This is a genomic window from Thalassorhabdomicrobium marinisediminis (assembly GCF_003072065.1).
GTDB classification, from domain to species: domain Bacteria; phylum Pseudomonadota; class Alphaproteobacteria; order Rhodobacterales; family Rhodobacteraceae; genus Octadecabacter; species Octadecabacter marinisediminis.
Genome location: NZ_QCYG01000001.1, coordinates 1 through 113,673 on the forward strand (window position 1 = coordinate 1; position 113,673 = coordinate 113,673).

At 64.5% G+C, this 113,673-nt stretch carries 108 protein-coding genes (1 of these 108 only partly in view); 70 read left to right on the forward strand and 38 right to left on the reverse strand.

Annotated elements, in window-relative coordinates; all coding sequences use genetic code 11:
• The first annotated feature begins 133 nt into the window (after positions 1-133).
• A complete protein-coding gene (locus DC363_RS00005; protein ID WP_108639079.1) occupies positions 134-331 on the forward strand; it encodes a hypothetical protein in 198 nt (65 codons plus the stop codon).
• 68 nt (positions 332-399) lie between these two features.
• Here DC363_RS00005 and comE read toward each other — a convergent pair whose 3' ends face one another.
• Genes comE through hisD form a run of 3 tightly spaced genes read right to left on the reverse strand, consistent with a single transcriptional unit; the run spans position 400 to position 2,813 of the window.
• Positions 400-954, reverse strand: a complete 555-nt coding sequence (comE, locus tag DC363_RS00010) for a sulfopyruvate decarboxylase subunit beta (RefSeq protein ID WP_108639080.1) — start codon at positions 952-954, stop codon at positions 400-402.
• A complete protein-coding gene (gene comD / locus DC363_RS00015) occupies positions 951-1,457 on the reverse strand; it encodes a sulfopyruvate decarboxylase subunit alpha (RefSeq protein WP_108639081.1) in 507 nt (168 codons plus the stop codon). Before comD ends, comE begins: the two co-directional genes overlap by 4 nt.
• Positions 1,458-1,505: 48 nt before the next feature.
• On the reverse strand, positions 1,506-2,813 hold the full coding sequence (gene hisD / locus DC363_RS00020) for a histidinol dehydrogenase (RefSeq protein WP_108639082.1): 1,308 nt from the start codon (positions 2,811-2,813) through the stop codon (positions 1,506-1,508).
• A 134-nt stretch (positions 2,814-2,947) separates the two neighbouring features.
• Here hisD and DC363_RS00025 point away from each other — a divergent pair, with 134 nt between their 5' ends.
• Entirely contained in the window at positions 2,948-3,979 is a 1,032-nt protein-coding gene (locus tag DC363_RS00025) for a LacI family DNA-binding transcriptional regulator (protein ID WP_108639083.1), read from the forward strand.
• 46 nt (positions 3,980-4,025) lie between these two features.
• On the opposite strand, the gene DC363_RS00030 is transcribed toward DC363_RS00025, so the two are convergent.
• The 3 genes from DC363_RS00030 to DC363_RS00040 all read right to left on the reverse strand — a co-directional run bounded on the left by DC363_RS00030 (position 4,026) and on the right by DC363_RS00040 (position 6,505).
• Positions 4,026-4,736 carry a L,D-transpeptidase gene (locus tag DC363_RS00030; RefSeq protein ID WP_108639084.1) on the reverse strand — a complete coding sequence of 237 codons (711 nt, stop codon included), beginning with the start codon at positions 4,734-4,736 and terminating at the stop codon, positions 4,026-4,028.
• A 55-nt stretch (positions 4,737-4,791) separates the two neighbouring features.
• The gene (locus DC363_RS00035; protein WP_146180719.1) at positions 4,792-5,097 is read right to left on the reverse strand and encodes a hypothetical protein; all 306 of its coding nucleotides are present in this window, start codon (positions 5,095-5,097) and stop codon (positions 4,792-4,794) included.
• Between the two features lie 124 nt (positions 5,098-5,221).
• A complete protein-coding gene (locus DC363_RS00040; protein WP_108639086.1) occupies positions 5,222-6,505 on the reverse strand; it encodes a DUF3422 family protein in 1,284 nt (427 codons plus the stop codon).
• A gap of 361 nt (positions 6,506-6,866) precedes the next feature.
• Here DC363_RS00040 and DC363_RS00045 point away from each other — a divergent pair, with 361 nt between their 5' ends.
• The 9 genes from DC363_RS00045 to DC363_RS00085 all read left to right on the forward strand — a co-directional run bounded on the left by DC363_RS00045 (position 6,867) and on the right by DC363_RS00085 (position 19,530).
• Positions 6,867-8,069 carry an aminopeptidase P family protein gene (locus tag DC363_RS00045; RefSeq protein WP_108639087.1) on the forward strand — a complete coding sequence of 401 codons (1,203 nt, stop codon included), beginning with the start codon at positions 6,867-6,869 and terminating at the stop codon, positions 8,067-8,069.
• A gap of 168 nt (positions 8,070-8,237) precedes the next feature.
• Positions 8,238-9,089, forward strand: a complete 852-nt coding sequence (locus DC363_RS00050; RefSeq protein WP_108639088.1) for an urea carboxylase-associated family protein — start codon at positions 8,238-8,240, stop codon at positions 9,087-9,089.
• 257 nt (positions 9,090-9,346) lie between these two features.
• On the forward strand, positions 9,347-10,447 hold the full coding sequence (locus tag DC363_RS00055; RefSeq protein WP_108639089.1) for an ABC transporter ATP-binding protein: 1,101 nt from the start codon (positions 9,347-9,349) through the stop codon (positions 10,445-10,447).
• Between the two features lie 94 nt (positions 10,448-10,541).
• A complete protein-coding gene (locus tag DC363_RS00060) occupies positions 10,542-11,657 on the forward strand; it encodes an extracellular solute-binding protein (RefSeq protein WP_108639090.1) in 1,116 nt (371 codons plus the stop codon).
• Between the two features lie 107 nt (positions 11,658-11,764).
• Entirely contained in the window at positions 11,765-13,489 is a 1,725-nt protein-coding gene (locus tag DC363_RS00065; RefSeq protein WP_108639091.1) for an ABC transporter permease, read from the forward strand.
• A 4-nt stretch (positions 13,490-13,493) separates the two neighbouring features.
• The gene (locus DC363_RS00070) at positions 13,494-14,711 is read left to right on the forward strand and encodes an ABC transporter permease (RefSeq protein WP_108639092.1); all 1,218 of its coding nucleotides are present in this window, start codon (positions 13,494-13,496) and stop codon (positions 14,709-14,711) included.
• 13 nt (positions 14,712-14,724) lie between these two features.
• The gene (locus DC363_RS00075; protein WP_108639093.1) at positions 14,725-15,642 is read left to right on the forward strand and encodes a LysR family transcriptional regulator; all 918 of its coding nucleotides are present in this window, start codon (positions 14,725-14,727) and stop codon (positions 15,640-15,642) included.
• A gap of 84 nt (positions 15,643-15,726) precedes the next feature.
• Positions 15,727-17,820, forward strand: coding sequence for a hydantoinase/oxoprolinase family protein (locus DC363_RS00080; RefSeq protein WP_108639094.1), 2,094 nt, complete (start codon positions 15,727-15,729; stop codon positions 17,818-17,820).
• Between the two features lie 3 nt (positions 17,821-17,823).
• On the forward strand, positions 17,824-19,530 hold the full coding sequence (locus tag DC363_RS00085) for a hydantoinase B/oxoprolinase family protein (protein WP_108639095.1): 1,707 nt from the start codon (positions 17,824-17,826) through the stop codon (positions 19,528-19,530).
• A gap of 11 nt (positions 19,531-19,541) precedes the next feature.
• Here the strand turns inward: DC363_RS00085 and DC363_RS00090 are convergent, their stop codons facing one another.
• Together DC363_RS00090 and DC363_RS00095 are read right to left on the reverse strand one after the other, a co-directional pair.
• The gene (locus tag DC363_RS00090) at positions 19,542-21,161 is read right to left on the reverse strand and encodes an alpha-glucosidase (RefSeq protein ID WP_108639096.1); all 1,620 of its coding nucleotides are present in this window, start codon (positions 21,159-21,161) and stop codon (positions 19,542-19,544) included.
• Between the two features lie 97 nt (positions 21,162-21,258).
• On the reverse strand, positions 21,259-24,543 hold the full coding sequence (locus DC363_RS00095) for a chemotaxis protein CheB (RefSeq protein WP_108639097.1): 3,285 nt from the start codon (positions 24,541-24,543) through the stop codon (positions 21,259-21,261).
• Positions 24,544-24,818: 275 nt separating this feature from the next.
• Between DC363_RS00095 and DC363_RS00100 the strand changes: the two genes are divergently transcribed.
• Complete coding sequence (locus tag DC363_RS00100) at positions 24,819-25,496, forward strand: hypothetical protein (protein WP_108639098.1); 678 nt, start codon at positions 24,819-24,821, stop codon at positions 25,494-25,496.
• Between the two features lie 60 nt (positions 25,497-25,556).
• Complete coding sequence (gene ade / locus DC363_RS00105) at positions 25,557-27,263, forward strand: adenine deaminase (protein ID WP_108639099.1); 1,707 nt, start codon at positions 25,557-25,559, stop codon at positions 27,261-27,263.
• A gap of 2 nt (positions 27,264-27,265) precedes the next feature.
• Here ade and DC363_RS00110 read toward each other — a convergent pair whose 3' ends face one another.
• Genes DC363_RS00110 through glmU form a run of 4 tightly spaced genes read right to left on the reverse strand, consistent with a single transcriptional unit; the run spans position 27,266 to position 31,843 of the window.
• Complete coding sequence (locus DC363_RS00110; protein WP_108639100.1) at positions 27,266-27,931, reverse strand: nucleoside/nucleotide kinase family protein; 666 nt, start codon at positions 27,929-27,931, stop codon at positions 27,266-27,268.
• Between the two features lie 56 nt (positions 27,932-27,987).
• Positions 27,988-28,674 carry a DNA alkylation repair protein gene (locus tag DC363_RS00115; RefSeq protein ID WP_108639101.1) on the reverse strand — a complete coding sequence of 229 codons (687 nt, stop codon included), beginning with the start codon at positions 28,672-28,674 and terminating at the stop codon, positions 27,988-27,990.
• On the reverse strand, positions 28,671-30,488 hold the full coding sequence (gene glmS, locus DC363_RS00120) for a glutamine--fructose-6-phosphate transaminase (isomerizing) (protein ID WP_108639102.1): 1,818 nt from the start codon (positions 30,486-30,488) through the stop codon (positions 28,671-28,673). The genes DC363_RS00115 and glmS overlap by 4 nt, the downstream gene beginning before the upstream one ends.
• 2 nt (positions 30,489-30,490) lie before the next feature.
• On the reverse strand, positions 30,491-31,843 hold the full coding sequence (glmU, locus tag DC363_RS00125; protein ID WP_108639103.1) for a bifunctional UDP-N-acetylglucosamine diphosphorylase/glucosamine-1-phosphate N-acetyltransferase GlmU: 1,353 nt from the start codon (positions 31,841-31,843) through the stop codon (positions 30,491-30,493).
• Between the two features lie 128 nt (positions 31,844-31,971).
• On the opposite strand from glmU, the gene DC363_RS00130 reads away from it, so the two are divergent.
• The 34 genes from DC363_RS00130 (at position 31,972) to DC363_RS00295 (ending at position 63,651) form a co-directional block, all read left to right on the forward strand.
• Positions 31,972-32,634 carry an HAD-IA family hydrolase gene (locus tag DC363_RS00130; protein WP_108639104.1) on the forward strand — a complete coding sequence of 221 codons (663 nt, stop codon included), beginning with the start codon at positions 31,972-31,974 and terminating at the stop codon, positions 32,632-32,634.
• Positions 32,635-32,691: 57 nt separating this feature from the next.
• Entirely contained in the window at positions 32,692-33,894 is a 1,203-nt protein-coding gene (locus tag DC363_RS00135; protein ID WP_108639105.1) for a DegT/DnrJ/EryC1/StrS family aminotransferase, read from the forward strand.
• An 87-nt stretch (positions 33,895-33,981) separates the two neighbouring features.
• On the forward strand, positions 33,982-35,142 hold the full coding sequence (locus DC363_RS00140; RefSeq protein ID WP_108639106.1) for an isovaleryl-CoA dehydrogenase: 1,161 nt from the start codon (positions 33,982-33,984) through the stop codon (positions 35,140-35,142).
• Between the two features lie 65 nt (positions 35,143-35,207).
• Positions 35,208-35,918 (forward strand): flavodoxin family protein, encoded by a 711-nt coding sequence (locus DC363_RS00145; RefSeq protein WP_108639107.1) that lies wholly within the window; start codon positions 35,208-35,210, stop codon positions 35,916-35,918.
• A 3-nt stretch (positions 35,919-35,921) separates the two neighbouring features.
• Complete coding sequence (locus tag DC363_RS16630; RefSeq protein ID WP_146180720.1) at positions 35,922-36,476, forward strand: lysozyme inhibitor LprI family protein; 555 nt, start codon at positions 35,922-35,924, stop codon at positions 36,474-36,476.
• A gap of 94 nt (positions 36,477-36,570) precedes the next feature.
• Positions 36,571-38,130, forward strand: coding sequence for a carboxyl transferase domain-containing protein (locus DC363_RS00155; RefSeq protein WP_241962883.1), 1,560 nt, complete (start codon positions 36,571-36,573; stop codon positions 38,128-38,130).
• Between the two features lie 8 nt (positions 38,131-38,138).
• On the forward strand, positions 38,139-38,603 hold the full coding sequence (locus DC363_RS00160; RefSeq protein ID WP_108639109.1) for a hypothetical protein: 465 nt from the start codon (positions 38,139-38,141) through the stop codon (positions 38,601-38,603).
• A 23-nt stretch (positions 38,604-38,626) separates the two neighbouring features.
• Complete coding sequence (locus tag DC363_RS00165) at positions 38,627-40,558, forward strand: acetyl/propionyl/methylcrotonyl-CoA carboxylase subunit alpha (RefSeq protein ID WP_108639110.1); 1,932 nt, start codon at positions 38,627-38,629, stop codon at positions 40,556-40,558.
• Positions 40,558-41,418 (forward strand): hydroxymethylglutaryl-CoA lyase, encoded by an 861-nt coding sequence (locus DC363_RS00170; protein WP_108639111.1) that lies wholly within the window; start codon positions 40,558-40,560, stop codon positions 41,416-41,418. The genes DC363_RS00165 and DC363_RS00170 overlap by 1 nt, the downstream gene beginning before the upstream one ends.
• Positions 41,411-42,196 (forward strand): crotonase/enoyl-CoA hydratase family protein, encoded by a 786-nt coding sequence (locus tag DC363_RS00175; RefSeq protein ID WP_108639112.1) that lies wholly within the window; start codon positions 41,411-41,413, stop codon positions 42,194-42,196. Before DC363_RS00170 ends, DC363_RS00175 begins: the two co-directional genes overlap by 8 nt.
• A 138-nt stretch (positions 42,197-42,334) precedes the next feature.
• Complete coding sequence (locus DC363_RS00180; protein WP_108639113.1) at positions 42,335-42,700, forward strand: NADH-quinone oxidoreductase subunit A; 366 nt, start codon at positions 42,335-42,337, stop codon at positions 42,698-42,700.
• Positions 42,691-43,224 carry a NuoB/complex I 20 kDa subunit family protein gene (locus DC363_RS00185; RefSeq protein WP_108639114.1) on the forward strand — a complete coding sequence of 178 codons (534 nt, stop codon included), beginning with the start codon at positions 42,691-42,693 and terminating at the stop codon, positions 43,222-43,224. The genes DC363_RS00180 and DC363_RS00185 overlap by 10 nt, the downstream gene beginning before the upstream one ends.
• A 21-nt stretch (positions 43,225-43,245) precedes the next feature.
• Entirely contained in the window at positions 43,246-43,881 is a 636-nt protein-coding gene (locus tag DC363_RS00190) for an NADH-quinone oxidoreductase subunit C (RefSeq protein ID WP_108639115.1), read from the forward strand.
• Entirely contained in the window at positions 43,878-45,104 is a 1,227-nt protein-coding gene (locus tag DC363_RS00195) for an NADH-quinone oxidoreductase subunit D (RefSeq protein WP_108639116.1), read from the forward strand. The genes DC363_RS00190 and DC363_RS00195 overlap by 4 nt, the downstream gene beginning before the upstream one ends.
• A complete protein-coding gene (locus tag DC363_RS00200; protein ID WP_108639117.1) occupies positions 45,101-45,361 on the forward strand; it encodes a hypothetical protein in 261 nt (86 codons plus the stop codon). Before DC363_RS00195 ends, DC363_RS00200 begins: the two co-directional genes overlap by 4 nt.
• Positions 45,358-45,660, forward strand: a complete 303-nt coding sequence (locus tag DC363_RS00205) for a hypothetical protein (RefSeq protein WP_108639118.1) — start codon at positions 45,358-45,360, stop codon at positions 45,658-45,660. Before DC363_RS00200 ends, DC363_RS00205 begins: the two co-directional genes overlap by 4 nt.
• On the forward strand, positions 45,653-46,948 hold the full coding sequence (locus DC363_RS00210) for an NADH-quinone oxidoreductase subunit E (protein ID WP_108639119.1): 1,296 nt from the start codon (positions 45,653-45,655) through the stop codon (positions 46,946-46,948). Before DC363_RS00205 ends, DC363_RS00210 begins: the two co-directional genes overlap by 8 nt.
• 161 nt (positions 46,949-47,109) lie before the next feature.
• The gene (locus DC363_RS00215) at positions 47,110-47,445 is read left to right on the forward strand and encodes a hypothetical protein (protein ID WP_108639120.1); all 336 of its coding nucleotides are present in this window, start codon (positions 47,110-47,112) and stop codon (positions 47,443-47,445) included.
• A 102-nt stretch (positions 47,446-47,547) separates the two neighbouring features.
• Positions 47,548-47,766 (forward strand): DUF5337 family protein, encoded by a 219-nt coding sequence (locus DC363_RS00220; protein ID WP_108639121.1) that lies wholly within the window; start codon positions 47,548-47,550, stop codon positions 47,764-47,766.
• Positions 47,767-47,808: 42 nt separating this feature from the next.
• Positions 47,809-49,092: an NADH-quinone oxidoreductase subunit NuoF gene (nuoF, locus tag DC363_RS00225; protein ID WP_108639122.1), complete on the forward strand. Its 1,284-nt coding sequence runs from the start codon at positions 47,809-47,811 to the stop codon at positions 49,090-49,092.
• Between the two features lie 217 nt (positions 49,093-49,309).
• Positions 49,310-49,708 (forward strand): DUF5333 domain-containing protein, encoded by a 399-nt coding sequence (locus tag DC363_RS00230; protein ID WP_108639123.1) that lies wholly within the window; start codon positions 49,310-49,312, stop codon positions 49,706-49,708.
• A 201-nt stretch (positions 49,709-49,909) separates the two neighbouring features.
• Entirely contained in the window at positions 49,910-51,937 is a 2,028-nt protein-coding gene (nuoG, locus tag DC363_RS00235) for an NADH-quinone oxidoreductase subunit NuoG (RefSeq protein WP_108639124.1), read from the forward strand.
• A gap of 5 nt (positions 51,938-51,942) precedes the next feature.
• Positions 51,943-52,320, forward strand: coding sequence for a hypothetical protein (locus DC363_RS00240; RefSeq protein ID WP_108639125.1), 378 nt, complete (start codon positions 51,943-51,945; stop codon positions 52,318-52,320).
• Positions 52,321-52,330: 10 nt separating this feature from the next.
• Complete coding sequence (gene nuoH, locus DC363_RS00245; RefSeq protein ID WP_108639126.1) at positions 52,331-53,446, forward strand: NADH-quinone oxidoreductase subunit NuoH; 1,116 nt, start codon at positions 52,331-52,333, stop codon at positions 53,444-53,446.
• Between the two features lies 1 nt (position 53,447).
• A complete protein-coding gene (nuoI, locus tag DC363_RS00250) occupies positions 53,448-53,942 on the forward strand; it encodes an NADH-quinone oxidoreductase subunit NuoI (RefSeq protein WP_108639127.1) in 495 nt (164 codons plus the stop codon).
• The gene (locus DC363_RS00255; RefSeq protein ID WP_108639128.1) at positions 53,939-54,349 is read left to right on the forward strand and encodes a carboxymuconolactone decarboxylase family protein; all 411 of its coding nucleotides are present in this window, start codon (positions 53,939-53,941) and stop codon (positions 54,347-54,349) included. Before nuoI ends, DC363_RS00255 begins: the two co-directional genes overlap by 4 nt.
• Positions 54,346-54,951: an NADH-quinone oxidoreductase subunit J gene (locus DC363_RS00260; RefSeq protein ID WP_108639129.1), complete on the forward strand. Its 606-nt coding sequence runs from the start codon at positions 54,346-54,348 to the stop codon at positions 54,949-54,951. The genes DC363_RS00255 and DC363_RS00260 overlap by 4 nt, the downstream gene beginning before the upstream one ends.
• A gap of 2 nt (positions 54,952-54,953) precedes the next feature.
• Positions 54,954-55,259 carry an NADH-quinone oxidoreductase subunit NuoK gene (nuoK, locus tag DC363_RS00265; protein WP_108639130.1) on the forward strand — a complete coding sequence of 102 codons (306 nt, stop codon included), beginning with the start codon at positions 54,954-54,956 and terminating at the stop codon, positions 55,257-55,259.
• 4 nt (positions 55,260-55,263) lie between these two features.
• On the forward strand, positions 55,264-57,450 hold the full coding sequence (nuoL, locus tag DC363_RS00270) for an NADH-quinone oxidoreductase subunit L (protein WP_108639131.1): 2,187 nt from the start codon (positions 55,264-55,266) through the stop codon (positions 57,448-57,450).
• A complete protein-coding gene (locus tag DC363_RS00275; RefSeq protein WP_108639132.1) occupies positions 57,450-58,991 on the forward strand; it encodes an NADH-quinone oxidoreductase subunit M in 1,542 nt (513 codons plus the stop codon). Before nuoL ends, DC363_RS00275 begins: the two co-directional genes overlap by 1 nt.
• A 12-nt stretch (positions 58,992-59,003) precedes the next feature.
• Positions 59,004-60,443, forward strand: coding sequence for an NADH-quinone oxidoreductase subunit NuoN (nuoN, locus tag DC363_RS00280; protein ID WP_108639133.1), 1,440 nt, complete (start codon positions 59,004-59,006; stop codon positions 60,441-60,443).
• Positions 60,433-61,191: a biotin--[acetyl-CoA-carboxylase] ligase gene (locus tag DC363_RS00285; RefSeq protein WP_108639134.1), complete on the forward strand. Its 759-nt coding sequence runs from the start codon at positions 60,433-60,435 to the stop codon at positions 61,189-61,191. The genes nuoN and DC363_RS00285 overlap by 11 nt, the downstream gene beginning before the upstream one ends.
• Positions 61,192-61,202: 11 nt before the next feature.
• Positions 61,203-61,976, forward strand: a complete 774-nt coding sequence (locus tag DC363_RS00290) for a type III pantothenate kinase (RefSeq protein WP_108639135.1) — start codon at positions 61,203-61,205, stop codon at positions 61,974-61,976.
• Positions 61,977-61,980: 4 nt separating this feature from the next.
• Complete coding sequence (locus tag DC363_RS00295) at positions 61,981-63,651, forward strand: ribonuclease J (protein WP_108639136.1); 1,671 nt, start codon at positions 61,981-61,983, stop codon at positions 63,649-63,651.
• A 70-nt stretch (positions 63,652-63,721) separates the two neighbouring features.
• On the opposite strand, the gene DC363_RS00300 is transcribed toward DC363_RS00295, so the two are convergent.
• On the reverse strand, positions 63,722-65,275 hold the full coding sequence (locus DC363_RS00300) for a DEAD/DEAH box helicase (protein ID WP_108639137.1): 1,554 nt from the start codon (positions 65,273-65,275) through the stop codon (positions 63,722-63,724).
• Between the two features lie 280 nt (positions 65,276-65,555).
• On the opposite strand from DC363_RS00300, the gene DC363_RS00305 reads away from it, so the two are divergent.
• On the forward strand, positions 65,556-65,981 hold the full coding sequence (locus tag DC363_RS00305) for an OsmC family protein (protein WP_108639138.1): 426 nt from the start codon (positions 65,556-65,558) through the stop codon (positions 65,979-65,981).
• Positions 65,982-66,050: 69 nt separating this feature from the next.
• Here the strand turns inward: DC363_RS00305 and DC363_RS00310 are convergent, their stop codons facing one another.
• The 3 genes from DC363_RS00310 to DC363_RS00320 form a co-directional block, all read right to left on the reverse strand.
• Positions 66,051-66,494: a hypothetical protein gene (locus tag DC363_RS00310; protein ID WP_108639513.1), complete on the reverse strand. Its 444-nt coding sequence runs from the start codon at positions 66,492-66,494 to the stop codon at positions 66,051-66,053.
• Between the two features lie 97 nt (positions 66,495-66,591).
• The gene (locus tag DC363_RS00315) at positions 66,592-68,202 is read right to left on the reverse strand and encodes a peptide chain release factor 3 (RefSeq protein WP_108639514.1); all 1,611 of its coding nucleotides are present in this window, start codon (positions 68,200-68,202) and stop codon (positions 66,592-66,594) included.
• A gap of 48 nt (positions 68,203-68,250) precedes the next feature.
• Positions 68,251-69,243: a Hint domain-containing protein gene (locus DC363_RS00320; protein ID WP_108639515.1), complete on the reverse strand. Its 993-nt coding sequence runs from the start codon at positions 69,241-69,243 to the stop codon at positions 68,251-68,253.
• Positions 69,244-69,394: 151 nt separating this feature from the next.
• Here DC363_RS00320 and DC363_RS00325 point away from each other — a divergent pair, with 151 nt between their 5' ends.
• Entirely contained in the window at positions 69,395-70,174 is a 780-nt protein-coding gene (locus DC363_RS00325) for an SDR family oxidoreductase (RefSeq protein ID WP_108639139.1), read from the forward strand.
• A 99-nt stretch (positions 70,175-70,273) separates the two neighbouring features.
• On the forward strand, positions 70,274-71,350 hold the full coding sequence (locus DC363_RS00330; protein ID WP_108639140.1) for an ABC transporter ATP-binding protein: 1,077 nt from the start codon (positions 70,274-70,276) through the stop codon (positions 71,348-71,350).
• Here DC363_RS00330 and DC363_RS00335 read toward each other — a convergent pair.
• Positions 71,300-71,986: a helix-turn-helix transcriptional regulator gene (locus DC363_RS00335; protein WP_108639516.1), complete on the reverse strand. Its 687-nt coding sequence runs from the start codon at positions 71,984-71,986 to the stop codon at positions 71,300-71,302. The two genes, DC363_RS00330 and DC363_RS00335, sit on opposite strands and share 51 nt — an antisense overlap.
• A gap of 205 nt (positions 71,987-72,191) precedes the next feature.
• Here DC363_RS00335 and DC363_RS00340 point away from each other — a divergent pair, with 205 nt between their 5' ends.
• The 4 genes from DC363_RS00340 to DC363_RS00355 are packed head-to-tail and all read left to right on the forward strand — an operon-like array spanning position 72,192 to position 75,000.
• Positions 72,192-72,449: a twin-arginine translocase TatA/TatE family subunit gene (locus DC363_RS00340; RefSeq protein ID WP_108639141.1), complete on the forward strand. Its 258-nt coding sequence runs from the start codon at positions 72,192-72,194 to the stop codon at positions 72,447-72,449.
• 21 nt (positions 72,450-72,470) lie between these two features.
• Positions 72,471-73,187, forward strand: coding sequence for a Sec-independent protein translocase protein TatB (gene tatB / locus DC363_RS00345; protein ID WP_108639142.1), 717 nt, complete (start codon positions 72,471-72,473; stop codon positions 73,185-73,187).
• On the forward strand, positions 73,184-74,164 hold the full coding sequence (gene tatC, locus DC363_RS00350) for a twin-arginine translocase subunit TatC (RefSeq protein ID WP_108639143.1): 981 nt from the start codon (positions 73,184-73,186) through the stop codon (positions 74,162-74,164). The genes tatB and tatC overlap by 4 nt, the downstream gene beginning before the upstream one ends.
• The gene (locus DC363_RS00355; RefSeq protein ID WP_108639144.1) at positions 74,161-75,000 is read left to right on the forward strand and encodes an ATP-binding protein; all 840 of its coding nucleotides are present in this window, start codon (positions 74,161-74,163) and stop codon (positions 74,998-75,000) included. The genes tatC and DC363_RS00355 overlap by 4 nt, the downstream gene beginning before the upstream one ends.
• An 8-nt stretch (positions 75,001-75,008) precedes the next feature.
• Here the strand turns inward: DC363_RS00355 and DC363_RS00360 are convergent, their stop codons facing one another.
• The 16 genes from DC363_RS00360 to pyrC all read right to left on the reverse strand — a co-directional run bounded on the left by DC363_RS00360 (position 75,009) and on the right by pyrC (position 90,846).
• The gene (locus DC363_RS00360; RefSeq protein WP_108639145.1) at positions 75,009-76,232 is read right to left on the reverse strand and encodes a peptidoglycan DD-metalloendopeptidase family protein; all 1,224 of its coding nucleotides are present in this window, start codon (positions 76,230-76,232) and stop codon (positions 75,009-75,011) included.
• 59 nt (positions 76,233-76,291) lie between these two features.
• Positions 76,292-76,945 (reverse strand): protein-L-isoaspartate(D-aspartate) O-methyltransferase, encoded by a 654-nt coding sequence (locus DC363_RS00365; protein ID WP_196778349.1) that lies wholly within the window; start codon positions 76,943-76,945, stop codon positions 76,292-76,294.
• A 5-nt stretch (positions 76,946-76,950) separates the two neighbouring features.
• Positions 76,951-77,748 carry a 5'/3'-nucleotidase SurE gene (gene surE / locus DC363_RS00370; protein ID WP_108639147.1) on the reverse strand — a complete coding sequence of 266 codons (798 nt, stop codon included), beginning with the start codon at positions 77,746-77,748 and terminating at the stop codon, positions 76,951-76,953.
• Between the two features lie 123 nt (positions 77,749-77,871).
• Positions 77,872-78,510, reverse strand: coding sequence for an SDR family NAD(P)-dependent oxidoreductase (locus tag DC363_RS00375; protein ID WP_108639148.1), 639 nt, complete (start codon positions 78,508-78,510; stop codon positions 77,872-77,874).
• A gap of 42 nt (positions 78,511-78,552) precedes the next feature.
• Entirely contained in the window at positions 78,553-78,801 is a 249-nt protein-coding gene (locus DC363_RS00380; RefSeq protein ID WP_108639149.1) for a hypothetical protein, read from the reverse strand.
• Between the two features lie 106 nt (positions 78,802-78,907).
• The gene (purF, locus tag DC363_RS00385; protein WP_108639517.1) at positions 78,908-80,365 is read right to left on the reverse strand and encodes an amidophosphoribosyltransferase; all 1,458 of its coding nucleotides are present in this window, start codon (positions 80,363-80,365) and stop codon (positions 78,908-78,910) included.
• A 150-nt stretch (positions 80,366-80,515) separates the two neighbouring features.
• Positions 80,516-81,109: a CvpA family protein gene (locus DC363_RS00390; RefSeq protein ID WP_108639150.1), complete on the reverse strand. Its 594-nt coding sequence runs from the start codon at positions 81,107-81,109 to the stop codon at positions 80,516-80,518.
• 17 nt (positions 81,110-81,126) lie between these two features.
• A complete protein-coding gene (gene radA, locus DC363_RS00395; protein ID WP_108639151.1) occupies positions 81,127-82,494 on the reverse strand; it encodes a DNA repair protein RadA in 1,368 nt (455 codons plus the stop codon).
• A 40-nt stretch (positions 82,495-82,534) separates the two neighbouring features.
• Positions 82,535-83,473 carry an alpha/beta hydrolase gene (locus DC363_RS00400; RefSeq protein ID WP_108639152.1) on the reverse strand — a complete coding sequence of 313 codons (939 nt, stop codon included), beginning with the start codon at positions 83,471-83,473 and terminating at the stop codon, positions 82,535-82,537.
• Positions 83,474-83,657: 184 nt separating this feature from the next.
• Complete coding sequence (locus DC363_RS00405; protein WP_108639153.1) at positions 83,658-84,416, reverse strand: DNA repair protein; 759 nt, start codon at positions 84,414-84,416, stop codon at positions 83,658-83,660.
• Positions 84,417-84,724: 308 nt separating this feature from the next.
• Positions 84,725-85,471, reverse strand: coding sequence for an ABC transporter ATP-binding protein (locus DC363_RS00410; protein ID WP_108639154.1), 747 nt, complete (start codon positions 85,469-85,471; stop codon positions 84,725-84,727).
• A complete protein-coding gene (locus DC363_RS00415) occupies positions 85,468-86,247 on the reverse strand; it encodes an MlaE family ABC transporter permease (protein ID WP_108639155.1) in 780 nt (259 codons plus the stop codon). The genes DC363_RS00410 and DC363_RS00415 overlap by 4 nt, the downstream gene beginning before the upstream one ends.
• Positions 86,244-87,281, reverse strand: a complete 1,038-nt coding sequence (gene alr / locus DC363_RS00420; protein ID WP_108639156.1) for an alanine racemase — start codon at positions 87,279-87,281, stop codon at positions 86,244-86,246. Before alr ends, DC363_RS00415 begins: the two co-directional genes overlap by 4 nt.
• Positions 87,282-87,388: 107 nt before the next feature.
• Entirely contained in the window at positions 87,389-88,876 is a 1,488-nt protein-coding gene (locus DC363_RS00425) for a replicative DNA helicase (protein ID WP_108639157.1), read from the reverse strand.
• A 197-nt stretch (positions 88,877-89,073) separates the two neighbouring features.
• On the reverse strand, positions 89,074-89,751 hold the full coding sequence (locus DC363_RS00430; RefSeq protein ID WP_108639158.1) for an orotate phosphoribosyltransferase: 678 nt from the start codon (positions 89,749-89,751) through the stop codon (positions 89,074-89,076).
• Between the two features lie 45 nt (positions 89,752-89,796).
• Positions 89,797-90,846 (reverse strand): dihydroorotase, encoded by a 1,050-nt coding sequence (pyrC, locus tag DC363_RS00435; protein ID WP_108639518.1) that lies wholly within the window; start codon positions 90,844-90,846, stop codon positions 89,797-89,799.
• Positions 90,847-90,987: 141 nt separating this feature from the next.
• Here pyrC and DC363_RS00440 point away from each other — a divergent pair, with 141 nt between their 5' ends.
• Entirely contained in the window at positions 90,988-91,269 is a 282-nt protein-coding gene (locus tag DC363_RS00440; protein ID WP_108639159.1) for a hypothetical protein, read from the forward strand.
• On the opposite strand, the gene DC363_RS00445 is transcribed toward DC363_RS00440, so the two are convergent.
• A complete protein-coding gene (locus DC363_RS00445) occupies positions 91,266-92,204 on the reverse strand; it encodes a hypothetical protein (RefSeq protein ID WP_108639160.1) in 939 nt (312 codons plus the stop codon). The two genes, DC363_RS00440 and DC363_RS00445, sit on opposite strands and share 4 nt — an antisense overlap.
• A gap of 21 nt (positions 92,205-92,225) precedes the next feature.
• The gene (locus DC363_RS00450) at positions 92,226-93,458 is read right to left on the reverse strand and encodes an acyl-CoA dehydrogenase (RefSeq protein ID WP_108639161.1); all 1,233 of its coding nucleotides are present in this window, start codon (positions 93,456-93,458) and stop codon (positions 92,226-92,228) included.
• 217 nt (positions 93,459-93,675) lie between these two features.
• On the opposite strand from DC363_RS00450, the gene DC363_RS00455 reads away from it, so the two are divergent.
• The 5 genes from DC363_RS00455 to der all read left to right on the forward strand — a co-directional run bounded on the left by DC363_RS00455 (position 93,676) and on the right by der (position 99,515).
• Entirely contained in the window at positions 93,676-95,493 is a 1,818-nt protein-coding gene (locus DC363_RS00455; RefSeq protein WP_108639162.1) for an ABCB family ABC transporter ATP-binding protein/permease, read from the forward strand.
• Positions 95,490-95,831, forward strand: a complete 342-nt coding sequence (locus tag DC363_RS00460) for a hypothetical protein (protein WP_108639163.1) — start codon at positions 95,490-95,492, stop codon at positions 95,829-95,831. The genes DC363_RS00455 and DC363_RS00460 overlap by 4 nt, the downstream gene beginning before the upstream one ends.
• Positions 95,832-95,948: 117 nt before the next feature.
• The gene (locus tag DC363_RS00465; RefSeq protein ID WP_108639164.1) at positions 95,949-96,641 is read left to right on the forward strand and encodes a hypothetical protein; all 693 of its coding nucleotides are present in this window, start codon (positions 95,949-95,951) and stop codon (positions 96,639-96,641) included.
• Positions 96,642-96,675: 34 nt separating this feature from the next.
• Positions 96,676-98,010, forward strand: coding sequence for a PQQ-like beta-propeller repeat protein (locus DC363_RS00470; protein ID WP_108639165.1), 1,335 nt, complete (start codon positions 96,676-96,678; stop codon positions 98,008-98,010).
• Between the two features lie 47 nt (positions 98,011-98,057).
• On the forward strand, positions 98,058-99,515 hold the full coding sequence (gene der, locus DC363_RS00475) for a ribosome biogenesis GTPase Der (RefSeq protein ID WP_108639166.1): 1,458 nt from the start codon (positions 98,058-98,060) through the stop codon (positions 99,513-99,515).
• Positions 99,516-99,520: 5 nt separating this feature from the next.
• Here der and DC363_RS00480 read toward each other — a convergent pair whose 3' ends face one another.
• A complete protein-coding gene (locus tag DC363_RS00480; RefSeq protein WP_108639167.1) occupies positions 99,521-100,222 on the reverse strand; it encodes a hypothetical protein in 702 nt (233 codons plus the stop codon).
• Between the two features lie 117 nt (positions 100,223-100,339).
• Here DC363_RS00480 and DC363_RS00485 point away from each other — a divergent pair, with 117 nt between their 5' ends.
• The gene (locus DC363_RS00485) at positions 100,340-101,584 is read left to right on the forward strand and encodes a phospholipase effector Tle1 domain-containing protein (RefSeq protein ID WP_108639168.1); all 1,245 of its coding nucleotides are present in this window, start codon (positions 100,340-100,342) and stop codon (positions 101,582-101,584) included.
• Here DC363_RS00485 and serS read toward each other — a convergent pair.
• Positions 101,581-102,870, reverse strand: a complete 1,290-nt coding sequence (gene serS / locus DC363_RS00490) for a serine--tRNA ligase (protein ID WP_108639169.1) — start codon at positions 102,868-102,870, stop codon at positions 101,581-101,583. The genes DC363_RS00485 and serS overlap by 4 nt on opposite strands.
• A gap of 257 nt (positions 102,871-103,127) precedes the next feature.
• Between serS and yajC the strand changes: the two genes are divergently transcribed.
• The 9 genes from yajC (at position 103,128) to DC363_RS00535 (ending at position 110,695) form a co-directional block, all read left to right on the forward strand.
• Positions 103,128-103,412 (forward strand): preprotein translocase subunit YajC, encoded by a 285-nt coding sequence (gene yajC, locus DC363_RS00495; protein ID WP_108639170.1) that lies wholly within the window; start codon positions 103,128-103,130, stop codon positions 103,410-103,412.
• 144 nt (positions 103,413-103,556) lie between these two features.
• On the forward strand, positions 103,557-106,220 hold the full coding sequence (gene secD / locus DC363_RS00500; protein WP_108639171.1) for a protein translocase subunit SecD: 2,664 nt from the start codon (positions 103,557-103,559) through the stop codon (positions 106,218-106,220).
• Between the two features lie 11 nt (positions 106,221-106,231).
• Entirely contained in the window at positions 106,232-106,585 is a 354-nt protein-coding gene (locus tag DC363_RS00505) for an Mth938-like domain-containing protein (RefSeq protein ID WP_108639172.1), read from the forward strand.
• An 18-nt stretch (positions 106,586-106,603) separates the two neighbouring features.
• Positions 106,604-107,221 (forward strand): heme ABC exporter ATP-binding protein CcmA, encoded by a 618-nt coding sequence (gene ccmA, locus DC363_RS00510; protein WP_108639173.1) that lies wholly within the window; start codon positions 106,604-106,606, stop codon positions 107,219-107,221.
• Positions 107,222-107,231: 10 nt separating this feature from the next.
• A complete protein-coding gene (gene ccmB / locus DC363_RS00515) occupies positions 107,232-107,888 on the forward strand; it encodes a heme exporter protein CcmB (RefSeq protein ID WP_108639174.1) in 657 nt (218 codons plus the stop codon).
• 41 nt (positions 107,889-107,929) lie between these two features.
• A complete protein-coding gene (locus DC363_RS00520) occupies positions 107,930-108,658 on the forward strand; it encodes a heme ABC transporter permease (RefSeq protein WP_108639175.1) in 729 nt (242 codons plus the stop codon).
• The gene (gene ccmD, locus DC363_RS00525; RefSeq protein ID WP_422396395.1) at positions 108,655-108,813 is read left to right on the forward strand and encodes a heme exporter protein CcmD; all 159 of its coding nucleotides are present in this window, start codon (positions 108,655-108,657) and stop codon (positions 108,811-108,813) included. Before DC363_RS00520 ends, ccmD begins: the two co-directional genes overlap by 4 nt.
• Positions 108,810-109,343, forward strand: a complete 534-nt coding sequence (locus tag DC363_RS00530; protein WP_108639176.1) for a DsbE family thiol:disulfide interchange protein — start codon at positions 108,810-108,812, stop codon at positions 109,341-109,343. Before ccmD ends, DC363_RS00530 begins: the two co-directional genes overlap by 4 nt.
• Positions 109,340-110,695, forward strand: a complete 1,356-nt coding sequence (locus DC363_RS00535; protein ID WP_108639177.1) for a phosphohexomutase domain-containing protein — start codon at positions 109,340-109,342, stop codon at positions 110,693-110,695. Before DC363_RS00530 ends, DC363_RS00535 begins: the two co-directional genes overlap by 4 nt.
• 208 nt (positions 110,696-110,903) lie before the next feature.
• Here DC363_RS00535 and acnA read toward each other — a convergent pair whose 3' ends face one another.
• Positions 110,904-113,673 carry the 3' portion of an aconitate hydratase AcnA gene (gene acnA / locus DC363_RS00540; protein ID WP_108639178.1) on the reverse strand. The gene runs 5 nt beyond the window's last position, so the window shows 2,770 of its 2,775 coding nt (coding positions 6-2,775); the start codon falls outside the window, past its right edge — the gene reads right to left on this strand; its stop codon occupies positions 110,904-110,906.

The following is a 113,673-nucleotide window of genomic DNA, read 5'->3' on the forward strand; positions in this document are numbered from 1 at the left end:
GCGGGGGCTGAGATCAGCGCCTTCGCGGCCGCGAGGAAACGGTCAAGGATCGCGGGTTTGTTCCAGCGGTCCAGCGCACGGCTGCGCGCCTGTTGGCTGCGGCAAGGATGTCTCGATCCGCGAGCTGGCTGAAATGGTCGCGACGGTGGTGGGCTTTGAGGGCGCGCTGGCCTTCGACACCAGCAAACCCGACGGCGCCCCGCGCAAGCTGATGGACGTGTCCCGCATGACCGATCTGGGCTGGCAAGCCCGCATCGACCTCATCGACGGCATCACCCAAACCTACGACTGGTTCCTCTCACGCGAAGCCGACACCCTGCGCGAGAGGTAGGGCAAGGCGGGGCCGGAGGGTGAGCGCGCTTTCGGGCCCGCACCGTCAAGCGCCGCCCCGTGGCCGGATCAGTCTGCGACGGCCTTCATGAACCGGTCGCGGATCACCACCGGGTCCATCGTGATCACCGGCAGCTTGATGTTGCCGCTGTCGCATTTCACCACGATGATCGTCATTTTGCCACTGTCAATCGCCGCTTGCAGGGTTTCGCCCGTGTCCTCGCCCCGGCAGGTGATGACGTTTTCGCAGCCGCAGGCCTCGGCCACCTTTTCCAGCCGGGTCTTGCGGCCTGCATAGGTCGGCTGGTCCCCGGTCGAGCCATAGGACCCGTTGTCGATGATCATCAGGATGTAATTGTCGGCCACGTTGTTGGCGATGGTCGACAGCGTTCCCAGATTGGTCAGGACCGAGCCGTCCCCGTCAATCGAGATCACCGTCTTGTCCTGCGCCAGCGCCAGCCCCAGCCCGATGGAGGACGCGAGCCCCATGGTGCCGAGCATGTAGAAGTTTTTCGCGTTGTCGTCGATCATGTGCAGTTCCTGACTGGGCAGGCCGATGTTGCACACAACAAGGTGGTCACGCAGGACGGGCGCGATGGCGCGCAGGATTTCGGAACGGATCATTGGTCGCCGTAGCCTCCCCAGAAGGACGCATCCGTCAGGATCGCCACAGGTTTGTTGCACATGAAGGTGTATTTCAGGATCGCGTCGAGCTCATCCGCGTCGGACTGGGTGTGGAAATGATAGGTCGGGATGTTGAGCTGAGCCAACAGCGCCTTGGTGTGGACCGCCATCTCGACCTGACAGGCCACGGGCTCACGCAGCTCACCGCGATAGGAAATCAGCATCGGCAGGGGCATCCGGTAATACTGGATCAGGGTGGCCAGCGTGTTGATCGTCACGCCGATTGCGGTGTTCTGCATGATGATCGCAGGCCGCTTGCCGCCCATCCAGGCCCCGGCGCACAGCCCCATGCCTTCGTCTTCCTTGTTTGAGGGGACGTGCAGGATGCCGTCGCGGGCCTCCACTTCCTCGATCACACCTGCGAGTTGCTTGCAGGGGACCGTGGTGACGAACGAGATGTCGTTGGCCACCAGATCGTCGACGATTTTGCGGTCTATGCTCAAGGGGTGCGCTCCTTTGTGGGGCAGGGCTTCGGGGGGACCATCGGCGGCTTACCCCCGGGTCGTCAAATCGAAAGTCTCTTCGGGGAAGTATTTGGCCAGCCGCACATCCGCGGCGCGGGCGTGGCCTTCCATCCCTTCGAGGCGGGACAGGCGGGCGGTCGCTTCGGCCACCGGGCGCGCGCCGTCGCGCGTGGCTTGTTGCCAGGTGACCAGCTTGGTGAATTTGTGCACCGACAGCCCGCCGGTGTAGCAGGCCGCGCCCGAGGTGGGCAGCACGTGGTTCGTCCCGGCGGCCTTGTCGCCAAACGCCACTGTCGTCTCCTCGCCCAGAAACAGCGCCCCATAGCAGCGCAGCCGGTCAAGCCACCACGGCAAGTCGGCGGCATGAACAGAGAGGTGTTCGGGCGCATAGGCGTCGGAACAGGCGGCCATGTCGGCGCGGTCGGGGCACAATATCACCTCGGCATAGTCGCGCCAGGCCGCGCGGGCGTTGTCGCGGTTCATCTCGGGCAGGGCGTCGATCAGCACGGGCACCCGGCGCAGCACCGCCTCGGCCAGCGCGCGGCTGTCGGTCACCAGCCAGACCGGAGAATTATAGCCATGTTCGGCCTGACTGACGAGGTCGGTCGCCACGATCTGCGGGTCGGCCGTCGCATCGGCGAGGATCAAACTGTCGGTGGGGCCGGCGATCATGTCGATCCCGGTCTGCCCGAACAGGATGCGCTTGGCTTCGGCCACATATTGATTGCCCGGCCCCACAAGGATGTTGGCAGGCGGCTGGTCGAACAGCCCGTAGGCCAGCGCCGCGATGCCTTGCACCCCGCCCATCGCCAAGATCGTATCCGCGCCCGCCAGATGCGCCGCATAGAGGATCGCCGGGGCGATGCCGACGCCGGGCCGGGGCGGCGAGGCGACCGAGATATGCCGGCACCCGGCAACCTTGGCTGTGGTCACGGTCATCAGCGCCGAGGCGACGTGACTGTAGCGCCCGCCGGGCACGTAGCAGCCCGCCGTGTCGATCGGGATCGCCTTTTGTCCGGCGATGAAGCCCGGCAGCACCTCATGCTCGAAATCCACAAGCGTCGCCTTCTGCGCCTGTGCGAAGCCCTCGATGTTGCGATGGGCGAAGGCGATGTCGTCTTTCAATTGCTGCGGCACCTGCGCGCTTGCCGCTTCGATGGCGTCCGCCGTCAGCACCACCGGCCCGTCGTAGCCGTCAAGGCGCGCGGCATATCGCAGGGCCGCGTCCTCGCGCCCCTTTTCGATCTCGTCCAGCATCGCGCGCACATCAGCTTGCACCTCGGACGCGCCCGAGTGCGAGGTTTTGGGTGCCGACTTGATATATTCCCGGGCCATCTGCTGCGCCTGATCTGACTTGTTGTGGTAACTGTAAGCGCTTACATTTGATTTATGCAAGCGCTTTCATCTTGCTCTGCGTCGGCAGCGCGGGGATGCTGGCAGCGGGCAGGGCACAGCGCGAAGGGCACAGAATGGTGGAAGAGACGGCGATTCCCACATTGGCCGATGTTGCGGCGCGGGCCGGTGTTTCGACCGCCACGGTGTCGCGCGTGCTCAACAGCCCCGACAAGGTCGCCCCCAAGACCCGTGAGAGGGTTGCGCGAGCCGTGGCTGATCTGGGCTATTCGCCGAATTTCGGCGCCCGCGTCATGGCGGCGCGACAGACCAAGACCGTCGGCGCGGTGATCCCGACCATGGAAAACGCCATCTTCGCCAAGGGGTTGCAGGCTTTTCAAGAGGCTTTGCACGAATATGGTTATACCCTGTTGGTGGCCAGCACCGGCTACGATGCCGAGGTCGAGGACGCGCAAATCCGCGCGCTCGTCGCGCGCGGGGCAGATGCGCTTTTACTGATCGGGCACAGCCGGGGTCGCGGCCTCTACGACTTTCTGGCCCGACAAGAGGTGCCCGCCGTCGTCACCTGGGCGGTGCGGCCTGACGACGCCGGTGCCGTGCCCTCCATCGGGTTCGACAACCGGCAGGCGATGCGCGAACTGGCCGGGCATGTGATCGGGTTGGGCCACCGGCACCTTGCTTTGATCTCGGCCGAGATCGCGCAGAACGACCGGGCCGCCGAGCGGCGCGCCGGGGTGCGCGCCGCGTTGGCAGACAAGGGCCTGTCGCCAGATGCCCTGATCTACGTCGAGACGCCCTACGGCTTTGACGAGGGCTCGGTCGCTTTCGCCCAAGTGATGGCAAAACGCCCACGCCCGACGGCCGTGCTTTGCGGGAACGATGTGCTGGCCGCCGGCGCGTTGCGGCAGGCGCGGGCGATGGGGCTGGACGTGCCGGGGGAGGTGTCGATCACCGGCTTCGACGACATCGACCTTGCGCAGATCCTGCATCCGCCGCTGACAACCGTGCGCGTGCCGCACCGTGACATGGGGCGGCAGGCGGCGCTGGCCCTGATCGGGCACCTCACAGGGGCCGCGCCGCTGAGTTCGGCGACGCTCGACACGTCAATCGTGCTGCGCGACACGCTGGCCCCGCCCGGCCACACCTAGGGCGGTCCGGTGACGGGGCCGCTCAGCGGCGTAGCGTTCCCCGCCCTCAATACAACGCCGACAGCCCCTTGGGTTTGATCGCGGGGAGCACGATCACATCCGAGCCATGCACCGCCCGGTCGTGCAGATGGATCACGTCCTGATTGAGCATGCGGATACAGCCCGACGACACCGCCTTGCCCAACTCGCGGTAGGACGCATCGCCGTGGATGCGGTAGAGCGTATCGACCCCGTTCTGGAACAGATAGAGCGCCCGCGCGCCCATGGGGTTGCCGGGGCCCGGATCCATGCCGCCGTTGGCGACCGAGTAGGGGGCGAGCTCGGGCTGGCGCTCGATCATCGAGGCGGGCACCTTCCAGCGGGGCCACTTGCGGCAGAACTGCAGCCGCGCGGTGCCTTCCCAGTCGAAGCCAGCGGCGCCTACGCTCACCCCGTAGCGCGTGGCCGTGTCGTCGCTCTCGATGAAATACAACAGCGCCTCATCGGGATCGACCACGATCGTGCCGTAGGCGTGGCCCTTGTAGGGGTTGTCGACCTCCTGCCGCCAGTATTCCGGCGGTAACACGCCTTCGGGGATGGCGGGCACGGGAAAGGGTTCGTCCGTGATCGCGCCATAGAACGCGGGCAGGGGCGGGATCGGCGGCGGGGCCGGCGGCGCGGCTGGCACGGGTGCGGGGGCGGCGGTGCGGGTCACCGAGGCACAGGCGGACAGCCCGGCCATGGCGCCGGTGGCGACAAAGCTTCGTCGTGTAAGCATTTTGGATTCCTTGGAAAATCTGAACGGTGGGGCGCAGGGTGCGCCGGTGGGCCGGTCAGAGTGCGCGCGGTGGGTCGCGCGGCGGCGTGGGCGTGGTTTCCGTGGCGTGCCAGTCGTCAAACCCCGCCGCATGGGTCGCCGCGTGGCGCGGCCCGGTGGCGCCCTCAGCAGCCGGAAGCACCCGGTCTGCGCTGCAGGACGCGCCGGGCAAGGTCATCGTGCGGCAGGATTTGCGCAAGGTCACAGCGGCGGGGCGGGGCTCTGCCGCTGTCCGGTCCGAATGCTCTGCCGGGGTCGCCATCGCGGCGACGGGCGTGCCGGCGTGGGCATAGGCCCCCCAGGGCAGGATCAAAAGGGTCATCAAGACCGCAAGAACGGACCGCAACGTACACATGGCATGGTATTTGCCCCCTGTGCCGCGGAAGTCCAGACCCGCGCGGGCCACACCCGGTGACATTGGCGTGAAGCTGCCGCGTCGGGCGCCCCTAGCGCGTCAGCCGTTTGCGCACCTGTCTGAGCGTCAGCCAGACCAGCGCCACCACAACGGGCACCACCGCCGCCGTGAACGCGGCTTTCGGGATACCGGACACCTCACGCAGCGGGGCCAGAACATAGAGCACGAGATTAGCCGCGTAGTAGCTGATCGCCACCACCGACAACCCCTCGACCGTATGTTGCAAACGCAACTGCAGGTCGGCCCGCCGATCCATGCTTTCCAGCAGGGACTGGTTCTGCGCCGAGCGTTCCACGTCCACCCGCGTGCGCAACAGGTTGCTGGCCCGCATCGCGCGATTCGACATGCTTTCCAAACGGTTGCGGCTTGACGTTACAGTGCGCATCGCCGGATCGAACCGCCGGGTCATGAAGTCGCGGAAGGTCTGCATGCCTTCGAAACTGCCCTCGCGCAGGATGGTGATCCGCTGGGACACGATCGCCTCATAGGCCTCGGTCGCCCCAAACCGGAAGGCCGATTGCGCGACCTCGTTTTCCAGCTCCGCCGAGATCACCAGCAGTTGCTGCAGCAGATCGTCCGGGCGCGCCCCGTCGCGCAGCATGTCCGCCGAGAGAGAGGCCAGCTTGTCCTCGACCTGTGCCACCCGGGGGGCGAGCGCGCGCACCCGCGCCAGACCGAGCATCGCCATAGACTTGTAGGTCTCGATCTCGCACAGGCGCTGCACCACCCGACCGATGCGCCGGTCATCGCAGGTGTCACCCGCGAAAACCGCAAAACGCGTGTGGCCGGAGTGATCGATGCGGAAATCGCCGGCGATCACCAGCTCATCCTCAAGCACGCGGCTGATGGCAAGGCTTTCGGGAACGAACCAATCTTCGGCCCGCGCCAGTATCTCGCCCGTGTCCTGCGTGCGCTCGATACGGATCACCGCCGAGGTGATGCGCGTGGCCTCACACCCGGCGAGCCAGTCCTTGGGGAAAATGTCAAAGGCGTCATCGGCGAAGGGGCGGTCCGTGCGGGCGATGTCGAAGATGGTGTAAGTCACGAATTCCGTGTGACTTTCCCACTTCAACATATGTTTGCCGATGGGGCCGGAATAATGCGTAGCCCCGGCCCGGGGATGCGGCGCGCCGAACCGGTCAAGGAGCCGCAAAAGATCCACCATATCCGCGCCGCGATCGCGTCCGGCGGCGTTGGCGGCGGGCTTCAGCGCCAAAAACAGGGCCTGTCCGGGGGCGCTGATGGTCGGAAAGGGCCGGGCGTGCAGCTCGTTCGACAGCTCATACCTGAGCGGGTGATCGGCGATTGAAGACATGGAATCGGCAAGCCTGTGCTGCAGCGGGGTCGCGGAGACGATAGCGACTCGAACCCGTGTGTCAAAGAAAAGATGTGCAAATGCAATGATTTAGCGGAATACAACGGCATACCGTCCGACCGGTCGCACCGGCGGGCAATTTTTGCAAATGTCGCGTTTGCGACACCGTGATGCCGCGTTCAGGCTTGCCGGCGCGCGCGCCGTGGGGCATCAGACATGCAGGGATGGCGATGGCGTCGCCTGCACATGTGCATAATCCTGTATCCACCTTCCTGAACGCCGGGACTTTTCTTTGCTGCCGTTGCAGCCGGGGAAGTTCGCTTCTCCGTTGCATCGGCCCGATGACGAGGGAGCCATTGTCATGGATCGTCCAGAGTTTTACCGTTTTCATCAGGGTGAAAAGACCCTTCCGTTCGCCGCGTCCGAGTATGACGCCCGCCTTGCCAAGTTGCGCAAGGACATGGAGGCCAACGGCGTCGAGGCCTGTGTTTTCACCTCGATGCACAACATCGCCTATTATTCCGGCTTTCTGTATTGCAGTTTCGGCCGCCCCTACGGGCTGGTCGTCACGCCGTCCGAAAGCGTCACCATCAGCGCGGGCATCGACGCGGCGCAGCCGTGGCGGCGGTCGCATCAGGACAACATCACCTACACCGATTGGCAGCGGAACAACTACTGGCGGGCGGTGAAGTCCGTCACCGGCGAGGGAAAAGTGATCGGCTATGAGGGCGATCATCTGACCTTGGCGCAATCGGGCCTGCTGGACGAGTTCCTGTCCCCGTCCAAGCGCGTGGACGTGGCCCCGATGACCATGCGTCAGCGGATGCACAAGTCCGAGGCCGAGATCGCCCTGATCCGCCAGTGTGCACAGGTCGCCGATGTGGGCGGCTATGCGATCAAGGACGCGGTCAAGGAAGGCGCGCGCGAGATCGACGTGGCCATGGCCGGCCGTGACGCGATGGAGCTGGAAATCGCCAAGCGATTCCCCGACGCCGAATACCGCGACACATGGGTCTGGTTCCAATCCGGCATCAACACCGACGGCGCGCACAACCCTGTCACCTCACGCAAGCTGGAGCGGGGCGATATCCTGTCGCTCAACACTTTCCCCATGATCTCGGGGTATTACACCGCGCTGGAGCGGACCATGTTCGTGGGCGAGGTGGACGACGCCAGCCGCAAGGTCTGGGAAGCCAACGTCGGCGCCCATGAATACGGCATGTCGCTGCTTAAACCCGGCGTGTCTTGCGCCGAGGTCACGCACAAGATCAACGACTTCTTCGCCGAGCGCGACCTGCTGCAATACCGCACCTTCGGCTACGGCCACTCGTTCGGCATCCTGTCGCACTACTACGGGCGCGAAGCCGGGTTGGAACTGCGCGAGGATATAGACACGGTGCTTGAGCCGGGCATGGTGATCTCGATGGAGCCCATGCTGACCATCCCCGAAGACCAGCCGGGCGCGGGCGGCTACCGTGAGCATGACATCCTGATCATCACCGAAGACGGGAACGAGAACATCACCGGCTATCCATATGGACCGGACTTCAACGTCGTAGGGTAAGTCACCGACATAGAACAAAAATCAGAACTCGGGCCGTAGCACTTGCTGCGGCCCGTTTTCGTGCCGCCGCTCGGGCATTCCGCTCGTCAAGCACCGGCGGGGGCTTTGCATTCGCGGCGAAATCGGGTTGCCTGCGCGGGATATTTGCCCCCTGAACCGGAGCCCCCGATGAAACCCCAGTCCCCCGCTTTCCCGGCCCCGCTCGATGCCGACGCCCGCCGCGCGGCGCCCGCGGTGATTTGCTACCCCACGGAAACCCTGCCGCAGCCGGACCTTGCGGCCCTTGCCCGCAGACGCGAAGGCGCGGTGAACGGGGGCCATGTGATCGTGCCGCCCCGCGACGCGCGCTGCATCGACGTGCCGGCGGGCAGCTTCTTTCGCATCACCTGTCCCGACGGGCCGCAGGTGGGCGATCTGAACCTCTGGTCGGCGCAGGACCTGACCGAGCATTTCTATTCCGGCAAGACCCGCGCTCTGCACGGCACCCATCTGTCCACCGGCGACAGGCTGTGGTCGCGGTTTCCCGCTATGCGCCCCATGGCGACGATCACCCGCGACACGCTGGACTGGTATGGCTGGGATGCGGACGGCGGGTCGGTCCACGACGTGATCGGCACCCGCTGCGATCCCTATACCGGGCGGCTCTTGGGCGGGGTCGATTATCACTATTGCTGCCACTCGAACCTGACGCGGGCGCTGGCGGATCACTCGGGCCTGTCGCTGGCCCGCGCCGAACCGCTGGTGCATGACGTGCTCAACGTCTTCATGTGCACCGGTTTCACCGCCGATACGCACCAGTATTTCATGAAGGCCAGCCCGGTGCGCGCGGGCGATTATCTTGAGTTCTTCGCCGAGATCGACCTGATCGTGGGTCTGTCCGCCTGTCCGGGCGGCGACTGCGGGGATGAGCACACGTCGGACAAGGCGACCTGTTCACCGCTGCGGATCGACGTCTTCGAGAGCACAGAATCGCACCAGCCGGTGCCGCAAAATGCCTACGATCGCAGCCACGGACGTTAGGTAAATTGCGCCGCGCGCGGGCATTTTCTTGCGCCATCCGCCCTGCGCGGGGCGGCGAATTCTGCATACAAATTCGCCTTTTTAGGGACTATTTACGACATCCTGTTCCGGAAAACGACGATCTGGCCGCCAGATGCGGGGAATGAGATCGATTGTCCTGAATCCGGTTTAATTGCTTGCAGTGCGGGGGGGCTATGCGTTTAGATCGCGGCAAATGCGTGGTTAACCCACCGGAAGCTGACAATAGGGAGCCTCATTTGGCTGATACACTTCGCGACGATGCCTTCGTCGAATTTGAGCGGGTCCAGAAGAGCTACGACGGTGAAGTGCTCGTCGTGAAGGACCTTAACCTGACGATGCCGAAGGGCGAATTTCTGACCATGTTGGGGCCGTCGGGGTCGGGCAAGACGACCTGTCTGATGATGCTGGCAGGCTTCGAGACGGCGACCCACGGGGACATCCGGCTCGACGGGGTCTCGATCAACAATATCCCGCCGCACAAGCGCGGCATCGGCATGGTGTTCCAGAACTATGCGCTGTTTCCCCATATGACGATTGCCGAAAACCTCGCCTTTCCGCTGGAAGTGCGCAAGATCGGCAAGTCCGAGCGGGAAGAAAAAGTGCGCCGCGCCCTCGACATGGTCGAGATGGGCGATTTCGGCGGGCGGCGTCCGGCGCAGCTTTCCGGCGGTCAACAACAGCGTGTAGCCTTGGCCCGCGCGCTGGTGTTCGAGCCCGAGTTGGTGCTGATGGATGAACCGCTGGGCGCGCTGGACAAGCAACTGCGCGAGAAGATGCAGTTCGAGATCACCGATCTGGCGCACAACCTTGGCATCACCACGGTTTACGTGACCCACGACCAGACAGAAGCGCTGACCATGTCCGACCGCGTGGCCGTGTTCGACGATGGCCGCATCCAGCAGCTGGCCCCGCCGGATCAGCTTTACGAGCAGCCGCAGAACAGCTTCGTCGCCCAGTTCATCGGTGAGAACAACACCCTTGAGGGTGTTGTCTCGGAGATCAGCGACACCGCCTGCGTGGTGCGCCTTGACAGCGGGGAAGAGATCGACGCGATCCCGGTCAACGTGTCCAAGGTGGGCGAGCGCACCAAGGTCTCGATCCGGCCCGAACGGGTCGAGATGGACGCCAGCCGCCTGCAACCGGGGGCCCATACGCTCAAGGCGGAGGTGCTTGAATTCATTTACATGGGCGACATCTTCCGCACCCGCCTGCGGGTGGCCGGACAGAACGAATTTATCATCAAGACACGCAACGCGCCCGATCAGGTGCGTCTGCAGCCGGGCCAGCAGATCGAAATCGGCTGGCTGGCCGAGGATTGTCGCGCGCTGGACGCCTGAGGGGGCGTCGCGCACGGCAAAAGCTTGGGGGCCCTGATCTCGGAGTGAGCCCCCGACTGTAACGTGAAAATCCGGGAAACAAGGGAGACTACGAATGAAGCTTACCAAGACACTTCTGGCGACCACGGCCCTGGGCCTGACAGCCGCAGGCGCCATGGCACAAGAAGAGATGGCGAACGACATGACGCTCGTCAGCTGGGGCGGGGCCTATCAGGCGTCGCAGGTGAACGCCTATGCCGAGCCCTACAAGGAAAACAATCCCGAAGTGACGATCACCTGGGACGAAAGCTCGAACGAGGCTGTGGCCAAGCTGCGCGCCATGAACGAAGCCGGCTCGATCACCTGGGACGTGGTGGACGTTGTGGCGTCGGACGCGCTGCGTCTGTGCGACGAAGGTCTGGCGATGGAGATCGACCCGGACGAGATTCTGGCCGCCGCACCTGACGGCACCTCGGCCGAGGATGACTTCGGCGACCTTCTGGTTGGTGACTGTTTCATCCCTCAGATCGTCTATTCGACCACCTTCGGCTATCGCACGGACATGGTGCCCGAAGGCGTGGACGCACCCGACGACATCTGTGATGTCTTCGATCTTGAGACCTATCCCGGGATGCGCGCGCTCGAGAAGCGCCCGATCAACAACGTGGAATGGGCGCTGCTCTGTGACGGTGTAGCCAAGGAAGACGTCTACGACGTTCTGGCCACCGAGGAAGGCCAGCAGCAGGCTCTCGACAAGCTGGCCACGATCAAGGACAGCGTGATCTGGTGGTCCGCCGGGGCCGATACGCCGCAGCTTCTGGCCGATGGTGAGGTCTTCATGGGCTCCACCTACAACGGGCGTCTGTTCTCTGCCATCGTCGAGCAGGACCAGCCCATCGGCATGATGTGGGACGCCCAGGTGTTCGACCTTGACGGCTGGATCATCCCCGAGGGCCTGCCCGAGGACCGGCTGAACCGCGCGCTGGACTTCATCATGTACGCGACAGACACCCAGCGTCTGGCCGATCAGGCGAAATATATCTCCTACGGACCGGCCCGCCTGTCCTCCGCTCCGCTGGTGGGGCAGCACGCCGAGCTGGGCATCGACATGGCCCCGCACATGCCGACCGACCCGGAGAACGCCAAGAACACGTTCCTGTATAACTACGAGTTCTGGGCCGACTATCGCGACGACATCGACGCGAAGTTCCAGTCCTGGCTCGCGCAGTAAGTCAAAGATCAGGGAAGGGGCGGTTGCGCCCTTTCCCGACCTGACATTTGTTTTGACCTTTTTGACGACCTTCAAAGACCAACAAGAAACTGCACGCGGGGAACGATATGAGTGACACCACAGGGCCAGACCAAATCACCGGCGCCACTCCGGACAACGCCCTGCGCAATGCCGACCGGGCCGAGGTTCAGGACGGGCCGATGCTCGCCGCGGACGGCCGGCCGCTCAAGGAAAGCCTTGGACGGGCGTTGCGGCGTCAGAAGATGCGGGCGCTGTTGCTGGTCGCGCCGCTGCTGCTGTTTGTTCTGCTGACTTTTGTCGTTCCCATCGTCTCCATGCTGTTCCGCTCGGTCGAGAACCAGATCGTGTCGGACACGCTGCCCGGCACGGTGCAGGCCATGGCCGACTGGGACGCATCAACGGGCGACGTGCCGCCCGAGCCGGTATTCCAGAACCTGTTTTTCGACCTGTTCGACGCGGCCGAGGCGAAAGAGCACACCAAGCTCGGCACCCGCCTGAATTACGAGAACACCGGCCTCGCGTCGCTGTTCCGCACCTCGGGGCGGTCGATGGATGACATCGGCGAAATCTTTCAGGACGCCATAGAAGAGGTTGACCCCCGGTTTGAAGAGGGCGCCTTCTGGTTTGCCATGATGAACGGCGAGGGCAATTCCGCCGTTCTGGCCGACCAGCGCCGCCGGTGGGAGGCTTTGACCGGCGACGACATGGATGGTGACATCGGGTTCGCGCCCTCTCAGGCCATCGTCGATCTTTTGCCCCAGACCGCGCGCGCCTATACCAGATTTGCGATCTGGACCGCGATCGAGGACGAAGACGTGGTCGCCGAAGAAGACCCGTGGGAAGCGTTCTATGCCGCCCTTGCCCTTGATCTGCGCGATCCGGCGACGGTCTCTGCCATCGCGGACTATCAGGGCGAGGGGGCCGATGCCCTGCGTGCGCTGGCCGCCGCGGACCTGCCCGACGTCAGCTTCAAGGACGCCTTCGCCGAGCTGGACGAGGATTGGCTGTCGCCGTCGGTCTGGGAAACGCTCTCGGTTTACAGCGCCTCCTTCACGCCGGGCTATTTCCTCAATTCCGTTGATCGCGAACTCACGAGCGACGGCGTCTCCCTGCGGCCCGAGAACGAGCGGATCTATATCAAACTGTTCGGGCGCACGTTGTGGATGTCGATGATCATCACCTTCAGCTGCATCTTGCTCGGCTATCCGGTGGCCTGGCTGCTGGCGAACCTGCCGGCGCGGACGGCCAACGTGCTGATGATCCTTGTGCTGCTGCCCTTCTGGACCTCGCTTCTGGTGCGCACCTCGGCGTGGAAAGTGCTTCTGCAACAGCAGGGCGTCATCAATGAGCTGCTGGTCTGGCTGGGCTTCATCGACAACGCGAACCGGCTGGTGCTGATGAACAACTCGACCGGCACGATCATCGCCATGACGCATATCCTGCTGCCGTTCATGATCCTGCCGCTCTATTCGGTGATGAAGACGGTGAACCCGTCCTATCTGCGCGCCGCGAAGTCGCTGGGCGCAACCAACTGGACCGCGTTCTGGCGGGTCTATTTCCCCCAGTCGGTGCCGGGCATCGGGGCGGGGTCGATCCTCGTCTTCATCCTCGCCATCGGCTACTACATCACGCCGGAAATCGTCGGCGGCACCGATGGTGTCTTCATCTCGAACCGGATCGCCTATCACATTTCACGGTCTCTGAACTGGGGCCTTGCCGCGGCGCTGGGGACGATCCTTCTGGTCGTCGTGCTGATCCTCTACTGGTGCTACGATCAGATCGTAGGCATCGACAACGTCAAGCTGGGGTAAGAATATGTCCATCGTTACACCAAACGTCCCGCATCCACCCCTTGCCACCTTCACCATGCCGTTGATGGCGGTGCTGACCGCGATGTTCGGCTTCGTCGGCGGCAACATGGTCGGCCAGCCCTGGATCGGGGCGCTGATCGGCGCCGTGCTGGGCGCGATCATCGCTTGGGTGATCGACATGATGCCCGCGCAGCGCACGCAGATGCGCTGGGGGCTGATCATCGTGCTCTTCGTGGCGGGGCTGGTCTTCGGCAATCTGGGCACTGCCATCTCCGGCACGTTGATCGGCGCGGTGCTGGGCTGGGTCGGCTACTGGCTCGCCACCGGCGCCTATCGCAAGCGGGTGCCGATCTACTACACCGCCGGGCAAACGCTGTGGCACAACACCTTTTTGTTCATCTGCGGGCTGGTGTTCTTCTTTCTGATCGCGCCGCTGCTGCCGGTGATCTGGCTCAGCTTCAACGCCGAGAATTTCTTTACCTTCACCCCCGAGATGCTGAACTTTCAGGCCGAGGGCTACAGCCTGAAGCATTACCGCGATTTCCTCGGCACCGATGAATGGATGGTGCCGCTGAAGAACTCGCTGATTATCGCCCCCATCGCGACGATCATCTCGGTTTCATTGGGCACGCTGGCCGCCATTGGTCTGAGTCAAAGCCACGTGCCCGGGCGCCGCGCCATCATGGCGGTGCTGATCTCTCCGATGATCGTGCCGCTGATCATCTCGGCCACGGGGATGTTCTTTTTCTACGCGCCGCTGGGCAACTGGCTTGAGGCGAACCTCGGCCTGTCGCAGTCCTTTGTTGGCTACGTGAAGGTCATTCTGGCCCATGCGGTGCTGGGCATTCCCTTCGTCATCATCACCGTGACGGCGACTCTGGTGGGCTTTGACGACTCGCTGACGCGGGCGGCGGCTTCCATGGGGTCCTCTCCTGTGCCGACCTTCTTCAAGGTGCAGATGCCGCTGATCCTGCCCGGCGTGATCTCCGGCGGGCTGTTCGCCTTCATCACCTCGTTTGACGAAGTCGTCGTGGTGCTTTTCGTCGGCTCCGCCCAGCAGCAGACCCTGCCGTGGCAGATGTTCACCGGCCTGCGCGAACAGATCTCGCCCACCATTCTGGCAGCGGCGACGGTGCTGGTGGTGATGTCGATCCTGTTGCTGACCACCGTGGAATTGCTGCGCCGCCGGTCCGAGCGGTTGCGCGGGCTCAGCCCCTCCTAGGTCCTGCGTCCCAATGATCGGCACTGTGCTGACCCTCAAACAACTTGAGGCGCTGGTCTGGGTGGCGGAACTGGGCAGCTTCCGGCGGGCGGCGCATCATCTGAACACGACGCAGCCCAATATCTCGTCGCGCATCGCGGGGCTTGAGGCGGCGCTGGGCGTCGTGCTGATGCAGCGCGACGCCCGCGCGATCACGCTGACCGACAAGGGGCGCGACATACTGGCCGCCGCCCATGAGGTGCTGCGCGCCGCCGAGCAGATCGTCGAGATCGCCGAACGGCCCGACCTTGTCGCCAACCGGCTGCGGCTGGGGGTGACGGAACTGGTCGCCTGCACCTGGCTGCACGCCTATCTGCGGCGGATCAAGGCGGCCTATCCTGCGCTGAACGTGGAGCTCACCGTCGATGTGTCCCGCGCGCTGGACGCGGAACTGCAGGCCCGGCGGCTTGACCTCGCGATCCAGACCGCTCCCTTTGCCACGCCCGCAAGCCGGACGATCCCGCTGGGGGACTTCCCCTATATCTGGGTCGCCGCGCCGCAGATTGCCCGGCGTCTGACCGGACGACACAGCGTGGCCGATCTGCTGCCCCATTCGGTCCTGACCCACGCACGGCACACGCAGGCCTATGTCGAGTTTATCAATTATATCAATGCGCAGGGCCTGTCCGCGTCGCGCGTTGTCTCGTCGAATTCGCTGGCCTCCTGCGTGCAGATGGCGGCGGACGGCATGGGCGTGACCCTGCTTCCCGCCAGCCTTGTCTCGCGTGAGTTGGCGCGGGGGGACCTGTCCCGGATCGACGTGGACTGGCACCCGCCACCGTTGCAATTTGCCGCCCGCTATCAAGCGGAGACCGCCGCGCGCTATCTGGACGTGGTCGCCGATCTCGCGGTTGAGGCCGTGGCGGAGCAGGGCGGCGATAGATCAGAATAATCTATCAACCCGATCCCAATAAATAATTGGCGCTGATGATACCTTTCAGCCAAGCTGCGCGGGACTGACCAGAAAGGCGCGCCCATGACCGATCCATCCCCACCCAAACAGGCGATCCGACTGGGCGTCGACATCGGCGGCACCTTCACCGACGTGGTGCTTGAGGTGGGGGCGTCCTCCTATTCCACCAAGGTGCTGACGACCTATGCCGCCCCCGAAAACGCAATTATCGACGGGATGCATCAGGTCTGCGCAAAGGCCGGGATCGCGCCCGGCGACATTGGCCAGATCATCCACGGCACGACGCTGGCGACCAATGCGCTGATCGAACGGCGCGGCGCGAAGACCGCGCTGATCACCACCGAAGGCTTCCGCGACGTGATCGAGATGCGCACGGAATCGCGCTTCGAGCAATACGACCTGAACCTTGAGCTGCCCGAGCCGCTGCTGCCGCGTCACATGCGCTACACCGTGCCCGGACGCATCGACGCGAGTGGGGCCGAATTGGTGCCCCTGACCAAGGAGCAGATCGCCCCCGTGGTCGAGGAGATCGCCGCCGCCGGGTATGACAGCGTGGCCGTGGGGCTGATCCATTCCTACCTCAACCCCGCCCATGAAGAGCGCGTGCGCGAGGTTCTGGCGGAGAAGATGCCCGACGCCATGGTTTCGATTTCCTCCGAAGTCAGCCCCCAGATGCGCGAATACGAACGTTTCAACACGGTCGTCGCCAATGCCTACATCAAGCCGCTGATGAAATCCTATCTTGGCCGTCTCAAGGGGCGGCTGGCCGATGAGGGCGTGACCTGCAACGTCTTCCTGATGCACTCGGGCGGGGGCATCATCTCGCTCGAGAATGCCGCCGATTTCCCCGTGCGGCTGGTGGAATCCGGCCCCGCCGGTGGCGCGGTCTTCGCCGCCCATATCGCCGCGCGGTATGGCTTGGACAAGGTGCTGTCGTTTGACATGGGTGGCACGACAGCCAAGATTTGCCTGATCAAGAACCAGACGCCGAAAACCAGCCGGGTGTTCGAGGTTGCGCGCACCTACCGGTTCAAGAAAGGCTCGGGCATGCCGATTTCGATCCCCGTGATCGACATGGTCGAGATCGGGGCCGGGGGCGGATCGCTGGCCCATGTGGACGCAATGCAGCAAATCCGCGTCGGCCCCGAAAGCGCCGGGTCGGAGCCCGGTCCGGCCTGCTACGGGCGCGGCGGGGAACGTCCGGCGGTGACGGATGCCGATTTGGTGCTGGGCAAGCTTGATCCGGACAACTTCGCAGGCGGCAGCATCAAGCTGACCCGCAGTAACTCCGAGACCGCGTTGCAAGCGGTGCTGGGCGACCCGTTGGAGATGGACGCGCAAACCGCCGCGTTCGGTCTGGCCGAGGTGGTGGACGAGAACATGGCCAACGCCGCCCGCGTCCACGCGGTCGAGAACGGCGAGGATCTGTCGGATTACACGATGATTGCCTTCGGCGGGGCTGCCCCGCTGCACGCCGGACGTCTTTGCGAAAAGCTGGGCATCGATCGCTGCCTTGTGCCTCCCGGCGCCGGCGTCGGCTCGGCCATTGGGTTCCTGCGCGCGCCGTTTTCCTTTGAGGCCAACCGCTCGATCTACATGACGCTGGACGCCTTCGACGCCGGTGCGATCAAGACGCTTCTGTCGGAACTGCAACAAGAGGCCACGGCTTTCGTGCGCAATTGCGACGCCCACAGCGACATCCTGTCGGAGTTCAAGGTCTATATGCGCTACAAAGGGCAGGGGTGGGAGATCCCGATCACCCTGAGCGAAGCGCAGGCCATGGCCCCCGATGCCGCGACCTTCCAGAGGCTGTTCGAGGCGGAATACGCCAAGCTTTTCAGCCGCACGGTCGAAGGTCTGGACGTCGAGATCACCGTCTGGTCGGTCAATGCCACAACCCCGCCCGCGGCCGTCGATCCGGTGGCGGAGGCCGAGCAGCACCGCTCTGCGACCCGACACGCCACCCGCGCGCTTTACGATCCGGCCCAAGCCGAAGCGGTCGAGGCCGCCGTGGTGCGCCGCGACGGGATGGACGCCGGACATCACATCGCGGGCCCTGCCATCATGACCGAGGACGAAACCACCATCATCGTGCCCACAAGCCGCACCGCCCTGCGCCAGCCCGACGGCTGCATCGACCTGCGCGTGAAAGGATAACCCATGCCCCAGCCTTCAAACGTCGCCTATCAAGTCATGTGGAACCGGCTCATTTCGGTCGTTGAGGAACAGGCGCAAGCGCTGGTCCGCACCGCATTCTCCACCTCGGTGCGCGAGGCGGGGGATCTTTCGGCGGGGGTCTATGACATTGACGGGCAAATGCTCGCTCAAGCGGTCACCGGCACGCCGGGGCACGTCAACGCCATGGCCGACGCGGTGGCCCATTTCATCCGCCGTATCGGCCGCGAGAATATCTTCGAGGGTGACATCTACATCACCAACGACCCGTGGGAAGGCACCGGCCACCTGCACGACATCACCATGGTCACGCCGTCCTTCCACAAAGGCGCGCACGTGGGCTTTTTCGCCTGCACCGCGCATATCGTCGACATCGGCGGGCGGGGGTTCGGCGCGGATGCGGCGAGCGTCTATGAAGAGGGGCTTTATATCCCCATCATGAAGTTCGCCGACCGCGGTGCGGTGGATCAGACCCTTCTGCGGATCGTGCGCGGCAACGTGCGTGAGCCCGACCAGCTTGTGGGCGACCTTTATGCGCTGGCCACCTGCAACGACATCGGCCACCGCCGACTGATCGAGATGATGGAGGAGTTCGGGCTGGACGACCTTGCGGGCATCTCCGACTTCATCCTGACCCATTCGCGCCGTGCCACGCTCGAGCGGATCGCCGCCCTGCCGCAGACCAGCGCCGAGGGGGAATTGACCATCGACGGGTTCGACACGCCGATCACGCTAAGGGTGCGCGTCTCGGTCGAGAAGGACCGGATCCTGTCGGATTTCGCCGGCACCTCGGGGGTGGACAAAAAGGGCATCAACTGCCCGCTGGTCTATACCAAGGCCTATGCCTGCTATGCGCTCAAGGTGGCCATCACGCCGGAAATTCCCAACAACGCCGCCAGCCTTGCCCCGTTCGAGATCGCCGCGCCAGAGAACACAATCGTCAACGCGAAGCATCCGGCCCCCGTGGCCTTGCGCCATATTATCGGGCATTTCGTCCCCGACGCGGTGTTCAACGCCTTCGACCAGATCGTGCCGGGTCTGGTCCCGGCCGAGGGGGCGGGCTGTCTGTGCAACTTTCAGGTCAGCCTGCGGCCCCGCAGCGATGCACCGGCGCCCGCAGATGCGCGCCGGTCCGAGGTGCTGACCTTCAACTCCGGCGGCTCCGGCGCGCGGCCTGCCTTTGACGGGCTCAACGCCACGGCGTTTCCGTCGGGCGTGATGACCATGCCGGTCGAGGCCACGGAGCACGCGGGCCCCGTCATCATCTGGCGCAAAGAGCTGCGCCCGGACAGCGGCGGGGCGGGCAAGCAGCGGGGCGGACTGGGGCAATGCATGGAGGTCGGCGCGCGTGCGGGGCATGAGTTCGACATTCAGGCCATGTTCGACCGTGTGGATCATCCCGCCAAGGGCCGCCGGGACGGTGCGGCGGGCGCGCCCACCACCATCGCGCAGGACGACGGCACGCCCATGCGCGGCAAGGGCAAACAGTTCGTGCCCCACGGGCGTCGCGTGATGATGGCGTTTCCGGGCGGCGGCGGCTACGGCGCGCCACAGGACCGCCCGCGCGATCTGGTGAAACGTGACCTGTTGCACGGCTATATCTCGGCCGAGACCGCCGCCCAAGTTTACGGGTTGGCCGAGGCGGAAATCGCCGAGGTGGAGGCGTTGCGCGCCCGTGGCGGCACGCTTTAGCCCGGGTCCGCTCAGGGCGTCGTCAGTGCAATGTCGCCGTCGTGACCGAGGTAGGCGAAGCCGTTGCCCTGCAACACCAGCCGCTCGCCCTCCAACGTGGCGCGGCCCCCCAAGGTCAATCCGGCCGCGCCTGACACCACCACCTCCTGCGGTGTTTTGGACAGGTTGAATACGAAGGTGAGCCGCTCATCCGGGGCGCTGCGCGTAAAGGCCAGCAGGGGTTCGGGCAGGTCGATGAAGGTCGTTTTGCCGCGCGACATGGCGGGGGAGGCTTTGCGCCGTGCGATCATGTCCTTGTAGAAAGCCATCACGCCCTCGGGCCCCTGTTGATCCACCGCCCGTGCCGCCTGTGGCGGTTTGACCGGCAGCCACGGGGTGCCGCTGGAGAACCCCGCGTTGGGCGCGTCCTTTTCCCAGGCCATCGGCGTGCGGCACCCGTCGCGGCCCTTCACCGCGGGCCAGAACCGCAGGGCGGGGGGATCGGTCAACTCGTGATACTCCAACTCGGTCTCGGTCTGGCCCAGCTCTTCACCCTGATAGATGCCGATCGTGCCCTCGAACGCCATGAGCATGGCGCAAGTGAGCCGCGCCATGGCATCCTCCGAGACTGCATGCTCGGCCCAGCGGCTGACCTGACGGGGCACGTCGTGGTTGGAGAAAGACCAATAGGGGTGCCCCTCGGGCGCGCCGGTCTGGAACCCTTCGATGCAGCTGCGGAAATGCGCGGCGGTGAACTCGGGCCCCAGCATCGCGAAACTGTAAGCCATGTGCAGGCGGCTGCGCCCCTCGGTATAGCGGCCCATGATCTCGATCGACCTTGGCCCCTTCTCGCCGACTTCGCCCACCATCATGATATCGTCATAGCGGTCGGTCAGCGCGCGCAGCTTTTCCAGAAAGCCGAGGTTTTCGGGCTGCGTTTTGTTGTGGATGTTGTCCTGCATGTCATAGAGCTCGGTTGCCATGACATGGGGCTGCGCCGGCGCGGGCGGGTTCGAGCGCAGCGATGGGTCGTGGAAGTAGTAGTTCACGGTATCCAGACGGAAACCGTCCAACCCACGGTCCAGCCAGAATTTGCAGGTCTCCAGAACAGCCTCAACCACCTGCGGGTTGTGGAAATTCAGATCGGGCTGCGACGTCAGGAAATTGTGCAGGTAATACTGCCCGCGCCGGGGCTCGAACTCCCACGCCGGGCCGCCGAAATGGCTGTGCCAGTTGTTGGGCGGCGCCCCGTCGGGCAGGGGATCGGCCCAGACATACCAATCGGCCTTGTCGTTGCTGCGGTCGGTGCGGGATTGCTTGAACCACGGATGCTGGTCCGAGGTGTGTGACAGGACCTGATCGACGATGACCTTCAACCCAAGCCCGTGGGCGGTTTGCAGCAGGCTGTCAAAATCCTCAAGCGTGCCGAACAGCGGATCGACGGCGCAATAATCGGAAACGTCGTAGCCCATGTCCTTTTGCGGCGACTGGAAGATCGGCGACAGCCAGACGCAATCGGCCCCCAGATCGGCGATATGGGGCAGGCGGCGGGTGATGCCGCGCAGATCGCCGACCCCGTCGCCGTCATCATCCTGATAGGATCGCGGATAAACCTGATAGACCACGGCGCTGCGCCACCATTCCTGCGACATGACAGTCCCCCTTCGAAGCCATTTGCCCCATGTTAGCGCTAAATTGCGGCGCGACAATCGGGGGCAGCATCATTCCGCAAGCGCCGCCCGACCCGCGTTACAGTTTTTCATAGGCGCCGACGATCTTGGTCACCTCGCCCGTGCGGTCGGTGACGGCGATGGCGTAGCTGCGGACCCGCACCTCCTTTCCGTCGGCCCGGATCAGCCGCGCCTCGAACCGGAACTCGCCACCGGGCTTCATCGCCTTGGCGACCTTCTCGCTGATCATGGGAAGATCGTCGGGGTGATAGAAGTTGATGGCGGTGTCGTAATCCGGAGGGCCCGCGCTTTCGGGAATGCCGTGGATGTCGAAGACCTTCGAGGACCAGAAGATCGTCTTGTTCACGGGGTCAAGCTCCCAATAGCCGAAGCCCGCCAGTTCCTGCAGGTGGCGGAACCGCTCGATGGTGGCCTTGGTGTGGCCGGTGGCGGTCACGATCTCGGTGACATCCATGGCCATGGTATAGACTGTGGGCTCTTGCGTCACCGGATCGATGTAGCGGTGCCGTTCGATCGCAAGATAGGACGGATCTTCGTGGTCACTGTCGCGGAACAGGACCGTCTCGGGCGTGGTCTGATCCTCACCGGCAAGCACCTTTGCATCGTTCTGGCGCACGCTGTCCGCCGCCTCGGGCGGGATAAGGTCGAACAGGTTTTCGCCCACGGCGTCATCCCGGCTGAGACCAAGGACATTGGCCGAGGCTTCCGAAATCCGCAGGATCGTACCGTCCTGCGCGCGGTTGAACAGGTGGATGCGGGTGTTGCTGAGGATCATCTCCATTTCCAGCGCAAGCCCGGGGAACTGGGTGACGACCAATGTCAGCCCCAGCGTCTTGCCGAAATCGTCGAAATAGGGCGCGCAGCTCATCTTGATCTGGGTGCCGTGCGAGGAAAACTCCTGCTCGACCGGCTTGCCCGCCTGCAAGGCGTCGCTGCACAGCGCCGCAAGACTGGGGTAGCCTTCGGGCACGCTGACCTGGCTGATGTGCACCTGATTGATGGGGCGCGGGATTGTAAAGACCTCACAAGCGGCATCGGTGGCCTGGGTGATCTGCAAGGCGCTGTCGGTGACAAGAATGGCCAGCGGCGTGTTGTGCAGGATCGACGTCAACTCACCCGTGCGCCCCGTGAGGGTCGAGGCGGTCATCTGCAGCTCTTCATTGACGGTGATCAGTTCCTCGTTGCTGGACTGCAGCTCTTCGTTTGAGGTTTCGAGCATCTCGTTCGTGGCTTCGAGTTCCTCATTGGTGGACTGCATCTCCTCGTTGACGGACTGCAATTCCTCGTTGGTGGCCTCAAGCTCTTCGATGGTTTGCTGCAGCGCCTCACGGGTGACGGCGACCTCGGCCTCAAGTTCGAAGATCCGGCTTTCGGCGACGGCGCGACCGGTGCCGTCCCCCGTAACATCCCCCGCGCTATCCCCTGAGCCGTCACGGACTTTTGCGGCGCTCTCGACGGTATTGAACACCACCAAAGCGAGCTGTTCGTTGATCGCTTCGGCCACCACAGGATAGACGACAAGACGCAGATTCGCACCGTTCGGCCCCATGCCGCGCTGCGCGATCCCGCTGCGCCGTTCGCGGTTGCGCAGCGCGATCATCACAAGGCTGCGCGCCTCTTCGCGCAAGGGGCTGCGCAGAAGGTCGATGTGCATCCGCAAGCGGCTGTTCTCGGTCACTTCGATAAAGGCGCTGATGGAGCCGTTGACCTGCAGGATGGTGCCCTCAGCGGTGACCAGAAAGGAATTCTCGCCCAAGGACTGCATCAGGGCGTTGAACATCTTGCGATCGTTCGACTCCGTATCGGCACGGGGGGCACGCCGGATCTCCGGCGGGGTCACCGGCCGCACCGCGGGCATGGCATAATCCGCGGCCGCCCCCCGCGCGATTTGGCGTCGGCGAAAGATATGCGGGGTGCTGCTGTCCTTGGCGAAAAGCTCCTCGGACCCGCTGATGGTCTCGGAGGTGCCCAGAAACAGCAGCGCATCAGGCGTCATGGCATAGTGAAACCGCGACATCACCTTTTTCTGCAGGGCTTTGCCGAAATAGATCAGCACGTTGCGGCAGCACAGCAGGTGGATGCGCTGAAACGGCGGATCCTGGCACAGGTTGTGTTTCGAGAACAGGATCGCGCTGCGCAGATGATTGATGACCCGCACGCCGTCCGCATCGGGCACCAGATATTTCTTGGCCAGCGCCTCGGGGATGTTTGCCAGCGCACCGGAGGTGTAGATGCCGCGCTGGGCGATGGCCAGCGCGTTGGTGTCGATGTCGGTGGCGAAGATCTGCACCTTGTCCTTGAAATCGCTGGTCGGGCCGCCGAGGGCCTCGGCCAGCAACATGGCGATGGAATACGCCTCTTCCCCGGTTGCGCAGCCCGCGACCCAGACCCGCAAGGGCCCGCCGTCAGCGGCCGTGATCACTTCGGGGAGCAACCGTTCGAGGTGGCCGAACTCGGACCCGTCGCGAAAGAACCGGGTGACCGAGATCAACAGGTCCTTGAAGAGCGTATCAAGCTCCGCAGGGCGGGTGCGCAGAACGCGGGTATAGGCGTGAAGATCGTCCACGCCGAGGGCGGTCATACGCCGCTCGATCCGGCGCTGAACCGTGGATTGTTTGTATTCGCGGAAATCCACGCGGGTGCGGGCCAGCAACATCTGCAACACATCTGCAAACGGCGGCTCGCCCAGCGTATCGGTCCTGAAGCCCGAAAAATCGTGGTTCGCGGCGAGAATTTTTTGCAGATGCGTGCCAATTTCCGCAGGGGCAAGCACCAGATCGACGCAGCCGGTCTGGATCGCGGACTGCGGCATGCCGTCATACTTGGCGGAGTCGCGGTCCTGCGCGATGGTGATTCCCCCCGCTTCACGGATCGCCTGAACGCCGTAGGCCCCGTCCGATCCGGTGCCTGACAGGATGATGGCCACCGTGTTTGCCCCCCGTTCGGCGGCCAGAGTAAGCAGGAAGCGATCTACCGACGGTTTAGGCGTGGACAGCGTGTCGCTGGGCGGTTTGAGCCGCAGACGCCCGCCTTCGACGACCACATCGGCCTTGGGCGGGGTGATGTAGATCACATTGACCACATCGGCCTTGGGCGGGGTGATGTAGATCACATTGGCGCGGGGGATGACTCCGTCGGTAATATCCTCGACCAACAGGTCGGTTTCCCGTGCAACCAGTTGAGACATAATGCTTTTGTGATGGGGCGACATATGTTGCACCACGACGAAACAAATCGGCGATGTCGCCGGAAGGGACGAGACGAATTCGCGGATTGCTTCAAGCCCGCCGGCCGAGGATCCGATGGCGACGATTGTCAGGTCTGTGTCGACCTCATCTTTCATATCCGTTTCCCACATGCGTTACACAACCATGACGATAGCCTAGAAGCCGGCCGCCGCCGGTTGCAAGTCCCCCGGCATAGGGCTCCGCCCCCTTGCGATATTTGATCTGGCGCAATGATGCGGTGTGCAGGGTCGCGGGAAATCACGAAAATTGTCTTAAAATCCGGCGCGCACCGCCCTAAAAATTTTCTGGAAATCCGCGCGGTTTTTTTAAGATTTTGTTCAGACCTGTTTCTTAGGACTTCTGGCAACACCAAGCGCAAAGGACCGGCTTCATGCAAATGCTCGCTTTCGAAGATGATACCGCCCACCAGACCGGCAGCCACCGGTTCGTGGTCAACCTGAAAGTGCCCAAGAACGGCTCGGTCCAGGTCCGCTCGTGCGAGGTGATTGGCGGGCAATACCGCAACCGGTTCACCTTTCCTTCGCAGGTGACCATCGCCGATGTGTTCGAAGACCAACTCGCCCAGGGGGTGATGAAATGTCTGTCGTCCCTGTCCCGCACGACCGAGGTTGTCTCTCTCCCGACCCTGTCGATCGAGATGCCGGGCCTGACCCTTGCCAAGGCGCACCTGATCGCCAATCTGTCGGACAGCGGAGAGTTGAGCATCATCCTGCGTTTCAAGATGATCCTTGGCAATATCTCGCGCGCATTCCTTCCCGCGCTGGGGATCGAGGATTCGGTGACTGACCACGCCTCGCATATGTCGGCGCTGGTTCTGACCGATATCGTGATGCCGCTGCTCGACATGTGCACGCTGGCCGAAGCTGACACCATCGCCAAGTCCGACGCGGTCGACCGCTTTATCGAGACCCTGTCGGACCGGTCGCGGGACGTGCGGTTTCAGGCCGAGCTGATCAAACGTTTCGTCAATTCCGCCTCGGCCCCGGCGGCGGAAAAGCGCAAGCTGTCGACCGCCCAGCCCGTGCCCCGGCTCACCGGGTCCGACTAGGCTTCGATCTGGACCTTTGAGAAAAACTCCTGTCTGCTGCCGCAAAACAGGAGATTTTCCATGCCCCAGACCGCACCGCTTGCCGACCGTATCGCTCAGGGCCGCGGCGACGCGCCCGCCGACGTCGTGCTGCGCGGCGGGCGGGTGTTCGACGTCATCACCGGCGCGCTGCTTGAGGGGGACGTCGCGCTGTGCGGGGATCGGATCGTCGGCACCTGCGAGACCTATGAAGGGCGCGAGGTTGTCGATGTCACCGGCCTGACGCTCGTGCCTGGGTTCATCGACACCCATCTGCACATCGAAAGCAGCCTTGTCACACCCTTCGAATTCGACCGTCTGGTCACGCCGCTGGGGGTGACGACCGCCATCTGCGACCCCCATGAGATCGCCAACGTGCTGGGCGTGCCGGGCATTCAGTATTTTCTCGATGCGGCACTGGAAACCGTGCTCGACATCCGCGTGAACCTCAGCTCCTGCGTGCCCTCGACGACCATGGAAACCGCCGGCGCGCAGATCGAGGCAGAGGACCTTGCGCCGCTGCGCGACCATCCAAAGGTGATCGGGCTGGCGGAGGTGATGAACTATCCCGGCGTGATCCACCGCGACCCGGGCCTGCTTGCCAAGCTGCAGGCCTTTGAGGGCGGGCATATCGACGGCCACGCGCCGATGCTCTCAGGGCGGGACCTCAACGCTTATATCGCCGCCGGTATCCGCACCGAGCATGAGGCGACCACCGCCGAAGAAGCGCGCGAGAAGCTGCAAAAGGGCCTGCGGGTGCTGATCCGCGAGGGCTCGGTGTCCAAGGACCTCGACGCGCTCCTGCCGCTGCTGGATGAACGCACGGCGAGCTACATGTGTTTTTGCACCGACGACCGCAACCCCCTCGACATCGGTGAGCATGGCCACCTCGATTACCTGATCCGCACGGCGATTGCGCGCGGCGTGTCACCGGTGGCGGCCTATCGCGCGGCTTCGCTTTCGGCGGCGGAAGCCTTCGGCCTGAAGGACCGAGGAATGATTGCACCGGGGCAGCGCGCGGACATCGTGGCGCTGGGCTCGCTTGAGGCCTGCGATGCGCAGCTGACCTTTTGCGGCGGGGTGCAAGCGGCGGAAGCCGCGTTCAAGGCGCGCAAGATCACTCCGGTGATCGGTCGCAACTCCGTGCAAGCGCCCAGCGTGACGGCCAGCGATTTCCGCACCGCCTCGAACCGGGCCGAGACGGACGTGATCGGCGTCCTGCCGGGCAAGATCATCACCGAGCACCTGCGCGAGGAAATCACCCCGGACGCGGGCGACAAACGGCCCGACACCGCGCGCGATCTGGTAAAGATCGCCGTGGTCGAACGGCACGGCCGCAACGGCAACATCGCCACCGGCTTCGTCAAGGGCTTCGGGCTGGGGCGCGGGGCGATCGCTTCGACCGTTTGTCACGATCACCACAACATCGCCTGCGTGGGCGCGGATTACGACGACATGGCGCTGGCCTGTAACCGGATGACAAAGCTTGAGGGTGGCTTCGTGGTGGTCGAGGGTGGGGAGATCCTGGCCGAACTGGCACTGCCGGTCGCAGGTCTGATGAGCCTTGAGAGCTTCGAGACGGTGCGGCACCGGCTGGAAGAGCTGCGCAGCGCCGCCCGCAGCCTTGGCGTCACGCTGGAAGAGCCCTTTCTGCAGCTTGCCTTCCTCGCCCTGCCGGTCATTCCGATGCTCAAGATCACCGACCGGGGCATGGTGGACGTGGCCAAGTTCGAGATCATCGCCAGTTAGCCTTAGGCGGGTCGCGCGTTGTCCTCGGTCACTGTCCCGTCGGGCGACAGGGCAAGCGTCGGCGGCAGGGCGTGATCCTGCACCGTGCGGGCATTGGGGATGTCGTTGTTGACCGCGCGGCGGGTCGCGGCGGCGGAGCTGAACCCCCGCGCCAGCCAGCGCTGGATCAGCCGGGCGCGCAGGTCTTCAAGGGGCACATCCAGACGAACCGAGAGCGCCCAGAGCGGCGCGAGGTTGAACCAAGGCGCATCGTCCAGCAGAAGGTAATTGCCCTCAACAATCACGACTTCCGCCCCGGCCGGGATGATCCGCGCGCCCGCGATGGCAATGTCGCGGCCCCGGTCAAACACCGGCACGGCGACGTCCACACGTTCTTTCAGCCGTCGCACCAGATGCACGAAGCCCGCACCGTCGAAGGTATGCGGCGCGCCCTTGCGGCCCAGATCGCCGCGGGCGGTCAACACCTCATTGTCGAGATGGAACCCGTCCTGCGGCACGATGGCCGTCTCGCATTTCTGGGCGTTCAGACGTCGGGCGAGTTCCTCGGCGAGCGTGGATTTGCCGCTGCCCGGCGGGCCCGCGATGGCGACCAGACAACGCGACGGACCGGCCCGCAGAGGCTGGATACGGTCGGACAATATATTCACCTGACGGGTCAGATCAATCATCGGCGGCTCCTTTGGAACCGGATGTACCAAGGCAGTCGGGCAGGGCAAGCCACCCGTCAGGCCGGTGGCAGTTTCCGGCTTGCGTCCTTGCGGGCCGAGGGTTTCATCGCGTCACCGTGGTCGGCCAGAAACTTGCGCACCCGTGGGGCATCGTGCCGCCCAAGCTCGCGCAGCCACCACGACACCGCTTTCTGGATGAACCAGGCCGGGTCGCGGGTGTAGTCCGCAGCCCAGCCGAGAATACGTTCACGCGCTTGCAGTTCGTCCGGGCCGGGGTTGTTCATCTTGGTCCAAGGCAGGGTCATGACCAGCGCGGCCCGCTTGGTCCACAAGTGGTCGGACCGCGTCCAGCCTTCAACCTCGTCGAGCCGTGCAGGCTCAGCCAGAAGCCGCCGTCCGCCCGCGCTGCTGACGTGGTCGGCAATCGCCCAGCCGTCAAACTGCGGCACCCAGGAGGCGATCAGCCGCCACGCCGCGTCGTCGGGCTTGATCCGCGCCTGCACCAGCAATTTCGCGGCGGCGATGCGGCATTCATGGATGTTGCTGTCCCAAAGCTCCGACGCGAGGGTGAGGCGCTCGTCCAGCGTCACCTCGGCCCGCCATGCCTTGGCCGCCGCGTCGATCACCGGATTGGCGACGCCGAAATAGGGGCGGTCCACCTTGTGATACTTGCGCATCTCGGCCGCTTTCTGCGCATCACCCTGCATTTGCAGGGTGGCGACGGCGTCCTCAAGCGGGATCATTCGACCGTCACCGATTTGGCGAGGTTGCGCGGCTGGTCCACGTCGGTGCCCTTGGCCACCGCCGTGTGATAGGCCAGAAGCTGCGCCGGCACGGCATAGAGGATCGGCGCCACGAAATCGGCGACTTCGGGCATCAGGATCGTGTCCCAGACGCCGTCACCGGCCTCGTCCGCGCCCTTGGCGTCGGTGATCAACAACACCTTGCCGCCGCGGGCCATGACCTCTTGCATGTTGGAAACCGTCTTCTCGAACAGGGCATCGCGCGGCGCCATGACGATCACCGGCACGTGTTTGTCCACCAACGCGATGGGGCCGTGTTTCAACTCGCCCGAGGCATAGGCTTCGGCGTGGATGTAGCTGATTTCCTTGAGTTTCAGCGCACCCTCATGGGCCAGCGGATACATCGCGCCTCGCCCCAGAAACAGGATGTCGCGGGCTTCGGCCAGCTTGCGCGACACCTCGGCCGCGCGGTCGCCCAAGGCCAGCGCCTGATTAAGCAGGCCGGGCAGGGCGGTGAGCTGTTCGAGCGCCCGGGCCACCCCCTCGGCGTCCATCTCGCCGCGGTCCTGCGCGGCTTTCACCGCCAACAGGGCCAGCACGATAAGCTGACAGGTAAATGCCTTGGTTGAGGCGACGCCGATTTCCCGGCCTGCGAGGATCGGCAGGGCGAGATCGCTTTCCCGCGCGATGGAGCTTTCGGGCACGTTGACCACCGACAGGATGCGGTCGGCCTTGCCCGCGCAATAACGCAGCGCGGCGAGGGTGTCCGCCGTCTCGCCCGATTGGCTGACGAACAGGGCGGCGGTGCCCGGGGTGATCGGCGGTTCGCGGTAGCGGAACTCCGACGCGACATCCACGTCGACGGGCAGGCGGGCGATCTGTTCGAACCAGTATTTCGCCGTCAGACAGGCATAAAAAGCCGTGCCGCAGGCCACCATCGTCAGCCGGTCGATCTTGGTGAAGTCGATGCCCGCGCCGGGAAGCTCGATTCGGCCGTCCTTGATGTAGAAGCCCAGGGCATTGGTCAGGACCGAGGGCTGCTCGGCGATTTCCTTGGCCATGTAATGCTTGTGGCCGCCCTTGTCGACTCGCGCCATGTCGATCTGGATTTCGCGCATCTCGCGGTGGACCTGATGGCCGTCACGGTCGCGGATCTCGACCGAGGTTCGGGTGACAATCGCCCAGTCGCCTTCCTCAAGATAGGTGATCTTGTCGGTCATGGGGGCCAGTGCGATGGCATCGGAGCCTACGAAATTCTCGCCCTCCCCGTGGCCGATGGCAAGGGGGGAGCCCTTGCGCGCAGCGATCAGCAGGTCGTCCTCGCCCTCGAACAGGAAGCACAACGCATAGGCGCCCTCAAGCCGGGCGAGGGTGTTCTCGGCCGCTTCGCGCGGGCTTTGTCCCTGATCGAGATGGCTCTGGGTGAGAAGCGCCACGGTTTCCGTATCGGTGTCTGTCTCATGGCCGATGCCATGGGCAGCGAGCTCGGCGCGCAGCTCGCGGAAGTTCTCGATGATGCCGTTGTGTACCACGGCCACGCGGCGCGTCTGATGTGGGTGGGCGTTGCGCACGCTCGGCGCGCCGTGGGTGGCCCAGCGGGTGTGGCCGATGCCGGATTTCCCGGCCAATGGCTCATGCACCAGCAGGTCTTGCAGGTTCACCAGCTTGCCGACGGCCCGCCGCCGGTCGAGCCGACCCTCATCGACCGTGGCGATGCCCGCGCTGTCATAGCCGCGATATTCCAGCTTCTTGAGCGCTTCGACAAGGATCGGGGCCGCTTCGTGCCGCCCAAGGACACCTACAATTCCACACATTTTCAGGTCTCCTTCGTTGCTCTGGCCCGTTTGGCCTTTAACTTTTCGAACATCCGCCGGGCAAATCCCGCCTTGTTCTCTTGCCGGGCCCGGGCCACGGCCATATCGCCTTCGGGCACATCGCGGGTGACGATGGTTCCGGTGGCGGTCATGCTTTCGTCGCCCAACGTGACCGGAGCCACCAGCATGGTGTTCGAGCCCACGAAAACGTCGCGGCCGATGGTCGTTCTGTGCTTGAACACGCCGTCATAGTTGCAGGTGATCGTGCCCGCGCCGATGTTGCTGCGCGCGCCCACCTGGGCATCGCCGATATAACTGAGGTGGTTGACCTTGGCGCCGGTGTCCAGCACCGCGTTCTTCACCTCTACGAAGTTGCCGATCTTCACGTCCTCGGCCAGTTCGGTGCCCGGACGCAGCCGCGCATAGGGGCCAACCACGCCCCCGCGTGAGACGTGGCACCCTTCGAGGTGGCTGAAGGCGCGGATCTGTGCGCCGTTCTCGATGGTCACGCCGGGCGCAAAGACGACGTTCGGCTCGATCACCGTGTCGGCGCCGATGAAGGTGTCGTGGCTGAAATAGACCGTCTCGGGGGCGTGCAGGGTCACGCCATTGGCCATGGCCTCAGCGCGGGCGCGCGCCTGAAAGGTGGCCTCGGCGGTAGCAAGCTCGGCACGCGAATTGATGCCCATGGTCTCGGCCTCGTCACAGCGCACGACGGTGGCGCTGAGCCCCTTGCCGCGTGCGATCCCGACGATGTCGGTGAGGTAGTATTCCCCGGCGGCGTTGTCGTTGCCCACCGCGTCCAGAAGGTCGAACAGCACGTCGGCCTTGGCGCAGATCACGCCGGAATTGCAAAGGGGTATCGCCCGTTCCTGCGCGTCCGCGTCCTTGAACTCGACGATCTTCTGCAGCGCGTCCCCTTCGACGACCAGACGGCCATAGCGGCCCGGGTCTGCGGCCTCGAACCCCAGAACGACGATGTCATGGGCCGCGCGGGCATCGATCATCGCTTCGAGCGTTTCGGGGCGGATGAAGGGCGTGTCGCCGTAAAGCACGATGGCATCCCCGTCGAAGCCCGACAGCGCGTCTTTGGCTTGCAAGACCGCATGGCCGGTGCCCAATTGCTCAGCTTGCAAGACCACTTCGACCGCGTCGGACCAACCCCGCGCCGCAGCCTCGACCAGATCGGCGCCGTGGCCGGTGACGACCACGGTTTTTTCGGGCTCCAGCGCGGCGGCCGAGCGCATCGCGTGGATCAGCAGCGGCGCGCCCGCCACGTGGTGCAGCACCTTGGGCAGGTCGGACTGCATGCGCGTGCCCTTGCCCGCGGCCAGAATGATCAATGAGGTTGCCATTATGCCCTGTCTCTTGCTTTTGCCCGTTCCAAGGCCACATGCCCCAAGTCGACCCCGGGGCGCAAGACATCAGGGGTTCACTTCCCGTGTCGCTGGGTTACAGACGGGCAAGCAATCGGAGATTTGGCGTGAAAACTGTTATTTTTGATCTGGATGGCACCTTGGCCGACACGTCCGGCGATTTGATCGCGGCGGCGAATTCCTGCTTCCGCTCCTTGGGGTTGGGCGATGTGCTGGACCCCGCCACCGATGCGGGCACTGCCCTGCGCGGCGGGCGGGCGATGCTCAAGCTGGGGTTTTCGCGGGTCGACGGGTTTGGTGAGGATGAGATCGACCGCCAATACCAGCCCTTGCTGGACGCCTATGCGCGCGAGATTGACACCCACACGGTGCTTTATCCCCGCGCGATGGACGCGGTCGAGGCCCTGCGCTCGGCCGGATACGGCGTGGGCATCGCCACCAACAAGCCCGAGGCGCTGGCCCATGACCTGATGACCCGTCTGGGCGTGCGGGATGCTTTCGCGTCCTTGGTGGGGGCAGACACGTTGACCGTGAAAAAGCCCGATCCCGAACATCTGTTCGAGGCCGTGCGCCGGGCGGGGGGCGATCCGGCGCTGACCTGTCTGGTGGGCGACAGCGACACCGACCGCAACACCGCGCGGGCGGCGGGGGTGCCCTCGATTCTGGTGACGTTCGGCCCCTCGGGTGAGGATATGGCCGCGCTTGAGCCCGAAGGCCTGCTGGATCACTACGACGATCTGCCCGCACTGGTGGACCGTTTGCTCGCCTGAGCGTGCTGCGGCGGGAAAACCGTTGACGCGGGCGCCACGACCCCCGCAGATGGGGCCATGAGCAAGACATTCACCGGCCGTTTCACCCAACAGGAACCGATCCCGCAGGCGGGCATCGACGCCGCCCTGCGCGTCATGCAGCACGGGCGCCTGCACCGCTACAACGTGATCGAGGGCGAAATCGCCGAGACCGCGCGGCTGGAAGAGGAGTTCGCCGCGCAAACCGGGGCGGCCTTTTGTCTGGCCGTGGCCTCGGGGGGCTATGCGCTGACCACCGCGCTGCGGGCCTGCGGCATCGGCCACGGCGACCGGGTGCTGACAAATGCCTTCACGCTGGCCCCCGTGCCCGGCGCCATCGCCGCCGTGGGCGCCACGCCGGTTTTCGTGGGCGTGACCGAAGACCTCGTGATCGATCTGGCGGACCTTGAGCGCAAGCTGGGGCAGGCGCGGGTGCTGCTGCTGTCGCATATGCGCGGACATATCTGCGACATGCAGGCGCTGATGGCTCTGTGTGATCGCGCAGGCGTCACAGTGATCGAGGATTGCGCCCACACTATGGGGGCGGACTGGAACGGCACGCCGTCGGGGCGCTGGGGGCGCTTTGGCTGCTATTCGACGCAGACCTACAAACACGTCAATTCCGGCGAAGGGGGATTGCTCATCTCCGACGATGCGGAGGGCATGGCCCGGGCGATCATGCTGTCGGGCAGCTACATGTTGTTCGACCGCCACCGCGCGGCCCCGCCGCCGGAGACCTTCGCGCAAATCAAATACGACACCCCCAATATCTCGGGCCGGATGGACAATCTGCGCGCGGCGATCCTGCGGCCGCAACTGGCGGACCTGCCGCGCCAATGCGGCCGGTGGAACGTGCTTTATCGCACCGTGGCCGAAGGGCTGGAGGGCGCGGCGGGGCTGACCCTGCCGCATCGACCCGCCGCCGAAGGCTATGTCGCCTCGTCGATCCAGTTCCTGTTGCTCGACTGGCCCCCCGCGGCGGTGCAACAGGTGCTGAGCCGCTGTGCCGCCCGCGGCGTTGAGTTGAAATGGTTCGGCGGGGCAGAGCCGTCGGGCTTCACCTCGCGCTACGATTCTTGGCGCTATGCGCAAGCCGATGCCATGCCCGACACGGACCGCATTCTGGCCGGGATCATCGACATGCGCCTGCCGCTGAGCTTCAGCCGTGACGACTGCGCCCTGATCGCCAGCATCATCCGCGACGAGGTGGAGCAGGCTTTTGCCGAACACAACGTGCCCTGACCGGACCGCCGGCGGGGCAACTTAATCGTTGCGCGGCGCCCCGAACCCTTTTATTGAACACTTGTTCAATAATGCAGGAGAGCCCGGATGTTCACAGCCTCGATGACCTTCGATCTGGGCGATGAGGTGAATGCCCTGCGCGATATGGTTCACGCCTGGGCGCAAGAGCGTGTCGCGCCCCTGGCCGGTGAGATCGACCGCAAGAACGAGTTTCCCTCGGACCTTTGGCGCGAGATGGGCGATCTGGGCCTGCTCGGCATCACCGTGGATGAGGCTTACGGCGGCGCGGGCATGTCCTATCTGGCGCACACGGTCGCGGTTGAGGAAATCGCCCGCGCCTCCGCCTCGGTCGCGCTATCCTACGGCGCCCATTCCAACCTTTGCGTCAACCAGATCAAGCTGAATGGCAATGAGGCCCAGAAAGCGAAATACCTGCCCGAACTGGTCTCCGGCGCCCATGTGGGCGCGCTGGCCATGTCCGAGGCGGGGGCCGGCTCGGACGTAGTGTCGATGACGCTCGCGGCGGAAAAGCGCAACGATCACTACCGCCTGAACGGCACCAAATACTGGATCACCAACGGGCCGGACGCCGACACGCTGGTGGTCTATGCCAAGACGGACAAGGCCGCGGGCTCAAAGGGGATTACCGCCTTCCTGATCGAGAAATCCATGACCGGATTTTCCACCTCGCCGCATTTCGACAAACTGGGGATGCGCGGCTCGAACACGGCGGAGCTGGTGTTCGACAACGTCGAAGTGCCCTTCGAGAACGTGCTGGGGGAAGAGGGGCGCGGCGTCGCCGTGCTGATGTCCGGGCTGGATTACGAACGGGTGGTGCTGGCGGGGATCGGCCTTGGGATCATGGCCGCCTGCCTTGATACGATCATGCCTTACCTGAGCCAGCGCAAGCAGTTCGGCCAGCCGATCGGGAGCTTCCAACTCATGCAGGGGAAGATCGCGGATATGTACACGGCGCTGAACTCGGCGCGGGCCTATGTCTATGAGGTGGCGAAAGCCTGTGATCGCGGCACGGTCACCCGGCAGGATGCGGCGGCCTGCTGCCTTTATGCGTCAGAGCAGGCGATGGTGCAGGCGCATCAGGCGGTGCAGGCCATGGGCGGCGCAGGCTTCATGGCCGACGCGCCCACCGCCCGTCTGTTCCGCGATGCCAAGCTGATGGAGATCGGCGCGGGCACCTCGGAAATCCGCCGGATGCTGATCGGGCGCGAGATGATGGCCGCCATGTAAATCGGGCGCCGTCGCGCTAGGTGGTCGGCCAGACCCCCGCTCGACACAGCCGGAAAGGACAGAGCATGAGTGATTTCACAGGATTGAACGCCCTCTTCATCAACACCTCGCTGAAGAAGAAATCGAGCGAGAGCCACACCAAGCTTTTGCTGAACGCCTCGGCCAATATCATGGCGGATCAGGGGGTTGCGGTCGAGATGGTGCATATGCTCGACCATGAGGTGCCCCCCGGCGTCTATCCGGACATGACCGAGCAGGGCTGGGCGCGCGACGATTGGCCAATGCTTTGGGACAAGGTCAAGGCGGCGAACATCCTTGTCATCGGCACGCCGCTTTGGCTGGGCGAGGAATCCTCGGTCTGTCGCGGGCTGATCGAGCGGCTCTACGGCATGTCCGGTGAGACGAATGACAAGTGCCAGTCGATTTATTACGGCAAGACAGGTGGTTGCGTGATCACCGGGAACGAGGACGGGATCAAGCACACCGCAATGACCCTCCAGTATGCGCTGTCCCATCTGGGCTATACCGTGCCGCCGCAGGCCGATTGCGGCTGGATCGGTGAGGCGGGGCCGGGTCCCTCCTATGGCGATGAGCTCGACGACGGAAGCAAGGCCGGGTTCGACAACGATTTCACCAAGCGCAACATGACGATCATGACGTGGAACCTGATGCATATGGCGCATCTGCTGCGCGACGGCCTGCCGAACAAGGGCAACGACCGCCGTGCCCTCGACGGGATCGACATCAATCACGACAACCCCGAATACCGGAGCTGACCCATGCGTCTTGCTTGTCTTTTGCTCACCGTGCTGGCTGCGCCGGTGTCCGCGCAGGATCATACGCCGGACGATCCTGCGCACGACGGGCATTCCCATAACGCGCCCCTGCCAGACCCGGGCGCGCTGGACTATGACGCAGGCGTTCTGCACGCCTGTTTGGCCGAGGCGCGTGGCTACGGCGAAAAGCACCAGTGCATCGGGATTGGCGCTGCCGCCTGCATGGAGGCCGGGGCCGGATCGTCGAACGCGGGCATCAGCTTTTGTTTCGCCGCCGAATGGGAAGATTGGGACGCGCGGCTCAACACCGCCTATGGGACCTTGCTCGACCAACAGGCAGAGCTTGCAGCGGACAACGCTGCGTTCAACGCGCGGATTCCGGACGCGGTCGAGAGCTTGCGGACCATGCAGCGCCACTGGATCGCGTTCCGCGATGCCGCCTGCGAATGGGAAGCGGTGCAATGGGGCGGCGGCACCGGCGCGGGTCCGGCCTCGGGCGCCTGCCTGATGGGGCTGACCGCACAGCAGACCCTGTTTCTTGAGGAGCGTGTCAAATGATCCAGGCCGCAGACTCCCCGATGTTCGCGCCTTTCGCCGCGATTGCCGGTCCAGTCGAACGCCCCGTTTCCCGTAGATGTGCGGAGCGGAGGACATGACGACCCCGACCCACGAAGAGGCGCTGGCCCTTGTGCGTGATGCCGCGACCCTTGCCGCCGCTGGCGGAGGGGAGCGCGCGCGCAAACGGCATCAGGATCGCGGCAAGATGCTGCCCCGCGACCGGGTGGCAGCGGTGCTCGATCCCGGCGCGCCCTTTCTTGAGATCGGCGCGACGGCAGGGCACGGCATGTATGACGGCGCGGCCCCCTGCGGCGGTGTGATCGCGGGGATCGGGCGTGTTCACGGACGGCAGGTCATGGTGGTCTGCAATGATGCGACCGTGAAGGGCGGGACCTATTACCCGATCACGGTGAAAAAGCATCTGCGGGCGCAGGAAATCGCCGAACACTGCCGCTTGCCCTGCGTCTATCTGGTGGACAGCGGCGGGGCGAACCTGCCCAATCAGGACGAAGTGTTCCCGGACCGCGATCACTTCGGCCGCATCTTCTACAATCAGGCGCGCATGTCGGCGGCCGGCATCCCTCAGATCGCCGCCGTTCTGGGCTCCTGCACCGCGGGCGGCGCCTATGTGCCCGCCATGGCGGATGTGTCGATCATTGTGAAAGACCAGGGTACGATCTTTCTGGCCGGCCCGCCGCTGGTCAAGGCCGCCACCGGAGAGGTGGTGAGCGCCGAGGATCTGGGCGGCGGCGATGTCCACACCCGCCTGTCCGGGGTGGCGGACTATCTGGCCGAGGACGACGCCCACGCGCTCGCCCTTGTCCGGCAAGCTGTCCAAAACGCACACGCAGACAGCCCGCAGCCGCTAAAACCCGTTGATTTCGACGCGCCCCTCAAGTCGCAAGAGGACTTTTTCAACCTTGTCCCGTCCGACCTGAAAACCCCGTTCGACATCCGCGAAGTGATCACCCGCATCGTCGACGGATCGCGCTTTGACGAGTTCAAGGCCCGCTTCGGAGAGACGCTGGTCACAGGTTTCGCCCAGATCGAGGGCATGCGCTGCGGGATCGTCGCTAACAACGGGGTCTTGTTCTCGGAGGCCGCGCAGAAGGGCGCGCATTTCATCGAGCTGTGCTCGCAACGCAAAATCCCGCTTATCTTCTTGCAGAACATCACCGGCTTCATGGTCGGGCAGAAATACGAAAACGAAGGCATCGCGCGGCACGGGGCGAAGATGGTCACGGCGGTGGCCACGACCTCGGTGCCCAAGATCACCCTGATCATCGGCGGCAGCTTCGGCGCGGGCAATTACGGCATGTCGGGCCGGGCCTACAGTCCGAATTTCGTCTGGACTTGGCCCACATCGCGCACGGCGGTCATGGGCGGGGAACAGGCGGCGGGGGTTCTGGCGACCGTCAAGCGCGACGCGATGGAACGGGCGGGCCAGGACTGGCTGGAAGAGGAAGAAACCGCCTATAAACAGCCTATTATCGATCAATTCGAAGAACAGTCTCACGCGCTTTATGCCTCGGCCCGCCTGTGGGACGACGGCGTGATCGACCCGCGCGACAGCCGCACGGTGCTCGCCCTGTCGTTGCGCGCCGCGCTCAATGCCCCGATCGAGGACACGCGGTTCGGCGTGTTCCGCATGTAGGAAATCCAATGCCCGACAAACCCACCAAACCCGACTTCTACTCCGGCGTGCCTTGGGTCTATGTGACCGTCGAACAGGCGCACGCGCACCCCAAGGGGCGTCTGAACCTGCTGTTGTGGCTGATCGCGGCCTATTTCGTCGCCACGGGCCTGCTGAAATTCGCCCTTGCGTGGCAGTATGGCGCGGGTCTTGGCGTGTCGTTGTTGAGCAGCATCTGGCCCTTTCTGACCGGCATCGGACTGGCCCTGCGGGTGCCGTGGTCGGTGGTCATGGCGGCGGTCTCAACGGGGCTTACGGCCTTTGCGCTGGTGCGCGGGTTGGGCACGGGGGACTCGCTTTTGACGCTGGTCGAGATGCTCGTGAACGTGGGCATCCTGTTCTACCTTCTCGACGGTGACCGGCCGAACCTGATCTACCGCCATCGCTACCGCAAATATTCCGCCGCTCCACCGCCCGCTGACGAAACCGCTTAAGCCCGAGACAGAGGGGATTTGCCATGATATCCAAGCTCTTGATCGCCAATCGGGGTGAGATTGCCTGCCGGATCATCGAAAGTGCGCGGGCGCGGGGGATCGCCACCGTCGCGGTCTATTCCGACGCCGATGCGCAGGCGCGGCACGTGCGGCTTGCGGATCAGGCGGTGCGCATTGGCGGCGCGGCCCCCTCGGACAGTTACCTGCGCGGCGACCGGATCATCGACGCCGCCCGGGCCACGGGGGCCGAGGCGATCCACCCCGGCTATGGTTTCCTGTCGGAAAACCCCGACTTCGTAGAGGCGGTGGCGCAGGCGGGGCTGATCTTCGTCGGCCCAAGTGCGCAGGCGATCCGCGCCATGGGTCTCAAGGATCGGGCCAAGGCGCTGATGGTCAAGGCGGGTGTGCCCGTGGTACCCGGCTATCACGGGGCCGATCAGGACGACGCCCGCTTGCGGGCGGAGGCGGACAAGATCGGCTATCCGGTGTTGATCAAGGCCGTCGCGGGGGGCGGCGGCAAGGGGATGCGACTGGCCGAAGCGGCGGAAGACTTCGACGAGGCGCTGGCCTCGGCGCGGGCCGAAGCGCAGGCCGCCTTTGGCAACAGCGACGTGCTGATCGAGAAATTCATCACCGCCCCGCGCCATATCGAGGTGCAGATCTTCGGTGACGGTGCGAACGCCCTGCATCTGTTCGAGCGGGACTGTTCTTTGCAGCGGCGTCACCAGAAGGTCATTGAGGAAGCGCCCGCTCCGGGCATGACGCCCGAGGTCCGCGCGGCCATGGGCGCGGCTGCGGTCAAGGCCGCGAAGGCCATCGGCTACAGCGGGGCGGGCACGGTGGAGTTCATCGTTGACGGCTCGGGCCCGCTGCGCAGCGACGGTTTCTGGTTCATGGAAATGAACACCCGGTTGCAGGTCGAGCACCCGGTGACCGAGGCGATCACGGGCGTCGATCTGGTGGACTGGCAGTTGCGTGTCGCCAGCGGTGCCCCTTTGCCCGCCACGCAGGAGGAGCTGACCATCCACGGCCATGCCTTCGAAGCGCGCCTCTATGCAGAGGATGCAGCGAACGGTTTCCTGCCCGCCATCGGCACCCTGTCGCACCTTGCGTTTCCGCCCTCCGTGCGCGCGGACACGGGGGTTGCGGCGGGCGACAGCATCACGCCGCATTACGATCCGATGGTCGCCAAGCTGATCACCCACGGGCCGGACCGCGCCACCGCGTTAAAAGCTCTGCGCGACGGGTTGGCCGCGACCGAGGTGGCGGGCACCACGACGAACATCGGCTTCCTATCGGCTCTTGCGGCCGATCCGGACTTCGCGCAGGGCGGCGTCGACACGGGCCTGATCGCCCGCAAGATCGACAGCCTGACCGCCGCGCCGGACCCCCGCCCACAGGACATGGCGCAGGCGGCTCTGATGCTCAGTGGGCTGGGGGACCGGCAGGACCCGCACAGCGGCTTCACTCTGCACACGCCCCTGCGCTGGCGGGTTGAGGTCGGGGGGCAGGGCGTCACGCTCACCCCGCGCGGGCCGGATGAGGTGATCTGCACGGTGGGCGAGGCTGCGGTCTCGGCGCAGCGGCTGGGCGGGGTCTGGCGGTTCGACGGGCAGGCCCCGCGGCCCTGTCACATCCACGGGCGCGCCATCACGTTGTTCGGCGCGGCCCCCCTGACGCTTGGGATGGCGGACCCGTTGGACCGGGCCAGCACGCAGGCCGCCGGCGATGCCGTCCTGTCGCCCATGCCCGGCCTGTTGCGCGATGTGGCCGTGGCGGTGGGGGACACCGTGGCCGAAGACGACCGGCTCGCGGTTCTTGAAGCGATGAAGATGGAGCATGTGCTGCGCGCGCCGCGCGATGGAACGGTGGCGCAGATCGCCCATGAGGCGGGGGAACAGGTACAGGCGGGGGTCGTGCTGATCGCGCTGGACGCGCAGGATGGGGACGCCTGATGCCCGCCGTTCGCCTCTTTGAAGTCGGCCCCCGCGACGGCTTGCAGAATGAGCCGCGCCAGATCCCGGTGGCAGAGAAGATCGCGCTTGTGGATCTGCTGTCGCGCTCGGGCCTGACCCATATCGAATGCGCAAGCTTCGTGTCACCCCGATGGGTGCCGCAGATGGCGGGCAGCGGCGAGGTTCTGCGCGGCATCACGCGGGCCGAGGGCGTGTCCTATGCGGCGCTCACCCCCAACCTGCGCGGCTTCGAGGAGGCACAGGCCGCCCGCGCAGACGAGGTTGCGGTCTTTGCCGCCGCCTCCGAGGGGTTCAGCCGCGCCAACATCAACGCCAACATTGCGGAAAGTTTCGAGCGTTTCGCCCCGATCCTTGCCGAGGCGAAAAAGGCGGGCATTTCGGTGCGCAGCTACGTGTCTTGCGTGATCGAATGCCCCTACGACGGGCCGATTGATCCTGCGCAGGTGGCGGGTGTTGTTGAGAAATTACTCGATCTGGGCTGCTATGAAGTCAGCCTTGGCGACACCATCGGCGCGGGCACGCCAGACACCGTGCGTGCCTTACTGGAACGGGTTCTGACGGTTGCCGCCCCGTCGCAACTGGCGGGACATTTCCACGACACCAATGGCCGCGCCTTAGACAATATCGACGTGGCGCTCGATCTTGGGCTGCGCCGTTTCGACACTGCGGTGGGGGGCTTGGGCGGCTGCCCCTACGCGCCCGGTGCCTCGGGCAACGTCGCGACCGAAGCCGTCGCGCGCCACCTGACCCGCAAGGGGCACGCCCACGGGCTGGATCTTGCCGTGATCGATGCCGCCGCAGAGATGGCCCGCGCCATGAGAGGAGACGCAGATGTTTGAGACGCTCACCCTGACGACCGAGGCCCGCGGCGTGGCGCGCTTGGAACTGGCTCGGCCCGAAAAACACAACGCCCTGTCCGGCCAGATGATCGAGGAGCTGACCCAAGCCGCCGCCCGGATCGACGCCGACCCCGCCATCCGCGTGTTGATTTTGGCGGCGCAAGGGCGCAGCTTCTGCGCGGGCGGGGATCTGGGGTGGATGCAGGCGCAGATGGAAGCGACGGCGCAGGCCCGCGCGCGTGAGGCACGCAAGCTGGCCGACATGCTGGGCGCGATCAACCGTCTGGGCAAACCGGTCATTGCCCGCATTCAGGGCAATACCTTTGGCGGCGGCGTGGGGCTGGCCTGCGTCTGTGACAAGGTCTTCGCGGTGCCACAGGCGACCTTCGGGCTGACGGAAACAAAGCTCGGCCTGATCCCCGCGACCATCGGGCCCTATGTGCTGGCGCGCATGGGCGGCGGGGCCGCGCGCAGCGTGTTCATGTCCAGTCGCCCGTTTTACGCCGAAACCGCCAAACGTCTTGGCGTGGTGAGTGAGGTTGTCGGCCCGCAAGCGCTTGACGATGCGGTCAATTCCGAAGCCGAAGCCTATCTGCACTGCGCTCCGGCGGCTGTGGCCGAAGCCAAGGCGATGGCGTTGCAATTGGGGGGCGCACCGACGCAAGAGACCGTCGATGCCTCGATCGCGGCACTTGTGCAGCGCTGGGAACACCCCGAGGCGACGCAAGGCATCGCGGCCTTCTTCGCCAAGACCCCGCCACCTTGGCGCGCAGGCTAGGGCGAAAATCGATCTTGCCCGAGCGATTCACGCCGCATTGTGACCATGCGGGCCGTTGACCCCCCCAAGGGGGCGCGGTAAACGCGAGGGCAGCCAAGGGGCGCACCGTCGTGCGCCCGCGTGACCGGAGTTTCGCTCATGGAAGAATATCTCAGGGATTACCTGCCAATCGTCATCTTTCTGGGGCTTGCGATCGTGCTCGGGCTGATCCTGATCCTTGCCGCCGTGGTGCTTGCGGTGCGCAATCCCGATCCGGAAAAGGTCTCGGCCTATGAATGCGGGTTCAACGCCTTTGACGATGCGCGGATGAAATTCGACGTGCGGTTCTATCTGGTGGCGATCCTGTTCATCATCTTCGATCTTGAAATCGCCTTCCTGTTCCCATGGGCCGTGGCCTTTGGCGGTCTGTCGATGGCGGCCTTCTGGTCAATGATGGTCTTTCTGGCCGTGCTCACCGTGGGCTTCGCCTACGAATGGAAAAAAGGAGCCCTGGAATGGGAGTAGCCACAGGTCCCAACACCGCCGGAGCCGATCCGGAATACGCCACCCAGACGCTCAACAAAGAGCTGACGGACAAGGGGTTTCTGGTCACCTCCTCGGCTGACTTGATCAACTGGGCGCGCACGGGCAGCTTGCACTGGATGACCTTCGGTCTGGCCTGCTGCGCGGTTGAGATGATGCACACCTCGATGCCGCGCTATGACGCCGAGCGCTTCGGCATCGCGCCGCGCGCCTCTCCGCGCCAGTCCGACGTGATGATCGTGGCCGGCACGCTGACCAACAAGATGGCGCCCGCGCTGCGCAAGGTCTATGACCAGATGCCCGAGCCGCGTTATGTGATCTCGATGGGGTCCTGCGCCAACGGCGGCGGCTATTACCACTATTCCTACAGCGTCGTGCGCGGCTGCGACCGGATCGTGCCCGTGGATATCTACGTGCCCGGATGCCCCCCCACGGCCGAGGCGCTGCTTTATGGTATCTTGCAGCTGCAACGCAAAATCCGCCGCACCGGGACGATTGTCCGCTAAGCCCATCCGAAGGGAATTCCAATGTCTGACGAGCTCAAAGAACTCGGTCATCATATCGAACTCAAGCGCCCCGATTCCGTGCTGTCGTGGGATGTCACCGGCGGTGAGCTGACGGTGAATGTCGCGCCGTCGCATATCGCGGGGCTGGTGGAGTTTCTGCGCAGCGACAGCTCGTGCAGCTTTTCGACGCTGATCGACATCACGGCGGTGGATTATCCCGGGCGGGCCAAGCGGTTCGACGTGGTCTATCACTTCCTGTCGATGTACCAGAACCACCGCATCCGCTTGCGTCTTCAGGTGCGCGAGGATGAGATGGTGCCCTCGATCATTGAGGTGCACCCCAGCGCCAACTGGTTCGAGCGTGAAGTCTTCGACATGTTCGGCATCATCTTCCGCGGCCACCCGGACCTGCGCCGCATCCTCACCGACTACGGCTTCCGCGGCTATCCTTTGCGCAAGGATTTCCCGACCACGGGCTACACCGAGGTGCGTTATGACGAAGTGCAAAAGCGCGTCGTTTATGAGCCGGTGAAGCTGGTGCAGGAATACCGCCAGTTCGACTTCATGTCACCGTGGGAAGGGGCGGAATACATCCTGCCCGGTGACGACAAGGTGGCACCCGACAGCCATGTCTCCAAGAAGGAGGGCGCGAAATGATGGACGGCACGAAGAACTTCGACGACGCGCTGACCGGCGAGCAGAAGATCCGCAACTTCAACATCAACTTCGGCCCGCAACACCCCGCGGCGCACGGGGTTTTGCGTCTGGTGCTTGAGCTCGACGGCGAGATTGTGGAGCGTTGCGATCCGCACATCGGCCTGCTGCACCGCGGCACCGAGAAGCTGATGGAAAGCCGCACTTATCTGCAGAACCTGCCATATTTCGACCGGCTCGACTACGTGGCGCCGATGAACCAGGAACATGCCTGGTGTCTGGCGATCGAGAAGCTGACCGGCACCAAGGTGCCGCGCCGTGCCTCGCTGATCCGCGTGCTCTATTCCGAGATCGGCCGCATCCTGAACCACCTGATGAACGTCACGACCCAGGCGATGGACGTGGGCGCGCTGACGCCGCCGGTCTGGGGCTTTGAAGAGCGTGAGCAGCTCATGGTGTTCTACGAACGCGCCTGCGGTGCGCGTCTGCACGCGGCCTATTTCCGCCCCGGCGGGGTGCATCAGGACCTGCCGCCGGAGCTTCTGACCGACATCGAAGCCTGGGCCGACCAGTTCATGGCCAACTTCATGGTCGATCTCGACGGGCTGCTGACCGAAAACCGCATCTTCAAGCAGCGCAACGTCGATATCGGCGTAGTGACCGAGAAAGACATTCAGGATTGGGGCTTCTCGGGCGTCATGGTGCGCGGATCGGGCTTTGCCTGGGACCTGCGCCGCAGCCAGCCTTACGAATGCTACGATGAGTTCGACTTCAAGATTCCCGTGGGCAAGAACGGCGATTGCTACGATCGCTACCTCGTCCGCATGGAAGAAATGCGCCAGTCTGTATCGATCATCCGGCAGGCCATCTCCAAGCTGCGTGAGCCCGAAGGGCAGGGCGACATCATGGCCCGTGGCAAGATGACTCCGCCCACGCGCGGTGAGATGAAGACCTCGATGGAGGCTTTGATCCATCACTTCAAACTCTACACCGAGGGCTTCCACGTGCCTGCCGGTGAGGTCTATGCCGCCGTCGAAGCGCCGAAGGGCGAGTTCGGCGTTTATCTCGTGGCCGATGGCACCAACAAACCTTACCGCGCCAAGCTGCGCGCGCCGGGCTACCTGCACCTGCAGGCGATGGACCACATCGCGTCCAAGCACCAGCTAGCGGACGTGGCGGCGATCATCGGCACCATGGACATCGTCTTCGGGGAGATTGACCGATGATCGGCCGTCTGACCCTTGCGGCGCTGTGTCTTGCCACGCCCGCCCTCGCGCAAAGCGCGGATGAGGTGACAGCCATGACCATGGCCATCGAAGCGGCAGGTTGCTCGGTGACCGCCGACAACGGCGACGCGGTGCTTGCGGCCTCGGGTCTGGACGAAGAGCAGACCATGGCCGTGATCGCTGCCCTGTATGAAGACGGTCTCGTCGCGCTTGAGGCGGATGGCTCCATGTCCCTGTCGTCCGAGGCCTGTTCATGAAACCTGCCGTCGCCCTGCTGGCTGCCTTGACCCTGACCGCTTGCGGCGCGGGGCTGGACGGCGTGCCGGGGCAGACCCTGCCCGACGGCGTGACCGAACAGGATGTTGCCCTGTTCAAGACAGCCGCCACGCAGGCGGGCTGCGTCATCGGGCCGGCGCAGGCCGATCAGGTGCGCGCGGCCACCGGTTTCGACACGGCGAAACTGTCCATCATCACCCAATATTTGACGCTCGCCGGTGAAAGCACACCCACCGACAGCGGTTTCCGACTGACTTCAGGATCCTGTGCCAATGCTTAGACGTCTCCACCTCGACCAGCCTGACAGCTTTGAGTTCACACCAGACAATCTGGCGTGGGCGAAGGGCCAGATCACCAAATACCCCGAGGGGCGGCAGGCCAGCGCGGTCATCGCCCTTTTGTGGCGCGCGCAAGAGCAAGAGGGGTGGCTGACCCGTCCGGCCATCGAATACGTGTCCGATATGCTGGACATGGCCTATATGCGGGCGCTGGAAGTCGCGTCCTTCTACTTCATGTTCCAGCTGCATCCCGTTGGGTCTGTTGCCAATATCCAAATTTGCGGCACCACCTCCTGCATGATTTGCGGGGCCGAGGATCTGATGGCGGTCTGCCGTGAGAAGATCGCCCCCAACCCCCATGAGCTTTCGCCCGATGGCCGTTTTTCATGGGAAGAAGTGGAATGTCTGGGCGCCTGTTCCAATGCCCCCATGGCGCAGATCGGCAAGGATTATTACGAGGATCTGACCGCTGAGAAGATGGGTGAGCTGATCGATGCCTTGGCCGCTGGTGAGGTTCCTCTGCCCGGCCCGCAGAACGGCCGCTACGCGTCGGAACCGCTCAAGGGTCTGACAACGTTGACGGATTTCGACAGCGGCCAGCAGCAATACAACGCGTCGGTGCAACGCGCCCATGACATCGGCGACACGATCAAGCGGATCGATGGCACCGAGGTGCCGCTGCTCACCCCGTGGCACCGCCCCGAAGGCGTGGCCGGGGCCAAGCCTGAGCGCGACGACCTGATGCCCCCCGAAGGGCCCGACGGCAAACAGGGCGGGCGTACGGCGGCAGAAGAAGAGGCCCCGCGCGACGTGGGTGTCTCTTCCGAGCGGTCCGGCGAAGTGCGCGGCGAAGCCCCCGAGGTCGAGCCCAAGGGCCACCCCGAGGTCGGCAGCGTGGCCGATGAGCCTGCTGGCACGCCCGCGCCCGAACCCCGCGCCCACGCGCCCGCCGGTGCGGCGTCCGACCGTCCGGCCCCCGGCCTGACCCCGGACCCGTCCCGCCCCGCCGCCGCCAACGTAAAGGCCCCGGCGATGGTGCCCGAGGCCAAGCCGCACACGTTGGACGCGCCGCGCCCCGAAGGGGCCGACGATCTCAAGCGGATTTCCGGCGTCGGGCCGAAGCTGGAACAGGCGCTCAACGATTTGGGTTTCTATCACTTCGACCAGATTGCGAACTGGTCCGAGGCCGAGGTGGAATGGGTCGACAGCCGCCTGACCTTCAAGGGGCGGATTCGCCGCGACAACTGGATCGGTCAGGCCCGCACCTTCGCGGACGAAGCCAAGGGCTGACCACCGCCACCCCGCCAAACCTTCATGCCGCCGCCCGAATGCCACATTCGGGCGGCGTTCTTCTGTGCGCCCTTATCAGAACCGACCCGCGCCGCTAGACTTCCCCTCGTGTCCACGACCCGCCGCAGAGCGGGCGATGGCCGACAGGGAAAAGGATGGATATGGCCAAGTTGTCTTCGAAAGGCTCCGGCGCGGGGCTGGCGGCTGCTGTCGCGGGTTTGCTCGCCTTCATGGTATTTTACGGATTGTTCAGCTTTGGCCTTGTGGGGGCCGTCCTGATCGGCCTGCTGGTCGCGGTCATCGTCTGGATCGTGCTCTGGCTGGGCTGGGGCGAGGGGCGCCCGGAGGAGGGGCGCAGCACAGCCGCCCGCGCCGCACCCGCCGATCCGGTGGAAGAGATGAACACCGGCACCACCACCGGCGCAGAGTTCATCGAGGACGCGCCCGAGGCCGACGAAACACGACCTCAAGACCCCCCGCAGGGCCGTCCGCGCTGATCTTGCCCTTGGTGTTGCTTCGACGGCGCCAACCGGTCCGGCCCGCGCCAAATCCGCCCCGGGGGGCTTTTCTTTTGCGCGGCCAACGGGCAGAACGGCCCCATGAGCACACCGGACGACCAGAAGGCTGCAGCACAGGGCCGCCAGATCGCGATTGTCATCGCGCTCGCGGGGCTATTGGCGATCTTCGCACCCGCGATAACGCGCCTGATCGGTGCCAGCCCCCGGGTTGAAATGCTCTTCTATCTGATCTCGCTTGCTGCGTTCATTTGGTCACTGGTGGTGACGTGGAACCTGTGGCAAAAGACCAAAGATAAATGAGACCTTCGCCAAATCGCGGCGAAGATGACGAGGAAACGTTCCATGCTTGCTGATAAAGACCGTATTTTCACCAACCTCTACGGAATGCACGACCGCACGCTGAAGGGCGCGCAGGCGCGCGGGCATTGGGACGGGACCGCCGGGATCATCGCCAAGGGGCGCGACTGGATCATCGACCAGATGAAGGCCAGCGGTCTGCGCGGACGCGGCGGTGCAGGCTTCCCCACCGGGTTGAAATGGTCCTTCATGCCCAAGGAAAGCGACGGGCGTCCGGCCTATCTAGTGGTCAACGCCGACGAATCCGAGCCGGGCACCTGCAAGGACCGCGAGATCATGCGCCACGATCCGCATACGCTGATCGAAGGCTGCTTGATCGCGTCGTTCGCTATGAACGCCAACGCCTGCTACATCTACATCCGCGGCGAGTATATTCGCGAGCGTGAGGCGCTGCAGGCCGCGATCGACGAAGCCTATGATGCCGGTCTGGTTGGCCCCAATGCCGCCAAATCCGGCTGGGATTTCGACATCTACGTCAGCCACGGCGCGGGCGCTTACATCTGCGGCGAAGAGACCGCGTTGCTGGAATCGTTGGAAGGCAAGAAGGGCATGCCCCGCATGAAGCCACCGTTCCCTGCGGGGGCCGGTCTTTACGGTTGCCCGACCACGGTGAACAACGTGGAATCGATTGCCGTGGTGCCGACGATCCTGCGCCGCGGGCCTGAGTGGTTCTCGAGCTTCGGGCGGCCCAACAACGCGGGCACCAAAATTTTCGCGATCTCCGGTCACGTCAACAACCCCTGCGTGGTCGAGGAATCGATGTCGATTCCTTTTGAAGAGCTGATCGAGAAGCACTGCGGCGGCATCCGGGGCGGGTGGGACAACCTCAAGGCGGTGATTCCCGGCGGCTCCTCCGTGCCGCTGGTGCGCGGCGAGAACATGCGCGACGCGGTGATGGATTTCGACGCGCTCAAGGAAAAGGGGTCCAGCCTTGGCACGGCGGCGGTGATCGTGATGGATCAGTCGACCGACATCATCAAGGCGATCTGGCGGTTGGCGGCGTTTTACAAGCACGAAAGCTGCGGCCAGTGCACCCCCTGTCGCGAAGGCACCGGCTGGATGATGCGGGTGATGGAGCGGCTGGTGCGCGGGGATGCGGACCCGGCCGAGATCGACATGCTGCTGGACGTGACCAAACAGGTCGAAGGCCACACGATCTGCGCCTTGGGCGACGCCGCCGCCTGGCCGATCCAGGGCTTGATCAAGAACTTCCGCGACGAGATCGAGGATCGCATCGCCCACAAGCGCAAGCCCGTCGCGGCCGAGTAGGGCGCAGGCCCCGATCCGATTGAGTTAAATAGACCGCGGCCCCGTTGATCGGGGGCGCGGTTTTTCTTTGTCGCGCGCGGGCGCCCCCCCGTGCTTTGCAAAAACCCGCCGGAGGGGCCGTATTTGCGGGGCTGCTATTGAATAGCACCCCCTGCTGCCACAGGTCTTGCCCCAGCGCCGCTGTGTCTGCGGCAGGAATGATCTGGAGTTGTAGTTTATGAAATCCCTGAACCTGATGGCCGGAGCAGCCGCCCTTGCCTTCACCCTGAGCGGCGCGGCCTCCGCCAACCCCGCCAACGTCGAGCGCGTCACCGAAGGGCTGATCGCCGCCGGCATGGCGATTGAGCTGGGCGACAAATGCGACGGCGTCTCGGTGCGGCTGATCCGGGGGTACAGCTTCCTTAACAGTTTGAAATCGCACCTTGAAAGTCTGGGCTATTCGGATGACGAAATCGACGCCTATATCGACAACAAGGCCGAGAAGGAACGCCTGATCGAGATCGCCTATGGTCGGCTGGCCGCCCTTGGCGTGGATGCCTCGAACCCGTCGAGCTATTGCGCGGTGGCGCAGGATCAGATGGCGCAGGGCACCCAGGTGGGCCGCTTGCTGCGCTAGCGCGTCGCCACCACACACATCGCGAACGGGCCGGTTTCATCGCCGGCCCGTTTTGCATTTCTTCCGGGTTTTTTGCGCGTCGAAACATGGGCATTCGCACTGGCAAACCGTGGCGCGGCACGGTAGAACCGCAGCCAAACCGGGCCTCGCCTAGCGGGGCGCTTCGGCGGCACTGCAATACGGGAACAGGGAACACGCCCCATGTCGGATTCAAATCCCGATCTGCGCAAGATCATCATCGACGACCAAGAGGTCGAGGTTCCGGGCGCGATGACGCTCATCCAGGCCTGCGAAGAGGTCGGGATCGAAATCCCGCGTTTCTGTTATCATGAGCGTTTGTCCATCGCGGGCAACTGCCGGATGTGTCTTGTGGAAGTGGTTGGCGGCCCGCCCAAGCCCGCGGCCTCTTGCGCGATGCAGGTGCGCGATCTGCGCCCCGGCCCCGAGGGGCAGGCCCCCGTGGTCAAGACCAATTCTCCCATGGTCAAGAAGGCCCGCGAAGGGGTGATGGAATTCCTTCTCATCAACCACCCGCTGGATTGCCCGATCTGCGATCAGGGCGGCGAATGCGACCTGCAGGATCAGGCGATGGCCTACGGCGTGGACTTCTCGCGCTTCCGTGAGCCCAAGCGCGCCGCCACCGATCTCGACCTTGGCCCGCTGGTCGAAACCCACATGACGCGCTGCATTTCCTGCACCCGTTGCGTGCGCTTCACGACCGAGGTCGCGGGCATCACCCAGATGGGCCAGACCGGCCGGGGTGAGGATTCCGAGATCACCAGCTATCTGGGCGAAACGCTCGACAGCAATATGCAGGGCAACATCATTGACCTGTGCCCCGTGGGTGCGCTGGTCTCCAAGCCCTATGCCTTCACCGCCCGCCCGTGGGAGCTGACCAAGACCGAATCCATCGACGTGATGGACGCTCTGGGGGCCAATATCCGCGTGGACACCAAGGGCCGCGAAGTGATGCGCTTCCTGCCGCGCAACCATGACGGCGTGAACGAGGAATGGATTCACGACAAGACGCGCTTCGTCTGGGACGGGCTGCGCCGCCAGCGTCTGGATACGCCCTACATCCGTGAGAACGGCAAGCTGCGCAAAGCGGATTGGGGCGAAGCCCTGAGCGCGGCAGCCGCCGCGATGTCCGGCAAGAAGGTCGTCGGTCTGGTGGGCGATCTGGTCAACACCGAAGCCGCCTTCAGCCTGAAGACGCTGGTCGAAGGGCAGGGCGGTGTCGTGGAATGCCGCGCGGACAATGCCAAACTGCCCGCCGGCAACCGCTCGGGCTATGTGGGCACTGCGAAGATCGAGGATCTGGACACCGCCGAGATGATCCTGCTGATCGGCACCAACCCCGAGCTGGAAAGCCCGGTCCTGAACGCCCGGATTCGCAAAGCCTGGCTGCGCGGCGCCAAGGTGGCCGTGATCGGCGAAGCGCCCGATTTGACCTACGATTATGAGCATCTGGGCACCGACCGTGAGGCTTTGTCGAAGCTGGCTGCGATGGATCACAGCGACAAGGCGGACAAGCGCGGCGTGATGATCGTCGGCATGGGGGCCCTGACCGAAGCGGATGGCGCAGCCGTGTTGGGCACCGCCATGCAGATGGCCGAGGCCGGATCGTCCAGGTTCATGGTGCTGCACACCGCCGCGGGCCGTGTGGGCGCGATGGACGTCGGCGCCACGAACGACGCAGGCATGAAAGCCGTCGAGGACGCCGAAGTGGTCTTCAACCTTGGCGCCGACGAGATCGAGATTGCCGAAGGCCCCTTCGTGATCTATCAGGGCAGCCACGGCGACCGGGGTGCGCACCGCGCGGACATCATCCTGCCCGCCGCCGCCTATACCGAGGAAAACGGCCTGTTCGTGAACACCGAAGGCCGCCCGCAACTGGCCATGCGCGCCAGCTTTGCGCCCGGTGACGCGAAAGAGAACTGGGCAATCCTGCGGGCCCTGTCCGCCGAGCTGGGCGCGCAGCTTCCGTGGGACAGCCTTGCGCAGCTGCGTCAGGCGCTCGTGGCCGAAGTGCCGCATCTGGCGCAAATCGATGAGGTGCCCGAGAACGACTGGCAGCCGGTGGATCAGGGTGATCTGGGGCAGGCCACATTCCGCACCGCGATCAAGGATTTCTACCTGACGAACCCGATCGCGCGGGCCAGCCAGCTTATGGCAGAGCTGAGCGCCAACGCCAAGAAACGCGGCGAAGCTGCCCTTGCGGCGGAATAACAAGGGTGCGGTCTGCCGTCATAGCAACGCTGGCCCTTGCCGCCTGCGGGACGGCGCAGCCTTCCGATTCGGGGGCGCTGCGCTATGACGGGATCGACACCCGCCTGTTGGACGGTGATCTGGTGAATTTTCACGTAACACTTGCGAACGCGGCCGACGGTGAGGCGGTGACCGACTATGCCGAATGCGCCGCCGCGCAATATGCGCTGATCCGGGGCTATGGATTTGCGCGCCACGTGCGCACGCAAGTCAAGGAAGAGGGTGGCATTTGGACGGGGGATGCTGTTTACACCATCTCGCCCGCCCTGCCGCGCGGGACAAGAACGATAGACGCGGAAGTGACGGTCGCAGACTGCGCCCGTCGCGCGATACCGACGGTCTGAGGGAAGAACTATGGTCGAATTTTTCACCACCACAAATTTGGGGATCGTTCTGATGATCCTCGGGCAATGTCTGTTGGTTCTGGTTCCGCTTCTGGTGGCGCTGGCCTTCCTGATGTATGCCGACCGCAAGGTCTGGGCCGCGGTGCAGATGCGTAAGGGGCCGAACGTGGTTGGCGTCTTCGGCTTGCTGCAAAGTTTCGCCGACTTCATCAAATACATCGTGAAAGAGGTCGTGGTGCCCGCCGGCGCCGACAAGGTCGTCTTCTTCCTCGCGCCGATGATCACCTTCGTGCTTGCGGTGATCGCCTGGGCGGTGATCCCGTTCAACGATGGCTGGGTGCTGGCCAATATCAACGTGGCGATCCTTTATGTTTTCGCGGTCTCCTCGCTTGAGGTTTACGGCGTGATCATGGGCGGCTGGGCCTCGAACTCGAAATACCCGTTCCTGGGCTCGCTCCGCTCGGCCGCGCAGATGATCTCATACGAGGTGTCGCTGGGTCTGATCATCATCGGTGTCATCATCTCGACCGGCTCGATGAACTTCAGCGCCATCGTTGCCGCGCAAGAAGGCGATCTGGGCCTGTTGCACTGGTATTTCATCCCGCATTTCCCGATGCTTTTCCTGTTCTTCATCAGCGCCCTGGCTGAAACCAACCGCCCGCCGTTTGACCTGCCGGAAGCGGAATCCGAACTCGTCGCCGGCTATCAGGTGGAATACTCCTCGACCCCGTTCCTGTTGTTCATGATCGGTGAGTTGATGGCCGTGGTGCTGATGTGCGCACTGGTGTCGCTGCTTTTCCTCGGCGGCTGGCTGAGCCCGGTGGGCTTCCTGCCCGACGGCTTCTTCTGGCTGTTCCTGAAGATGCTGTTCTGCTTCTTCATCTTCGCGATGGTCAAGGCGATCACGCCGCGCTTCCGCTATGACCAGCTGATGCGTCTGGGCTGGAAAGTCTTCCTGCCGATGTCGCTGGCCTGGGTCGTGCTGGTCTCGTTCCTGGCGAAGTTCGAAGTGCTCGACGGGTTCTGGGCCCGCTGGCACGACGAAGAGGCCGCGATCGTGTTGATCGACACCGATGCGGACCGCGAAATCGAAGCGATCGTCGTCGATCCCGAAGTGGAGAATTGAGATGAGCCAAATGGATTACACCCGCGCCGCGAAGTACTTCCTGCTGACGGACATCTGGAAGGGGTTCGGTCTGGGGCTGAAGTATTTCTTCGCCCCCAAGCGCACCGTGAACTATCCCCACGAGAAGGGGCCTCTGAGCCCGCGGTTCCGCGGTGAGCATGCGCTGCGCCGCTATCCCAACGGCGAGGAACGCTGTATCGCCTGCAAACTGTGCGAGGCCGTGTGCCCCGCGCAGGCGATCACCATCGATGCCGAGCCGCGGATTGATGGCTCTCGCCGGACCACGCGCTATGACATCGACATGACGAAATGCATCTATTGCGGCTTCTGTCAGGAAGCCTGCCCGGTGGATGCCATCGTTGAAGGGCCGAACTTCGAATTCTCGACCGAGACCCGGGAAGAGCTCTACTACGATAAGGAAAAGCTCCTCGATAACGGCGACCGCTGGGAAGCCGAGATTGCCCGCAACCTCGAACTGGACGCGCCCTACCGATGAGCGACAAGACCAACCCTTTCGACGCCTGGATGAAGGCCAGCCAGGACTGGGCCAAGGGCGTGAGTCCCGAGTTTGCCGAGGTCATGGCGAAGTCCATGCAAGGGGTCGAGGACCTCATGCCGACGATGCCGAAAGAGATGATGGAAGCGTTCATGGGCAAGGGGATGAACCCCGAGGCGCTGGACGCGAAAACCAAGCTGCTGCTGACCCTGCAAGGGCTGACCATTCAGGGGGCCTTTGCCGAGCCGCAGATCAAACTGACCGTGCGCCACGCGCTTGAAGCCGGGGCCTCGGCGCAGGAAGTGACCGAAACGATCGCGCTGGCCGGCCTGTTCGGCGGCGCGCCCTCCATGGCCAAGGCGCTTGAGCTGGCGCAGCAGGTCATCAAGAAGGACGACAAGACATGACACCAGCCGTGATTGCCTTTTACGCATTCGCCCTTACCACCATCGGCGGCGGGTTGATGACCGTGGTCAGCCGCAACCCGGTGCATTCGGTGCTCTGGCTGATCCTTGCCTTCCTGTCGTCGGCGGGTCTGTTCGTGCTGCTGGGGGCGGAATTCGTCGCCATGTTGCTGATCATTGTCTATGTCGGCGCGGTCGCGGTGCTGTTCCTCTTCGTGGTGATGATGCTGGATGTGGACTTTGCCGAGCTGAAGGCGGAAATGGCCCGCTACATGCCGCTGGCCCTGCTGATCGGGATCGTGCTGCTGATGCAATTGGCGCTGGCTTTCGGCGTCTGGGGCTATTCCGACGGGGTCGAGGCGCGGTTGGCGCAGCCGATCCTTGAGGTCGAGAACACCAAGCAGCTTGGCCTGCTTCTTTATGATCGCTATTTCCTGCTGTTCCAGCTTGCCGGTCTGGTCCTGCTGGTGGCGATGATCGGGGCGATCGTGCTGACGCTGCGCCACCGCACGGACGTCAAGCGGCAGGACATCATCGGCCAGATGATGCGCGACCCGGCCAAGCAGATGGAACTCAAAGACGTGAAACCGGGGCAGGGGCTGTAACCATGATCGGACTTGAACATTATCTGACGGTCGCCGCGGCCCTTTTCGTCATCGGCATCTTCGGCCTGTTTCTGAACCGCAAGAACGTCATCATCCTGTTGATGAGCATCGAGCTGATGCTGCTGGCGGTGAACATCAACTTCGTCGCGTTCTCCAGCTATCTGGGTGACCTTGTGGGGCAGGTGTTCACCCTGTTCGTGCTCACGGTCGCCGCGGCCGAGGCGGCCATCGGGCTTGCGATCCTCGTGTGTTTCTTCCGCAACCGCGGCACGATTGATGTCGAAGACGTCAACGTGATGAAGGGGTAAGACAATGGAACAGATCATCCTTTTCGCACCTCTCGTTGGTGCCGTGCTGGGCGGTTTTGGCTGGAAGGTCATGGGCGAAGCTGCGGCGCAATGGCTGACCACGGGGCTGTTGTTCCTTGCCGCGATCCTGTCGTGGGTCGTGTTGCTGACCTTCGATCCGGCAGCACATGAGAACGGCTATTATACGGCCGAGATCTTCCGCTTCATCCAGTCCGGCACGCTCGACACCTCATGGGCGATCCGCGTGGACCGGCTGACCGCGATCATGCTGGTGGTGATCACCTCGGTCTCGGCCTTGGTGCACCTCTATTCCTTCGGCTACATGGCCCATGACGAGAACTTCCCGAAAACGCCCTACAAGGCGCGGTTCTTCGCTTATTTGTCGTTCTTCACCTTCGCCATGTTGATGCTGGTGACCGCCGACAACCTGTTGCAGCTGTTCTTCGGCTGGGAAGGGGTGGGCGTGGCCTCGTATCTCTTGATCGGCTTTTACTACAAGAAACCCAGCGCCAACGCTGCGGCGATCAAAGCCTTTGTGGTCAACCGTGTGGGCGACTTCGGCTTCCTGCTGGGGATCTTCGCGATCTATCTGACCTTCGACAGCATCCAGTTTGCCGACATCTTCGCCGCCGTGCCCGAGATCTCAGGCGACACGATGACCTTCCTGTGGCGCGACTGGTCCACGGTTGAGGTGATCGCCGTGCTGCTGTTCATCGGCGCCATGGGCAAATCGGCGCAGCTGTTCCTGCACACATGGCTTCCCGACGCGATGGAAGGCCCGACCCCGGTGTCGGCGCTGATCCACGCGGCGACCATGGTCACGGCGGGCGTCTTCCTTGTCTGCCGCATGTCGCCGATCATGGAATTCGCACCCCATGCGACCGATTTCATCGTCTTCCTGGGCGCGACGACCGCTTTCGTGGCCGCGACCATCGGGCTGGTGCAGAACGACATCAAACGGGTGATCGCCTATTCGACCATGTCGCAGCTGGGCTATATGTTCGTGGCGGCCGGGCTGGGCGCCTATTCCGTGGCGATGTTCCACCTGTTCACACACGCCTTCTTCAAGGCGATGTTGTTCCTTGGCGCCGGTTCGGTGATCCACGGGATGCACCACGAGCAGGACATGCGGAACTATGGCGGGCTGCGGCACAAGCTGCCCAAGACGTTCTGGGCGATGATGATCGGCACGCTGGCCATCACCGGCGTCGGCATCCCGCTGCTTTATGTGGGCTTCCCCGTGGGCTTCGCCGGCTTCGTGTCGAAAGACGCGATCATTGAGAGCGCCTATGCCGGAACCGCAGGCGGCTATGCCTTCTGGATGCTGGTCATCGCGGCGCTGTTCACCAGCTTCTACAGCTGGCGCCTGATGTTCCTGACCTTTTACGGCACGCCACGCGGTGACAAGCACACCCATGAACACGCCCACGAAAGCCCGGCGATCATGCTGGCCCCCCTTGCGATCCTTGCGGTGGGCGCGATCTTCGCAGGCATGGTGTTCTACAAGCCGTTCTTCGGTAACGCCAAATACGTTGGCCAGTATTTCGGAGTGCCCTATGCCGAACAGGGCCACGACGCGGGCGAAGCCGCCACCGATCATGCCGAGGGCGCGGATACCGCCGATGTGGTGATCGATGCCGAGGACTTGGCGGACGGGGACGGCACGGCCGAGGATGCCGTGGTGCAGGGCGAGGATCATTCGACCGCGGCCACGCACTACGCCTTCGACGGCGCGCCGGGTGAGGGGGCGATCTATGTGGCCCATGATAACACCACGCTGGACGACGCGCATGAAGTGCCAATCTGGGTCAAACTCGCGCCCTTCATCGCCATGCTGCTGGGCTTCGGGACGGCTTATGTCTTCTATATCCGCAAGCCGGACCTGCCGCGGACGTTGGCGACCCATCAGGCCCCGGTCTACAACTTCCTGCTCAACAAGTGGTATTTCGACGAGCTTTACGACGTTGTCTTCGTCCGGCCTGCCAAGCGGCTTGGCAAGTTCCTGTGGCGCAGGGGCGACGGCGCGGTGATCGACGGCACCATCAACGGGGTCGCCATGGGCATCATCCCCACGCTGACCCGGTTCGCAGGGCGCGCGCAGTCTGGCTACGTCTTCACCTATGCCTTTGCGATGGTCATCGGGATCGTGGTGATCCTGACCTACTTCTCGATCACCGGAGGGTATGAATAATGGACAACCTTCTTTCCATCACGACGTTCATCCCCGCGATTGCGGCGGCGATCCTTGCACTGTTCCTGCGCGGCGACGATGAGGCGGCACAGCGCAACGCCAAGTGGCTGGCCATGGCCGCCACGGTGATGACCTTCGTCGTCTCGCTGTTCATCCTCACGGGGTTCGATGCCAACGATACCGGGTTCCAATTTGTCGAGGATCGTGACTGGATCATGGGCTTCAACTACAAGATGGGCGTGGACGGGATTTCCGTGCTCTTCGTCATGTTGACGACCTTCCTGATGCCGCTGGTCATTGCGTCCTGCTGGACGGTGACGACGCGGGTCAAGGAATACATGATCGCCTTCCTGCTTCTGGAAACGCTGATGTTGGGCGTCTTCATGGCGCTGGATATGGTGCTCTTCTACCTCTTCTTCGAGGCAGGACTGATCCCGATGTTCCTGATCATCGGCATCTGGGGCGGCAAGGACCGGATCTACGCCAGCTTCAAGTTCTTCCTTTATACCTTCCTCGGCTCGGTGCTGATGCTGGTCGCCATGGTCGGCATGTATGCCGCCGCCGGGACGACCGACATTCCGACGCTGATGACCTTCGACTTCGGCACCGACGGCTTCAGCCTCTTCGGCATGCAGATCGTCGGCGGGGCGCAAACGCTGCTCTGGCTGGCCTTCTTCGCGTCTTTCGCGGTCAAGATGCCCATGTGGCCGGTCCACACCTGGTTGCCCGATGCCCACGTGCAAGCGCCCACGGCAGGCTCGGTCGTGCTGGCCGCGATCCTGTTGAAGATGGGCGGCTACGGCTTCTTGCGCTTCTCGCTGCCGATGTTCCCCGTGGGGTCCGAGGTTATGGCGCCGCTGGTGTTGTGGCTCTCGGCCATTGCCATCGTCTATACCTCGCTGGTGGCGCTGGTGCAGAAGGACATGAAGAAGCTCATCGCCTATTCGTCGGTCGCGCACATGGGCTTCGTCACCATGGGGATCTTCACCTTCAACCAGCAGGGGCTGGATGGGGCGATTTTCCAGATGCTCAGCCACGGCTTCATCTCGGGCGCGTTGTTCCTGTGCGTCGGCGTGATCTACGACCGGATGCACACGCGCGAGATTGACGCCTATGGCGGTCTGGTGAACCGGATGCCCGCCTATGCGCTGATCTTCATGTTCTTCACCATGGCGAACGTCGGCCTGCCGGGCACCTCGGGCTTTGTCGGTGAATTCCTGACGCTGCTCGCGGTCTTCCAGGTCAACACCTGGGTGGCGGTTGTCGCCACCACGGGCGTCATCTTCTCGGCTGCCTATGCCCTTTGGCTCTACCGCCGGGTCGTCATGGGGGACCTTATCAAGGAAAGCCTCAAGTCGATCACCGACATGACCCCGCGCGAGCGTCTGATCTTCGCGCCGCTGGTCGCCATGACCCTTCTGCTGGGGGTCTATCCCAGCCTTGTCACCGATCTCATCGGGCCGTCGGTCGCCGTTTTGGTCGATCAGGTCGAAACCGCTCAGGCGGCTTACGAAGCCGCCACCCAAATGGCCCAGAACTAAGGAAACGACGTGATGTTGTCCCAAGACCTGAACACCATCCTGCCGGAAATCATCCTGTCGCTGTTCGCGATGGGGGCGTTGCTGGGCGCAGTCTATACGGTGAAGGACAAGGCGGCGCCGCTGCTGGTCTGGATCACCTCGGCGCTGTTTGTCGCCATGGCGTTCTGGATCGCCACCACCGGTGAGGGTGTCACTTACGCCTTTTATGGCATGTTCATCGACGACGCGTTCAGCCGGTTCTCGAAGGTGGCCATCCTGCTGGCAGCGGCAGCAATTCTGGTGATGAGCCAGGATTACATGGTCAAACGCAATCTGCTGCGATTCGAATATCCCTTGCTGATCGCACTTTCAGTGGTCGGCATGATGATGATGGTTTCGGCGGGCGACCTGATGGCGCTTTACATGGGGCTGGAACTGCAGTCGCTGGCGCTTTACGTCGTGGCGTCCCTGCGCCGTGACAGCGTGAAATCCACCGAAGCGGGTCTGAAATATTTCGTCCTTGGCGCGCTGTCGTCCGGCCTTCTGCTCTATGGTGTGTCGCTGACCTACGGCTTTGCGGGCACGACGCTTTTTGCCGGCGTGATCGAGGCGACGCAGGGCGGGGCCTCGCTCGGGCTGATCTTCGGTCTGGTCTTCATGTCCGCCGGTTTCGCCTTCAAGGTCTCGGCCGCGCCCTTCCACATGTGGACGCCGGACGTCTACGAAGGCTCGCCCACGCCGGTCACCGCCTTTTTCGCCACCGCGCCGAAGATCGCCGCCATGGGGCTGTTCGCTCGGGTCATGCATGACGCCTTCGGCAACGCCATTTCCGATTGGCAGCAGATCGTCGCCTTCCTGTCGGTCGCGTCGATGTTCGTGGGGGCTGTGGCCGCGATCGGCCAGCGGGACATCAAACGCCTGATGGCCTATTCCTCGATCAGCCACATGGGCTTTGCGCTTATGGGTCTGGCGGCGGGAACTGCCTTCGGTGTGCAGGCCATGCTGGTCTATATCGCGATCTATGTCGTCATGAACGTCGGCACCTTCGCCTTCATCCTGTCGATGGAGCGTGATGGCCGCCCGGTCACCGACATCGCCTCGCTCAACATGTATTCCAAGCGCGAGCCCTTGCGCGCGCTGGCGATGCTAATCCTGCTGTTCTCCATGGCTGGCGTGCCGCCGATGCTGGGCTTCTTCGGCAAGTTCTACGTGCTGCAGGCGGCCTATACCGCTGACATGATCTGGCTCGCCGTGGCCGGTGTGGTGGCCTCCGTGATCTCGGCCTTTTATTACCTGCGGATCGTCTATTACATGTATTTCGGGTCCGAGCGGGACGACACGCTCGACACCAACGGCTCGGCGGTGCTGTGGGGCTTCCTCGTGGCTTCGGCTGCGGTGATGGTGATTGGCGTCGTCAACCTGTTCGGGATCGAACCCCTGGCCGCTGCGGCCTCGGTTGCTCTTGTCAACTAGGAGCGCAGACTGGCCGCAGGGCTATGGGCATCAGCCGTTCGGTGAAGTCACCTCGACCCTTGATCTGGCGCGGGCGCATGCGGGCCATCTGACCGGCCCGCTCTGGATCACGGCGACGGCGCAGACCGCATCGCGGGGGCGGCGGGGCCGGCCCTGGGTCGCGCCGGTCGGCAATTTCTACGGCACGCTTGTGTTGCCCTGCACCGATCCCGCGCAGGCGGCGCTGCGCAGTTTCGTCGCGGCGCTGGCCCTGCGCGATGCGCTGCGTGCGGTCATGGGGCAGGGGCCGGACCTTGCGTTGAAATGGCCCAACGATGTGCTGTTGAACAAGGGCAAGGTCGCCGGCATCCTGCTGGAAAGCCTGACCGATGGGGGCCGGATGTCCGGGATTGCCATCGGCATCGGCGTCAATCTGGTCGCCGCCCCGGCGCTGGATCAGGTTGAACTGGGCGCGACCTATCCCGTCTCGGTCAAGGGCGAGAGCGGCGCGGATGTCACGCCCGAGGCTTTTCTGGCCGAACTCGCCCCGGCCTTTGCCCGCTACGAGGCGCAGCTCACCACGCAGGGTTTCGTCCCGATCCGCGCCGCCTGGCTCGACGCCGCCGCCCGCCTGGGCGAGACGGTGACCGCGCGCCTTCCGCAGGAGGACGTGACAGGGCGCTTTGAAACCATCGACGAAACCGGATACCTGATCCTGCAAACGGCCCAAGGCCTGCGCCGCATCGCGGCGGCGGATGTTTATTTCTAAGGGGAGGCGTCATGCTTCTGTGTATCGACTGCGGCAACACCAACACTGTCTTCTCGCTTTGGGACGGCAGTGAATTCCTGTGTACGTTCCGCGCCGCGACAGAATGGCAGCGCACGGCGGATCAGTATTTCGTCTGGTGGTCGACCCTGCTCAAGCATCACAAGATCAAGGCCGACGTCTCTGAAGTGATCATCTCCTCCACCGTGCCGCGCGTCGTGTTCAACCTGCGGGTCATGACCGACCGCTATTTCGGCACGCGCCCCTATGTGGTGGGCAAGCCCGACTGCCTGTTACCCACATCCCCCCGTGTGGATGAGGGCACGACCGTGGGGCCGGACCGGCTGGTGAACACCGCCGGCGCCTTCGACCGGCACGGGGGCGATCTGATCATCGTGGATTTCGGCACCGCCACCACGTTTGACGTGGTCGCCAGCGACGGCGCCTATATCGGCGGCGTGATCGCGCCCGGTGTGAACCTCAGCCTTGAGGCGCTGCATCAGGCGGCGGCGGCGTTGCCCCATGTGGACATCTCCAAGCCGCAGACCGTGATTGGCACGAACACGGTCCACTGCATGCAATCGGGCGTGTTCTGGGGCTATGTGGGCCTTGTGAATGGCCTGTGCGAGCGGATCAAGGAAGAATACGACCGCCCTATGAAGGTTCTGGGCACCGGCGGGTTGGCGCCATTGTTTTCAAGCGGTTACGCGCTTTTTGATACCATCGAAGATGACCTGACAATGCACGGGCTGACCGTGATTCACCGATATAACAAGGACAACGAATAATATTATGAGCGAAGCAAGATTGATCTATCTGCCCCTGGGCGGGGCCGGTGAAATTGGCATGAACTGCTATGTCTACGGCTACGGCCCCGCCGAGGATGAGCGTTTGATCGTCGTCGATCTGGGCGTGGCCTTCCCCGACATGGACAGCTCTCCGGGGGTCGATCTGATCTTCGCAGATGTGTCCTGGCTGGAAGCGCGCAAGGACCGGATTGAGGCAATTTTCATCACCCACGCCCACGAAGACCACGTCGGCGCGGTCGGCCATCTTTATGAGCGTTTGGGCGGCGTGCCGATCTATGCGCGCGCCTTCACCGCCGAGATCGCGCGGCGCAAGATGCAAGAGCACGGCTATTCCGACACAACGGTGAAGACCGTTGGCAAATGGCCCGACACCGTCACCGCCGGGCCGTTCACGGTCGGCTTCGTGCCGGTCAGCCACTCGATCCCCGAAAGCTCGGGGCTGGTGATCGACAGCAAGGGCGGGCGCGTCCTGCACACGGGCGATTTCAAGATCGACGTGAACCCCGGAGTGGGCGAGCCGTTCGACCACGATCTGTGGAGATCGCTGGGCAAGGACGGCGTGACCGCGCTGGTCTGCGACTCGACGAATGTGTTCTCCAAAGCCGAAGGGCGCAGCGAATCCACCGTCGGGCCGGAGATCGAGAAGTTCCTGCAGACCGCAAGCGGCATGGTCGCGGCGACGACCTTCGCGTCGAACATCAGCCGTGTGCGGACCATCGCACAGGCGGCCGAGCGGGCCGGGCGCTCTGTCTGCCTTCTGGGCCGGTCCATGCGCCGCATGGTCGAAGTGGCAACCGAAGTCGGCATTCTGGACGATTTTCCCGGGACGATCTCGCCTGATGACGTGCCCGGGATGCCGCGCGAGAATGTCCTGCTGCTCGTCACCGGCAGTCAGGGCGAACGCCGGGCGGCCTCGGCGCAGCTGGCGAACGGAAAATACATGGGGATCAAGATGAAGGAGGGGGACACCTTCCTGTTCTCGTCAAAAACCATTCCCGGCAACGAACGCGGCGTGATCCACATCATGAACCAGTTCAGCGAGCTGGGCGTCGATGTGGTGGACGACTCCGATGGGCTCTATCACGTTTCTGGCCACGCGAATCGGCCGGACCTTGACGTGATGCGCGACCTTGTGAAGCCGCAGACCCTGATCCCCATGCACGGCGAGCACCGGCACCTGCGCGAGCATGTGAAGATCTCCGAGGCGGCCGGCGTGCAGGGGGTTCTGGCGGTCAACGGGATGATGATCGACCTGTCCGGCAACCAGCCCACGGTCGCGGAATACATCGAGACCGGGCGCACCTATCTCGATGGGTCGGTGAAGATCGGCCAGCTCGACGGCATCGTGCGTGACCGGTTGCGCATGGCGCGCAACGGCCATGTGATCGTGACGCTGATCATTGATGAAGACGGCGACCCCCTCGGCGATCCATGGTGTGAGCTGATGGGCCTGCCGGAGACCGGACGCAACAATGTGCCGCTGGTCGATGTGCTGGAAGAGGATCTGAGCCAGTTCCTCAACCGCGCCAACGACAAGACGATTGCCGACGATAGCAAGCTTGAAAAAGAGCTGCGCACCATCGCGCGCAAGTCGGCACAGGCCGAGATCGGCAAAAAGCCGGAAGTGACGGTGGTGATTTCCCGTCTGGCCTGACGCGCCAGACAGGACACGCGCAGCAAAAAGGGGCCCCGGTTGGGGCCCCTTTCTTACGTCTTCGCAGGACTTAGCTGCTTTGACGTTCTTCAAAACTTTTCAGAATGAACTCGGGGGCGTGATCCCCCATGCCCACCACCGGAGCCCCGTGGTCGCCGCCGCGGTCACCGTTGCGGCCACGATTGCGCCCGCCGCGGGATTTCTTCGGCTGGGCCTCTTTCGTGGGCTCTGGCTTGCTTTTGCCTTCGCTCGGGGTGGCCTCGGCCTTGGACGCGGGGGCCGTGCCGGTGTCCTGCGGGGCGGGGACGTCCTGTGGGTTGGCGGCGTCCTGCGGGGCGGGGGCGTCCTGCGAGGCGGGGGCGTCCGTGGACGTCGCCGCTTTGCGCCCACGACCGCCGCGCGTGCGGGTGCGCTTGGGCTTGTCCGCGGAGGGTGCATCGGGCGCGTCGGCTTTGGGGGCCGCGTCCTTTTGCGTGACACCTTTGACGTCAAGCCGGGGGATGGTCATCTCGACCAGTCGCTCGATATCCTCGAAGTTCTTTTCGTCCTTGGGCGTGCAGATCATGATCGCCGTGCCCGTCTTGCCCGCACGTCCGGTGCGCCCGATCCGGTGGACGTAATCCTCGGCATGGCTGGGCACGTCGTAGTTGAACACGTGGCTCACGTTGGGAATGTCGAGCCCGCGGGCCGCCACGTCGGAGGCCACCAGAAAGCGCAGGCTGCCGTCGCGGAACTTGTCCAACGTCCGCATCCGGTGCGACTGTTCAAGGTCGCCGTGGATCGGCGCGGCGTCGAGCCCGTATTTCTGCATCGATTTGGCCACCGCATCGACGTCGATCTTGCGGTTGCAGAAGATGATCCCGTTGCGGCAGGCCTCGCCCTCGGCGGCGATCAGGTCGCGCAGCAAGCGGCGTTTCTCGGTCCCCTCTTTCGTGCGGTTCGAAGCGCTGAACATCACCACGCCCTGCGTGATATTTTCCGACGTCGTCGCCGCGCGGGCGACTTCGATCTTGGCGGGGTTGGACAGGAAGGTGTTGGTGATCCGCTCGATCTCGGGCGCCATGGTGGCCGAGAAGAACAACGTCTGACGGGTGAAGGGTGTGAGCCCGAAAATGCGTTCGATGTCGGGAATGAAGCCCATATCGAGCATGCGGTCGGCTTCGTCGACGACCATGATCTTGACGTCCGACAGGATCAGCTTGCCGCGTTCGAAATGGTCCAGCAGGCGGCCCGGGGTGGCGATCAGAACATCGACGCCGCGATCGATCAGCGCGTCCTGTTCCTTGAACGACACGCCCCCGATCAACAGCGCTTTGGTCAGCTTGGTGTATTTGGCGTAGGCGTCGAAATTCTCGGCCACCTGGGCGGCAAGTTCGCGCGTCGGCGCCAGCACCAGAGAGCGCGGCATCCGCGCCCGGGCGCGCCCGCGTTTGAGCGCGGTGATCATCGGCAGGGTGAAGCTTGCGGTTTTGCCGGTGCCGGTCTGGGCGATGCCCAGAACGTCCCGCCCTTCAAGAGCGGGGGGAATCGCACCGGCTTGAATCGGGGTCGGCGTTTCGTAGCCGGTTTCCTCGACGGCCGTGAGGACCTTTTTGTCGAGATTTAAGTCGCTGAATTTGGTCAATTTCTTCCTTTCGCGGGAGAGTAAGCAGCACTTGGCCGCATCGCTACCGCGGCCCGACAGGCCAGATTGCCCGTCGCAAGGTGGGGTCCAGATACGCCTCGATTGGCCTAAGGTCAAGGAAACAAAGGGGTTTGCGCAGAGCGGGGCAACGGTGCCCGAGGGGGGCGTCCGGCTACGGGGTGCCGCGGCGTGGATTTGCCCCCTGTCGCGAGGCTGCCGCCGTGGAACGAAGCCGCCCGCTCGCGCGTTTCATAATCTACCCAATACGGAGGAATTCAAGATGACCAAGAAACACGGTTCCGCGAAATGGCAAGGCGGCCTCAAGGACGGGACGGGCCATGTCTCGACCGAGTCGGGCGTGCTGGATGACCAGCCCTACGGGTTCAACACCCGGTTCGAGGGCAAGAAAGGCACCAACCCCGAGGAGCTTGTCGGCGCCGCCCATGCGAGCTGTTTTTCCATGGCGCTCAGCATGATTCTTGAAGATTACGACCTGAAGGCCGACAGCATCGAGACCAAGGCGACCGTCACCCTGGAAGAGAAAGACGGCGGCTTCTCGGTGACCGCGTCGCACCTTGAGGTCGAGGCCAGCATAGCAAACGCATCGCAAGAGCAGTTCAACGAGGCCGCGACCACCGCCAAGGAAAACTGCCCGATCTCAAAGCTTCTGACAGCCGAGATCACGATGGACGCGAAGCTCGTCTAAGTCGTTTGAAAACCCGGAGCGGCGGGCCTGTTGGGTCCGCCGCCGCGGTTTCGCAACCCGGGGGGGGCGTTAGAGGACGCGGGCACCGGTAAGGATCATAGTCTCCCAGGTTTCGCTGTCGGTCACCGGCTCCAGCGCGCCGCGCAAGGAAATGCGCGCACCTTCTTCAACCCCGATAAGCGGTTCGGCGAGCGACACACGCAGGTTGGTGCCGTGTTCCGGAGAGCCGCAGAACGGGCAGAAGCCCATATCCGACACGAGTACGATCTCGGTCAGCCCGGTTTCGTCCCCAAAGAGCGGCACCACAAAGCCGGTGATATCAAACTGCGCGATACCGTTTTCCACCGATGCGGGGAAATTCTTGCGAACCTCATAGCTGGTGTCGGTTACGATCTCTTCAATCTCAATGGCCTTGAGCAGGTCCCAGGGCGCGGGGCTTGCGTCCGCCCAGAGGCTGCCCGCGGTGAGGGCAAGCGGTGTAGAGAGAGCGATGAGAGAGGCGCTGGTTTTCATGTCGGCTCCGGTTTTTTCAGGTTTTACTGCACCATAGGTCGCACCCGCTGTATAAGCCAGACTGTCGTGGTCCATCGGCAGGTTGTTGCACAGCGCATCAGCCTGCCATCATTTCCTTGGTCGCGGTCAATGCGATCTCGGGATAATCGCGGGCCACGCGGTCGATGTCCCATTGCAGACGGGTGAGGTAGACGACGTCGCCGTCGCTGTCCTCGCCGATGTGCTGCTTGTTGGCCGCGGCGAACTTCTCGACCGCGTCCTTCTCGCCCGAGACCCAGCGGGCCGAGGTGAACTGCGACGGCTCGAACCGGACGGGCAGGCCGTATTCAAGCTCGATCCGGCTGGCCAGAACCTCGAACTGCAGCGGCCCCACGACGCCAACGATGAACCCCGATCCGAAGGTGGGTTTGAACACCTTGGCAGCCCCTTCTTCGGCGAATTGCATCAGGGCTTTTTCCAGATGTTTCGCCTTCATCGGATCGCCCGCGCGGACCCCTTGCAAGAGTTCCGGCGCGAAGCTGGGGATGCCGCGCACCTGCAACATCTCGCCCTCGGTCAGCGTGTCGCCGATGCGCAATTGCCCGTGGTTCGGGATGCCGATGATATCGCCGGCCCAGGCCTCATCGGCGAGCTCGCGGTCCGAGGCGAGGAACAGCACTGGATTGGAGATCGCCATGGGCTTTTTCGTGCGCACATGGGTGAGTTTCTGCCCGCGCGTAAAATGCCCCGAGGCCATGCGCACAAAGGCCACGCGGTCCCGGTGCTTGGGGTCCATGTTGGCCTGCACCTTGAACACGAAACCGGTGACCTTCTTTTCCTCGGGCAGGATCTGGCGCGGCTCGGCGGCCTGCGGCTGGGGTTCGGGCCCGAAGGCACCGATGCCCTCCATCAGTTCGCGCACGCCGAAGCTGTTGATCGCCGAGCCGAACCAGATGGGCGTCATCGTCCCTTCAAGCACCGCCTTCGGGTCAAGCGGGGGCAACAATTCGCGCGCCATCTCGATCTCTTCGCGGAACTGCTCAAGCAGGTGCGGCGGCACGTGTTCTTCCCACTGGGGGTCGTCCATGCCGTTGATCTGGATGCTTTCGGCGACGGTGTTCCGGTCGGCGCGGTCCATCAAGTCAAGCTGGTCGCGCAGGATGTCGTAGCAGCCGATAAAATCGCGCCCGACGCCAATGGGCCAGCTTGCGGGGGTGACGTCGATGGCAAGGTTCTCCTGAATTTCGTCGATGATCTCGAAGGTGTCGCGGCTTTCGCGGTCCATCTTGTTACAGAACGTCAGGATCGGCAGATCGCGCAGGCGGCAAACCTCGAAGAGCTTTTGCGTCTGGCTTTCCACCCCCTTGGCCCCGTCGATGACCATCACCGCCGCATCCACCGCCGTCAGCGTGCGGTAGGTGTCTTCGGAGAAGTCCGAGTGGCCCGGCGTGTCCACCAGATTGAACCGCAGACTGCCCTTCTGGCTGGCGAAATCGAACGACATGGCCGAGGCCGAGACCGAGATGCCGCGATCCTTTTCCATCTGCATGAAGTCCGAGCGCGTGCGCCGGGCCTCACCCTTGGCACGGACCTGTCCGGCCATCTGGATGGCCCCGCCGAAGAGCAGGAATTTCTCGGTCAGGGTCGTTTTGCCCGCATCCGGGTGCGAGATGATCGCGAAGGTGCGACGGCGGGCGATTTCAGGCGGGAGGTCGGGGCGATTTGTCATGTGCGCGCTATAGCGGCGTGCCGGGTGCAGGGCAATGTCGCTTGGCACCTAGCTTGAGGAAGCGTGTTTGAGCAGGGACACGACATCGGGCCGGTTGGCAAGGCTTTCGGCCACCTCGAAGGCGTGATGGGGCGCGGCGGCATGGTCGCGCAGATCGCCTTGCGTGGCATCGGCGGGCAGCGCGGCGCGGGTGCGCGAATCCACCAGCAGCGTCTCGGCGGCGATCCCTTCGGCGTAGATGATCTGGTGATCGTCGAACAACAGCTGGTAATAGTCCACGAAGCCGCCATCGCGCTGATAGACCGTGGCGCCGTTGATCAGGTGGCGCACCTTGACCAGCACCTCGGGGCGGCCTGCGCCCAGACGGTCTTCGCGCTGGTAGATGAACAGGCGGTGATCGGGGCTGAGTAGCAGATCGCGGGTGTTGAACAGCGCACCTTCGGTGATGACTACGGGGGCGAAATCACCCACCGCGCGCAGCGTCGTCTCTCCGATCCAGCGGATCGCTTGCGGGCCTGCGTCACGGGTCAGCACCCGGTCGCCGATCTGCAGCTCTTCGATGGGAACCTGTGCGCCGGAAGCCAGCGTGATATGGGTGCCGCGGGCAAACCGCACGCAGGCCACCTCACCGAACTTGGCGGCGGCGGTGTCCCGGTCCGCGCCCACCAGCTGATAGGCGTCGTCGGGGCTGAGCGCGGCCAGCGGCATCAGGTAGATCTCCGCCGCCTCCTCACCCTCGACCTCCACAAGGATCAGCGCCTCATAGGTGGTGCCGTCGCGCCCCATCAGGGTGATCGTGCAGTCCAGAAACAACAGGTTGCCCGGCGTGCCGATCTCGGTGTCATCGGCCACTACGAAGCCCGAGCCGTCGCCCTTTTCATAGGTCAGCGCGCGGCGGCGGGCCGTCTCGGACAGCTGATAGACGTCGTCGAGCACCAATTCATCCATGAACGACACCGCATCCCCCTCGGCGACCCCGTCGCTGACCACGAAGGCGGCCGAGGCATAGACGGAGATCGAGGTGCGGGCGACATCGGGCATGGGGCGGGTCTCATTGCGGGCGGGGGTGGTCATTGCTTGGCGTACTATCTTAGGAATAGGGCAAAAGGGCGTCACGTCTTGGACTTAGCCATGACGTGTCGCCCATATCGAACCTAGGGGGCTGCGCCCCGAAGTAAAAGGAGATCGGACAATGGACATGGGGATCAAGGGAAAGCGCGCGCTGGTCTGCGCCTCGTCCAAGGGGTTGGGGCGCGGTTGTGCGCAGGCGCTGGCGGCCGAAGGGGTCGATCTGGTGCTCAACGCGCGCGGGCCCGAGGCGCTTGAGGCCACAGCGCAGGAGATTCGCGACCGCTTCGGCGTAGAGGTCGTCACCGTGGCCGCCGATGTCACCACGCCCGACGGGCGGTCCAAGCTCATTGAGGCTGCGCGGGGCGTTGACATCCTTGTCACAAACGCCGGTGGCCCGCCGCCGGGAACGTGGACCGATTGGGACCGGGACGCCCTGATCGACGCGCTGGATGCGAACATGCTGGCGCCCATCGCGCTGATGCAGGCGCTGGTGCCGGGGATGATGGAACGCGGCTGGGGGCGGGTGGTCAACATCACCTCGGCCTCGGTCAAGGCCCCGATCGCGGCGCTGGGCCTGTCCAACACCGCGCGCACCGGGCTGACCGGTTTCGTCGCCGGTACCGCGCGGCAGGTGGCCGGATCGGGCGTGACGATCAACAACCTGCTGCCGGGGATCCACGCCACCGATCGCGCGATCTCTCTGGACAAGGGGGTGAGCGACGCCGAGGGCATTTCCATGGCCGACGCCAAAGCCAAGCGCGAGGCAACGATCCCCGCCGGTCGCTACGGCACGCCCGAGGAATTCGGCGCTGCCTGCGCCTTCCTGTGCTCGGACAAGGCGGGCTTCATCGTCGGGCAGAACCTGCTGCTCGACGGGGGCGCGATCAACGCCACGTTCTAGGGCGCGGCGGACGGTCGCGCGGGTCTTGCCCTGCGCGGCCTGCGTTGCTATCTGCCCCAGATACCCGAGCTATTCGGTAAGGATTAAGGCCGCCATCGCGTGACAGACACTCCCCGCCTTGAAATCAGAAACCTCGTGCGCAGCTTTTCCGGCCGGCGTGTGGTCGACGGTGTCTCGCTCACCGTGATGCCGGGGCAGGTGACCTGTCTGCTCGGGCCTTCTGGCTGCGGCAAATCCACGACGCTGCGGATGATCGCGGGGATCGAGAAACAGGATTCCGGTGAAATCTGGGTGGATGGCCAACTGATCTGCGACGGCACCCATCGCGTCCCGCCCGAGGGGCGCGGCATCGGGCTGATGTTTCAGGATTTCGCCCTGTTTCCCCATCTGAGCGTTGCGGGCAACGTGGCCTACGGCCTGACGGGCAGCGCCCGCAAGGCCCGTGCGCGGGTGGAAGAACTTTTGCAGAAGGTGGGCATGTCCGCCCATATCGACGCCTACCCGCATGAGCTGTCGGGCGGTGAGCAGCAGCGGGTGGCGCTGGCCCGCGCACTGGCCCCACGGCCCCGCATCATGCTGATGGATGAGCCGTTTTCGGGCCTTGATGACCGGTTGCGCGACGATATCCGGGACGAGACGCTGGACGTGCTTAAAGCCGAAGGCACCGCCGTTTTGCTGGTCACCCACGAACCCGGTGAGGCAATGCGCATGGCCGACGAGATCGCGCTCATGCGGGACGGGAAGATCGTCCAGCAGGGCGCCCCCTACAACATCTACAACGCGCCCGTGGACAAGGCCGCAGCGGCTTTCTTCAGCGATATCAACGTGGTGCCCGCCAAAGTTAAAGGCGCGCTGACCGATACCGCCTTTGGTCAGTTTCTGGTGCCCGGCGTGGCCGACGACACCGAGGTCGATATCGTGATCCGGCCCCAGCACGTGAAAATCGACTTCGACCGCGCGGGCAAGGGGCCCAACCCGACCGCGCTGGAAGGCACGCCCGCCCGCGGCATCGTCAAACGCGCGCGCTTCATGGGGCGCGAAAGTCTGGTCGAGTTCACGCTCGACGACGGGACCGAGATGAAGGCCGTGATCGGTTCGGTCTTTCTGCCCAAGCCCGGCACGGTGCTATGGCTGATGATCCGGCGCGACAAATGTTTCATCTTTCCGCGCGCTTAGCGCCTGAAAGTCGCGCAGCCGCTTGCCTTCCTCTTCCACGAACAGGCTGGGCATCACCCGCAGGGTGACGATCTGGTCGATCCTCAGCTCATCAAATTTGCGCGTCGTATCGCACCAGACGATACAGGTCCAAAGCCGCCCCCAATAATCAAGTTGCAGCGGGCGCACGGTGCGGTCGCGCGGGCCGAGGTTCAGCATGAGTTTCTGCCGCGCGCGGATGGCGTTGCGGATTTTCGGCAGGTGCTGGAAGCCACGGGCCGCGTCGGCGAAAGGATAGACCGCCAGCGAGGAGGGGGCGTTCACCTCGGGCAGCACGCCATCCAGTTTCCCCGCAAGGCTGGCGGCCGCGGCGGCAAGGTCGGCGTCCTGCGCCTGTCGCATGGCCGCAAGGCCCACGTGCAGCGCTTCAAGCTCGGCCATCGTGAGGTTGAGCGGGGGCAGGGTGATCGCGGCGGTGACGCGGTAGCCTGTCCCGCGCTCGCCCTCGATCGGGACGCCGGAAGCGGCCAGCGTTTCCATGTCGCGGTAGATCGTCCGCAAGGAGACCCCCATCGCTCGCGCCAGATCGGCGGCGCGGTGCAGGTTCCCGTCGCGCAGGTGGCGAATCAATCGCATCAGACGGTCGGCACGGCGCATGAAATCCCCCTTGGGTCGGACACGGTTCGACGCATGTTTTGTCAGAAACCTGTCAGTTGTCAATTTGCTGTCACAAGAAACGGCAAAGCCTTGCAAATCGGGGGGCGGGGCGGTGTTTTCCCCTTTCAAATGCCCGCCGACAGGCATAGGTCTATGCCCTGCAACACCGATGCGCATGACATGCGCCCCCTCGTGGAGAGAGACAATGCTTAACAACATCGGCCTGCCCGGCCTTCTTTTGATCGCAGTCGTCGTGCTGGTCCTGTTCGGCCGCGGCAAGATTTCGTCGCTCATGGGTGAGGTTGGCCGCGGCATCACGGCCTTCAAGAAAGGCGTCGACGACGGCAGCAAGGACATTGAGGATTCGCTGTCCGATCCCAAGGACGTGACCCCGCGCGAGCATGAGGACGTCGCCGCGCGCCCCGTCGATGCGGACGTCGCTGACAAGTCGCGCCACTCCTGATCTGAACGGCGGAGGCCTGCGATGTTTGATCTTGGCTGGACCGAGATGATGGTGATCGGGATCGTGGCGTTGATCGTCGTGGGCCCGAAAGACCTGCCCGGTCTGTTCCGCTCGGTCGGCCAGTTCGTCGGCAAGGCCAAGGGTATGGCGCGGGAGTTTTCCAGCGCCATGAACGCCGCCGCGGATGAGGCGGGCGTGAACGAGATCAACAAGACGATCAAGGCCGCCGCCAACCCGCAACAGTTCGGCGCCGACAAGCTGCACGAGGCGACGAAGTGGGACAGCAATGCCGACAGCGAGACGGACAAGCTGCGCGGGAAGATGACGGACGAGCGCAAGGCCAACGCCAAGAAAATCAACGACGCCATGGCCCGCGCGGCGGAAGACCGGCTTGAGGCGGAAGAGGATGAGGCCTTCGAGGCGCAGACGTCTGCCGCGCCGGAGGTGAGCGAACCAGCTGACGCCCCCGCCAAGGCCACCTCGGCCGCGCCCAAGACATCCGCGCCCAAAAAGGCCGCGCCGAAGAAAGTAGCGACTGCGAAGACGCCTGCGCCGAAGAAATCTGCCGCATCCGCCGCGAAGGCACCTGCGGCGAAAAAGCCCGCAGCGAAAAAGCCAGCCTCGAAAGCCGCAGCGACAGCCAAACCGGCTTCTGCGAAAGCCAAGCCGAGAGTAAAGCCCAAGCCCGCCGCCAAACCGGCCGCGCCTGCGCCCTCTACCTCCGAGGATGAGTCATGAGCCAGACCGACCGGCCCGACGACGAGATCGAAGACAGCGCCGCCCCGTTGATCGAACATCTGGCCGAGTTGCGCACGCGGCTGATCCGGTCGGTGCTGGCCTTCATCGTCGGCATCGTGCTGGCCTTCACCGTGGCCGAGCCGATCCTGCAGTTCCTTCTCGGCCCGATCGAGGAAACCTTGCGGCAGTTGGGCGATCCGTCGCCCACGATGCAATACACTTCACCGCAGGAATACCTGTTCACCCTGTTCCGCATCTCGATGGTCTTCGGCTTCGCTCTGGCCTTCCCCGTGATCGGGGTGCAACTGTGGCGTTTCGTGGCGCCGGGGCTCTACCGTCAGGAAAAGGGCGCGTTTCTGCCGTTCCTCATTGCCTCGCCGGTGATGTTCCTGTTGGGCGCGTCCTTCGCGCATTTTGTGGTCACGCCGCTGGCCATGGCCTTCTTTCTGGGCTTCGCGGACGTGCCGTCGCTTATCGCCGACATCATGACCTCTTTCGTGGGCGAGAACGTGCCCGAAGGGGCCGAGATCGTCGCCGTGACGCCGCCCGTGGTGCAGGACGGTATCCGGATCACCTTCTTCGGCAAGGTCAATGAAAGCCTTGATATTACGTTGAAATTCATCATGGCCTTCGGGCTGTGTTTCCAGCTTCCGGTGCTCTTGACCCTGATGGGCAAGGCCGGTCTGGTCAGCGCCGATGGCCTGCGCAACGTGCGCAAATACGCCATCGTCGGCATCCTGCTTCTGGCGGCACTTGTAACCCCGCCAGACGTGATCACCCAAGGCATCCTGTTCGTCGTGGTCTATGGCCTTTACGAGGTGTCGATCCAGCTTGTGACCCAGGTCGAACGCCGCCGCGAAGCCAAATTGCGCGCCGAAGGGCTGTGGTTCGAGGATGACGAGGAAGCCGCCGAGGACTTCGACGACGCTTTTGACGAGGGCTTTTCGGGCGACACGGACGAGGAGGGCAAGCCGTGAGTGATGACGTCCTGCAGCGGATCGCGGACGCGCTGGAACGGCTCGCTCCGGCACCGGCCCCCGCGCCCGACTTTTCCGCAGCGGCCTTCGTCTGGCACGCGGACCCGGACCGGCTTGAACCGGTCGAGGCCGTGAACCGGGTCGATCTGTCACTGCTGGTGGGCATCAACCGCTCTCGCGATACCCTGCTTGAGAACACCCGTCAGTTCGCCCGTGGATTGCCCGCCAACAACGCCCTGCTCTGGGGCGCGCGCGGTATGGGAAAATCCAGCCTCGTCAAAGCGATACACGGCGCAGTTCACGCGGATCACCCGGATCTGAAGATCGTCGAAGTCCAGCGCGAGGATCTGCCGAGCATCGGGCGCTGTCTGGCCTTGCTGCGGGGGCGTCCGGAACGGTTCATCCTGTTCTGCGACGACCTGAGTTTCGGCCATGACGACGCCCACTACAAATCGCTGAAAGCGGTGCTGGATGGCGGGATCGAGGGGCGGCCCGAGAATGTCGTGCTTTATGCCACGTCGAACCGGCGGCACCTGATGCCCCGCGACATGATCGAGAACGAACGCTCCACCGCGATCACGCCTTCAGAGGCGGTCGAGGAGAAGGTCTCGCTCTCGGATCGGTTCGGCCTGTGGCTGGGGTTCCATCCCTGCGATCAGGACGAATATCTCGCGATGATCCGCGGCTATTGCGATGCCTACGGTGTGTCCATCGATGACGAGACCCTGCGCGCCGAAGCTGTCGAATGGCAAGCGACGCGCGGCAGCCGGTCGGGCCGCGTGGCCTGGCAATTCTTCGTCGATCTGGCCGGGCGCAAGGGCGTGCCCCTGCGCTGAGCCGCCAATCAGGGCAGGTAATCCGCCGGATCGACGCTTTCCAACCCGTCGCGCACCTCGAAGTGCAGGAAGCTCGGCGAACCGGCCGCGACCGAGGCGATGGCCTGCCCCTGTGTCACCGTGTCGTCCTTCGACACGATCAGGTTCTCGACGTTCACGTAAACGGTCAGGATGTTGCCGGTGTGCCGGACGACGACGATCTGCGCGCCGTTGGTGTTCTCGGTGATTGCGGCAATGGTGCCGTCCGCCGCTGCCTTTACCGTGGTCCCCGAAGAGACCGAGATGTCGATGCCTTCATTGCGGCCCGCCTTGTATTCGCGGATGATATCGCCCTGCACGGGATAGATGAACGGGGCGGATGTGGCGGGCGAGGGCGTGGTTGGCTGGCCGATGTCCGGCGCGGGCGGGGTCTCTTCCGCGCGCTGTTCCGGCGTGTCCGGGGTGACATCGGTGCCGGGCAGGGGGGCCGCGGCGCTTGGCGGTGTGGGCACCGGCGTGCCCTGACCCGGAGGGGTGACCGCCTGTGGGCGCGCCGGTGGCGTGGCGCCCGCGACCGGGATCATCAGCTGCTGGCCTTCGCGCACGGTCATGTCCGAGCCCAGCCCGTTCCATTCCGACAGCGCCGAGACCGGCACGTCATAAAGCCGCGCGATTTGGAACGCGGTCTCGCCCCGGGCGACCCGGTGCAGGCCGGGCTCGATCCCGGTCTGGGCGGCGGGTGCTGCAGGCGCGGAGGGGGCAGGCGCCGGCGTCACGGTCTGGTTGCCCGCGCGGTCGATGGCGTCCGAGGCCAGGGTCGAGACATCCACGCGCGGAGGCTGGATCGGGCCGGTGGTCACGGCGCCGGTGGCGGGCGAAGGTTCAGAGACCCGCGCCGGCAGGGCCACAATCTCATCCCGGCGCAGGGGCACGTCCGCATCGACACCGTTGAACGCGGCCAGCGCGTTGGCATCAAGGTTCAGACGGGTTGCGATCTGGCGCACGGTTTCCCCGCGCCCGGCGACCACGACCTGATAATTCGGATAGGAGATCACCCCGCGATTGTCGGGCCGGGGCCGGGCGGCGAGGGTTTGCGCCGCTTCCGAGGTGTCGAAGCCGCCGCCCAGATTGCGCAGGTCCCAATCGAAGTCCTGACTGCGCAAGTTGTGACTGTCGTCACAGGCCGCAAGGGCCAGCGTGGCCACCGAGACCAGCAGGATGGAACGGGGACGGGTGATGCGCGACAGGCCCATGGAATACTCCTCAAACGCGTGGGTCTTTTGCCCAGCTTTCGCGGCTTTATAAACCCGTTTCAGTCTTTTCCCAACCCCTCAAGCAGCGGCACGAAGCGCACGGGGCGGATTTCTTCGTAGTCGAAGCCGGTTTCGTTCCGGGTCACGCGGATCAAAGTTTGCACCGCGTTCGACTGGCCCACCGGCAAAACCATGATGCCGCCGACCTTCAGTTGCGCCAACAGCGGGCCGGGGGGGTCTTCGGCAGCGGCGGTCACAAGTATGCGGTCAAAGGGCGCCTGTTCGGGCAGCCCGAATGAGCCGTCGGCGGTGAAGGCCGTCAGGTTGGTGATGTCGAGCGCCTTGAACACCGCTTGTGCCTCGGTCATCAGCCGCCGGTGCCGGTCGACTGTATAGACCCGCCGCGCCAGATGGCTCAGGATCACCGCCTGATAGCCCGAGCCCGTCCCCACTTCGAGGACCTTGTCGCGCGGCTGGATCTGCAGCTCTTGCGTCATCAGGCCCACCACAGAGGGCTGGCTGATGGTCTGGCCGCAGGCGATGGGCAGCGGCATGTCGTCATAGGCGCGATCGGCGAAATGGCCTTTCACGAACAACGCCCGATCGGTCTTTTCCATCGCGGTGAGCACGCGCCCGTCCGTCACCCCGCGGGAGCGGAGCCCGTAGAGAAACTGCATCTGCCGTTCGGCGCGGGTCGGGTGGGCTTTGGTCATCATGTTCATTCGAACCCGCCGGAGAGTTGTTTGTCGAGGTCTTCAAGCATGTCGTGGGCGGTCAGGTCGGCGCGCATGGGGGTGACCGAGATATAGCCCTCAAGGTTGGCGGTCACATCGGTGCCCGGGCCGGTCTTCTGGTCCTGCCGTCCGCCGGTGACCCATAAGAAGCGCCGCCCGTTGGGCGAGATCGTGGCCTCCATCCCGAAGTTCGTCTGTTCGCGGAAGCCCTGTGCGGCCACTTTCATGCCCTTCACGTCGGCCCCGGGGAGGGGCGGGAAATTGACGTTGTAGAAAATGCGGTAATTGTCGTCGGTCCAGATGCCATGGTTGAGCAAGGCGCGCACGGTCGCGGCCCCGTGCTGGGCGGCGGCCTCGAACGGGTCGTCGAGCCCGTGGTTGCCCGCGCCGAAGAACTGGCTCAGCGCAATGCCCGGAACGCCCTGGATCGCCGCCTCGATGATCGCGCCGATGGTGCCGGAATAGAGCGTGTTGTCAGCCGCGTTGTTGCCACGGTTCACGCCTGAGAGGACCAGATCGGGCTTGCGGTCGGTCATCACGTCATAAAGCGCGGCCAGCACGCAATCGGCGGGCGAGCCTTCGGCGGCATAGCGGCGCGCGTCCAGCTCGGCGATCATCGTCGGATGGGAATAGCTGATGCAATGGCCGACGCCCGACTGCTCGAAAGCGGGGGCCACGGTCCAGACCTCCCCCTCGGGGCCGGCCACCTCTTGCGCGATGGCGGCCAAGGTCTCAAGCCCCGGCGCGTTGATGCCGTCGTCATTGGTGATGAGAATTCGCATGAGAAGCCCTGCCTTTTGGGCCTTGTTAGGACAGCGTCCGCGGTCGGGCAATCGTCCAGCCCCTTGCGGGATCACAAGTGCTGCCAGCGTTGCATCAATGTCCCGCGCCGCGACGCCCGCTCGTTAGGCGAGGATCTGCGGCAGCAGGCGCGCGGCCTCTTCATGGGGGGCGGTCAGGACCGAGCGATCCTCACCGGGGTAGAAGCGCGCGCGGGTGGCCGTGGGCATGGGCTGCGGCTCGAAAATCTTGACCAGCGGTCCGGTCTTGCCGGTCTCGGCTTGCCACGAACGGGCCAGCGCGATCTGCGCGGCCTTGGTGGCCCCGTATGAGGCGAAGAAGGTCTCCCCTCCGCGTGGATCGTCGAAGAAGACGGCACGCCCCTCGGCCCCCAGCAAGGGCGCCACATAGGAAATCAGCCGCGAGGTGGCCGAGATGTTGATGTCCACGGATTTGGCGAAATCCTTGGGGTTCACGTGACTTGTCAGCGTGAGCGGCGCGGCGTGAACGGCGGTGTGCAGCCACAGATCCAACCCGCCCCAGCGGTCATGGATCGACCGGCAAAGCTGCTGCATCGCCGCATCCACGGTGATGTCCATGGGCGCCAGCGTCGCGTCGCCGCCCGCCGCCTTGATCAGGTCGTCAACCTCTTCAAGGCCGCCGGTGGTGCGGCCGACCGCGATGACGTGATGAGTGGGGGCCAGAGCCACGGCCAGCGCCGCGCCAAGACCGCGCGAGGCGCCGGTGATGAGTGCTGTTTTCATGGCCCCTGATTAGGCGCGCTTGCGGCAAATGGCAATGTCGGTTCAGCCGATCACCAGACGGTGAATCGTCGCGCCCTCCATGACCATGGCCCAGCCTTCGCCGGCCTCGGTCAGGGTCAGCCCGTCGTTGGGTTCGCCTTCGACAAGGGCTACGATGTCACCGCCACGATTGCGCATCAGGATCCGGTCCGCATCTCCGCCTTTGAAGATGCCGATCAGGGACATGGGGCGCAGGGGCGCCTGATAGGTCTGTGTCGCCGCTTGCGCGGTCGTCGGGTTCGTCGCTGACATATCCTGCCTTTCGGTTAGAGACAGGCATGTGTCATGCGAAACCGGTTAAAAAAAGGGTAATGCTGCGGCGCAGCATCAGATCAGCCAAAACGTGCCGATTTTGGGGTCACTCGGCGGCAGGTTTCATCTCAAAACCGCGGTCCATCATATCGGCGGGCTTGATCGGATACTCGCCGCTGAAACAGGCGTCGCAGTATTGCGGGGCCTTCGGGTTGCGGCCCTGCGCCTCACCCACGGCGCGGTAGAGCCCGTCGAGCGAGATGAACTTGAGGCTGTCGATCCCCAGATGGTCGCGCATCTCGTCCTCGGACATGGTGGCGGCCAGAAGTTTTTCCCGCTGGGGCGTGTCCACCCCGTAGAAACAGGGCCAGGCGGTGGGCGGGCTGGCGATGCGGAAATGCACCTCGGCCGCGCCGGCCTCCAGCACCATGTCCTTGATCTTGCGGCTGGTGGTGCCGCGCACCACGCTGTCATCGACCAGAATGATCCGCTTTCCCTTCACCAACGCGCGGTTGACGTTGAGCTTGAGGCGCACGCCCATGTTGCGGATGCTTTCCGTCGGTTCGATGAAGGTGCGGCCCATGTATTGATTGCGGATGATGCCCATGGCGTAGGGAATGCCGCTTTGCAGCGAATAGCCGATGGCCGCCGGGGTTCCGCTGTCTGGGACCGGGCAGACGAGGTCCGCCTCAACCGGGGATTCCTTGGCCAGCTCACGGCCGATGTTCTCGCGCGTTTCATAAACGCTGCGCCCGCCCAGAATGCTGTCGGGACGGCTGAAATAGACGTGCTCGAAGATGCAGAAACGGGGGCTCGCGCGGCGGAAAGGGAAATGGCTTTGCACGCCGTCTGCGTTGATCACCACCATCTCGCCCGGCTCGATCTCGCGGATGAAGGTGGCGTTAATGATGTCCAGCGCGCAGGTCTCGGAGGCGAGGACCCAACCGTCGCCCAGCTTGCCCAGCACCAGTGGACGCACGCCCAGCGGGTCGCGGCAGCCCATGAGCTTGGTGCGGGTCATGGCAACCACCGAGAAGGCCCCTTCGACCTTGCGCAGCGCCTCTTCCATGCGGTCGGGGATCGATTGCCCCATGGAACGCGCCATCAGATGGATGATGCACTCACTGTCCGAAGAGCTTTGAAAGATCGACCCGCGCCCCACCAGTTCGCGGCGCAAGGCCACCGCGTTGGTGATGTTGCCATTGTGGGCAATCGCGGCCCCGCCCATGGAAAACTCGCCAAAGAAGGGCTGCACGTCGCGAATCTGCGTGGCCCCCTTTGAGCCGGAGGTGGAGTAGCGCACGTGCCCGATGCCGATGGGACCGGGCAGGGTGGCCATGGTCTCGGCGTCTGTGAAATTGTCGCGGACATAGCCGAAGCGGCGGGCCGAGCTGAAGCCCTGACCGAAGTCGTGGGTGACGATGCCGCCCGCTTCCTGCCCGCGGTGTTGCAGGGCGTGCAGCCCGAGGGCGACGATCGAGGCCGCGTTGTCGACGCCGACGACGCCGAACACGCCGCATTCCTCTTTCAGCTTGTCGTCGTCGAACGGGTGGGCAGGGGGCATGAGGGGGGTGCGCTGCTGGGACATGCGGCTGGCTCCGAATCCGGGGGTCCTGTTGCGCAGGGTGTAGCCGCTGCCGGGGGCCGTGTCACCATGGTTCCTGCGCCATGACCCGCAGGGGCCCCGGCGCAGGTCAATCGTGGCACATGCAGGTTACTGGTTGGCGGGAACCTCGGGCTCGACCGTGTCCGCAGGGGCGCTGCATTCACCGACAAGCTGTTCATATTGCGTGGTAATCCAGCCCAAAGCGGCTTCTGGATCACGCTCTTCAATTGAGCCGATCATGTTCGAAAAGACAGCGATCGAGCGCGAATTTTCAACCATTTCAACGTCTTGAGACTCAAGCACCGTCTGATAGACGAAGAAGGCCACGGCCACCAGCAGGATGCCGCGCAGGGCGCCGAACAAAAAGCCCATGCCCTGATCAAGGCCGCCCAGAGCCGAGCGCTGGATCAGCGAGGAGAACAGCGGCGTGAAGATCGACACGATCACCAGCACGATGGCAAAAACCGCAGCAAAAGCGGCGATCACGCTCAACTCGCAACTGTCGCCGATGAAATCACCCACCACGGGGATCTGCTTGACCAGCGGTCGCACCTGATCGGCGAAGATAAAGGCCATGATCGTCGCGACGACCCAGCCCGCGATGGCCAAAGCCTCGCGCACGAAACCGCGGCTGTAGGCCAGCAACGCCGACAAAACGATGACAAGCGCAACGATGCCGTCGATAAGGGTGAATTCAGCCATGTCTGCCTCGCTAGGGGTCAGCGTGCCCCGAAGATCTGTTCTATGAAGGCGTGCAGGTCCTGCATTTCACGCAGAGCCACACCCGCATCCCCGCCACGTTTCGCCCGCACCGGAGTAATGGCCGAGGTAAAACCAAGTTTTGACGCTTCTTTCAACCGATTTTCGGTTTGCGGGGCCGGACGCAGGGCACCGGACAGGCTGATTTCGCCGAAAACGACGCTCTCTTTGGGGAGGGCCGCATCCTCACGGGCGGAAACCAGCGCAGCGGCCACGGCCAGATCGGCGGCCGGTTCGGTCACCCGCAGGCCGCCCGCGACGTTGAGATAGACGTCCAGCCCCGTGAACGGCACGCCGGCGCGGGATTCGAGCACGGCGAGAATCATCGCCAACCGCGAGCCGTCCCAGCCCACGACCGTGCGGCGCGGCTGCGAATGGGGCGAGGGCGCGACAAGGGCCTGAAACTCGCACAGCATGGGGCGCGACCCTTCGATCCCGGCAAAGACCACCGAGCCGGGGGCCGGGTTGCCCCGCTCCGACAGAAACAGCGCTGAGGGGTTGCGAACCTCGGCCAGCCCCTTGCCGGTCATCTCGAAGACGCCGATCTCGTCCGCGGGGCCGAAACGGTTCTTGACCGCGCGCAGGATGCGGAACTGGTGGCCGCGCTCACCTTCGAAATACAGCACCGTGTCGACCATGTGTTCGACCACGCGCGGCCCGGCGATCGCGCCTTCCTTGGTGACATGGCCGACCATCACGACGGCTATGCCGTTGGATTTGGCGAAGGTCGTCAGCTCATGGGCGGCGGAGCGGACCTGCGACACCGAGCCGGGCGCCGCTTCCACCGTGTCGAGCCACATGGTCTGGATCGAATCGATGATCACGAAATCGGGCTTCTCCGCCTCAAGCGTGGTAAGGATATCGCGCAGGTTCGTCTCAGAGGCGAGCTTGACGGGACTTTCCGTGAGCCCCAGCCGCCGCGCGCGCATCTGCACCTGAGAGGCCGATTCTTCGCCGGAGATATAAAGCACCTTCAACCCGTTGCGGGCAAACCGTGCAGCGGCCTGCAACAGCAGCGTCGATTTGCCGATGCCCGGATCGCCGCCCACCAGCAGCGCCGAGGCCTTGACCAGCCCGCCGCCCAGCGTGCGGTCCAACTCGCCCACGCCCGACAGGGTGCGCGGCGGCTCTTTCTCCTCTGTGGCGAGGTCCGTCAGCGCGATGTGCTTGCCCCGACCGCCACCCATGGCCTTTTTGGACTTCGGCCCCGACGACAGCGGCTTGACCTCTTCGATGGTGTTCCACGCGCCGCAGCCGTCGCAGCGGCCGGACCATTTCGACGTCGCCGCGTTGCAGGCGGTGCAGGTGAAGGAAAGATCTTTTGCCATGTTCACGTTTTAGTCCATCTGCGCCCGCGCGCAAGGGCCTTCACCGGTTGGCCAGCGTCCGAATCCGGTCCAGCACGGTCGGAGAGGTCAGCGCCGCGAGATGCGGGTTCAGCGCGTCGGTCTGGTCGGTGAGGTCGAGGACGTCAAAGCCCAACGCCTGATAATCCTGCGGATCGTCCGTCATGCCCACCCGCTCATCGGCCCGCGCGAAAAGCGCCGAGATCTGCAGCGCGGGATCGGCGCGGTTGATGATCAGCAGCGCGTTGTCGGGCAGGGGGCCCAGATCGCGCACCTGCGACGCAAAGACCGCGGGCGAGATGTCCGGATGCATCAGCACCAGCCCGTCCAGCCGCGGAGAGCGGCCCTGCATCCGCAGGCGGGTCAGCGCTTCCATCGTCAGAAGGCAGCCCAGCGAATGGGCAATGATCACGACCTCGCCGCTCCAGATTTGCGGCAGGAGTTCCAGAAAGTCCTCAAGGGCGGGGCGGGCCTGCAACGCGCTGTCGCGGTCATAAAGGTAGCCGCCCGGCGTCTCGGCCGAGGGCCAGACATAACTCACTTGCGGGCCGCGCAGGCCAGCGTCATAGGCGAATTGGGCCTGTCGATGGATGGCCTCGGCCGGGGTGTTGTTGAAGCCGTGAACGTAAAGCACCAGCGGATCGCTGCCCGGGGGCCCGAGCGCGTCGCGCAGGGCCGCGCGGCTGCCGATGCCCTGTTGGTCCAACAGGGTGAAGGCCTGCGGCCCGGAAACGGGAATGTCCCCCGGCGCGCGGTCAAGGCTCACCCCGATGGTGAGCTTGGCAAACCGCAGTTGCGTGTCCCGCTCCGTGGTGTTCAGCGTGGGCCGGTTGCTCACGGCGAGGATCGGCACCGGCGCCACATCCGCGCCCGGCACCGGTTGCAGGAACTGCCCCCGAGGTCCGCAAGCGGTCAGCGCGGCCGCACTGGATGAACAGAGAAACGTGCGTCGGCTGAGCATGGGCAAAATCCTGTGTCGTGAGCGCTGTCAGTAGCCATAAAATACCTGTGGCCCGCAATAGGGTTGCGGGCCACGCGGCGGTTTTGTGAAGGGGGTGACCCTGTCCGGCATGGGGCCGGACAGGGCGTTTGGGGGGCGCGGCGCTCCGACGGCTTGGGGCCAGCGGATCAGTGGCGCGGGGCTGTCACTCCGCGGCAGGCTTCTGCGGCAGCTTGACGATCTCCGCGCTTTCCTTGCCAAGGGTGTAGCCCAAGGCCGGCAGCGTGGATTCAAGCGCTTCTTCCAGCTGGCTGAGCTGCGAGGCGACGACGCTTTCCTCAAGCTCCACCTGTTGCGACCATTTGCGGATATCGCGCAGGGCGTGGTGGGCTTCGACGATCAGGTCCTGCTGGCGCTCGGCTTCTTCCTGACGCTGCTTGAGGAAGGTCTTGGCGCGCGCCACCTTTTCGTCGCTGTAGACATCGGCCAGCTCACGGGCCTGCTGGGACATTTGCGCAGCCAGCTCAAGCACGGCGGGCTCAAGGCTATCAAGCTGCGGGTGATCGCGCAGATAGGCCAGACGTTCGCGCACGGCGTCGAATTCGCTGCTCAGGGTGAAGACACCGGCACGGTCGGCGGTGTGACACATGTGATAGGCGCGGGCGACATCATTCATGCTGACGGTAAAGTCACGGTGCGAGCGTTCCAGCGCCATGACGCGACCGACGCTGGGCATGAACAGAAACAGCGAGGCCAGAATCACAGTCAGGCCGATCTGCGTGATCATTCCCGCTTCGGGAAAGGTCAGATCGCCAAAGGTCGCGGTGAAGGTCAGCCACGGAATGACGCCAAAGGCCGAGGCCAGCGTCAGCGCGACCGCGCCAAGGGCGATCAGGCCCATGAGAAACACAGAAATCAGGTGCAAGGTGCGATGGGCCTGAACCACCAGAGATTTAGAAGACATGAGGAACCCCCCTCGGTTGCAATGTCCTTCTGGAACGCATCAAAGCATAAGCGGGTTCCTGCCTGTTCCAAAGTAATTGGGCGGATTCGGTTGCACGGTCTGGAAAATCATTAAGAAATTCCCGATGCCGAAATATTGCGTGCCGAAGATGTGATCCGCGCGGGGCCGGTTTTCGCAGGTTCGTCGGGAAATTAACGCAAGATTTGGGCGGGAATTTCTGTGCAAGCGGCAGGCATGGACAGGATTGGCCGATCTGGTGTCAAGCGCACCCATCACGCCAAAATCGCGAATCAACGGGCGGTGCGGCCCTAGCGGACGGCCTTGATCGGCCCGTCAGCCCGTCCGTGGATGAACTGTTCCACGTAAGGATCGCCCGAGGCATCCAGATCGGCCACCGGACCGGTCCAGCGGATCTTGCCCCCGTGCAGCATCGCCACGCGGTCGGCGATGGCGCGGGCCGAGGTCATGTCGTGGGTGATGGTGATCGCCGTGGCCCCCATCTCTGACACGATCTCGCGGATCAGGTCATTGATGACGCCCGCCATGATCGGATCAAGGCCGGTGGTCGGCTCGTCGAAGAAAATAATTTCGGGCTCGGCGGCGATGGCCCGGGCCAACCCCACCCGCTTTTGCATCCCGCCCGAAAGCTCCGCCGGCAAGCGGTCCGCCACATCGGGCCCAAGACCCACGCGGCGCAGCTTCTCGATCGCGATGGCGCGGGCCTCGTCCCGGGGGCGGCGCAGTGCGCCGCGCAGCAGGCGGAAGGCCACGTTCTGCCACACGGGCAGGCTGTCAAACAGCGCAGCCCCCTGAAACAGCATCCCGAAGCGGGCGAGAAACGCGTCGCGGTCGCCCTGATCCACGGGCCGCCCGTCCACGGTGATCGTGCCGCGCTCGGGTGTGACCAAGCCCAGCACGGATTTGATCAACACCGATTTCCCCGTGCCGCTGCCGCCGATCACCACCATGCTTTCATCGCGCGGCACATGCAGATCGACGCCCCGCAGCACGGCGTTCTCGCCAAAGGATTTATGAACGTCGGTCAGGCGGATCATGCGGAAAAGAAAGCCTCGGTCAGGATGAAGTTCGCAGCAAGGATCAGCACCGCCGCCGCCACCACCGACGACTTGGTCGCGCGGCCCACGCCCATGGCGCCCCGGTTCGAGTGCATGCCGTAGTAACAGCCCATCAAAGCCGCGATGAAGCCGAAGGCCGCGCCTTTCACAAGGCTCGAGACGATGTCGAGCGGTTCAAGGAAGTCGGCGGTGTTGCGGATATAGGCGGCGGCGTTGAAGCCCAGCCGTTCGGTGCCCACCAGATAGCCGCCAAAGATGCCGATCACATCGCCCACGCCCACCAGCAGCGGCATCACCAGCGTCGCCGCCAGCACGCGGGGCAGGGTGAGGTATTTCATCGGATGGGTGGAGAGCGTGACCAGCGCGTCGATTTGTTCGGTCACCTTCATGGTGGCGATCTCGGCGGCGATGGAGGAGGTCACGCGCGCCGCGATCATCAGCCCCACCAGCACCGGTCCCAGTTCGCGCACCATGCCGATGGCCACGATCTGCGGCACCACCGCCTCGGCCGAGAAACGCGCGCCCCCGGCGTAGATCTGCAAGGCCAGCGCGCCGCCGGTGAACAGCGCGGTCAAGCCCACGACGGGCAAGGAAAAATAGCCGATCTGCACCAGTGCCAGCGCGAATTCGCGCCCGTAGAAGGGGGGCCGCAGCAGATGGCTGAGGGTTTGTCCGGTGAACAGCGTCAGACGCCCCAAAGCGGCCAGCAGCGCCAGCACCGCACCGCCAACCGAGGCCAGCGCCGCGCCGATCACCCGCCCGAATACCGGCGTGCGTAGCGCGGCCCGAGCGAGGTGAGGATTTCGTAGCCGATGGTGCCCGCCTGATCGGCGAGCGCGTCCACGGTCTGGTCGGCGCCCAGCACCGACAGCGATCCGGGCAGGTCCGGCAGGTCCGTCACATCCGCCGTGATCAGGTCCATCGAGACGCGCCCCACAAGCGGCACCGGCTGGCCCGCGTGCCACAGGGTTGCGCGGTCCGACAACACCCGCTGCAACCCGTCCGCATAGCCCGCCGCAACCGTGGCAATCTTGCTGGGCCGCTGTGCTGTCCAGACGTTGCCGTAGCCCACGGTTTCCCCTTCGGCCACGTCGCGGATCTGCACCACCGGCAGGTCGAGGTGCGCGACGGGCCGGGCATCGGCAAAGGGCATGCCGCCATAAAGCCCCACGCCGGGGCGGGTGAGGTCGAAATGATACTCCGGCCCCAGAAGAATGCCCCCCGTCGCCGCGAGCGAGCGGGGCACGGAAATGCCGTCGGTCATCAGGTGGAACTGCTCGAGCTGTTGGCGGTTCATCGGATGGTCCGGCGCATCGGCGCAGGCCAGATGGCTTATGACAAGGCGGCAGTTCTGCGACAGGGCGATTTCCGCCACGCTGGCCCATTCGTCGATCTCGAGCCCCAGCCGGTTCATCCCGGTGTCGAGCTGGATGCCGAAGGGGTGTTCGGGCAGGGCTTCCAGATGGCGGGTGAGCTGGCCGATGGTGTTGCACATCGGGGTCAGCATCATGTCGCCGATCATGTCGGTGTCGCCGCGCATATGCCCCGAGAACACGCAGATTTCCACGTTCGGCCCCAAGGCCTGCCGCAGCTCGGCGCCTTCTTCCGCCACGGCGACGAAAAAGCGCCGCACCCCGGCGCGGGCCAGCGCGCGGCCGACCTTGGCGGCACCGAGCCCGTAGCCGTCGGCCTTGACCACGGCGCAGGTTTCCCCTTGGGTCATGGCATCAAGTGCGCGCCAATTGCTGACGAGCGCGTCCAAATCTACTGAAAGCAAGCCTGTACTCATGTGCGCTACATGCCAGCCCCGGCGCGTGGCCGCAAGGTTCGGCGCCTCCGGCGGGGATATTTGAAGAAGCAAAGATGAGGGGGCGGCGCGCAGGCCCGCAGCCCGCCTCAGAACTCCTGCTCGCTGCCTTGCTGCCACGGTTTGACGAGGTTGCCGAAGCGGGTGAATTCGGGCGTGAAGGACAGCTCGACGGTGCCGATGGGGCCGTGACGCTGCTTGCCGATGATCACCTCGGCCTTGCCGAACAGGCTCGACATCTTCTCTTGCCAGGCGGCCATGGCTTCCAGGTTGCTGTCATCGGGTTTTTCCCGCTCGGTGTAGTATTCGCCACGATAGACAAACATGACCACGTCGGCGTCCTGCTCGATCGAGCCAGATTCGCGCAGATCGCTGAGCTGCGGACGCTTATCCTCGCGGCTTTCCACCTGACGGGACAGCTGGGACAGGGCGATCACGGGGATGTTGAGTTCCTTGGCGATGGCCTTGAGGCCCATGGAAATCTCGCCGATTTCCTGCACCCGGTTGTCGCTGGTGCCGCGCACAAGCTGCAGGTAGTCCACGATCAGCAGGTCCAGCCCGTGGGTCCGCTTGAGGCGGCGGGCGCGGGCGGCCAGCTGGCTGATCGGGATCGCGGCGGTGTCGTCGATGAACAGCGGGCAAGCCTCAAGCTGTTTGGCGGCGTCGACGAAGCGGCGGAATTCGCTTTCGGTCATGTCGCCCTGACGGATCTTGTGGCTGGAAATTTCCGACGCCTCGGCGAGAATCCGGCCTGCAAGCTGTTCGGCCGACATCTCGAGCGAGAAAAAGCCCACCACGCCGCCGTCCACCGCGCCCTCGGACCCGTCTGTCAGCTTGCCCTTTTTATAGGCCTTGGCCACGTTGTAGGCGATGTTGGTCGCCAGCGAGGTTTTGCCCATCGACGGGCGGCCGGCGAGGATCAGAAGGTCGGATTTGTGCAGCCCGCCCAGCTTGGCGTCGAGGTCCACAAGGTCGGTCGCCACGCCCGCCAGCCCGCCGTCGCGCTGATAGGCGGAGTTCGCCACGTTGACCGCTTCGGTCACCGCCTTGAGGAAGGACTGGAAGCCGCCTTCGGAGGTACCCTGTTCGGCGAGCTTGTAGAGCGCCTGTTCGGCTTCCACGATCTGTTCGCGCGGCTCGCTTGCCACGTCGACCTTTTTCGCCTTGGCGGCAATGTCATGGCCCACGGTGATCAGCTCGCGCCGCACCGAGAGGTCGTAGATCATCTGTGCGTAATCCCGCGCGGCAAAGGCCGAGATCGCAGCCCCCGCCAAGCGCGCCAGATAGGCCGGCCCGCCGAGTTCTTTCAGCCCTTCGTCATCCTCGAGAAACGACTTGAGCGTCACCGGAGAGGCCAGATTGTTGTTGGCAATCCGCGCGGCGGCGGTCTCGAAGATGCGCGCATGGACCGGGTCGTAGAAATGTTCGGGCCCCACGATTGAGGCCACGCGGTCGAAAATGTCGTTGTTGGTCAGAATCGCGCCAAGAAGCTGCTGCTCGGCCTCGATCGAATGCGGCACCGAGTCGACGTTCGCCTCGGAGGTGCCAGCTGCGTTGAAAGTCGTGACTTCGTTCATCCCACTGTCCCTGATTGTCGCCGATTGTGCGTGTCCCACCACGGGGATGTCATACAAATTCGCGGGCGCCCAAGCAAATTGTATAAAGCTGTGGATAGGCGTTGCGCGTCATTCTGCCACAAAATCGGCAGGGCGCATAGCCTGCACCCCACCAGATGTTGTGAACCCGGCGGGGCGGTCTGTTGTGTGACGTCAGGTCAGCCCGCGTGGGCCTCGGACCAGCCGGCGGGGTCGCGCAGATAGGCCTCAACCTCGGTGAGGGTGGCGCTGTCGAAGGCCTCTGACGCCTTGGCTTCGGCCAGCACGTCCCACCAGGTGCACAGGTGCACCAGCTGCACGCCGTGATCGGCGAGGCTTTGCTCGACCCCTTCGAAAATCCCGTAGAAGAAGATCACGGCAGTGGCGTTGCAGGTTGCGCCGGTCTCGCGGATTGCGTCCACGAAGGAGAGTTTCGAGCCGCCGTCGGTGGTCAGGTCCTCGACCAGCAGCACGCGCTGGCCCTCGGTCATCACGCCTTCGATCCGCGCGTTGCGGCCGTAGCCCTTGGGCTTCTTGCGCACATAGCTCATCGGTAGGGCCAGACGTTCCGCCATCAGCGCGCCGAAGGGAATGCCTGCGGTTTCGCCCCCGGCGACATTGTCGAACGCCTCAAACCCGACTTCGCGCATGGTGGTGACGGCCAGAAAATCCATCAAGGTTGCGCGGATTCGCGGGAAAGAGATCAGCTTGCGGCAGTCCACATAGGTGGGCGCCTTCTTGCCGCTGGCGTGGGTGAAGGGCTCGGTCGCGTTAAAATCGATCGCGCCGATCTCGATCAGCATCCGCGCGGTCAGCCGGGCGATTTCCGCCTTGTCCGGGAAAGAAGTGGGGATCATCAGGGTCTTCCTTTGGTCATCGTGGCAGAACGGCCGAGCGGGGGGCTACTCCACCCGCCAGTGCAGCGGGAAGCCCGGATCGAAGACGGTCACCGGCCCTTCGGCCGTGTCGATGCGGGCGGGGTAGGTGACGGGTTCGCCCTTCACCAGCGTGATCGTCTCTTCGTTGGGCTCCAGCCCGTAGTAGCGCGCCCCCGCGAGCGAGGTGAAGTTCTCAAGCTGGTGCATGGCCCCGGCGGCGTCGAACACCTCGGCCAGGCAGGACATGGTGTTGATCGCGGTGAAACAGCCCGCGCAGCCACAGGGCAGCAGCTTGTTGGCATCCGTGTGGGGGGCGGAATCGGTGCCCAGAAAGAACCGCTTGTCGCCGGAAATCGCTGCGGCGACGAGGGCGATGCGATGCTTTTCGCGCTTGGCCACGGGCAGGCAGTAGTAATGCGGCTTGATGCCGCCCGACAGGATGTGGTTGCGGTTGATGATCAGGTGGTGCGTGGTGATCGTCGCGGCGAGATTGGCGCGGCTGTCGCGCACGTAGTCCACCGCGTTCTCGGTGGTCACATGCTCCATGACGATCCTGAGGTCCGGCGTCTTTTTGCGGATCGGCTTGAGCACGCGGTCGATGAAGACGGCTTCCCGGTCGAAGATGTCCACCGAAGGATCGGTCACTTCGCCGTGTACGCAAAGCGGCAGGCCGATTTCGGCCATCCGCTCGAGCACCGGGCGCACCTTGTCGAAATCCTTCACCCCCGAGGCGGAATTGGTCGTCGCCCCCGCCGGATAAAGTTTCACCGCCGTGATGATGCCATCGGCATAGGCGCGGGCCAGATCCTCGGGGTCCGTGTCTTCGGTAAGATAGCACGTCATCAGCGGACGAAAGCCGGAGCCTTCGGGCACATGGGCCATGATCCGGTCGCGGTAAGCGGCCGCCTGCGCGCCGGTGACGACCGGGGGCACAAGGTTGGGCATGACGATGGCGCGGCCGAACCGGGTGGCGGTTTCGGGCGTGACGGCGGCCATCATGTCACCGTCTCGCAGGTGCAGATGCCAGTCGTCGGGGCGGCGGATGGTGATGCGGTCGGGGCTCTCTTTGGGCATGGCCGCCACTTACACCGGGATTTTGCCGCTGACCAGAGAAATTGAGACCCAGGGGGGCGGGCCGTGGGGGGGCGATGGCCCTTGCCCCGCGTGCGGTGGTGCGCGAAAACCGCCGCATTGAGTTTGGAGCAAGGCAGGACGATGTTCGGATTTCTTATCGCTGTGATTGCGGGCGCCGCGACGCCGAAGCTGGAAACACCGCTGGCCCGCCCGCTTGCACGCGCACTGCGCGAACATATCCCCGTCGCGGCAGAAGAGGTGCGGGTGCTGGCGTTCATGATCGCGTTGGTCTGCGCCGCGGTGCTGTGCGCCCTGTTCGACACGGGCACGCCGCTCGGCCTCGCCGTGGGGGGCGCGCTGGGCTATTTCGGGCAACGGCTGTGGCGGGTGATCGCGCGTGAGGTTGAGCGCCGCAAAAGCTAGATCTTGACGCCCGCGCCCTCAAGCTCATTCAGCTTGCGCGCGAAAAGCGGGCGGTTGCCCTTGGCGCTGATCTGCCGGCAGAAGCGCGCGAACATGCGGTCGTGATCGTCGGTCAACTCGAGCCGGTGCAGCAACGTGCGCAGATAGGGCAGGTGGGTCCGCCGCGCGCGCCAGAGGGTGGCGAAGCTCAGCGTGGTCAACGCGCCGCTCATGGCTTGTTCGATCAGGTCTGGCAGCACGTCCATGACAACCAAGGCGCGTGGCGCATTCGGGCCAAGGTAGGGGGTTGTGAAATGCTTCGTATTGTCACCATGGAACAACGAGGCGTGCATCGCATCCTCGATGATGGACGGGTCGTAGATCAGCAAGACCTGCGACGCGGTCTCAACCATCATGGGGGCAAAGCCGAACCGGCTGGTGAACTCAAGCCGGCGGGCCTGTGGAAAACGCCGGTCCCAGCCCGCGCGGCGGGTGTCGAGCGTGGCCTGTGGCTGGATCAGCAGCACGCGCGCCTCGGGGGCGGCGACGGAATAGGCGGCCGCCGCATAGCCCGCAGCCCCCGCGCCGAAGAACAGCACTTGATCGAAGTCGTCGAAAAAGCCGTCGTCGATCAGCCGGTCGAAATAGCCGAACAGGGCCGGAGCGCGGAACCAGTCGACATTGGCATCGGACAAAAGCGTGAGGCTCGACCAGCCGTGACTTTGCACAAAGGACCAGCCCAGCGGCGCCTTGTCATCGTTCGCCCTGCGAACCCGGGCCACGCTTTCAAAAGTCACCAAGAGTGTGCGACCGGCGTCGATGAACAGGGAGGTGTGCCCTGAGCCGATCCGCTCGGCCGAGCCGAACTCTTCCGCGATCTCCTCGGCCCGCGCACGCCATGCGTTGCGGTTCAGCCCATCCAGATCGTAGTGGAATGCCGACGACAGATCTTTCATCCAAGCCTCACCGCTGGTCCATCAGAAGAACGCCTGAAGGCCGGTCTGCGCGCGCCCAAGGATGAGCGCGTGCACGTCGTGGGTGCCTTCGTAGGTGTTCACGGTTTCAAGGTTGACCATGTGCCGCATGACCTGGAACTCCTCGGAGATGCCGTTGCCGCCGTGCATGTCGCGGGCCGCGCGGGCGATGTCGAGCGCCTTGCCGCAGTTGTTGCGCTTGATCAGAGAAATCATCTCGGGCGCGGCGGTGCCCGCTTCCATGCAGCGCCCCACCTGCAGCGCGGCCTGCAGGCCCAGCGAAATCTCGGTCTGCATGTCAGCCAGCTTTTTCTGGAACAGCTGCGTCTGCGCCAGTGGTTTGTTGAACTGCTTGCGGTCCAGCCCGTATTGCCGTGCGGCGTGCCAACAGGCTTCGGCCGCCCCCATCACGCCCCATGCGATGCCATAGCGCGCGCGGTTGAGGCAGCCGAACGGCCCCTTGAGACCCTGCACACCGGGCAGCAGCGCGTCTTCGCCGACCTCGACGCCGTCCATCACGATCTCACCGGTGATGCTGGCGCGCAGCGACAGTTTGCCGCCGATCTTCGGCGCGGACAGGCCCGTCATGCCCTTTTCCAGAACGAAGCCGCGAATTTTACCCTCATGGGCGTCGGATTTCGCCCAGACCACGAAAACATCGGCAATCGGCGCGTTCGAGATCCACATCTTCGAGCCGCTGATCTTGTAGCCCGTGGCGGTCTTCTCGGCCCGCGTTTTCATGCCCGCCGGGTCCGAGCCCGCGTCCGGTTCGGTCAGCCCGAAACAGCCGATCAATTCGCCCGAGGACAGGCCGGGGAGGTATTTTTGCTTCTGTTCGTCAGAGCCGTAGGCGTGGATCGGATACATCACCAGACTGCTTTGCACCGACATCATCGAGCGATAGCCGCTGTCCACGCGCTCGATCTCGCGCGCGACAAGGCCGTAGGTCACATAGCCCGCGCCCAGACCGCCGTATTCCTCAGGGATGGTCAGGCCCAGAAGCCCGGCCTCGCCCATCTCGCGGAAGATTTCGGGGTCGGTCACCTCATCGCGGTAAGCCTCTTGCACGCGGGGCTGCAGCTTGTCCTGGGCGAAGGCGTGGGCCGCATCGCGCAGCATCCGCTCATCCTCGCTCAGCTGGCTTTCAAGGCGCAGGGCGTCGGCCCAGTCAAACGCTGCAAGATCCGGCCCGAAACCGGATGACTTCCCGGCCTTGATTGGCGACGACTCATTCATGGTAACCTCCACATTCCTTGGGCACACCCTAGCCTCTGCCGCGCGCGGTCACAATGGAGGGACCGGCGCAAAGACACTGAAACCCGGATCACGAAACAATGCCCCGGCGGCAGGGCAGTCTGTCGCGGCGCAGCGCGCAGGCTCTTTCTGGCCGGTCACTGGCAAAGGGCGGCCGCAGCGCCTAGGTATCAGGGGTTGTTTTCAGGAAAGTTCCCCCATGCGCCGCCTGCCCAAGACCGATGCCAACCTCAACAACGAAAAGATTCAGGGCTGGCGCGTTGTCAAACGGGTGGTGCCCTATCTTTGGCCCGACAGACCCGCGTGGGTGCGATACCGCGTGGTCGCCGCGTTGACGGTGCTGGTGCTGGCCAAGCTGATCGCCGTGGGCACGCCGGTGCTTTACAAGGGCGCGGTGGATGCGCTGGCGGGTGAGGGGTCGGCCACGATGCTCGCTGTGGGGGCTATCGGGCTGACCGTGGCCTATGGCGCGGCGCGGTTGTTGAACGTGGGCTTTCAGCAGTTGCGTGACGTGATCTTCGCACGGGTCGGGCAGCGCGCGCTGCGGGCGCTGGCGCTGGAAACCTTCACCCATATCCACCGCCTGTCCCTGCGCTACCACATCACCCGCAAGACCGGCGGGCTCAGCCGGATCATCGAGCGCGGGGTCAAAGGGGTCGAGTTCCTGCTGCGGTTCTTGCTGTTTTCCATCGGGCCGCTGGTGCTTGAGCTCTTGATGATCTCGGTCGTGCTCTTCTTCCTGTTCGACGTCTGGTATCTGGCCGTCGTGGTGGCAACCATCGCGCTGTATATCTGGTTCACCTTCGCGGTGACCGAGTGGCGGGTGAAAATCCGCAAGCAGATGAACGATCAGGACACCGACGCGAACCAGAAGGCCATCGACAGCCTGCTCAATTTCGAGACGGTGAAATATTTCGGCGCCGCCGGCCGCGAGGCTGCGCGCTACGACGCGGCCATGGCGGGGTATGAGACGGCGGCGCTCAAGACCTCCTACTCGCTGGGCTTTCTGAATTTTGGTCAGTCGCTGCTGATCACCGGCGGTCTGGTCACCGTCATGGTAATGGCGGCGATGGGGGTGCAGGACGGCACGCTCACCGTGGGGGATTTCGTCATGGTCAACGCCTACATGATCCAGATTACCATGCCGCTCAACTTTCTTGGCACGGTCTATCGCGAAATCCGGCAGGCACTGGTCGACATGGGCGAGATGTTCGATTTGTTAGAGCAACCGGCCGAAGTGCAGGACAAACCGGGCGCGGATGTTCTGAAAGTGCAAGGCGGGTTTGTCGAATTCGACGAAGTTTCCTTCGGCTATGACGCCGCGCGCCCGATCCTCAAAGGGGTCGATCTGGCGGTACCGGCGGGGCAGACGGTGGCGATTGTCGGCTCGTCCGGGTCCGGCAAATCGACCATCGGACGGCTGTTGTTCCGCTTCTATGACGTGAACGGCGGGGCGATCCGCATCGACGGACAGGACGTGCGCGACGTCACACAGGATTCGCTGCATGCCAACATCGGCGTCGTGCCGCAGGACACCGTGCTGTTCAACGACACCATTCGCTACAACATCGCCTATGGCCGTGACGGAGCGGGTTTCGACGAGATCGTCGCCGCCGCCCGCGCCGCAAAAATCCACGACTTCATCGAAAGCCTGCCCGACGGCTACGAGACGACCGTGGGCGAGCGGGGCCTGAAGCTGTCGGGCGGCGAGAAACAGCGCGTGGGCATCGCGCGCACCTTGCTCAAGAACCCGCCGATCCTGATTCTGGACGAAGCGACGAGCGCCCTCGACACCGAGACCGAGCAGGAGATCCAGACCGAGCTCAAGGCCATGGGGCAGGGGCGCACGGTGATCACCATTGCCCACCGGCTCAGCACCATCGCCGACGCCGACCGCATCGTGGTGCTGGAAAACGGACGGATTGTCGAGGAAGGCACGCATGAGGCGCTGCTGGCCGCGCAGGGCCGCTATGCCCAGCTCTGGAACCGCCAGCAGCAGGAAGAAGAGGCCGCGTGAGCGCGACCCGCTACCCCGAAACCCCCGACGGGCGCTATTTCGTGGCCAAGGGGCGGCTTTGGCGCAAAAGTGATCCGGCGCTGGACGAAGGCGCGCGGCAAGCGGCGGTGAACGATCTGATGGCCGCCCGCCGCGCCGTGCGCGATGCAAGGACCGAAGCCGAGACCCGCGCCGCCCGCGCCCGCGTCGATGCCGCCAAGGTCGCTTTGGGCGAACGGGGGCCGGTCTGGTGGATCGATGGCACCCCCGATGAGGGGCGCAACCACCCCAAGAACACCCGCTACGCCGATTGGTGGGCCGCCCTGCCTGCGGCCGAGCGGCAGCGGGGGCTGAACTGATCCCGCCGCCCGACAGGCCCTCATTACGGCACGGCCTGTGCCTGCGCCCCGCGCGCAGCCCTTGTCCCTGCCACGGGCTTGAGGGTAAGAGGGGGCCTGAAACGACATGAGGCCCCAATGAGCAATTCAGAATCCTTCATCGACGAGGTCAGCGAAGAGGTCCGCAAGGATCAATTGTTCGGCTATATGCGTAAATATGGCTGGATCGCTGTGGTTCTGGTGCTTCTGGTGGTCGGCGGCACGGCGCTGACCGAATACCGCAAGGCGCAGGCCGAGAGCGCCGCCCGCGCCGCCGGTGACGAAATCCTTGCCGCGCTCGAGATCGATGACGATGTCGCCCGCGCCGAGGCGCTGCAGGCGATCGACGCCGAAGGCGGCGCAGGCGCGATCACACGGCTTCTCGCGGCTTCGGACCTTGTGGAAACCGAAGCAACAGCGGCGGCTGTCGAGGCGCTGGAAGCCGTGGCGATGGACGAGGCCGCGCCCGAGATCTACCGCGAGCTGGCCGCGCTGAAGGCGGCGATGGTGGCCGACGACGCAACCTCCATCGATGAGCGTCGCGCCATGCTGGCCGGGTTGGCCACGCCGGGGTCCACCTTCCGCTTGATCGCGCAGGAACAGCTTGCCTTGCTCAACGTCGAAGCCGGTGACACAGAAGCCGCAATCGACCAGTTTGTGGCCATTTCGCAGGATGCCGAAGCCACGCGGGGCTTGCGTGACCGGGCTTTCAGTATGATTGTGGCGCTGGGCGGTGACATTGACGCTTTGGTCAGCAATACTGGCCAGACGCCGACCGAGGTTGAGCAATAACTCCGCAACAACCCGTCAAGGGGAGGGGACGAACGTGACAGGCAACAAGAATTTCAAGCGCTCGCACGGGGTGTTCCGCGCTGCAGGTGCGCTGACGGCTTTGGCCCTGATCGCGGCCTGTGCCGAGAAAGACATCATCCTTCCGGGTGAGCGGGTTGGCCTGCGGGGCGGTGCGCCCGACACGGTGGCCGTCAATCAGGTGCGGCCGATCGCCCTGGCCCCGGCGCAGGTCAACGCGGAATGGTCCCACCGCAACGGCGGACCTGCGCACAAGATCACCCATCCGGCGCTGGACGCCGCACTCAGCCCGCTGTTCGCCGCCAACATCGGTCAGGGCGACACCCGCCGGTTGCGGATCACTGCCGATCCGGTCGTCTCGGGCGGGCGCATCTTCACGCTCGATGCCGAAAGCCAAGTCGTGGCCACCGCGGCGAACGGGGAAACCCTCTGGTCGCGCAGCCTGATCCCGCCGCTCGACAACCGTCGCGACGCCTCGGGCGGTGGCGTGGCCGTGGCCGGGTCGGTCGTGGTCGTCACCACCGGGTTTGGCGAGGCTGTGGCGCTCGACGCCGCATCGGGCGGGGAAATCTGGCGGCAGGACCTTGACGCGCCGGGCACCTCCGCGCCAACGATCCGGGGCGATCTGGCCTATGTGGTGGCCCGCGACGGCCGCGCCTGGGCGATTGAAATGGGCTCGGGGCGCGTGCGCTGGACCCTGCCAAGCGCCCAGCCCGAGGCGAATTTTTCTGGCGGGGCAGGCGCAGCCGTGACCGGCGAATATGCTATTTTCCCATTCCCCACCGGCGAAGTGATCGCGGCCTTCCCCGAAGGCGGCTTGCGGCGCTGGTCGACGGTGGTGACCGGCCAACGCCCCGGCGCCGCGGCTTCGAACATCTCGGACATTGCCGGTGATCCGGTGATTGACGGCGACCGCGTTTATGTGGGCAATATCTCCGGGCGCGTCGTCGCCCTGCAGATCGCCAATGGCGAGCGTATCTGGACCGCCACCGAAGGCGCGGTCGGGCCGGTCTGGCCGGCGGGCGACTCGGTCTTCATGGTCAATGACCTTGGTGAGCTGTTGCGTCTGGATGCCGCCAACGGCACCCCCGTCTGGCGCATCCCGCTGCCCAAGTTCGAAGAAAGCAACCCGCGCCGCCAGAAAACGCGCATCGCCCACTACGGGCCGGTGCTGGCCGGTGGGCGGCTTGTCGTCGCCTCGTCTGACGGGATCATCCGGCAATTTGACCCGGCCTCGGGCGCGCTGCTTGGCACGGCGGAACTCCCCGGCGGGGCTGCGTCCAACCCGGTGGTCGCCAACGGCACGCTCTATGTTGTGACCAAGCGGGGGCAATTGCTCGCTTTCCGTTAGGGACAAAAGGGTGTAGGGGCGGTCTCTTGATCTTATAGGTTCGTATCATGTCCTTCACACTCGCCATCGTGGGCCGCCCGAACGTGGGCAAATCCACCCTTTTCAACCGCCTTGTGGGCAAGAAGCTGGCGCTGGTCGACGACCAGCCCGGCGTCACGCGCGACCTGCGCGAAGGGCCCGCGCGTCTGGGCGATCTGCGCTTCACCGTGATCGACACCGCCGGTCTGGAAGAGGCGACCGACCAGTCGCTGCAGGGCCGCATGCGCCGCCTGACCGAACGCGCCGTGGAAATGGCCGATATCTGCCTGTTCATGTATGACGCGCGCACGGGCATCACCTCAACGGATGAGATGTTCGCCGACATCCTGCGCAAGAAAAACGCCAACGTGATCCTTGCGGCCAACAAGGCCGAGGGCAAGGCCGCCGATGCCGGCGTGATCGAAGGCTTCGCGCTGGGGTTGGGGGAGCCGGTCCGCCTGTCTGCGGAACATGGCGAAGGGCTGGCGGACCTCTATGACGTGCTCATGCCGCTGTCGGATGCCTTCGAGGAGCGAGCCGCACAGGACGCGCCTGAGACGGACGTGGACGTGGACGAGGCGGACGAAGATGCGCCGCGCGTGCCCACCAAGGCCAAGCCGCTGCAGATCGCCGTCGTCGGCCGCCCGAACGCGGGCAAATCCACGCTGATCAACAAGATCATCGGCGAAGAACGTCTGCTGACCGGCCCCGAGGCGGGCATCACCCGCGACGCGATTTCGGTGCAGACCGAATGGGGCGACACGCCGGTGCGGATCTTTGACACCGCCGGCATGCGCAAACGCGCCAAGGTGCAGGAAAAGCTGGAAAAACTGTCGGTCTCGGACGGGCTGCGCGCGGTGAAATTCGCCGAAGTCGTGGTCGTTTTGCTCGACGTGGAAATCCCCTTTGAACAGCAGGACCTGCGGATTGCCGATCTGGCCGAACGCGAAGGCCGCGCTGTGGTTCTGGCGGTCAACAAATGGGACGTGGAAGGCGAGAAGCAGGCCAAGCTGAAAGAGCTGAAAGAGCAGTTCACGCGGCTTTTGCCCCAGCTCAAGGGCGCGCCGCTTATCACCGTGTCCGCCAAGACGGGCCGGGGGCTGGATCGCCTGCAAGAGGCGATCCTGAAAGCCCATGAGGTCTGGAACCGCCGCGTGACCACCGCGCAGCTCAACCGCTGGCTTATGGGCATGACCGAGGCGCACCCGCCCCCCGCGCCGGGCGGCCGCCGCATCAAGATGCGCTACATGACGCAGGTAAAGACCCGCCCGCCGGGGTTTGTCGTGATGTGTTCGCATCCGGACATGCTGCCGGCGAGTTATTCGCGGTATCTGGTCAACGGGCTGCGGCTGGACTTCGACATGCCGGGCACGCCGATCCGGCTGCATTTCCGTTCGCAAGCGGACAAGAACCCCTACAAGAACAAGACCAAATCAACGCCCTCGCGTTTGCGCAAACATCTGGGCAAGGGGCGGGCGGACGAATAATCCGCTCAGCGGCGCTGGTCCAAGACCTGCTTTGCGACCAGCGCACCCACCAGCACGATCCCTGCCACGCAGAGCGCGGTGATCCCGTTGACCCCGTTGGTCACGATAATAGCGATCAGCGCCCAGATGATCGTCAGCCCGTAGCCCGGGGCTTGCGGCACATGCCATTGCACGGCCAGTGCCACCACCAGCGTCAGCACGATCCCCGCATAGGCCCAGCCCGTGGCGTCGAACAGCAGCCCGTAGCCCGCCGCGGTGCTGCCCAACGACACGAAGGACGCCGCCGTAAGCCAGCCTGCATAGACTGACACCGGCGCGCGGGTGAGCCATCCGTCATAGTCGGGCGCACGCAGCAGGGCAACGATGGCGGGGGCGAGCATGAAGAAGATCAGCACGCTGGCCGCGATAGCGGACTGGTTCGCGACCCAGAGCCACGGTGTCCCCAAAGCCAGCGAGACGATCAGCGGCGCGCGCATGACGTCCCAACCGGCATCGAACCGGCGGCTCCAGATGCCGAACAACGCCGAGACCAGAAGCCAGGCGTAGATGAGCCCCCAGATGCCAAAGGCGTATCCGGCGGGCTGGATCGGCGGATCGATCTGCGGAATCGGCAGTTGATCCGCCTCGAACCCGCTGAACGGATTGGAAAAATACGGCGACACCACGAAGGTGACCGTGAACAGCAGGGTCAGAATGGCGCGTGTCATGACAGGAAAGCTAGGACGCTCTTGTCAAAGGCAAGTCCGGCGGGGCGGAAAAAGCTGACTTGACTTGCCACGGGACGCCGCCCCACCCTTGGGCCAAGCTGGCGGGGGGGCAAACCCATGAAACGGATCGCCATTTTCATCGACGGCACATGGAACCGGCCGGATGCAGAGCATCCCACCAACGTCGTGCGCCTTGCCCGCTGCGTGCGGCACCGCAACGACGGCGACATGCCGCAGGTCGTGCTGTATTCACCCGGCGTGGGGGCAGGGCGCGGCAACACCCGCGCCTCGCGCGCGCTGGACCGGTTTCTGGGCGGCGCCCTTGGCTGGGGGCTGACGGACATCATTGAAGATGTCTATCGCCAGCTTGTCTTTATTTACGAGCCGGGCGATGAGCTGATGGTCTTCGGCTTTTCGCGCGGGGCCTTCGCCGCGCGGTCGCTGGTGGGGCTGATCCGCTCCAGCGGCATTCCCGCCCGCGACAAGCTGGCCGAGATCCCCGCCGCCATGGCGCGCTACCGCAGCCGCGCGCCGGACACGCACCCCGACCACCCCGACACGCTGGCCTTTCGCGCAAGCTTCGCACCGCGCGTCATCCTCAACGACACGGAACAGCGCTGGCGCGAAAAGCAGGGGCTTGAGACGGGCGGCACCGTGCGTCTGTCCATCGCCTATCTTGGCGTCTGGGACACGGTCAGCGCCCTTGGCCTGCCTGCGTTCCTGCCCTTTGCCGCACGGTTTAACGCGCAATACCGGTTCCACGACGCGAAACTCTCCAGCATCGTGCGCGCCGCCCGCCATGCCATCGCATTGGACGAGCGCCGCCGCCTGTTTCCCAGCCACCCGTGGGACAACATGCCGGTGCTGAACGCCCGGCATGACAGCAACCTGATCCCGAGCCATATGCAACAGTGGTTTCCCGGCAATCACGGGTCGGTGGGCGGTGGGGGCTCGCGCGTGGGGTTGAGTTCGATCGCGCTCAATTGGATCGCGCTGGGGGCGGCCCGCGCCGGGCTGGCGCTGGACTGGTCCGAGGTGGACCGCGTCGCGCCGCGGTTCGACGTGACCGGCATGCTAGAGAACAATTTCGGGCCGGTTGGCCTCTCGGGGGCGGTGCTGAACGCCTTCACGGCGGATCGGGAGGGGCCGGCAGGATTGGACGAAGTGTCAATGGCGGCCATTGACCGCTGTCACCTGCGCCCGGACTACGCCCGCACTCCAAGCCTGCGCCATGTCTATCACGGGCTGCGCCGCATCGACGACGCGCGTCGCGCAACGATCCGCAAGGCGCGCAAATGGGCAGACGGGGGCTATACCCATCTGCCCGGCCAGATCATGCGCCCGCGTGGCTGGCGCGACTAGGCCAGCGTGCCGTCCGCCGTGATCATCGTGCGCCCGCCCATGTAGGCCTGCAACGCCGCCGGAATCTTCACCGATCCGTCGTCCTGCTGGCCGTTCTCCAGCACCGCGATCAGGCAGCGCCCGACCGCAAGCCCCGAGCCGTTGAGCGTGTGGACAAACTGCGGCTTGCCCCCCTCGGCAGGCTTGAAGCGCGCGTTCATGCGGCGGGCCTGAAAATCGCCGGTGGTCGAGACCGAACTGATCTCGCGGTAGGCCTTCTGGCCGGGTAGCCAGGCTTCGATGTCATAGGTGCGGCGCGCGCCGAAGCCCATGTCGCCGGTGCAAAGCACGACGGTTCTGTAAGGGATTTCAAGACGTTCGAGGATGTCTTCCGCGCAGCGCAACATGCGCTTCTGTTCGGCGTCGCTCTCGTCGGGGTGGGTGACGCTGACCATCTCGACCTTTTCGAACTGGTGCTGACGCAACATGCCCGAGGTGTCACGCCCCGCGCTGCCCGCTTCCGAGCGGAAGCACAGCGAATGGGCAGTGTAGCGGCGCGGCAGATAGTCTTCGTCGATGACGTGACCGGCGGCGATATAGGTCAGCGGCACTTCTGACGTGGGGATCAGCCACATGCCTTCTTCGGTGCGATAGCTGTCGTCGCCGAACTTGGGCAGCTTGTCCGTGCCATACATCGCCTCATCGCGCACCAGCACGGGTGGGTTCACTTCGGTCAGACCGTTTTCCAAGGTGTGAATGTCCAGCATGAACTGCGCCAAAGCGCGGTGCAGGCGCGCCACGGGGCCGGACATGAGCACGAAGCGGCTGCCCGACATCTTGGCTGCGGTCTCGAAGTCCATGGCATCCTTTACCGCTGGGATTTCAAAGTGTTCCACGGCGAAGTTCATCTCGCGCGGGGTGCCCCAGCGGTTGATCTCGACGTTGTCATCTTCATCATCGCCGTCGGGCACGTCGTCGGCGGGCAGGTTGGGAATTTCCGCAAGCCGCGCGGTCAGGGCCGCGTCTTCGGCCTTGGCTTCCTCGTTGAGGCGGGCGATCTCGGCCTTCTTCTCGGCCACCAGCTTGCGCAGGCGCTCGAACTCGTCCTCATCGCCGCGCCCCTTGGCAGCGCCCACTTCCTTGGCCGCCTTGTTGGCTTCGGCCTGCGCGCTTTCTGCCGCCTGGATCTTGGCGCGCCGCGCCTCATCCATCGCCAGAAGCTCGGCGGACACCGGCGCATCCCCACGACGAGACAGGGCCGCGTCGAAGCGGTCGGGGTTCTCTCGGATGGCGCGAATGTCGTGCATGGGTCTGGTCCTTTGATGCGTTGATTTCGCCCCATATGGCGCAAAAGCGGGCCTATGGGAATAGGAGGGTTCAGGCCCGGGGGCCACGCGCGGCCAAGGGCGGTGCCTACGACGGGGAAATCGGCGGATTGATCCGCAAGGGCTGGTAACGGGTCCAAATCGGGCCTACATGCGATTGCGAATCCCGCCCTCCGACCGTAGGGTGCGCCAAAATTGCGAAGCCCCGGCTTTGCCAGAACACCAAGGACCCGCCCACGATGGAAGCATTCGGCCAGTTTATCCCGCTGATCCTGATTTTCGCGATCATGTATTTCCTGTTGATCCGCCCGCAGCAGCAAAAGCTCAAGCAGCATCAGGCCATGGTTGAGGCATTGCGCCGAGGCGATCAGGTCGTCACCCAGGGCGGCGTGATCGGCAAGGTGGTCAAGGTCAAGGACGACGGTGAGGTTGAGGTCGAGATTGCCAAGGACGTGAAGGTGCGCATCGTGCGTTCGACCATCGCGCAGGTCCTCAGCAAGACCGAACCTGCGAACGACGCGTGACGTCGCGGGCTGTCCGGCCCGCTGCGGCCTGACAACAAAGTGCGACGGTGGGAAGGGGGCAGCGGCCCCCTTTTGCCGTCTATGAGATGAAAAGATGACGCGGCCCGCCCCGGCGCGCCGATCCGACAAAAGACAGGACGTTCGATGCTGAAGATTGACCTTTGGAAACGTTTGGCGATTTGGCTTGTGGTCCTCGCCGGGATCCTTTTTGCCATTCCCAACGGGTTTTATGGCACGGTTGAGCGGTCGAACGACGCCGAGGCGCTGATCGCCCAGAACCTGACCGCCGCCGAGCTTGAGGCCCGCGGGTTGACCCGCGACGGCTTGCAGGCTGATGCCGCCGCATGGCCGTCGTTCCTGCCGGACAATCTGGTGAACCTTGGCCTTGATTTGCGCGGCGGGGCGCAGCTTCTGGCCGAAGTGCAAGTCGACGAGGTTTACGAGACGCGGATGCGCGCCATGTGGCCCGAGGTGCGCGACGTGCTCGCCGCCGAGCGCGACGTGGTCGGCTTCGTCACCGATGTGAGCGACACCGAGGGCGAGTTGCGGGTGCGCATCTCCGAGCCTGCGGGCATGTCCCGCGCGCTGGAACTGGCGCGTGGTCTCGCGCAGCCCATCGTCAGCGTCACCACCGTGGGGCAGAACGATATTGAGGTGCAGGCGGTCTCGGACACCGATCTTGTCATTCGCCTGACCGAGGCCGAAAAGCTTGCCACCGACGACCGCACCGTGCGGCAGGCGCTTGAGATCGTCCGTAGCCGCATTGACGAAACCGGCACGCGCGAGCCGTCGATCCAGCGTCAGGGCGCGGACCGGATCCTCATTCAGGTGCCCGGCGTGGGCTCCGCGCAAGAGGTCAAGGACATCATCGGCACCACCGCGCAGTTGGGCTTCCATCCGGTTGTCGGCACGACCGGCAATCCCGACGAACGTCCCGGACCGGGCAACATGGTGATCCCCTCGCTGGATCAGCCGGGCCTCTATTACGTGGTTGAGCGGTCGCCGGTCGTCACCGGTGAGGCGCTGGTGGACAGCCAGCCGACCTTCGATCAGAACAACCGCCCCGCCGTGACCTTCCGGTTCAACGCCTCGGGCGCGCGCAAGTTCGGCGACTACACTGCCGAGAACATCGGCTCTCCTTTCGCCATCGTGCTCGACGACGAGGTGGTGAGCGCGCCAACGATCCAGTCGCACATTCCCGGTGGCTCGGGCATCATCACCGGGCAATTCACCGTGCAGGAATCCACGCAACTGGCGGTGCTGCTGCGGGCCGGTGCCCTGCCGGCCGAGTTGAACTTCCTTCAGGAGCAGACCATCGGCCCCGATCTGGGGCAGGACAGCATCAACGCCGGGGCCATCGCCTGTGTCGTGGCCTTCGTGCTGGTGCTGATTTACATGGTGCTGAGCTACGGGCTGTTCGGGGTCTTCGCCAACGTGGCGTTGCTGGTCAACGTCGCGCTGATCTTCGCGCTGCTGTCGCTGATCGGCGGCACCCTGACCTTGCCGGGCATCGCCGGGATCGTCCTGACCATCGGCATGGCGGTGGACGCCAACGTGCTGGTGTTCGAGCGCATCCGCGAGGAAAGCAAGACCGCCAAAGGCCCCGCCCGCGCCATCGAGCTGGGCTATGAAAAGGCGCTGTCGGCGATCATCGACGCCAATATCACCACCTTCATCACCGCCGTAATCCTGTTCGCCCTTGGCGCAGGCCCGGTGCGCGGCTTCGCCATCACGCTCGGCCTTGGCATCGTGACCTCGGTCTTCACGGCGATCTTCCTGACCCGCCTGTTGGTGGTCATCTGGTTCGAGCGCAAACGCCCGCGCGCGCTGTTCACGGGCCGTTATCTGAAGCTGGTCAAGTCCGACACGGCCTTCGACTTCTTCAAACGCGCCAAACTGTGGCTGGGCGCCTCGGCGGTGCTTGTGGTCGTGGCGATCGGGTCCTTCGCGATGCAGGGGCTGAACTACGGCATCGACTTCCAGGGCGGCACCACGCTGCGGACCCAAAGCACGCAGAGCATCGACATCGCGGACTATCGCGCGGCGCTCACGCCTTTGGATCTGGGCGAAGTGGCGATCACCGAAGTCTTCGACCCCACCTTCGGGCCCGATGAAAACGTGGCCACGGTGGCGTTGCAGGCGCAGGACGGGGAAGAGGCTGTCACCAACGAGACCATTCAGGCCGTGCAGGACGCACTGCGCACCGTTGACCCCGAGATGACCTTCCCGGCGGTGGAATCCGTCGGCCCCACGGTCTCGGGTGAGCTGATCCAGGCGGCGGTGATCGCCGTCGTCCTCGCCATCGGGGCGGTGCTGATCTACATCTGGCTGCGCTTTGAATGGCAATTCGCCCTGGGCGCCGTGGCCGCGCTGGTGCATGACGTCTTCCTGACCATCGGCATCTTCTCGGAGTTGCAGATCCGCTTCGATCTGGCGATCATCGCGGCGCTTCTGACCATCGTGGGCTACTCGCTCAACGATACGGTGGTGGTCTTTGACCGCGTGCGCGAGAACCTGCGCAAGTACAAGGCGAAGTCCCTTAAAGAGGTGCTGAACCTGTCGATCAACGAAACCCTCAGCCGGACGTTCATGACCTCGTTCACCACCCTGCTGGCGCTGGTCGCGCTTTACGCTCTGGGCGGCGACGTGATCCGGGGCTTCGTCTTCGCGATGATCTGGGGCGTGGTCGTCGGGACCTATTCGTCAATCTTCGTAGCCTCGACCACCTTGCTGGTGCTCGGCGTGAAGCGCGACTGGTCGAAAGAGGCCAAGAAAGTTGGCGGGCAATTCGCCGACATCGACGCCTGAAGGGGGACAGGATGCGTTTGAACGAGATCGTCTATACCGATGCGAAACCCGTGGACGGCTACGGGCCGGGGTTCTTTCGCATCGGAGGTGAGGTCTATGAAGGCGCGCTTGTCATCCTGCCAGGCGGCATCGCCCCCTGGGGCGGGTTTGACGACGCCAAGACGCTGACCGATGCCGTGGCCGACGTGGATGTGATCTTTGTCGGCACCGGGGCCGAGATGGACTACCTGCCCGCGGATTTGCGGCACACGCTTGAAGAGGCGGGCATCGGGGTTGAGGTCATGGCCTCACCCACCGCTTGCCGCACTTACAACGTCCTGCTGAGCGAAGGGCGCCGGGTCGGTCTGGCGCTCTTGCCGGTCTAGGGCGGGGCGGGCGCTCCGGTGGGGTTGATCGTATCAGATGTGACCGTGGCACGCAGCGGGGCGCCGCTGCTCGCGGGGCTGTCCTTCACCGTGGCCGAGGGCACCGCACTGGTGCTGCGCGGGCCCAACGGCATCGGCAAGACAACCCTGTTGCGCACGCTTGCGGGCCTGCAGCCCCCCGTCGCGGGCACCGTGACCTTTCCCGACGACAGCGCCGCCTATGCCAGCCACGCGGACGGCATCAAGGCGCAGCTGACCGTGGTGGAAAACCTGCGGTTCTGGGCTGAGGTTCACGGCAGCACCGTGCCCGACACGGTCTATCAGGCCTTCGAACTGACCGACCTGAAGGACCGGCTGGCCGGCACCCTGTCCGCCGGGCAGAAACGCCGCCTCGGGCTGGCCCGTCTGGGCGTCATCGGGCGCAAAGTGTTGTTTCTGGACGAACCCACGGTGAGCCTTGATGCCTTCTCGGTCAAAGGCTTTGCCCGCTGGCTGCGCGAGGAGCATCTGGCGCGCGGCGGGCTGGCGGTGATCGCCACCCATATCGATCTGGGGCTTGAGGCCCCCGAGCTTGAGCTGTCGCCGTTCCGCGCCGCCCCCGACGCCGCCGGTGGCTCGGACGAGGCCTTCTTGTGAGGCGGCTGCCATGATCGCCCTGCTAAAACGCGACCTTGCCCTTGCGGTGCGGGCCGGGGGCGGCTTCGGCCTTGGGCTTGCGTTTTTCCTGATCGTCGTGGTGCTGGTCCCCTTCGGCGTGGGCCCCGAAGCGGCGGTGCTGTCGCGGATCGCGCCCGGCATCCTTTGGGTCGCGGCCCTGCTTGCGGCACTTCTGTCGCTCGACCGGATCTTTGCGCTGGATTTCGAGGACGGCTCGCTTCCCTTGCTGGCCACCTCGCCCCTGCCGCTGGAAGGCGTGGCGCTGATCAAGGGCGCGGCGCATTGGATCACCACGGGCCTGCCGCTGACGTTGGCCGCGCCTGCGCTTGGCTTTCTGCTCAACATGGCGCCCGGCGCCTACCTCTGGCTGCTTTTGTCGCTGGCCCTTGGCACGCCCGCCTTGTCAATGATCGGAACCTTCGGCGCGGCCCTGACCGTGGGCCTGCGCCGGGGCGGGTTGCTCATGTCCCTGCTGGTGCTGCCGCTCTACGTCCCGACGCTTATTTTCGGGGCCGAAGCGGTGCAGCGCGGCGCGGCCGGACTGCCCGCCACAACGCCACTTTTGATGGTGGCGGGGATCACCTTGGGTTGCTATGCGCTGCTGCCCTTTGCCGCAGCCGCCGCCCTGCGGGTCAATCTGAGGTGAGCCACCTTGCCGCCCGGATTTTGGAAGGATAGCTAGGACAAATGTCGATTTGGGAATACGCCAATCCGAAGAAATTCATCGCCACCTCGACCCCGCTGGTGCCGTGGGTGATGGGCCTTGCCGTGGCCGGGTTGGTCGTCGGGCTGGTCTGGGGCTTTTTCTTCACGCCTGACGACTACCGCCAAGGCTCAACCGTCAAGATCATCTATCTGCATGTGCCCGCCGCGCTCATGGCGATCAACGCATGGTTCATGATGCTCGTCGCCTCGCTGATCTGGCTCGTCCGCCGCCATCATGTCAGCGCCTTGGCCGCCCGCGCCGCCGCCCCCATCGGGGTGGTGATGACGCTCATCGCGCTGCTGACCGGCGCGATCTGGGGGCAGCCCATGTGGGGCACATGGTGGGCTTGGGATCCGCGCCTGACCTCGTTTTTGATCCTGTTTCTGTTCTATCTGGGCTATATCGCCCTGTGGGAAGCCATTGACGACCCCGACACCGCCGCCGACCTGACCAGTGTGCTCTGCATCGTGGGGTCGGTCTTTGCCGTGCTGTCACGCTATGCGGTGCGGTTCTGGAATCAGGGCCTGCATCAGGGGACCAGCGTGCCCGTCGCCACCGGAGGGCGCACCGTGGACGATGTGTTCTTCGTGCCGCTGGTGATCTGCATGGTCGCTTTCGGCCTTTTGTTCGTGGGGCTTGTGCTGATCCGCACGACAACCGAAATCCGCGCCCGCCGGATGCGCGCGCTTGAGGCAAGGATGCGCAGATGATGCCCGAACTCGGAGACTACGCCGCCGAGGTGCTCTCGGCCTATGCTGCTTCGCTGTTGCTGCTGGTGGCCCTTGTGGGCCTGTCCCTGCGGCGGTCGCGCAAGGTGCGCGCACAGTTGGACGCGGTGGAAGCCCGCCGGAAGGACGCGCCATGAAGTGGCTGTTGATGATCCCCGTGATCCTCTTCGCGGGCCTCGCCGGGCTTTTCGCGGCGGGGATGTTTCTGGGGCAGGGGGATGAGCTTCCCTCGGCCCTGATCGGCGCGCCCGCGCCCGAGACACAAGTGGACCCCATCGACGGCCTGCGCCCGCTGACCGACGACATGCTGCGCGATGGCGAAGTGAAGATCGTCAACTTTTGGGCCAGCTGGTGCGCGCCTTGCCGGGTGGAACATCCCAACCTGACCGCGCTGGCCGAGGAGGGGGTGCCGGTCTACGGCGTCAATTACAAGGATCTGGACGCCAACGCGCGGGCCTTTCTGGACGATCTGGGCGATCCCTATCGCGCTGTCGGTGCCGACCCGCGCGGGCTTCAGGCCATCGACTGGGGCGTCTATGGCGTGCCCGAAACCTTTCTTCTGGACGGCGACGGCACGATCCTGCTCCGCATGGCCGCCCCTGTGACACAACGTGAATTGGCGAACCGTCTGCGCCCCGCGCTGGACGCTGCATTGGAGGCAAAATGACCCTGACCTGTTTCAAAAGCTACGACGTGCGCGGCAAACTCGGCGAGGAGTTGACCGAGAGGATCTGCGAAGCCATCGGCCGCGCCTTTGCCCGCGTGATGGGGCCCGAAACCGTGGTCACCGGTCGCGACATCCGTGACAGCAGCGCCGCCCTGCAAGAGGCCCTGCACCGCGGTCTGGTGGCCGAGGGCGTCACCGTCTACGACATCGGTCTTTGCGGCACGGAAGAGGTTTATTTCGCCACCGACCATTATGGCGCGGGTGGCGGGTTGATGGTCACCGCGTCGCACAATCCCATCGATTACAACGGCATCAAGCTGGTGCGCGAAGGCGCGCGGCCGATCTCCTCCGACACCGGGCTGGGTGACATTCAGGCCATGGTCGAGGCCGGTGACTTCGGCGAGGCCCCCGGCGGCGGCCGGGTTGAGGTGCGCGATCCCCGGCCGGCCTATGTCGACCACTTGCGCGGTTTCGTTCCGCCCGAAGGGTTGCGCCCGCTCAAGATCGTGGTCAACGCGGGCAATGGCGCGGCGGGCCCGACCTTCGACGCGCTGGCGGAGAAGCTCGACGCGCCCTGGACCTTCACCCGCGTCCACCATGCGCCAGACGGAAGCTTCCCCAACGGCATCCCGAACCCGCTTCTGCCCGAAAACCGCAGCGCCACGGCGCAGGCGGTGGTCGAGGCGGGCGCCGATCTTGGCGTGGCTTGGGACGGCGATTTCGACCGCTGTTTCTTCTTTGACGAAACCGGCGCTTTCCTTGACGGAGAATATGTCGTGGCCCTGCTGGGCTCGGCCTTCTGCCGGAAAGAAGAGGGCGCGAAGATCGTCCATGATCCGCGCGTGATCTGGTCAACTCTGGCGACGGTCGAAGGCGCGGGCGGCACTGCAATCGCGTCGCGCGTGGGGCACAGCCACATCAAGAAAATCATGCGCGACCACGACGCGGCCTATGGCGGAGAGATGTCGGCGCACCATTATTTCCGCGATTTCATGTATTGCGACAGCGGCATGATCCCGTGGCTTCTGGTTGCCGAACTCGTGTCCCGCTCCGACCGGAGCCTGAGCGAGATGGTGGCCCGGATGCGGCAGGACTACCCCTCATCCGGCGAGATCAATTTCCGCGTCAGCGACAAAGCGGCCGCCATCGCCGCCTTTGAGGACGCCTATCTCGACCAGGCCCAAGCGGTGGACCGCCTTGACGGAGTCTCGCTCGACATGGGCGACTGGCGGGTGAACGTGCGCCAGTCGAACACGGAACCGGTGCTGCGGCTCAACGTCGAAGCGCGGGGCGACCGGGCGCTGCTGGACGAGAAAGTCTCCGAAATCTCGGCCCTTCTGTCGCAACACTGACCTCCCGGGCCGCGCCCCGCCGCGGCTCCCACTTCCCTCCATCAAACGCCCAAATCCCGACGCGCCCTCCGCGTCGGGCGGCCCGTGGCTGCGCGCCACGCCCCCCGCTTCTCTGGTTCCCAAATACCTAAATCCCAAACTCCAAAAGAAAACCGCGCGGCCCATGGGACCGCGCGGTTTCAACCACTTATCGCGTTCACCTGACCGATCAGGCAGACTTCGCAAGGTTGCGCAGCACGTAGTGCAGAACGCCGCCATGTTCGATGTATTCGATTTCGATCGCGGTATCGATGCGGCACTTGAGCGTGATGGTCTTCACCGTGCCGTCCGCCATGGTGATCTCGCACGGCACCTCCTGCAGCGGCTTGATCGTGTCCAGCCCGCTGATCGACACCGTCTCATCCCCGGTCAGGCCCAGCGTCTTGCGCGTGTCGCCGCCGGTGAACTCGAAGGGGATCACGCCCATGCCGACGAGGTTCGAGCGGTGGATACGCTCGAAGCTTTCAGCGATCACGGCCTTGACGCCCAGCAGGTTCGTGCCCTTGGCCGCCCAGTCGCGCGACGACCCTGCGCCATATTGCTCACCGCCGAAGATCACCAGCGGGGTGCCTTGATCTTGGTAGGCCATGGCGGCCTCGAAGATCGAAGTCTGTTCGCCGTCCGGCCCCTTGGTGTAGCCGCCTTCAACGCCATCCAGCATCTCGTTCTTGATGCGGATGTTGGCGAAGGTGCCGCGCATCATCACTTCGTGGTTGCCGCGACGCGACCCGTAGGAGTTGAACTCGCGCACGGGCACCTGACGGTCGATCAGATACTGGCCTGCGGGCGTCGTTTCCTTGAAGGACCCGGCGGGGGAGATGTGGTCGGTGGTGATCATGTCACCCAGCACCGCCAGCACCTTGGCGCCTTCGATGTTCGAGATCGTGCCGGGGTCCTTGGACATGCCCTGGAAGTAGGGCGGGTTCTGGATGTAGGTCGATTGCGCGGGCCAGTCGTAGGTCTCCGCGTCGGTCGTCTCGACCGCCTGCCACTTCTCGTCGCCTTTGAAGACGTCGGCGTACTTTTCCTGGAAGGCTTCTCGGGTGACGGTCTTTTCCACCAGTTCGGCGATCTCGGCCGACGTGGGCCAGATGTCCTTGAGGTAGACGTCCTTGCCGTTCTTGTCCTGTCCCAGCGGGCTGTTCACCAGATCGTGGTTCATGTCGCCGACCAGCGCGTACGCCACCACAAGCGGGGGCGAGGCGAGGTAGTTGGCGCGCACGTCCGGCGAAATCCGGCCTTCGAAGTTGCGGTTACCGGACAGAACCGAGGTGCCGATCAGGTCATAGTCGTTGATCGCCTTGCTGATCGCGGGCTCCAGCGGGCCGGAGTTGCCGATGCAGGTGGTGCAGCCATAGCCCACGAGGTTGAAGCCGATGGCGTCGAGATCCTCTTGCAGGCCTGCGGCCTCAAGATAATGCGACACCACTTGGCTGCCGGGCGCGAGCGAGGTTTTCACCCAAGGCTTGCGGTTCAGGCCCAGTTCCCGCGCTTTGCGTGCCACAAGGCCCGCACCGATCATCACGTAAGGGTTCGAGGTGTTGGTGCAGGAGGTGATCGAGGCGATGACGATGGACCCGTCGTGCAGCTGGTAGTGCCCGTCATCGGTCAGCACATAGCCGCGCTGGTGGTGGCCTTCGTCGCCGGGGATTTCGCGCGGCTCGGGCTGGCCGCCTTCGCCTTCCCAGCGGATCTCGGCCGTCTCGGTGGCATCACGTCCTTCGCGGATGCCCTTGACGTATTTGGCAAATTCCGTGTGGGCCACATTCAGGGCGATGTGATCCTGCGGCCGCTTCGGGCCGGAAATCGCAGGCACAACGGTGCCCATGTCCAGGCTAAGCGTCGAGGAATAGACCGGCGCGTAATCCGCACCGCGCCAGAAGCCGTTTTCCTTGGCATAGGCTTCGACCAGCGCGATCCGATCCTGGTCGCGGCCGGTGTTGGTCAGGTAGCGCAGGGTTTCGTCGTCGATCGGGAAGAAGCCGCAGGTGGCGCCGTATTCGGGGGCCATGTTGGCGATGGTCGCCCGGTCTGCCAGCGGCAGATTGTCGAGGCCCGAGCCGTAGAACTCCACGAACTTGCCGACCACGCCGTGCTCGCGCAGCATTTCCACCACGCGCAGCACAAGGTCGGTGCCGGTGGTGCCTTCCAGCATCTCACCGGTCAGCTCGAAGCCCACCACCTCGGGGATCAGCATCGAGATCGGCTGCCCCAGCATCGCGGCCTCGGCCTCGATCCCGCCGACACCCCAGCCCAGCACGGCCGCGCCGTTGACCATGGTGGTGTGGCTGTCAGTGCCCACAAGCGTGTCTGGATAGGCCACGGTCTCACCGTTTTGATCCTCATCGGTCCAGACCGTCTGGGCGAGGTATTCAAGGTTCACCTGGTGACAGATGCCCGTGCCCGGTGGCACCACGCGGAAGTTGTTGAACGCGGACTGGCCCCACTTGAGGAAAGTATAGCGTTCGATGTTGCGCTCATACTCGCGGTCGACGTTCATCTGGAACGCGCGCGGGTTGCCGAACTCGTCGATCATCACCGAGTGGTCGATGACCAGATCCACGGGGTTGAGCGGGTTGATCTGCTGCGCGTCACCGCCCAGGGCCACGATGCCGTCGCGCATGGCGGCAAGGTCGACCACCGCAGGCACGCCGGTGAAATCCTGCATCAGCACGCGGGCGGGGCGATAGGCGATCTCGCGCGGGTTCTTGCCGCCTTTGGTGGCCCATTCGCTGAACGCCTTGATGTCGTCGGTCGTCACGGTCTTGCCGTCCTCGAACCGCAGCATGTTCTCAAGCACCACCTTCAGCGCGGCGGGCAGTTTCGAGAAATCGCCAAGTCCGGCGGCCTCGGCGGCGGGGATGGAGTAATAGGCAAGCGACTGGTCGCCCACCTTCAGGGTCTTGCGGGTTTTCGCGGTATCGTGGCCAACTGTGATG

Excerpts from the sequence above, each read along its gene's own strand:
- DC363_RS00080 (WP_108639094.1), top strand. The coding sequence starts at position 15,727 with ATGACCGATCCATCCCCACCCAAACAGGCGATCCGACTGGGCGTCGAC.
- DC363_RS00440 (WP_108639159.1), top strand. The coding sequence starts at position 90,988 with ATGTTCGGATTTCTTATCGCTGTGATTGCGGGCGCCGCGACGCCGAAG.
- DC363_RS00465 (WP_108639164.1), top strand. The coding sequence starts at position 95,949 with ATGAGCAATTCAGAATCCTTCATCGACGAGGTCAGCGAAGAGGTCCGC.
- DC363_RS00425 (WP_108639157.1), bottom strand. The coding sequence starts at position 88,876 with ATGAACGAAGTCACGACTTTCAACGCAGCTGGCACCTCCGAGGCGAAC.
- DC363_RS00145 (WP_108639107.1), top strand. The coding sequence starts at position 35,208 with ATGAGTGATTTCACAGGATTGAACGCCCTCTTCATCAACACCTCGCTG.
- DC363_RS00185 (WP_108639114.1), top strand. The coding sequence starts at position 42,691 with ATGGGAGTAGCCACAGGTCCCAACACCGCCGGAGCCGATCCGGAATAC.
- DC363_RS00380 (WP_108639149.1), bottom strand. The coding sequence starts at position 78,801 with ATGTCAGCGACGAACCCGACGACCGCGCAAGCGGCGACACAGACCTAT.
- DC363_RS00290 (WP_108639135.1), top strand. The coding sequence starts at position 61,203 with ATGCTTCTGTGTATCGACTGCGGCAACACCAACACTGTCTTCTCGCTT.
- ccmD (WP_422396395.1), top strand. The coding sequence starts at position 108,655 with ATGATGCCCGAACTCGGAGACTACGCCGCCGAGGTGCTCTCGGCCTAT.
- ade (WP_108639099.1), top strand. The coding sequence starts at position 25,557 with ATGCCCCAGACCGCACCGCTTGCCGACCGTATCGCTCAGGGCCGCGGC.
- DC363_RS00410 (WP_108639154.1), bottom strand. The coding sequence starts at position 85,471 with ATGATCCGCCTGACCGACGTTCATAAATCCTTTGGCGAGAACGCCGTG.
- DC363_RS00505 (WP_108639172.1), top strand. The coding sequence starts at position 106,232 with ATGCGTTTGAACGAGATCGTCTATACCGATGCGAAACCCGTGGACGGC.
- DC363_RS00200 (WP_108639117.1), top strand. The coding sequence starts at position 45,101 with ATGATCGGCCGTCTGACCCTTGCGGCGCTGTGTCTTGCCACGCCCGCC.
- DC363_RS00005 (WP_108639079.1), top strand. The coding sequence starts at position 134 with ATGGTCGCGACGGTGGTGGGCTTTGAGGGCGCGCTGGCCTTCGACACC.
- DC363_RS00255 (WP_108639128.1), top strand. The coding sequence starts at position 53,939 with ATGAGCGACAAGACCAACCCTTTCGACGCCTGGATGAAGGCCAGCCAG.
- DC363_RS16630 (WP_146180720.1), top strand. The coding sequence starts at position 35,922 with ATGCGTCTTGCTTGTCTTTTGCTCACCGTGCTGGCTGCGCCGGTGTCC.
- purF (WP_108639517.1), bottom strand. The coding sequence starts at position 80,365 with ATGCCCCCTGCCCACCCGTTCGACGACGACAAGCTGAAAGAGGAATGC.
- DC363_RS00375 (WP_108639148.1), bottom strand. The coding sequence starts at position 78,510 with ATGAAAACAGCACTCATCACCGGCGCCTCGCGCGGTCTTGGCGCGGCG.
- DC363_RS00095 (WP_108639097.1), bottom strand. The coding sequence starts at position 24,543 with ATGAAAGATGAGGTCGACACAGACCTGACAATCGTCGCCATCGGATCC.
- DC363_RS00405 (WP_108639153.1), bottom strand. The coding sequence starts at position 84,416 with ATGTCTTCTAAATCTCTGGTGGTTCAGGCCCATCGCACCTTGCACCTG.
- nuoI (WP_108639127.1), top strand. The coding sequence starts at position 53,448 with ATGAGCCAAATGGATTACACCCGCGCCGCGAAGTACTTCCTGCTGACG.
- DC363_RS00070 (WP_108639092.1), top strand. The coding sequence starts at position 13,494 with ATGTCCATCGTTACACCAAACGTCCCGCATCCACCCCTTGCCACCTTC.
- surE (WP_108639147.1), bottom strand. The coding sequence starts at position 77,748 with ATGCGAATTCTCATCACCAATGACGACGGCATCAACGCGCCGGGGCTT.
- DC363_RS00115 (WP_108639101.1), bottom strand. The coding sequence starts at position 28,674 with ATGATCCCGCTTGAGGACGCCGTCGCCACCCTGCAAATGCAGGGTGAT.
- DC363_RS00140 (WP_108639106.1), top strand. The coding sequence starts at position 33,982 with ATGTTCACAGCCTCGATGACCTTCGATCTGGGCGATGAGGTGAATGCC.
- glmU (WP_108639103.1), bottom strand. The coding sequence starts at position 31,843 with ATGGCAACCTCATTGATCATTCTGGCCGCGGGCAAGGGCACGCGCATG.
- DC363_RS00400 (WP_108639152.1), bottom strand. The coding sequence starts at position 83,473 with ATGCTCAGCCGACGCACGTTTCTCTGTTCATCCAGTGCGGCCGCGCTG.
- DC363_RS00205 (WP_108639118.1), top strand. The coding sequence starts at position 45,358 with ATGAAACCTGCCGTCGCCCTGCTGGCTGCCTTGACCCTGACCGCTTGC.
- DC363_RS00170 (WP_108639111.1), top strand. The coding sequence starts at position 40,558 with ATGCCCGCCGTTCGCCTCTTTGAAGTCGGCCCCCGCGACGGCTTGCAG.
- DC363_RS00295 (WP_108639136.1), top strand. The coding sequence starts at position 61,981 with ATGAGCGAAGCAAGATTGATCTATCTGCCCCTGGGCGGGGCCGGTGAA.
- DC363_RS00030 (WP_108639084.1), bottom strand. The coding sequence starts at position 4,736 with ATGCTTACACGACGAAGCTTTGTCGCCACCGGCGCCATGGCCGGGCTG.
- DC363_RS00075 (WP_108639093.1), top strand. The coding sequence starts at position 14,725 with ATGATCGGCACTGTGCTGACCCTCAAACAACTTGAGGCGCTGGTCTGG.
- nuoK (WP_108639130.1), top strand. The coding sequence starts at position 54,954 with ATGATCGGACTTGAACATTATCTGACGGTCGCCGCGGCCCTTTTCGTC.
- DC363_RS00050 (WP_108639088.1), top strand. The coding sequence starts at position 8,238 with ATGAAACCCCAGTCCCCCGCTTTCCCGGCCCCGCTCGATGCCGACGCC.
- nuoH (WP_108639126.1), top strand. The coding sequence starts at position 52,331 with ATGGTCGAATTTTTCACCACCACAAATTTGGGGATCGTTCTGATGATC.
- hisD (WP_108639082.1), bottom strand. The coding sequence starts at position 2,813 with ATGGCCCGGGAATATATCAAGTCGGCACCCAAAACCTCGCACTCGGGC.
- DC363_RS00485 (WP_108639168.1), top strand. The coding sequence starts at position 100,340 with ATGAAACGGATCGCCATTTTCATCGACGGCACATGGAACCGGCCGGAT.
- DC363_RS00165 (WP_108639110.1), top strand. The coding sequence starts at position 38,627 with ATGATATCCAAGCTCTTGATCGCCAATCGGGGTGAGATTGCCTGCCGG.
- DC363_RS00220 (WP_108639121.1), top strand. The coding sequence starts at position 47,548 with ATGAGCACACCGGACGACCAGAAGGCTGCAGCACAGGGCCGCCAGATC.
- DC363_RS00230 (WP_108639123.1), top strand. The coding sequence starts at position 49,310 with ATGAAATCCCTGAACCTGATGGCCGGAGCAGCCGCCCTTGCCTTCACC.
- DC363_RS00340 (WP_108639141.1), top strand. The coding sequence starts at position 72,192 with ATGCTTAACAACATCGGCCTGCCCGGCCTTCTTTTGATCGCAGTCGTC.
- DC363_RS00180 (WP_108639113.1), top strand. The coding sequence starts at position 42,335 with ATGGAAGAATATCTCAGGGATTACCTGCCAATCGTCATCTTTCTGGGG.
- DC363_RS00210 (WP_108639119.1), top strand. The coding sequence starts at position 45,653 with ATGCTTAGACGTCTCCACCTCGACCAGCCTGACAGCTTTGAGTTCACA.
- DC363_RS00155 (WP_241962883.1), top strand. The coding sequence starts at position 36,571 with ATGACGACCCCGACCCACGAAGAGGCGCTGGCCCTTGTGCGTGATGCC.
- DC363_RS00065 (WP_108639091.1), top strand. The coding sequence starts at position 11,765 with ATGAGTGACACCACAGGGCCAGACCAAATCACCGGCGCCACTCCGGAC.
- DC363_RS00060 (WP_108639090.1), top strand. The coding sequence starts at position 10,542 with ATGAAGCTTACCAAGACACTTCTGGCGACCACGGCCCTGGGCCTGACA.
- DC363_RS00110 (WP_108639100.1), bottom strand. The coding sequence starts at position 27,931 with ATGATTGATCTGACCCGTCAGGTGAATATATTGTCCGACCGTATCCAG.
- DC363_RS00040 (WP_108639086.1), bottom strand. The coding sequence starts at position 6,505 with ATGTCTTCAATCGCCGATCACCCGCTCAGGTATGAGCTGTCGAACGAG.
- der (WP_108639166.1), top strand. The coding sequence starts at position 98,058 with ATGTCCTTCACACTCGCCATCGTGGGCCGCCCGAACGTGGGCAAATCC.
- DC363_RS00325 (WP_108639139.1), top strand. The coding sequence starts at position 69,395 with ATGGACATGGGGATCAAGGGAAAGCGCGCGCTGGTCTGCGCCTCGTCC.
- DC363_RS00175 (WP_108639112.1), top strand. The coding sequence starts at position 41,411 with ATGTTTGAGACGCTCACCCTGACGACCGAGGCCCGCGGCGTGGCGCGC.
- DC363_RS00430 (WP_108639158.1), bottom strand. The coding sequence starts at position 89,751 with ATGATCCCCACTTCTTTCCCGGACAAGGCGGAAATCGCCCGGCTGACC.
- ccmB (WP_108639174.1), top strand. The coding sequence starts at position 107,232 with ATGATCGCCCTGCTAAAACGCGACCTTGCCCTTGCGGTGCGGGCCGGG.
- pyrC (WP_108639518.1), bottom strand. The coding sequence starts at position 90,846 with ATGCCCAAAGAGAGCCCCGACCGCATCACCATCCGCCGCCCCGACGAC.
- radA (WP_108639151.1), bottom strand. The coding sequence starts at position 82,494 with ATGGCAAAAGATCTTTCCTTCACCTGCACCGCCTGCAACGCGGCGACG.
- DC363_RS00310 (WP_108639513.1), bottom strand. The coding sequence starts at position 66,494 with ATGAAAACCAGCGCCTCTCTCATCGCTCTCTCTACACCGCTTGCCCTC.
- DC363_RS00195 (WP_108639116.1), top strand. The coding sequence starts at position 43,878 with ATGATGGACGGCACGAAGAACTTCGACGACGCGCTGACCGGCGAGCAG.
- DC363_RS00190 (WP_108639115.1), top strand. The coding sequence starts at position 43,246 with ATGTCTGACGAGCTCAAAGAACTCGGTCATCATATCGAACTCAAGCGC.
- DC363_RS00090 (WP_108639096.1), bottom strand. The coding sequence starts at position 21,161 with ATGTCGCAGGAATGGTGGCGCAGCGCCGTGGTCTATCAGGTTTATCCG.
- DC363_RS00045 (WP_108639087.1), top strand. The coding sequence starts at position 6,867 with ATGGATCGTCCAGAGTTTTACCGTTTTCATCAGGGTGAAAAGACCCTT.
- nuoL (WP_108639131.1), top strand. The coding sequence starts at position 55,264 with ATGGAACAGATCATCCTTTTCGCACCTCTCGTTGGTGCCGTGCTGGGC.
- DC363_RS00025 (WP_108639083.1), top strand. The coding sequence starts at position 2,948 with ATGGTGGAAGAGACGGCGATTCCCACATTGGCCGATGTTGCGGCGCGG.
- DC363_RS00085 (WP_108639095.1), top strand. The coding sequence starts at position 17,824 with ATGCCCCAGCCTTCAAACGTCGCCTATCAAGTCATGTGGAACCGGCTC.
- DC363_RS00135 (WP_108639105.1), top strand. The coding sequence starts at position 32,692 with ATGAGCAAGACATTCACCGGCCGTTTCACCCAACAGGAACCGATCCCG.
- DC363_RS00365 (WP_196778349.1), bottom strand. The coding sequence starts at position 76,945 with ATGACCAAAGCCCACCCGACCCGCGCCGAACGGCAGATGCAGTTTCTC.
- DC363_RS00360 (WP_108639145.1), bottom strand. The coding sequence starts at position 76,232 with ATGGGCCTGTCGCGCATCACCCGTCCCCGTTCCATCCTGCTGGTCTCG.
- nuoG (WP_108639124.1), top strand. The coding sequence starts at position 49,910 with ATGTCGGATTCAAATCCCGATCTGCGCAAGATCATCATCGACGACCAA.
- DC363_RS00320 (WP_108639515.1), bottom strand. The coding sequence starts at position 69,243 with ATGCCCGATGTCGCCCGCACCTCGATCTCCGTCTATGCCTCGGCCGCC.
- yajC (WP_108639170.1), top strand. The coding sequence starts at position 103,128 with ATGGAAGCATTCGGCCAGTTTATCCCGCTGATCCTGATTTTCGCGATC.
- alr (WP_108639156.1), bottom strand. The coding sequence starts at position 87,281 with ATGAGTACAGGCTTGCTTTCAGTAGATTTGGACGCGCTCGTCAGCAAT.
- DC363_RS00035 (WP_146180719.1), bottom strand. The coding sequence starts at position 5,097 with ATGACCCTTTTGATCCTGCCCTGGGGGGCCTATGCCCACGCCGGCACG.
- DC363_RS00535 (WP_108639177.1), top strand. The coding sequence starts at position 109,340 with ATGACCCTGACCTGTTTCAAAAGCTACGACGTGCGCGGCAAACTCGGC.
- tatC (WP_108639143.1), top strand. The coding sequence starts at position 73,184 with ATGAGCCAGACCGACCGGCCCGACGACGAGATCGAAGACAGCGCCGCC.
- DC363_RS00390 (WP_108639150.1), bottom strand. The coding sequence starts at position 81,109 with ATGGCTGAATTCACCCTTATCGACGGCATCGTTGCGCTTGTCATCGTT.
- tatB (WP_108639142.1), top strand. The coding sequence starts at position 72,471 with ATGTTTGATCTTGGCTGGACCGAGATGATGGTGATCGGGATCGTGGCG.
- DC363_RS00450 (WP_108639161.1), bottom strand. The coding sequence starts at position 93,458 with ATGAATGAGTCGTCGCCAATCAAGGCCGGGAAGTCATCCGGTTTCGGG.
- DC363_RS00520 (WP_108639175.1), top strand. The coding sequence starts at position 107,930 with ATGTCGATTTGGGAATACGCCAATCCGAAGAAATTCATCGCCACCTCG.
- DC363_RS00215 (WP_108639120.1), top strand. The coding sequence starts at position 47,110 with ATGGCCAAGTTGTCTTCGAAAGGCTCCGGCGCGGGGCTGGCGGCTGCT.
- glmS (WP_108639102.1), bottom strand. The coding sequence starts at position 30,488 with ATGTGTGGAATTGTAGGTGTCCTTGGGCGGCACGAAGCGGCCCCGATC.
- DC363_RS00480 (WP_108639167.1), bottom strand. The coding sequence starts at position 100,222 with ATGACACGCGCCATTCTGACCCTGCTGTTCACGGTCACCTTCGTGGTG.
- DC363_RS00100 (WP_108639098.1), top strand. The coding sequence starts at position 24,819 with ATGCAAATGCTCGCTTTCGAAGATGATACCGCCCACCAGACCGGCAGC.
- DC363_RS00335 (WP_108639516.1), bottom strand. The coding sequence starts at position 71,986 with ATGCGCCGTGCCGACCGTCTGATGCGATTGATTCGCCACCTGCGCGAC.
- nuoF (WP_108639122.1), top strand. The coding sequence starts at position 47,809 with ATGCTTGCTGATAAAGACCGTATTTTCACCAACCTCTACGGAATGCAC.
- DC363_RS00305 (WP_108639138.1), top strand. The coding sequence starts at position 65,556 with ATGACCAAGAAACACGGTTCCGCGAAATGGCAAGGCGGCCTCAAGGAC.
- serS (WP_108639169.1), bottom strand. The coding sequence starts at position 102,870 with ATGCACGACATTCGCGCCATCCGAGAGAACCCCGACCGCTTCGACGCG.
- nuoN (WP_108639133.1), top strand. The coding sequence starts at position 59,004 with ATGTTGTCCCAAGACCTGAACACCATCCTGCCGGAAATCATCCTGTCG.
- DC363_RS00160 (WP_108639109.1), top strand. The coding sequence starts at position 38,139 with ATGCCCGACAAACCCACCAAACCCGACTTCTACTCCGGCGTGCCTTGG.
- DC363_RS00315 (WP_108639514.1), bottom strand. The coding sequence starts at position 68,202 with ATGACAAATCGCCCCGACCTCCCGCCTGAAATCGCCCGCCGTCGCACC.
- DC363_RS00260 (WP_108639129.1), top strand. The coding sequence starts at position 54,346 with ATGACACCAGCCGTGATTGCCTTTTACGCATTCGCCCTTACCACCATC.
- DC363_RS00275 (WP_108639132.1), top strand. The coding sequence starts at position 57,450 with ATGGACAACCTTCTTTCCATCACGACGTTCATCCCCGCGATTGCGGCG.
- comE (WP_108639080.1), bottom strand. The coding sequence starts at position 954 with ATGATCCGTTCCGAAATCCTGCGCGCCATCGCGCCCGTCCTGCGTGAC.
- secD (WP_108639171.1), top strand. The coding sequence starts at position 103,557 with ATGCTGAAGATTGACCTTTGGAAACGTTTGGCGATTTGGCTTGTGGTC.
- DC363_RS00445 (WP_108639160.1), bottom strand. The coding sequence starts at position 92,204 with ATGAAAGATCTGTCGTCGGCATTCCACTACGATCTGGATGGGCTGAAC.
- DC363_RS00455 (WP_108639162.1), top strand. The coding sequence starts at position 93,676 with ATGCGCCGCCTGCCCAAGACCGATGCCAACCTCAACAACGAAAAGATT.
- DC363_RS00530 (WP_108639176.1), top strand. The coding sequence starts at position 108,810 with ATGAAGTGGCTGTTGATGATCCCCGTGATCCTCTTCGCGGGCCTCGCC.